Consider the following 110206-nt stretch of genomic DNA (forward strand, 5'->3'; position numbering starts at 1 on the left):
ACGGACGGCTCCCTTGTTTGAGATCTCAACGAACTCATTCTGGCACATCCGATGCCGTCGGGCGCCGTCCACCCCATCATGCCGTGACCTTAGCCGAAGGGTGCAGCGGAGCAGGATGCTGCACCGCTGCAGCGCTCTGATGTAGCGGCATGGATCCTGGGATCTGCGCCGCGTCGCTTCGCTCCTTGCTTCGCCCCAGGATGACGGCTGGAGAGATGTTCTGGCCAATCTCCGAGGTCTGCGCTTTCCACGTCGTAACAACAATCGGTTGCCTCTGGCCCATGGCCGGGTGGACCCTATACCTTCAGGATGGCCGCAACCACTGCGAGGAAGCCATGCGAAAACTGATCTCCACCGGTTCGCCCTTCGAGAAGACCGCCGGCTATTCGCGCGCCGTGGTGCAGGGCGACTGGTGTTTCGTGTCCGGAACGACCGGCTACGATTATGCGACCATGTCGATGCCGGAGACCGTAGAGGCACAAACGCGCAATTGCTTGGCGACGATCGCCAAGGCGCTCGGGGACGGCGGCTTCGAGATGGCCGATGTGGTGCGGGCACATTACTATATTACCGATGCGGCTTTCGTGGATGTGGTGTTCCCGATCCTCGGCGAGGTCTTTGGCGAGATCAGGCCGGCGGCAACGATGATCGTGTGTCAGCTCAACAAGCCGGAGATGAAGATCGAGATCGAGGTGACGGCGCTGCGGCGCACAGCCTGATGCCTGTCACGGTTGCGACAACGACACGGTTAGCACGAGGATCGGCCCATGGCGAAGGTCAGGCGCATCGTTGCAAACATAGACACGCAGGATATCGCGGCGGCAAAACCCTTCTATCAGGATGTGCTCGGCCTCGATCTCAAGATGGATATGGGCTGGATCGCTACCTATGGCTCGCAAGAGACGATGTCCGTGCAGGTCAGTTTCATGGCCGAAGGGGGATCAGGAACGCCGGTGCCGGACATCTCTATCGAAGTCGACGACGTCGATGCCGCGCTTGAAAGCATGAGGACGGCCGGCTTTGCCATCGAATACGGTCCGGCGGACGAACCCTGGGGTGTGCGGCGCTTCTTCGTACGCGACCCGTTCGGCAGGCTGGTCAATATCCTTTCGCATCTCTAGGCATTTTGTCTTGAGCATCGGAGTTTCCCAAAACCGGTTTCCACTTTTGGGTCCGATGCTCTGAACCGCAGGCTTGCGCGCCGGCCGCTTGGCGTTTAGCAAGGCCGCGGCTCACGACACAATCAGGACGGTTCCCCATGGCTTCGAAAAATCTTCTCCTGCTTGCCGGCGACGGCATCGGCCCCGAGGCGATGGCCGAGGTGAAGAAGCTGATTTCCGCCATGAACGACAAGCTCGGCAGCGATTTCGTCACCGATGAGGGCCTTGTCGGCGGCTGCGCCTACGACGCGCATGGCGCGGCGATTTCCGATGCCGACATGGCCAAGGCAATGGCGTCGGACGCGGTGCTGTTCGGCGCCGTCGGCGGGCCGAAATGGGATGCGGTGCCTTACGAGGTGCGCCCGGAGGCGGGTCTGCTGCGGCTGCGCAAGGACATGGAGTTGTTTGCCAATCTCAGGCCGGCAATCTGCTATCCGGCACTGGCGGCGTCCTCCTCGCTGAAGCAGGACGTGGTCGAGGGGCTCGATATCCTGATCGTGCGCGAGCTCACCGGCGGCGTCTATTTCGGCGAGCCTAAGCAGATCATCGACCTCGGCAACGGCCAGAAGCGCGGCATCGACACCCAAATATACGATACGTTCGAGATCGAGCGCATTTCGGGCGTTGCCTTCGAGTTGGCACGCACGCGCAAGAACCACGTCACCTCGATGGAAAAGCGCAATGTGATGAAGTCGGGTGTGCTGTGGAACGAGGTCGTCACCCAGACGCACAAGGCCAGGTATGCCGACGTCAAGCTCGATCACATGTTGGCCGATGCTGGCGGCATGCAGCTGGTGCGCTGGCCGAAGCAGTTCGACGTCATCGTCACCGATAATTTGTTCGGCGACATGCTGTCCGACATCGCCGCCATGCTGACCGGCTCGATCGGCATGCTGCCGTCGGCCTCGCTCGGCGCGCCGGATGCGAAGACAAAAAAGCGCAAGGCGCTCTACGAGCCGGTGCACGGCTCGGCGCCCGACATCGCCGGCAAGGGCATCGCCAATCCGATCGCCATGATCGCCTCCTTCGCCATGTGCATGCGCTATTCCTTCGGCATGGTTGAAGAGGCCGACCGGCTGGAAGGCGCGATCGCCGCCGTGCTCGATCAGGGCTTGCGCACCAGGGATATTCATTCGCCGGGGATGACCGAGGTCGGCACCGCTGAGATGGGCGACGCGATCATCGCCAAGTTCCTGGGCTGATCCCGTGTCGGTCGACGTCCGCTGGGCGACGACCGGGGATGCGGCGGCACTCGCCGCCATGCTTTGCGAAATGGCGGTGCATTACCGGCAGCCGCCACTCGACGCCAGCCAAGCTTTGTCGGCGGCACAGAAATGGCTTGGCGACGAAGGTCCGGCCTATCCGCATTTTGCGCTCGCCTTCGTCGATGGTGAAGTTTGCGGGCTGGCCTCCGTTGCGATCGCGCATCCCGGCATCGATCTCGAGCGGCTGCTGTTCCTCAAGGACCTATTCGTACGCAATGATGCCCGCAATGGCGGTGTCGGTCGAGCACTGATGGCATTCCTCGCCGGCCATTGCCTGCGCGAAGGCATCGGCCGCATCGATCTGACCACGGAGGACTGGAACGAAGGGGCGCTGCGCTTCTACGTCGGACTCGGAGCGGAGCGCCAGGGCCAGAAGGTCTTCCTCAGGCTTTCGAGCGAGGTGCTGAAGGCGATCGCTAAACCCTGACACCCGCCGGCACCGGACCCCACTTGTTCTCGCGCGGCTGGGTCGGGATCAGCGCAAAGATCAGGATGATCACGGTGCCGAAGGTCGGGATCAGGAAAAGCAGGAAGAGCCAGCCGGTCAGGCCGGTATCGTGCAGGCGACGCACGTTGAGCCCGAACCACGGCAGGGCTGTCGCCAGCAGGAAGAGACCGGAAAGGCCGACCGTCACTGCCGGCAATTCACTGTTGTCGAGATTGCCCATGGCGTCGTCGATAAAGACGCCGAGTCCTATGATCACGATCAGCGCGATCGTCCAGAACAGACAATAGCCCCAATACTCCTTGCGGCGGGCACGGCCGGCGAAGTTGAAGTAATTCTCGGTCAGACCCCACCAGAAGTAGCTCCACAGGCCAGCCGATTCGGCCGGACTTTGTTCAGCGGAACGGCCGAAATGTTGCGGCTGACGTGCCGCGGGCGCATTGCCGGCCTGAGTTGGGGCGGCGGTTGCAGTGGAGGCGTCGGCGGGCGCACTGGCAGGTTGGGCGCGGATCGAAAAAACATCGCGTGCCCGTCCGCCAGCCGGCTGGAATTCGACGGTCGTACCTCCGGCAACCGATGCTTCGCGGCGCAAATCTTCGCGCGCCAAAGTGTAGCGGTTGCCGTCGGCTCCGGTGATGAAGCCGAAACCCTGGTCTTCGTCGTAATGAAGAACTTCGCCGCGCATGTCCTGCCCACCCCCATTTCCCCGCCCCAGACTGTGCAAAGTTCCGGCAGACCGCAAGGGGCGTGCGGAAATGGAGAGTGCTGGCTATTTACCCCGGCCGTTTCTTCGATTTCTTGTGTTTCGCAGGTCCGCCTTCGAACTTCGCCTTGGCCGGTTTCCCGGCCCAGGGCTTCGCCTCGAATGCCGGGCGCTGGTCGGCCGGTGCGCGCTTCTCGAATTTGGGCGTGTTCTGATCGAAGGTGCGCTTGCCGCGGTGCGGCTTCTTGTCGGGTCGTGGTTCCTGGTAGCCGGCCCGCGACAAATCCGGCGTGCCATCCAGCCGCTTGACCGCAATGTTGCCCTGCAGCTTGCGGTCGGGGCCGATCGCAGCGAGGAAACGCTCGGCCCAGTCCGCCGCGATCTGCACGAAGGTTTCCTCCGGCTGCATCTTGATGGCGCCGATCTCGCGCTTAGAAATGCCGCCTGTCCGGCACAGCATCGGGATCAGCCAGCGTGGCTCGGCATTCTGCCGGCGTCCGACCGACAGCGAGAACCAGACGCTGTCGCCGAAATCGTCGCGGCGGCTCGGTGCCTCATCCCGGCGCGCAAATTTTTCGCCCGACGGCGTGAACGGTGCCACGTCGAGAAGATCTTCCGGCGCTGAGTGGCTGGAGCGGCACATCCGCACGAAGGCGGCGGCAACCCGTTCGGGCCCGTGCTGATCGAGAAGCGCCTCGACGAAGCCGCGCTCCTCATCCTTCATAGGCTCGCTGAAGACCGGATCAGCGAGAATGCGCTCATCGTCGCGCCGTATCACGTCGTCGGCCGACGGCGGGCTCGCCCAGGTTGCCGCAAGGCCGGCACTTTGCAGCAGCCGCTCGGTGCGCCTGCGGGCACTATTGGGCACGATCAGCGCGCTGACGCCCTTGCGTCCCGCACGACCCGTGCGTCCGCTTCGGTGCAGGAGCGTTTCCGGGTTGGTCGGCAGGTCGGCATGGATCACCAGCTCGAGATTGGGCAGGTCGATGCCGCGTGCCGCGACGTCGGTGGCGATGCAGACCTTGGCGCGGCCGTCGCGCATCGCCTGCAGCGCGTGGCTGCGCTCGTTCTGGCTAAGCTCGCCGGACAGCGCCACGACGGAAAAGTTGCGGTTGTTGAAGCGTGCCGTCAGATGGTTGACGGCGGCGCGCGTGTTGCAGAACACCAGCGCGTTCTTGGCCTCGTAATAGCGCAGCACGTTGATGATGGCGTTTTCGCGGTCCGCCTGGGCGACGCTCAGCGCCCGGTATTCGATGTCGAGATGCTGCTTTTCCTCGCCGGAGGCCGAGATGCGCACAGCATCGCGCTGGTAGCCCTTGGCCAGCGTGGCGATGGAGCGCGGCACGGTCGCGGAAAACATCAGCGTGCGGCGGTCGGCGGGCGCGGCATCGAGGATGAATTCCAGATCCTCGCGAAAGCCGAGATCGAGCATCTCGTCGGCCTCGTCGAGCACCACTGCCTTGAGCGCCGACATGTCGAGCGAATTGCGGGTGATGTGATCGCGCAGGCGGCCGGGCGTGCCCACGACGATATGGGCGCCGCGCTCCAGTGCGCGCCGTTCGGTGCGCATGTCCATGCCGCCGACGCAGGACGCCACCGTGGCGCCGGTCAGTTCGTAGAGCCATTCCAGCTCGCGCGTTACCTGCAGGGCCAACTCCCGCGTCGGCGCCACGGCCAGCGCCAGGGGTGCCGCCGCGTGGGAAAAGCGCTCCGCGCCATCGAGAAGGGTCGGCGCCAAAGCCAGACCGAAGGCGACGGTCTTGCCGGAGCCGGTCTGGGCCGAAACCAGCGCATCGGCCTGGCCAAGCTCGAGAACGGCGTTCTGCACCGGCGTCAGCTCGACATAGCCGCGTTTTTCCAGCGCCTTTGCCAGCGCGGGAACAATAGCTTCGAAGTTGGACATCTTGCTCTTTCGAAATTCGGATTCTGAATACCCGGCGACGGGTCAAATGTCGGCAAGCGCCCACAGACGGGCGCCACGAGCCAGACGATGCTCGTTCGTACTTGGTGCCGCCGTCATTGTACAGGGCGGGCGGGTCGGCCTGCTTGCGATTGACTCTAGACGTAAACCGCGTAAAAGCCGGCACCGAACGGGATAGTTTTCGATGCGCGGCCTTTTGATGGCGCTTTCTGCCTTCGACATCCCCGGCCCCAATGCGAACCATTGGGCCGGGCGCGTCGCTGCGTCTCCTCGTTCCAGCAAAATCACGTTCTTGCTCAAAAAAACCGGCAAAACGACCACCAAAACGGTCTGATTCCCTTGGCCTAACCACCCTCTCCCGGGTCCGGCCCGGGGGTTGAAACCCGCATCGGCCGGCGGGTTTTCTTCAGAAACCGAGCGGAGAGGGACAGGAGATTTCGATGAGTTTCAAGGTTGCGATCGTCGGCGCCACGGGCAATGTGGGCCGGGAAATGCTCAATATATTGGAGGAACGCGGCTTTCCGGTGAGCGAGGTGGTGGCGCTGGCCTCGCGGCGCAGCCAGGGCACGGAAGTGTCGTTCGGCGACCGCACGCTGAAGGTCAGGGCGCTCGACCAATATGATTTTTCCGACACCGACATCTGCATCATGTCGGCCGGCGGCAACGTCTCCAAGGAATGGTCGCCGAAGATCGGCAAGCAGGGCTGCGTCGTCATCGACAATTCGTCGGCCTTCCGCTACGACCAGGACGTGCCGCTGATCGTTCCGGAAGTGAACCCGGATGCGATCTCGCTGTTCACGCGCAAGAACATCATTGCCAACCCGAACTGCTCGACGGCGCAGCTGGTCGTGGCGCTGAAGCCGCTGCATGACGCGGCCACCATCAAGCGCGTCGTCGTCGCCACCTACCAGTCGGTCTCCGGCGCCGGCAAGGAAGGCATGGACGAATTGTTCACGCAGACGCGCGCGGTGTTTGTCGCAGACCAGGTCGACGTCAAGAAATTCACCAAGCGTATCGCCTTCAACGTCATCCCGCATATCGACGTCTTCCTCGACGACGGCTTCACCAAGGAAGAGTGGAAGATGGTGGCCGAGACCAAGAAGATGCTCGACCCGAAGATCAAGCTGACGGCGACCTGCGTGCGCGTGCCGGTGTTCATCGGCCATTCGGAAGCGGTCAACATCGAGTTCGAGAAGCCGATCACCGCCGATGAGGCGCGCGAGATCCTGCGCGAGGCGCCGGGCTGCCAGGTCATCGACAAGCGCGAGGACGGCGGCTATATCACGCCGCTGGAATCGGCCGGCGAGGACGCCACCTTCATCTCGCGCATCCGCGAGGACTCGACCATCGACAACGGCCTGTCGATGTGGATCGTCTCCGACAATCTGCGCAAGGGCGCGGCACTCAATGCGGTGCAGATCGCCGAGCTGCTGGTCGAGCGCGGGCTGATCCAGCCGAAGAAGAAGGCGGCATAGTTCGCTCACGGCCGTATCGCCGCTAGCGCGGCTGGCCTCCGCGGGGGCGCCGGACGACCGGCGGCCTGCGGTCGCAGACTCGGCCTTCGGCGGTTGTTTTGCTCACGGCCGTATCGCCGCTACGCGGCTGGCCTCCGCGGGGGCGCCGGAAGGCCGGCGGCCCGCAGTCGCGGGCTCGGCCTTCGGCCGTTTTGCGCCCTTCTCGCCGTTCACGGGGAGAAGGTTCCGGCAGGCGTATGAGGGGCAGCGCAGGCGTCTCAAATAGGCAGCAAGGCGCCGGCGTCACAGCCGGTTCTCCTCCGCTAGGTCCAACAGCAACTCCAGCGCCTCCGCCGCCCGGTCGGCGGGCACGAACAGATGATCGTGGTAGAAGGCCGAGACCGGATTGACGCCGATGCCGGCGGTGGCCAGCCGCGCGGTGATGGCGGCGAGGAAGCCGACCGCTTCCAGCGACGAATGGATGTTCAGCGTCAGCATCCGGCAGCGGAACACGTTTTTCAGTCCAGCGGCCTTGGCATGGTCTTCAAGCACGATCAGCGTCGTGCCCTCGCGCTCGCGAAATAGCATCACCGGGTGGAGCCTGTCGGGAGCGGGCGCATCGGGTGGCAACGTGGTGAAGACATGAACGCCGGCAAGCAATTCCGGCGTCATTGCCGCCAGCAACTGTTTCAGGTCGGTCTCTCCGGCCATCGGTTGCTTTTCGTTGTGCGATCAGGCGGCGGCTGCCGTCGAGCGTCGGAAGACACCCCTACGGATTTTCAATAACGCCCTCCATCTCACCTCGCAAGGTGGACTTGACCAGGTTCGTTGCCGGCTGAACTTGTACATCCGAGGTCGCCGTCCCCCGGAGTGAAAAAGAGCTGGAGGCGTGTCGGATCGCCGTCATGGGCCGCGTCCTTGGTTCGAGCTGGCGAAGGAGCCAGTGCTCACAACGACCGGAGGGAACATCAATGACCATGTCTCAGGCAGCACCCGTCTCACCGCGTGCCCTGTGGGCCGGCCGCGTGCTCAGCGCCGTCATCGTGCTGTTCATGATCTTCGACGGCGTCATCAAGCTACCGCCGCTGGAAATCGTCACCCAGACCATGGTGCAGCTCGGCTGGCCGGCCGATGCCAATGTCTCGCGCATGCTCGGCACCATTGGATTGGTCTCGACAGCGCTTTACGCGCTGCCACGCACCTCGGTGCTCGGCGCCATCCTGCTCACCGCTTATCTCGGCGGCGCCGTCGCCACGCATGTGCGTATCGGCAGCCCTTTGTTCTCGCACATACTGTTCGGCGTCTATCTCGGCGCCGTCCTCTGGGGTGGCCTGTATCTGCGCGATCCAAGGGTGCGCGCGTTGTTCCCGTTCAGCCAATAGCGGCGACATCGAAAGCCGTTCGATGGTGGCCACGCTGCCAGAGCGGGCGCGGTCTGCCGCCGCCTTTCTACTCTTTGGATCAAATTGAGCGCCGCCGGGCGGCAGCCGATCTTCTTCTTTGGATCAAATCGCCTGGTTGCGAGTTAGGGGGTGCAGCGGCGAGGACGGCACCCTGTTGGAGAGGAACGACAATGAAAAAGGTGATGATCTTGATGGCCCTGCTGGTGCCGCTCGGTGCCTGCTCCCGTACTGAGCAAGGCGCGGCAGTTGGTGGCCTGGGCGGTGCGGCGGTCGGCGCTGCTGTGGCCGGCAACCCGACCAAGGGCGCGGTGATCGGCGGTGCGGCCGGCGCTTTGGCCGGTGCGCTGATCGGCCGTGCCAGCGAAAGCGGCCAATGCCGTTATCGCGATCGTAACGGTCGTGTCTACGTTGCGAGTTGTCCGGAAGGCTATTGATCGGGCCGCATCATATGGATGCAATAGCAAAACGGCGGGCAGGGCCCGCCGTTTCGTGGTTGTGGAGATGATTTATTCGGCGCTGGCGGCTTCCGACTCGGCCGGCGCGGCTGCGGCGGCGGCAACGGCCGCGGCGGCATCTTCCTGCGCCTTCTTCAGCAAGGCTGCGCGCTCCTGCGCCTTCTTGCCGGGCTCGGCCTTCTTCGGGTTGGAGCGGGCTTCGCGCTTGGCGATGCCGGCTTCATCGAGGAAGCGCAGCACGCGGTCGGTCGGCTGGGCGCCATGCGACAGCCAATGCTTGACGCGCTCGGCGTCGACCTTGACGCGTTCGCCGTCCTTGGGCAGCAGCGGATTCCACGAGCCGAGCGACTCGATGAAACGGCCGTCGCGCGGCGAACGAGCGTCGGCGACGACGACATGGTAATAGGGACGCTTCTTCGAGCCCGCACGGGCCAATCGGATTTTCAGTGGCATTTCTTTTCTCCTAAAAGCTCTGATCTGGTTGATCGGTTGGTGGCTGGTCCTCAGCCGGTTTTCGTCACGCCGTTGGATGCGGCGATCTGCTCGTGATGGCGGATCACTTCGCGGACGACGAAGTTCAGGAATTTCTCCGCGAAATCCGGGTCGAGATGGGCGTCCTTCGCCAGTTGGCGAAGACGGGCGATCTGCTCCTGCTCGCGCGCCGGGTCGGCAGGCGGCAGGCCATGTTCCGCCTTCAGCACGCCGACTGCCTTGGTGCAGCGGAAGCGCTCGGCCAGCATGTGGATCAGCGCCGCGTCGATATTGTCAATAGAGGCGCGATAATTGGCCAGCGCCGCACGCGCGTCCGCCATGTCCTTCTCTTCGTTCATGGCGCCCTCACTTCTTCTTGCCGAGGCCATTCTTGCCAAGCATTGGCAGCCCGCCACCGCCCGGCAGGCCGGGAAGTTTCATGCCGCCGGGCAGCCCAGGCAGGCCACCGCCACCGGGAAGACCACCGGGCAGGCCCTTCATGCCGCCGAGCCCGGCGGCCTGGGCCTGCTTCTGCAAGGCGTCGAGCTGCTTGGGGTCCATCTTGGAGAGGTCCGGCATGCCGCCGCCCATCATGCCGCCTCCGGGACCGCCTGGGCCGCCAGGCATCATGCCGCCGAGCCCCATCTTGGAAGCGAGGCCGCCCATCATGCCGCGCATCAGGCCGCCGCCTTTGCCCTTGCCGCCCATCGCCTTCATCATGTCGGCCATGCCGCGATGCATCTTCAACAGTTTGTTGATTTCGGCCGCGTCGGTACCCGAGCCGGCGGCGATGCGCTTCTTGCGCGAGTGCTTCAGAATATCGGGGTTGGCGCGCTCGGCCTTGGTCATCGACGAGATGATGGCGAGCTGGCGACCGAACATCTTGTCGTCGAGCCCGGCGGCGGCCATCTGGTCCTTCATCTTGCCCATGCCGGGCATCATGCCCATGATGCCACCCATGCCACCCATTTTCGACATTTGCTGAAGCTGGCCGGCGAGGTCGTTCAGGTCGAACTTGCCCGACTGCATCTTCCTGGCCATCGCCGCCGCCTGCTCGGCGTCGATGTTCTCGGCCGCCTTTTCGACGAGGCTGACGATGTCGCCCATGCCGAGGATGCGGTCGGCGATGCGCTTGGGGTGGAATTCCTCCAGCGCGTCCATTTTTTCGCCGGTGCCGATCAGCTTGATCGGCTTGCCGGTGACGGCGCGCATCGAGAGCGCCGCACCACCGCGGCCGTCGCCGTCCATGCGGGTCAGCACGAGGCCGGTGATGCCGACGCGCTCGTCGAAGCTTTTCGCCAGATTGACGGCGTCCTGGCCGGTCAGCGAATCGGCGACCAGCAGGATCTCGTGCGGCGACGACATCTTCTTGATGTCGGCCATCTCGACCATCAACGGCTCGTCGATATGGGTGCGGCCGGCGGTATCGAGGATGACGACGTCATGGCCGCCGAGCTTGGCCGCCTGCACGGCGCGGCGGGCGATATCGACCGGCGTCTGACCGGCGACGATCGGCAATGTGGCGACCTTGACCTGCTCGCCGAGCTGGCGGAGCTGCTCTTGCGCGGCGGGACGCCGCGTGTCGAGCGAGGCCATCAAAACCTTCTTGTTTTGACGGTCGGCGAGGCGCCTGGCGATCTTGGCCGAGGTCGTCGTCTTGCCGGAACCCTGCAAGCCGATCATCATGATGACGACCGGAGCCGGTGCATTGAGGTCGATGGCGACGCCCTCGGCGCCGAGCATCTCGACCAGCTCGTCATGGACGATCTTGACGACCATCTGGCCGGGCTTGATCGACTTGACCACGGCGGCGCCGACGGCCTTCTCGCGCACCTTGTCGGTGAAGGAACGCACCACTTCCAGCGCCACGTCGGCCTCGAGCAACGCACGGCGCACCTCGCGCAGCGCCGCCGAGACATCAGCCTCCGACAAGGCGCCGCGGCCGGTGAGGCCGTTCAGGATCGAACCAAGACGTTCCTGTAGCGATTCAAACATTCTTTTTCCTTTTCCCTGGCACCCGGATGATGCCCGAGAGGTAATGCGTTCGCGCCAACTGTCCAAGCAAAAGCCGGTCCGGGCAAAGCCCAAAGCCAAAAAGCACCCGGGGGCGCACAGCGCTGCCGGGTGTTGGCCTCCGGGATCGATTTACAGCACTTCACCTCAAAGAGGTTTCGGCGTCCCGGTCGGTTTGCTCGGAGGAATACTCGTCGCGGAATTCGCGGCGTGTAGACAGGAAATCGGCCGCAGAGTCAAGCTTTGGTCAAGCTTTGCGTCAAATAGCTCAGGACGACCAGGCAATGCACATCAGCGCACGCTGCCGGCGCGCGCCATATCCGGCTCGACCTTCAGCGGTGAGCGCGGATGTAAAAGCAGCAGAACGGTCAACAGGCTGCTGACGATGCCGATCGAAGCGATGAGGACGGCGTCTGAAGTCGTCCAGCCCGCGGCTTCGAGCGGCTTGGCGTTGAACAGGGCGAAGGAATTATAGCTTTGCTGGTGCGAAATCAGCAGGAAGCCGGTCAGATTGTTGCCGAGATGGGCGCCAAAGCCGGCACCGAGATTGCCGGTTGCATAGACCAGAAGCGTCAGCAGCAGCGCAAAGGCAGCGATCGAGGCCAGCACGCAGGCATTGATGGCAGCGCTTGAACCTGGGCTCCAGTGCAGGGAGGTGAACAGCAATCCCGGCAGCAGCGCCCAGATGAAAGAGTTCTGGAACCGGCTCGCTAGGCCCCTGAGCAGATAACCGCGAAACAGCATCTCCTCCGACGAGGTCTGCAGAAAGGTCAGGGCGGCGATCGGGATCAGGAACAAAAGCCACGCGGACAGGCCGATCGCGCCGCGCGCGATGTCGGGCTGCAAACCATAAAGCAGGATCTCGGAAAGCAGCGAGGTGATCAGCACCGCGGTCAGTCCTTTCAGGAACCCCGACCAAGAAATGCGCCGGCTGACGCCAATCAGGGCTGTCAGCTTCTCTTGATGGATCCAGCGCATGGCAGCCCAAAGGCCGAGCCAGATTCCGGCAAATGAAGCCAGCGCCGCAAGGATGCCTGCAGGAGAGGCCATGAAATCCTGCACCGCTCCCCCACCTGGCGGGGCGGTGCCAGACGATGCCTGCCAAACGGCAAAGGCATAGGTGCCGCCGAACAGCACGGCGGCAGTGGTTCCGAGCCAGAACAGGATGACGACCACCGCTCCAAGCAGAAGCCGCGGCAAAGTGGTCTTGTTGTTGGCGGTGTGCCGGTACTGTTGGAAGGCGGTTGGGTCGATCGTCACGCGGGCTCGCTGGCTGGTGCTTCGGCTCGCAAGGTCTAGAACATCGGCCCCAATGTGGAAACCGGTATTGCAGCGGCAATGCCGGCTTGTGGCAATGTCGGGAGTGCGAGCGGCCGCCATTACAGGGCGACCGCCCTGTTTGTATCGTCAGCGCACGACGTACACGATACGCCGGCTGCCCGGATCGACCAGTGCCGGCTGGCCGTTCACATAGACGTAACGGTAATCATAGTCCGGAATCTCGCGCAGCTCGACGGTGTCAGGCAACGTCGCGCCCGTCACCACCTCACCCTCGAGATAGACCGGATCGAGCCGATGCGTACGTACATAGGTACGGATCTCGGCCGGCGGTCTCCGGATAGGCTCGATCGCCTCGCCGGCGACGATTGCTCCGGTATAGCTGTCGGAATACTCGACGCTATCGGCGGGCGGCGTCACGACGGCAATGTCGGCGCTGGCCGGACGCTGTGTCAGGACCACACGGCTGCCGCCGAAATCGGCCGTCACATAGTCGGAATAGACCCAGCCCTGGCCGTTGGCCTCGGCGATGGTGCACCATTTGCTGTTGGCGATGCAGCCGTCGAGCGTCGCCGACTGGCCGGCCGCAAGCACGCCGATCACCGGATATTGCGGGCCGGGGCCGGCGCGTACATTGAGATCAGTGATGGCCGAGACGGCGGTGTCGGCCAAGGCAGAGCCCGACATCGCCATGAGCGCTCCGGCCACCGCCGGAAACAATATGCGTTTCATGGTCTTCTCTCCGTTTCACAGTCCCTTGGCACGGAAAACGAAGCAAAGCCGCATGCGTTCCGGCTAAAAGGCTTCGGCCGGCTCACGATTTGTTCCAGTCGTTTTCGGCAGGTCGGTCAAAAGCTCGTGAACAAAAGCAAGTTTTTGCGCCGCCACGTCCGAGATGACGAAGGGATAGAGATCGGGCAGGCCCATGCAGCGGTTGATCGAGTTGGACGCCTCCGACAGCACCAGCCAGCGGTCGAGAATCCTTTCGAAGGGCTCTGGGCTGGCGGCGGGTTCCGATGGTGCCGGCTGCAACTTGCCGCCGGTATCGGCGCGCGGCAGCTCGTTGGCTTCAACGGTTTCCAGCCGGCCGAGCGGGAAATTCAGGGCATGCACCATCTCCAGCGTGTCCGTGATGTGCATGTGATGCGCCCACGTCTCGGCCCAGTCCTCCCATGGGTGCGACGTCGCATAGGCCGAGATATGGCGCTGCTGCCAGTCGGGCGGCGCGCCATCGGCATAATAGGTCTTCAGCGCCTGTTCGTAGCCGGCGCGCTCGTCGCCGAACAAAGCGCGAAAACCGGCAAGCTTTTGCGAATCGTCGCGGATCAGGCGGTCCCAGTAATAATGGCCGAGCTCATGGCGGAAATGGCCGAGCAGCGTGCGGTAGTTCTCGCCCATCTCGACGCGCCGCCGTTCGCGCTCTGCCGAATCCGCCTCGGCGACGTTGAGCGTGATCCGGCCGTTGTCATGACCGGTCAGGATACGCTCGCCGCCCGGACCGCCGCCGATCGGATCGGCAAGAAAATCGAAAGCGAGACCAATCTCGTCGCCAACGTCCTGCTTGGGTGCGACCGGCAGGCCGAAGGCGAGCAGCGAATAGACGGCACGCTTCTTTGCCGCCTCGACACGGATCCAGCGGCGGCGATTGCCGTCGACCGACAGATCCGGGATCAGCTGGTTCAGCGCACAGGCGCGGCAGAAGGCGTGGCCGGGCTCCGCCATCCAGTTGCAGGCGCATTCGTCGGCATTGGTGCAATGGAAGACGTCGGCGCCGGACAGCGCGAAGCGCGCATGCTCGGGATCGTAGAGCACGAGGCTGGCGCAGTTCAGGCATTGCGCGTTCTCGAAATAGAGACGGTGGCCGCACTGCGGGCAGTCGAAAAGCTTCATTGGCGTCTCAAATCATTCGAAATGCGGAGGACGATACGAGCAGGAGAACGCCAAACGCCTGTCAGCTGCCGACGTTCCTGCCGGCAGATGCTATTTTGCCGCAAGCTGGGCGACGACCTCCTTGGCCACTGCCTCGCCCGACAATCTGGCGCCGCCGCAGGTCTGCATCAGCGGACCGGCCAAATGCTCGCCGGCGAAGAAGATCTTTTCCGCCACGGGCTGCATCAGCGTGGCGCGCACTTGCGAGCGGCCGGGCCGCCGCCGCCGCATAGCACACAAACCGCTCAGCGCCCGCCGATGATCACGACATCAACGTCTTCCATGCTTATTCTGTCCCCGCCACAATAATTACTTGATCGTAGGCAAATTCCCGGGCGTCCGCCAGTGTGGTGGATTTGAGGTTCCTGCTGTATTGAGTGCATCGGCGTGGCGCCGGGGCAGTGACAAGCAGGTGTTTCGCGGGCAAGTTCGCAATTGGGAACGTGATTCAGGCAACCAGGAGAGCAGCATGGCATTTCTTGCCAAGGGGAAGATGTTTGTAGTGGCCACGGTGGTGGCGGTGCTTGCGCTGGCGACGGGCGCGCAGGCGGCGGCCAGCTGTGGCAAGAGCGGCGCCGGCTTCGAGGCATGGAAACCGGAGTTCGCCGCGGAGGCGAAGGCCGACGGTGTCGGCTCGAAAGGTCTGGCCGCTCTGGCTCGCGCAACCTACGCGACAAAGACGATCTCCGTCGACCGCGCCATCCATAAGGCTTTCAGCGGCTCGGTGGAAGCTTTCATGAAGCGCCGTGGCGCGTCCGCGATCATTGCCAGGGGCCGTGCGCTGAAGAAGGCCAATGCTGCGCTGTTCGACAAGATCGAACGGAATTACGGCGTGTCGCCGGGCGTGTTGCTCGCCATCTGGGGTATGGAGACCGGCTTCGGTTCCGCCATGGGCAACCAGAATACGGTCTCCGCCATTTTAACGCTGGCCTATGACTGCCGCCGTCCGGAGTTCTTCTACCCGCATGCCATTGCGGCCCTGAAGCTGGTTGATCGCGGAGCGTTGAGCGCCTCGTCGGTCGGTGCCGCGCATGGCGAGATTGGCCACACGCAGTTCCTGCCCGGAAATGTTTTGACGTATGGTGTCGGAAACAAAAACCTGCGTGACAAGGCCACTGCGTTGGCTTCTACCGCCAACTTCCTCAAGAGTCATGGTTGGCGGGCCGGCGCGAGCGCGCAGGCGAATATGGGCGCAATTGCTGGCTGGAATTCGGCGAGCGTCTATCAACAGGCCATCGCCCGCATGGCCACGGCGATCGACGCCGACTGATAGAAAATCTCTATTCGACAGAAAGCCCGGCCATGCGCCGGGCTTTTTTGCGGGTGGTCTATCCAGAGCATTTCACGGCCGGATTGAATCCCGCCGGGCCCCCTGCCGCAAGGGTAACGGCATGGATCCTCGAGTCTCCGCAACGTCGCTCCGCTCCTGCTCCGCCCTGGGATGACGAAGCGAGGGAGGCTTCGGCCAATCTCAAGGGTGCCGTTTGCCGGCAAAATTACGGTGCAACAGTACTAGTTCCTCTGCACAGAGGTTTTGGTTCTTTGACAGAGCCTGAAAGGGCTGTGGATGGGAGCCTGCCGATCGGGCTGCCAATCGCCAAGGTTTGCGATTAGCGATAAGCCACCACATCTTCGTCATCCTCGGGCGGAGCAGGAGCGAAGCGACGTTGCGGAGACCCGAGGATCCATGCCGTCACGTCAGCCGAAGAAGGCAGCGGTTCAGAACGGCACTCGCGTCCGCACCAGCGCCGGCTACCCTTCAACCGTCACCGGCCATGCCACCATGACCGCGAGCCAGAAGCGCGGTACGAGCTGATCGAGAAGACCAACCCGGAGTGGTTCGAGCTTTTTCGCGGAACGGGGTGGTAGACTCCGGTCCGCAGGAGCACTGCCGCTAGGGAACGGCATGGATCCCAGGGTCTGCGCCGCGTCGCTTCGCTCCTTGCTCCGCCCTGGGATGACGAAGTCGAGGGGTGTCTCAGCAAATCTCCGAGGTTGCGATTTGCAGCTGAAATTGGCCGCTGACAGAACTATCGACGGTTGCTGCCGCTTCCAACCCGTCAAAATCACTGTGCAGAGAAACTGGCTATTTTCTACGGTTGCGCGCCGCCAGCGTACGCAGCCTCAGCGCATTGAGGCGGATGAAACCTTCGGCATCTTTCTGATCATAGGCGCCGCGGTCGTCCTCGAAGGTGACCAGCGCGTCGGAATAGAGCGTCTTCCTCGACTTGCGGCCGGTGACAATCACGTTGCCCTTGTAGAGCTTCAGCCGCACCGTGCCTTCGACGTCTTCCTGGCTCTTGTCGATCATTGCCTGCAGCATCAGCCGCTCGGGCGCGAACCAGAAGCCGTTGTAGATCAGCTCGGCATAGCGCGGCATGAACTCGTCCTTGAGGTGGGCCGCACCACGGTCGAGCGTAATCGATTCGATCGCCCGATGGGCGGCGATCAGGATGGTGCCGCCGGGGGTCTCGTAGACACCGCGTGATTTCATGCCGACGAAACGGTTCTCGACCAGGTCGAGCCTGCCGATGCCGTTGTCGCGGCCGAGATCGTTCAGCGCCGCCAGCATCGTCGCCGGCGAGAGTTTCTTGCCGTCGAGCGCGATCGGATCGCCCTTGAGGAATTCGATCTCGATCTCGGTGACCTCATCCGGCGCATCCATCGGCGAGATGGTGCGCTGATGGACGAATTCCGGCGGCTCGCTCCACGGGTCCTCCAGCACCTTGCCCTCGGAGGAGGAGTGCAGCAGGTTAGCGTCGACGGAAAACGGCGCGTCGCCCTTCTTGTCCTTCGGCACCGGGATCTGGTGCTGCTCGGCGAAATTGATGAGATCGGTGCGCGACTTGAACGACCAGTCGCGCCAGGGCGCGATAACCTTGATGTCGGGGTTGAGCGCATAGGCTGAGAGCTCGAAACGAACCTGGTCGTTACCCTTGCCGGTGGCGCCATGCGCGATGGCATCGGCGCCGGTCTCTTTTGCGATCTCGACAAGATGTTTCGAAATCAGCGGCCGAGCGATCGAGGTGCCGAGCAGATAGGTGCCTTCATAGACGGCGTTGGCGCGGAACATCGGAAAGACGAAATCGGATACGAACTCCTCGCGGACATCGACGATGCGGATGTCCTTGATGCCCATCATCTCGGCCTTGCGCCTGGCCGGCTCCAGCTCGCCACCCTGGCCTAGATCGGCGGTGAAGGTGACGACCTCGGCGCCGAGCTCGGTCTGCAGCCATTTCAGGATGATCGAGGTATCAAGGCCGCCGGAATAGGCGAGCACGACTTTCTTGACGGCTTTTGCTTTCGACATGGTGGGCAGTTCCGCGACAGGGGTTCTTCGCGGGCGAGGTATCACGGCGTTTTAGGCCAGCGCAAGGGACGAACGATGCCTGGACCAGATGCTTCATCTCCAAGAGGCTGGCGAGGACACGGCTCTTGCGCTATGGCTGCGCCGTCTTTTGCCACTACGAGACGAGCCATGTCCTTCATCCCCGACAGTACGACGCTTATCCAGTTCTCCATCGCCACCTTCATCCTGGCGATCACGCCCGGGCCTGACATGACGCTGTTCGTCTCGCGCACGCTGAGTCAGGGCCGTGCCACCGGCTTTGCCTCGATGGCCGGCGCCTTGTGCGGCACGCTGATTCACACCACGCTGGTGGTGGTCGGCGTCTCGGCGCTGATCGTCGCCTCGCCGATGGCGTTCTTCGTGCTGAAGATTTTTGGCGCCGGCTATCTGGTCTTCCTGGCATGGCAGGCGATCACAAAAGGGTCGGCGTTTTCACCGGAGAAGAAGAGCGGGCCGCAGATCTCGCTGTTCCGCAGCTGGGCGGCGGGGCTCGGGGTCAATCTGCTCAACCCGAAGATCATCCTGTTCTTCATGACCTTCCTGCCGCAATTCGTCTCCGCGCATGATCCCGACGCGCCGGGAAAGCTGTTCTTCCTCGGCGCGATGTTCGTCGTGCTGGCGATCCCGGTGACGGCGCCGATGGTGCTGGCGGCGGAAAAATTCTCGGCCGCGATGAAATCCAGCCCGCGTGTGACCCGCGTCGTCGACTATCTCTTTGCCGGCGTTTTTTCGGCCTTCGCGCTCAAGATCCTGACGGCGCAGGCGAAATAGGGCGTCCGATCTGACGCCAGCTTCCGGCCGAGCGGCCGGCGCTCAGCCAGTAGAAAATACCGCCGACCATGCCGCAGCCGATCACCGCCAGCATGACGCTGGTATTGGCAACCTCGAAATTGGCATCGGCCGTCTGGTGGACGAAGCCGAGGAAGACCGCTGCCACCACAGCACCCGCCAGCGCATAGAACAGCCAGTCACGTCGGCCAAGGATCTCGGAGGCGAGGATGGCGATGACGGCCGGCATGAAAGCGAAATAGGCGACGAACAGCCCGACGAAGGGGATTGAAAACCACAGCGAGGCCTGCGCCGCCGGTTGCGTCTCGTCCGTCATCAGCCCAAGAGACGCCAGGAACATGATGTTAAGGAAGGCGCTTGCCGCTAGCGAAGCAACGCCATAGCCGACAAGGATGACGGCGAAGCGGATCAGATAGGCGACGAGGCGGTTCACGCCTCGCCATGCCCCGCGATCATCATCGCTTCCAGCGCCAGCCGGTCGACCTTGCGCATGCGCTCGGAGTCCGACTTGAGCTGGCCGCAGGCGGCGAGGATGTCGCGGCCGCGGGGCGTGCGGATCGGCGAGGCATAGCCGGCATTGTTGATGTAGTCGGCGAATTTCTCGATCGTCTCCCAGTCCGAGCACTGGTAGTTGGTGCCCGGCCACGGATTGAACGGGATCAGATTGATCTTGGCCGGGATGCCCTTGAGCAGCTTGACCAGCGCCTTGGCGTCCTCGATCGAATCGTTGACGTCCTTCAGCATGACATATTCGAAGGTGATCCGCTTGGCGTTGGACAGGCCGGGATAGGCACGGCAGGCAGCGATCAGTTCGTTCAGCGGATACTTCTTGTTGATAGGCACCAAAAGGTCGCGCAGATCGTCGTTGGTGGCGTGCAGCGAGATCGCCAGCATGACGCCGATCTCCTCGCCGGTGCGGAAGATCTCGGGCACGACGCCGGACGTCGAGAGCGTGATGCGCCTCTTCGACAGGGAAAGCCCGTCGCCGTCGGATGCGATAAGCAGCGCCTTCTTCACCGCCTCGAAATTGTAGAGCGGCTCACCCATGCCCATCATGACGACGTTGGACACTTTCCTGCCCTCGGCCGGCACGATGGCGCCGTCGGGCGTATCGCGGTCGGGGAAATCGCCGAGCCGGTCGCGGGCGGTCAAGAGCTGGGCGAGGATTTCCTCCGCCGTCAGGTTGCGCACCAGCTTCTGCGTGCCGGTGTGGCAGAAGGAGCAGGTCAGCGTGCAGCCGACCTGCGAAGAGATGCACAGCGTGCCGCGGCCTTCTTCGGGAATGTAGACGGTCTCGATCTCGACCGGCCGGCCGGCGCCGCGCGGCGGAAAGCGGAACAGCCATTTGCGGGTTCCGTCGGAGGAAATCTGCTCCTCGACGATCTCGGGCCTGGCAACGGTGAAATGCGTGTCGAGGGCGGCGCGCAGATCCTTGGAGATGTTGAACATGCCGGCAAAGTCGGAAACGCCGCGCACATAGATCCAATGCCAGAGCTGTTGGGCGCGCATTTTCGCCTGGCGCTCCGGCACGATGCCGGCGGCGACGAGGGCGGCCCCGAGTTCGGCTCGCGTCAAGCCGATCAGCGACGGTTTTTCAGGCGTCGTGCGGGTGCGCAAAGCGTCACGCGCGCCTTCGGCGGTAAGATCGAATGAAAGGGTCATTGTTGCGCCAATATAAGCGATTTGCGGCCGAATACAGCATCGTGCCCGAAATGAAGCGCGGCGCATAGCACAGGTTAGCGGCGGAGTCATGCCGGGCGCGCAAGCAAGGGCAGGGCTTCAGAAAAGGCTGGCGTCCAGTTTTACGTTGGAGACAACCAAATTGGCGACCTCGGCGCTGCCCTCATCCGACGGCGACGCCAGCGCCGTTCCTGCAACGCCGGCAATTGGCGAAAGCTTCCATGCGGCGCTCTTCTCCGCGTCACCATACGGGGAGAAATGCCCGGCAGGGCACTGAGGGCGGCCTCAACGCCTAAAAGGTTCGTTGTTCTTCCGGCTCTACCTACTTGCACTTGGCGATCGAGGCCAGCGCCGCCGAGATGCCCTTCAGCGAGAAGACGTAGGTGGTGGTGTTGCCGCGGCCGGACTTGGCCGACACCTTCATGTCGGTGCCGGTCTTCATCGCGGCTATCAGCACCGGCTCCTCGGCGGCGTTCTCGACCCAGGCCGACTTGCCGCGCGTGAACATCGAAAAAGACTTCTTGTCGATGGTGACGGTGGCCTTGGAACCTTCCTGGAAGGTATAGCCGGCAATGAATTGCGGCTCGTAGGACACTTGCTGCCCCGGCCGCTGGCTGACGAAGAAGAACATGTCGCCGTGATCGAGCGTCGGCGGCTGCTTGTCGGTTGGCACCGTCAGGACATAGCAGACCTTGCCGCCGCCCGACGCCTGATAACTGTAGGTGCCCCAGGCATTATGCTGGCCGATCTTGGTTGCCGACTGCGCCAGCGCGGGCGCCGTCAAGGCCACCAGGGCCAGGCTGGAAACTATAGCAATCAATCCGCGCATCGCTTTTCCCGTATTCCACTGGTGCGGCGGCAGGCCGGCTCGGCGTCCTGCCCGTCGCTTCATTTTGATTTAATCTGGGTTACCAAACGGTGAAATTCCCCTGAGAAAAGGATGTTCACGCCAGGAAACCGCCGCCGTCTTCGCGCTGCCGCTCGAAAAAGCGGCTGGCGCAATGTCCCTGCCGCGACTTGGAGGCCACGAAAACGGCAAGAGTTTGACTTTTCAAGCAGCTAGGTCTTGCCGCGATTCTCGCTTTTTGAGGTGCGTGACGAATTTCCCTGCAGGCGGTACCATGTCTGCGTTCGCCGCTACGGCGCTCGGCCAGGGTGCCCTCCCTGGCGGCTTACGGGAGATTTGGCCATGGCCGTTTCCGAGACAGTCCTGATCCTCGCGGGCGGCACAGCCGTCCTGGCGATTGTGTTCGGCATTCGTGTCGCCATGCGGCGGACGGCCGGTGGCGCGGTGCGCCGGTCGGATGCCGGGGAGACGGCGGGCGGATCGGGCGCGCCCGACGTGGCCGGGGTCATTGCGCTGCCGCCTTTGATCTTCCTTGGCTTCCTGGTGGCGGCAACCGTGCTCGAGGTGCTCGTGCCGCTCCCGGTCATGGCCGGGCAGGCGCTCGCCCGCTATCTGACCGGCGCTGTGCTCGCGGTGTGCGGCTTCGTGTTCATCTTTATGGCGGCGGGCCGCTTTCAGGCCGCTGGCACCAACATACCACCGACCTTGCCGACGACGGCGCTGGTCGTCGACGGTATCTATCGGCGCACCAGGAATCCGTTCTATCTGGGAACGACCCTCGTCTATCTGGGCCTCGGCGTCGCGGCCGGAAGTCTTTGGGCTATCGCGCTCGTCATCCCCCTGCTGTGGGTGATCAATACCGGCGTTATCGCGCCGGAAGAGCGCTATCTCGAGCGGAAGTTCGGAGATGCCTATCGCGCCTACAAGGCGCGGGTGCGGCGGTGGGTTTGACGGCCGGAAAGTCTCGCGCGATTTTTTGCGCCGTACCGGCTCAGCTCTTGTCGGCGATGGCCTGCCTGGCGGCGAGCCGGTGCGCCGGCGTGATGTGGGCGCTGACGGCGGTAATCGCGGCGGTCAGCACGGCGATGTCGTCGGTGAAGCCTAGCCCAAGGATGAAATCGGGGATGACGTCCGTCGGCAGCACGAAATAGCCGAGCGCAGCCAGCAAGGTGCCCTTGGCGCGCAGCGGCGTCTTCTTGTCCATGGCACAGTAATAGGCGGCGACCACCTCTTCCATGAACGGGATCTGCCGGGCGGCCTTCTTCGCCGTACGCCAGAACTTTTCGCGCACTTCGCTCTCGTTGCCCGGCTTGCTGCCGAGGCCGAAGAAATCAAAACCGGATTTTTGCGCCATCAACCTCTCCTTGCGGCCGTCGCGTGACTTCACGCGTGACCGCGACGCAAAATGTGGTGAAAGCCGAACCTCGCTGCAAGGTGCAGATAGGCTCAGCCGCCGAAATAGCGGTTCATTTTCCTGGCCAGATCGAAATCCAGCGCGGTCAGGCCGCCGGCGTCGTGCGTGTTGAGGGTCACGTTTACCGTCTTGTAGACGTTCGACCAGTCGGGATGGTGGTCCATCTTCTCCGCGGCCAGGGCAACGCGGGTCATGAAGGCAAAGGCTTCGGAGAAATTCTTGAAGGTGAAGCTGCGGGTGATCGAGCCACCATCCTTGGCCAGCGACCAGCCGTCGAGGCCGGCAAGTTCGGCGCGGATCGCCTCTTTTGCTAGTTTCTCCCTGGCCATGTCCGTCTACCGCATGATCCGCGAAGCGTCGGCGGCGCCGACCAAACGGCTGGCGACGCGGTTGTCGGCACCTGAAAGCGGCCAGGCCTCCTCGACGACGTAAGGCCCGCCGCCAACCGAATCGCGCGACGACATCAGCACGAAGCGGCCGACCCGGAACGGCAGCGTCGAAAAATTGCCGCGTGCCGACAGGTACTGGGCGACGTCGAGCGGACTCGAATTGCGCAGGCGGGCCAGCGTCACATGCGGCATGAACTTGCGCGGGTCGGCCGGAATGCCGAGCCGCTGGCAGATGCGCTCGATCTCGGCCTGCAATGCGGAAAGATCGGGCGAAGCGGCGACCCCGGCCCACACCGCATGCGGCTTCTTCTGGCCGAAGGCGCCGACGCCGGACAGCGTCAGCGGGAAGGACGGGCGGTGAACACGGTCAAGCGCATTGGCGATGTCGTCGGCGACATGGCCCTCGACATCGCCGATGAAGCGCAGCGTCAGATGATAGTTTTCGACGTCGATCCAGCGGGCTCCCGGCAGGCCGCCCCTGAGCAGGGACAGCGAAAGAGCGGCATCACGCGGTATCTCGAGGGCGGTAAAAAGACGCGGCATGGGAAGCCTCCTGTCCTCGAATCGAACTCTTGCCCCTAGCGAATCATCGATATTCAAACGGGGCAAGGGGTTTGTTGGTCGCAGGCCTGCCTAAAAGCTTCCCTTGCGGAAGGTGTTGCGACGGCGAACCCTCGCCTTCAGGAATTGCCCCGGACCGCTTCAATGGTCTTCTCCACACTGGGCAGGATACCCTCGACGATACGGTCGACGCCTCGGGCGTTTGGATGAAGGCCGTCCTCGAGTTGCAGGACGGATTGACCGGCGATGCCCTCGAGAAAGAAAGGATAGAGCGGCACGCCATATTTTTCAGCCAGTCTCGGAAAGGTCGCGTCGAAGGCGTTCTGGTAGTCGGCGCCGAGATTGGGCGCCGCGCGCATTCCGGCCAGCAAAACGGCGATGTTGCGCTGCTTCAGTTTTGCCAGCATGGCGTCCAGGTTCTTTTCCGCTATGGCGGGCGAAACGCCGCGCAGCATGTCGTTGGCGCCGAGCTCCAGGATGACGAGTTGCGTGCCGTCCGGCACCGACCAGTCGAGCCGCGACAGGCCGCCGCTCGTCGTATCGCCGGAGACGCCGGCGTTGGCGACCGTGACATCGTAGCCCTTGGCGCGCAGCGCCGCCTGCAGCTTCTCGGTGAAGCCCTGACCTGGCCCGAGGCCATAACCCGCCATCAGGCTGTCGCCGAAACCGACAATGGTGAACGGTTCGGCGCGCGCCGACGAAATGGCGCCGCAAATGGCGAGGAAAAGGGCGAAGGCTGCGGCAAAGGTGTGTTTGAAAGCCATGCGGCAGGCCCCATATGACCAGGAACATCTGTTGGCGAAGGCAGGTTTTCGTCTTTGTCGAGCATCGGATGCACTAGCCTTCATCCCCCATATAGGACGATTTGATTTTGGAAGAAGCCGTCATTTCGCTGAAAGACGTATCGCTGACGCTCGGCGAAGGTGCATCCTCGGTCCATGTGCTGAAGGGCGTCAGCCTCGATGTGGCGGGCGGCGAAGCGACCGGCATCGTTGGACCTTCAGGTTCGGGAAAGTCGACATTGCTGATGGTTTTGGCCGGACTTGAAAGGGTCGATTCGGGTACGGTCCGAATTGCCGGCGAGCAGCTCAACGGCAAAAGCGAAACGAGATCGCATTGTTTCGGGGACGAAACATCGGCATCGTGTTCCAGTCTTTCCATCTCATCCCCAATATGACGGCGCTGGAAAACGTTGCGGTCCCGCTGGAGCTTGCCGGCCATGTCGATCCATTCGGCGTGGCGGCACGCGAGCTGGCGGCGGTGGGCTTGAGCGATCGCGTCACCCATTACCCCGGCGAATTGTCTGGCGGCGAGCAGCAGCGCGTGGCGATCGCCCGGGCGCTGGCGCCGTCGCCGCGCATCCTGATAGCCGACGAGCCGACCGGCAATCTCGACCAGGCAACGGGGCGGCACGTCGCCGACCTGCTGTTTGCCAAGGCGGCCGAACGCGGCATGACGCTGGTGCTGGTCACGCATGACCCGGTACTCGCGGCGCGCTGCTCGCGCCAGGTGTCGATGCGGTCGGGGCTGATCGAAGACGCGCCTAAGCCGGCCACCAGGGCTGGCAGGATGACCGCATGATGCCGCTGGCGCGCACGCTGAGGCTCGCCTTTCGGTTTTCGCTGCGAGAAATGCGTGGCGGGGTGTCCGGCTTCCTGATCTTCCTTGCTTGCATCGCGCTCGGCGTCGCTGCGATCGGCGGCGTCAATTCGGTGGCGCAAGCGATTTCCGCCGGTGTTGCCGACCAGGGCCAGACGCTGCTCGGCGGCGATCTCCGCTTCCAGCTCAACCAGCGCGATCCGACCAGAGCCGAACGCAGCTTCCTCGACCGGCTTGGCACGGTTTCGCACAGTGCCAATATGCGCTCGATGGCGAGGCTCGAGGACGGCTCCGACCAGGCGCTGGTCGAGGCCAAGGCGGTCGACGGCGCCTATCCGCTCTACGGCGCGCTGGAGACCGAGCCGGTGCTGTCGCGAGAAGATCTGTTCGGCGAAAAATCCGGGGTCTTCGGCGCCGCCGCGCCGGACCTCTTGTTCGAGCGGCTGAACCTTGGCATCGGTGACCGGCTAAAGCTAGGCAGCGCGACGTTCGAGCTGCGCGCCAGGCTGGTCAACGAGCCGGATGCGGTGTCGGATGGCTTCGGCTTTGCGCCGCGGCTGATGGTGTCGACCGACGGGCTTGCCGCTTCCGGCCTGATCCAGCCGGGCAGCCTGGTCGAGAACGCCTATAAGGTCCGCCTGCCCGGCGGCACCACTGAGGCACTGATCAAGGCGATCCAGGACCAGGCGGCAAACCAGTTCCCGCAGGCCGGCTGGTCGATCCGCACCCGCAGCAACGCAGCACCGGCGCTGTCCTCGAATATCGAACGGTTTTCGCAATTCCTGACTCTGGTTGGGTTGACGGCGCTGGTGGTCGGCGGCGTCGGCGTGGCCAATGCGGTGCGTGCCTATCTCGACGGCAAGCGCGGCGTCATCGCCACCTTCAAGAGCCTGGGGGCTTCGGGCGGCTTCGTCTTTGCCGTCTATCTGGTGCAGATCCTGATGATCGCCGCCCTCGGCATCACGCTAGGCCTTGTGCTTGGCGCGCTGATGCCGTTCGCGGCCAGCGCCGCACTCCAATCGGTCATTCCAGTGCCGGCGGAAGGTGGGTTCTATCCCGGCGCCCTCGGCATGGCAGCGCTGTTCGGGCTGCTGGTGACGCTGGCTTTCGCCTTGCTGCCGCTCGGCCGCGCCCGGGACGTGCCGGCAACGGCGCTGTTTCGCGAAATGGGTTTCGAGGGCCGCGGTTTTCCCCGCCCGCTCTATATCGCCGCGGCATTGGGCATCGCGCTGTTGCTCGCGGTACTGGCGATCCTGTTTTCCGGCGACCGCCGTATTGCCTCGATCTTCGTTGGCGCCACGATCTTTTCGTTCCTGGTGCTGCGTGTGGTCGGCTCGCTGGTGCAGTGGGCGGCGAAGAAAAGCCCGCGCGTGCGCTCGACCGCGCTCAGGCTCGCCATCGGCAACATCCATCGGCCTGGCGCCTTGACGCCGTCCGTGGTGCTGTCGTTGGGACTCGGGCTGACGCTGCTGGTGACGCTGGCGTTGATCGACGGCAATCTCAGGCGGCAGATCTCGGGCAGCCTGCCGGAAAGGGCACCGAACTTCTTCTTCGTCGATATCCAGAGCAGTGACGTCGATGCCTTCTCCGCGCTGGTCGGCAAAGAGGCACCGCAAGGCAGGCTGATCAAGGTGCCGATGTTGCGCGGCCGGGTGATGGCGCTCAACGGCGTCAATGTCGACAAGGTCAAGGTTCCGGCCGAAGGCGCCTGGGTACTGCGCGGCGACCGTGGCCTGACCTATGACGCAAAGCTGCCGGAGAATGCGACGCTGACCGAGGGCAGCTGGTGGCCGGAGAACTATGCCGGCGAGCCGCTGGTCTCGTTTTCCGCCGAGGAAGGCAAAGAGATCGGGCTGAAGCTCGGCGACACCATCACCGTCAACGTGCTCGGCCGCAACATCACGGCCAAGATCGCCAATTTCCGCCACGTCGAATGGGAAACCATAGGCATCAATTTCGTCATGGTGTTCTCGCCCAACACGTTCGCCGGTGCGCCGCATGGCTGGTTGGCGACGCTGACCGAGACGAATGCGTCGGCAGCCGACGATGCGCATCTTCTCAACGCCGTCACGCGTGCCTTTCCCGCGGTGACGACGGTCAGGGTCAAGGACGCGCTCGAAATCGTCAACCGGCTGGTGGCGCAGCTCGGCACAGCAATCAGGGCAGCAGCGGGGGTGGCGTTGATCGCCTCGGTGCTGGTGCTGGCCGGGGCGCTCGCCGCCGGCAACCGGGCTCGCATTCACGACGCGGTGGTGCTGAAGACCCTGGGTGCGACCAGAAAAACGCTGATCGCCGCGTTTTCGCTGGAATACATGCTGATCGGCCTTGCTACCGCGATCTTCGCGCTGGCGGCGGGCGCTGTGGCGGCATGGTTCGTCGTCGCGCGCATCATGACGCTGCCATCGCACTTCATGCCCGAGGTGGCGGTGGCGACCATCGGCTTTTCGCTGGTGGTCACGGTCGGCATCGGCCTTGCCGGCACGTGGCGGGTGCTGGGCCACAAGGCGGCGCCGGTGCTGCGGAATCTTTGAGCCAGAGCCGGTTTCGATTAAATCTCGGTAATGTTCCGGGCGGGAAGGCCAATAAAACCGTATCTCCGGCACTTCACGGAGCATTACGCTTGGTTACGGTCTTGTCCTTTACGCCAAGAACCATCATATTTCGGCGCAGGCATGCTGGAGCCCCGCCAGCGGCGCCTGGGTTCAAAAGGACCTGACACCGGACGGGGCAGAAGCAATATGAGGATTTCCATGGCTGATCCCGTTCGCAATTATCAGACGCGCGCCGTGCCCGGCGCCGGCGTCGACGCTGCCATCGACCAGGGCCTGCGGGCCTACATGATCAAGGTCTACAATCTGATGGGGCTTGGCCTCCTCATCACCGGCCTTGCCGCGGTCGGCACAATCATGCTGGCCACCACCAGCGATCCCGCCTCGGCGGTCGCGACGTTGCCAAGCGGCGAGATGCTGACCTCGTTCGGCTACGCGATCTTCGGCTCGCCGCTGAAATGGCTGGTGATCTTCGCCCCGCTGGCAGCGGTGATGTTCCTGTCGTTCCGCGTCCAGTCGATGAGCGTTTCGGCCGCGCAGACGACATTCTGGGTCTACGCCGGCCTCGTCGGCCTGTCGCTGTCGTCGATCTTCCTGGTCTACACCACCGCCAGCATCTCGCAGACCTTCTTCGCCACCGCCGCCGCCTTTGGCGGGCTGTCGCTCTACGGCTACACGACCAAGCGCGATCTCTCGGCGTTCGGGTCGTTCCTGGTCATGGGCCTGGTCGGCCTGATCATCGCGATGGTAATCAACATCTTCCTGCAGTCGTCGGCGCTTTCCTTCGCCGTTTCGGCGATCGGCGTGCTGATCTTCGCGGGCCTCACCGCCTACGACACGCAGAACATCAAGGAGATGTACTTCGAGGGCGACGAGACCGATGTCGCCGGCCGCAAGGCGATCATGGGCGCATTGAGGCTCTATCTCGACTTCATCAACCTGTTTATGTTTCTGCTGCAGTTCATGGGCGACCGTCGCTAAGTACGGTTTCCTGGACCAGCGAGTTTGGAAAGGGCGGCCCAATGGCCGCCCTTTTCTTTTGTCCCGGCTTTTGCTGTGATATAGGGCAGATGAACGACGTGCCTAAATTATGAGCAGCATCACGATACGCGCCGCGACATTGGCCGACCTTGACCAGATCACGGAAATCTATGCCGACGCGGTGATAAACGGCACGGCGAGCTACGAACTCGAACCGCCGAGCCGCGCCGAGATGGGCACGCGCTTCGACACTCTGATGGCGGGCGGCTTTCCCTATCTCGTTGCGGAAAAGGCCGGCGCCGTGCTCGGCTATGCCTATGCCGGGGCGTTCCGGCCGCGCCCGGCCTACCGCTTCGTCGTCGAGGATTCCGTCTATGTCGCGCCCGAGGCCAAAGGGCAAGGCGTCGGGCTGCTCTTGATGCAAGGGCTGATCGAAGCGGCCAAGGCGGCGGGTTTTCGCCAGATCATCGCGGTGATCGGCGACGGCCGGCCCGACAGCGCCTCGGTAAGGTTGCACGAGAAGCTCGGCTTTCGTCATTCCGGCCGCCTGGAAGGCTCAGGCTATAAGCACGGACGCTGGCTGGACACGGTTTTCATGCAGCTGCCGATCAACGGCGGGGCGTCCATCCCGCCTGATCCGCAATCGCTGCCCGAGCGCAAGTTCCGCCTGCAAAAATAAAGGGTTACGCCTCGACCAGCTTCAGTGTTCGGTCGAACACGCCAAGCACCCGGCCGAGTTCCTGGCCGCGCTTGAGGATGCGCCCGCCGGCGGCGATGACGGCGAACGCGCCTTGCCGGCGCGCCAGCTTCGGATCCTTGACGATCTGGAAAAGCGGCACTTCGCTGGTGCGGCGGAAGACGGAAAAAACGGCGCGGTCGGCGAGATGGTCGATGGCATAGTCGCGCCACTCATTGGCGGCAACCATACGGCCGTAGAGCCTGAGGATCTGGTCCAGTTCGCGCCGGTCGAACCGCACCGGCTGGTCGAGGCGTTCGCGTCTTGCCTCATGCAGCGGGATCAATATTGCGGATGCGTCCCCATCCTCCGTCCCGCTGCTGCGATCAGTCATGCCTGGATCCTCGCAATGAATCGTACGCCGACCAAAGTTGGCGCTTTCGTTGCCGAATTGCAAGGCCCGGCCGGGCAACGGCAGCACCGCGCGGTTTCTCCAGCGTCCAGTCACGTTTGCGAAACGCCTGTTGAAATTGGTGATGCTTTGCCACAATCCTGCCTTTTTTTATCCGTGCTCATGCCCCAATGTCCGACGAATTTACCGGCGTTGCCTGAGACGGTTCGGTCCGGCACCGGCTCGTAAACCCCAAGCCCCCCGCCCACGGGTCTGCGTCGGATCGAACCAACCTCGGTTTTTCCTTGGAAAGATCGGGTGCGACGATCCCAAAACCTAAATGACCGGCGTCAGAAGCAAGCTGACGCCGGTTTTTTATTAGCCGTGGCGATGCGATCCATCCAGATAGGCTGTCGTCGGAGGCTTGAGCGCGGTTATCCCTTCTCCCACAACAAGGGGAGAACGGGGGGCGCCCTATCTAAGGCTTGCGGATAAAGGCTGCGCCCAGGATCGGCCCGGGCATGCCGTCCTTGCCGACCGACTGCAGCAGCACGGCGCAGCCGCCCTTCTTGGCGATCTCGCTCATCGGCAGTTCGTAGCGCTGCGCCTTGCCGTGCCACATGCCGGCGGTCTGGATGCTGGAGACGGCGTTCCAGTAGGTCATGCTGCGGCCGCTGTTTTCGCCCTTGCCGATCTTTATCGTCTGCGGCGGATTGAAATAGACGATGACGACATGCGCGTCGGTTGGGCCGGTCACAGCGTCGCCGGCATCGATCATGACGCGATCGCTGGTCCGGCTGACCTTGATGCCGACGCGCATGCCTTCGCCGACCCTCTCCATGCGGGCCAGCGCGCCGTCGACTTCCTTGCGGCTGGCGCCGTTGACATGGCTGCGGCCGTTTATGACGGCTTGCGGGGTGTAGACGGAACGACTGCCGAAGGCGCGCATATACTCGTATTGCCGCTCGGTATTTTCCTTGCGGCTCAGCGTGTCCTGCCAGCCGAGGTAATCCCAATAATCGACATGATAGGCGAGCGCGACGATGTCCTCTTTGGCGGCGAGCTCGGCGAAGAATTCATCTGCCGGCGGACAGGAGTTGCATCCCTGGCTGGTGAAGAGCTCGACGACGCCTAATGGCTTGTCGGTTGGCTCGGCAAGGGCCCTGCCGGCAAACGCCGAGAGGGCCAGCGCAAGGGCCGCAAGCCGCAATGGTCTTCGAGATGGCATAGCCGTTCCGATCCCGCCGGTGACGCCGGCTTTGTTCTGGTTGTCGAAATATGTGGCAGAAGCGGCAGTCAACGGGAAGTCACGTTGCGGTGAAATTTTGCCGTTGCAACCGCTGGCAAGGGCGCAATAGGTGGACTTGCACTTTACGATGGAAGCGATTCGGGCGGCAATCAGCATGTGGCAATCTCTCCTGGCGCCGGTCGACCTCTATTGCGAACGGACGGGGCCGGAATTCTGGGCCGAACCGCTAAATGCGCTGAGCAATCTGGCTTTTTTTGCCGCCGGGCTATGGGGTGTCTGGCAGGTGCGCAAGCGCGGCACCGGCACCTTCGCCGAAGTGCTGGCCTGGTGGGTGGTGGCGATCGGCGTCGGCTCGTCGCTGTTCCACACCTTTGCCAACCGTGGCACGGTCTGGGCCGACGTGCTGCCGATCGCCGGGTTCACGCTGGCCTACACGCTGTTCAACCTGCGGCGTTTTCTCGGCATGAAATGGGGCAAGGCGATCGCCATTTTCGTCGCCTTCTATGCCGTCGCCGGGCTGGTGACCTTTGCCGTGCCCGACTGGCTGCGCCAGGCGTCGAACGGGACGACCGGCTATCTGCCGCCCTTCCTGGCGCTCGCCTTCTTCGGCGCCATGGTGGCGGCCAGCGGCAACCGTGCCGGCTGGTACAATCTGGCGGGCTCGGCGATCTTCGTCGTGTCGGTCATCTGCCGGATGATCGATCCGCTGGTCTGCGGCGGCTTTCCGCTCGGCACGCATTTCCTGTGGCACATATTCAACGGGCTGATGCTCGGCGTGCTGCTGGCGGCGACAGCGCGGTTTGGAAAGCCGGGAATTAGGGCAGTAGGGCAGTAGGGCAGTAGGGGAATAAGTCGCTTCTCCTTGCTTCACCCTACTGCCCTACTCCCTTATTGCCCTACTCCCTTAAGCGGCCAGATCGCGCAGCACGTATTGCAGGATGCCGCCATTCTTGAAGTAGTCGAGCTCGTCCAGCGTATCGATGCGGCAGATGATCGGAACCTCTTTGACGCTGCCGTCGCCGTAGGTGATCCTGGCGATCATCTTCTGCCGCGGCTTGATGTTGCCCAGTCCGTCGATCTCGACCAGTTCGTCGCCCTTGAGGTTGAGCGAGGCCCATGAGGTGCCTTCCTCGAAGACGAAGGGGATCACGCCCATGCCGACCAAATTGGAGCGGTGGATGCGCTCGAAAGACTGGGCGATGACCGCGCGGACGCCCAGCAAATTGGTGCCCTTGGCCGCCCAGTCGCGCGACGAGCCGTTGCCATATTCGACGCCGGCGAAGATGACCAGCGGCACGCCTTCCTTCTTGTACCGCATGGCGGCGTCGTAGATCGATTCCTCTTCTTTCGACGGGTAATGGATGGTGTAGCCGCCCTCGCGGCCGTTCTCGCCCAGCATGTGGTTGCGGATGCGGATGTTGGCGAAGGTGCCGCGCATCATTACCTCATGATTGCCGCGGCGCGTGCCGTACTGGTTGAAATCGGCGACGCCGACGCCGTGGTCGGTGAGGTACTTGCCGGCCGGCGAGGCCGCCTTGATCGAACCGGCCGGCGAAATGTGGTCGGTGGTGATCTTGTCGCCGAACAGACCGAGCACACGCGCGCCCTTGATATCGCCGATCTTGCCGAAGCCCGACGTCATGCCGGCGAAATAGGGCGGGTTCTGCACATAGGTGGAATTGTCGTCCCAGGCATAGGTCTGGCCTTCCGGCGCCTTGACGTTCTGCCAGTACTCGTCGCCCTTGAAGACGTCTGCATATTTGCGGGCGAACAATTCGCGCGTGACGTTCTTCTCGATGAATTCCTGGATCTCGACCGAACTCGGCCAGATATCCTTGAGATAGACCGGATTGCCGTTGCGATCCTCGCCGAGCGGCTCGGTGGTCAGATCCTTGGTCACGGTCCCGGCCAGCGCGTGGGCGACGACCAGTGGCGGCGAGGCGAGATAGTTCGCTTGCACGTCGGGCGAGACGCGGCCTTCGAAATTGCGGTTGCCGGACAAGACTGCCGCAGCAATCAAGCCCTTATCGTTGATGGTCTTGGAGATCGGCGCCGGCAATGGGCCGGAATTGCCGATGCAGGTGGTGCAGCCGAAGCCGACCAGGTTGAAGCCGATCTGGTCGAGCTCCTTCTGCAGGCCGGATTTCTCGAGATATTCGGCGACGACCTGGCTGCCCGGCGCCAATGAGGTCTTGACCCACGGCTTCTGCTCGAGGCCGAGCCGGTTGGCATTGCGCGCCAACAGCCCGGCGCCGATCAGCACGCTCGGGTTCGAGGTGTTGGTGCAGGAGGTGATGGCGGCGATGACCACATCGCCATGGCCAAGATCGTAGCTCGTGCCCTCGACGGCATAGCGCTTGTCGATTTCGGCGGCCTTCCTGTATTCGGACTGCATGGCCTTGGCGAAGCCGGCCGGAATGTCTTCAAGTGCGACCCGGCCTTCCGGCCGCTTCGGGCCGGCCATCGACGGGACGACACTGCCGAGATCGAGCTCCAGCAGGTCGGTGAAGACCGGATCGGCCGAGCCGGCATCGCGCCACAAGCCTTGCGCCTTCGAATAGGCCTCGACCAGGGCGATGCGGCTTTCGTCGCGACCGGACATTGTCAGATAGCGGATGGTTTCGCTGTCGACCGGGAAGAAGCCGCAGGTGGCGCCATATTCCGGCGCCATGTTGCCGATGGTGGCGCGGTCGGCCAGCGTCATGTTGGACAGGCCCGGCCCGAAGAATTCGACGAACTTGCCGACGACGCCCTTCTTGCGCAGCATCTGGGTGACGGTGAGCACCAGGTCGGTGGCGGTGACGCCTTCCCTCAGCCTGCCGGTGAGCCGGAAGCCGATGACTTCAGGCAGCAGCATGGAGACCGGCTGGCCAAGCATCGCGGCCTCCGCCTCGATGCCGCCGACGCCCCAGCCGAGAACGCCGAGGCCGTTGATCATCGTGGTATGTGAATCGGTGCCGACGCAGGTGTCGGGATAGGCGGTGGTCTCGCCGTCTTCGCTGTTGGTCCACACGACCTGACCGAGATATTCGAGATTGACCTGATGGCAGATGCCGGTGCCGGGCGGCACGACGCGGAAATTGCGGAACGCCTGCTGGCCCCATTTCAGGAACTTGTAGCGTTCCTCGTTGCGCTCATATTCAAGCTCGACATTGCGGGCGAAAGCCAGTGGCGTGCCGAATTCGTCGACGATGACCGAATGGTCGATGACCAGATCGACCGGCACCAGCGGATTGATCTTTTGTGGGTCGCCGCCGAGCGAGGCCATGGCGTCGCGCATGGCGGCAAGGTCGACCACGGCTGGAACGCCGGTGAAATCCTGCATCAGCACGCGTGCCGGGCGATAGGCGATCTCGACGCCGGCGGTGCCCCGGTCAGTCAGCCAGCCGGCGACCGCCTGGATGCTCTCCTTGGTGACGGAACGGCCGTCCTCGTTGCGCAGCAGATTCTCCAGCAGCACCTTCATCGAATAGGGCAATTGGGCAATACCGGTGAGGCCGTTCTTTTCGGCCTCGACAAGGTCATAGTAAACGTACTCGGTGCCGCTGGCGGTCAGCGTGCGGCGGCAATTGAAGCTGTCGAGTGATTTGGACACGTGCGATCCCTAACTGTCGGTTGCCGGAAGGGAACGGACGCCAGTGGGCATGCAAATCACGCGCAAAGGTGCGGGTACGGCCATTTCCGCTATCCGTTCCCAAGCGTCCGGGCCGTTCAAGGCGGCACGCGCGCTGGTTCGGCGCAAATTCGGTTCCCGTGCCGACCGCTGGCACGGATGATGCGGATATAGAGAATTTTCTGGAATAGTTCTAGACACGGAATCGCCATTTTTGGTGCGGCGCACCGAAGCCGCGCCTGAACTTTCGGCGAAGGGGGACGGATGCGGCTGATCGCCGAAAATCTGGGCGGCGAACGCGGCGGCGAGACGGTATTTTCCGGCATCGAATTCGCGCTGGGGGATGGCCAGGCGCTGGTCGTCACCGGGCCGAACGGCGCCGGCAAATCGACGCTGCTCAGGATCGTCGCCGGACTGTTGCCGGTGGCGGCAGGCCGTGTGCGGTTCGAAGGTGGTGGCGAAGACTTTCCGTCGGCCGCCTCGGCGTGTCACTATCTCGGCCACCTCAACGCGATGAAGACGGCGCTGAGCGTTACGGAAAACCTGTGCTTCTGGCGCGATTTTTCGGGCGCCGGTTCCGCGGGTGTTGAAGAGGCGCTGGAAACCGTCGGGCTGGGCGGCATCGGCCATCTGCCGTTCGGCTATCTCTCGACCGGGCAACGCCGCCGCGCGGCGATTGCAAAACTGCTGGTAAGCCACCGGCCATTGTGGCTGCTCGATGAGCCGACGGCAGGACTGGACAATGCTTCGGAGGAGAGATTCGGCGAATTGATGGGGAAGCACCTCGAGAGTGGGGGGATCGTGGTTGCGGCGACGCATTTGCCGCTGGGGATCGAGGGAAAGGAATTGAGGATGACCGGCTGATGTTGGCATTCCTTCACAGGCGAAAGCATCTCACATCATGCTAGCCCTCTTCCTGCGCGACATCCGCCTGAGTATCCGCGCCGGCGGCGGGGCGCTTACCGGCGTGATTTTCTTTCTCGCCGTTATCGCGACCATCCCCTTCGGCGTCGGTCCCGAGCTGAAGCTGCTGGCCCGCATCGGCCCGGCGATCCTGTGGATCGCCGCCTTGCTGGCCTGCCTGCTCGGCCTCGACCGGCTGTTCCAGGCCGACCGCGAGGACGGCTCGCTCGATCTTCTGGTGCTTGGCAACGACCGGCACATGCTGGCCTTGACCGTTCTGACGAAATGCCTGGCGCATTGGGCGGGAAGCGTGCTGCCGCTGGTCATCGCCGCTCCCTTGCTCGGCCTGTTCATGAACATGGAGCCGGCCGGCATCGGCGCCACGGCGTTGACGCTTCTGGTAGGCACGCCGGCGATCACCTTCATCGGTGCCGCCGGTGCCGCGGTGGCGGTGGCGCTGCCGCGCGGGGGCCTGCTGATCTCGGTGCTGGTGCTGCCGCTAACCATTCCCGTGCTGATCTTCGGCGTATCAGCAAGCTATGGCGCGGTGGCGAACCCCGATCCTTTTCTGCAGCCCTTCCTCATTCTCGCCGCGCTGACCCTGTTCCTTGCCGTGCTCGGGCCGGTGGCGGCGGCGCTGGCGCTTCGGCACGGAACGGATTGATGTGGCCGCTGCGCATAGAGAACCCGATCTTTCTCCAGACAATCTACGGCAACTATCCGGACCTGTCTTCCGTCGAGGTAACCAAGGCCGAAATCAATCGTGAAGGGCCTAGCATGTACCTTTCCTTCATCTCGACCGTCCTCCCCTACCGGCCCCCCGCCAAATGGGCGGCGTTCAATGCCGTGTCTTTCGGGCTTGAGTTCATCGCGATCGAATCGATTAGCCTTCGCAAGTTCCGGAGCCATGGCTGGAGTGCAATCAGGATGTGGGATGACGCCGGTAGAATCCTGCTTACCTGCGAAGGGGCTGTCAGGCTGTCTCTGACGTGCCAATACATGCGTATCAAAAACATATCAGGTGTTTTGCGTTCGCAGTGACCTTCGGCTTGCGATAACCGCAAATCTGCCGCAGACCCGTTCATTGCGACAAACAGCCGGTGAGGCTATGAATTCCGCCGTGAGAAGCCTTGGATCGGGAAAATGAGCGTTCACGCCCTTTATGTCACCGCCGCCTATGCGATCACGGCCGTGGTGCTGGGCGGGCTGATCGGCTGGATTCTGCTCGACCAGCGCGGCCGCAAGCGAGAGCTTGCCGAGCTGGAGGCATCCGGCGTGCGCCGGCGCTCCGATAAGGCAGTAAAATCATGAGCACGGAAACCCAAACACCGGCGCGCCGCCGCCTGATCGTGCTGCTGCCGCTGCTGGTCTTTCTCGGGCTGGCGGGATTGTTCCTGGCGCAGCTTTTGTCCGGGCGCGACGTGTCGGAAGTGCCGTCGGCGCTGATCGGCCTGCCGGCGCCGCAGACCAACTTGCCGGCGCTCGAAGGCACCAATTTGCCGGGCCTTGATTCAAAACAGTTCGCCGGCAAGGTGACGCTGGTCAATGTCTTCGCGTCCTGGTGCGCGCCGTGCCGCGAAGAGCATCCGGTGCTGCTGGCGCTGTCGCAGGACAGACGTTTCGTCATGGCCGCGCTGAACTACAAGGACCAGCCGGAAAACGCCCGTCGGTTCCTTGGCGATCTCGGCAACCCATTCCAGGCGATCGGCGTCGACCAGGCCGGACGCACGGCGATCGACTGGGGTGTCTACGGCGTGCCGGAGACCTTCGTCATCGGCAAGGATGGCAAGATCGCCTATAAGCATGTAGGGCCGCTGACGCCGGACTCGGCGCGGACGCTGCTGTTACCCGAAATCGAGAAGGCGCTCGCGGCTCCGGGCTGAGACACCTGAAACGCGATGGATGAACGAGACATCCGCGATCATTTTCTGGCACAGGCGAAAGCCTGCGATGGACTTGGCTCGCCTTTCACCGCGAATTTATGCCGTGCGCTCGCTAAGGTTCTCGACGCAAACACCAGGACCGGGCAGGCGGTGCTCGGTTGGCCGGGCGACGCGCGCGCCGACGCCCTCGCATTGCGGCTTTGCGGCGCGCTGCATGGGTTGGTCCTGACGGGTGCCAATGAGCGATTGGCACTGATCTATCCGCCCAACCAGACAAGCGAATCCGAGATCGCGGCGGTGCTGCCGGAGGCAATTGCGCGATCCGACGAGCGGATCGTCGCCGGCCTCGCCGGTGCGCCGCAGACCAATGAAATCGCCCGGTCGGCGATGCTGCTGCCTGGATTTCTGACAGTCGCGCGGGAAACCGGCCTGCCGCTGGACTTGTGCGAGATTGGCGCCAGCGCTGGGCTCAATCTCCTGTTCGACAGCTTTCACTACCGCTACGGCGATGCCGAGTGGGGCGACCGGACCTCCACCGTTCGGTTGGCGCCGGAGGTGCGCGGACTCGCTGTTCCGCTTGGTGGAGCGATCGACGTCCGCCACCGCGCCGGCTGTGACATCGCGCCGGTAGATGTCGCCGACGCAGCCACACGGTTACGGCTTCGGTCTTACGTCTGGGCCGATCAGGCTACGCGGCTGGCCCGGCTCGACGCTGCGCTGTCACTTGCCGAAAAGTTTCGACCGCCACTTGTCAAAGCGGACGCGGCGGATTTTGTCGGGAAGGCGCTGGCCGCGCGGCAGGAGGGTGGCGCTTTTGTGCTCTATCATTCGATCATGTGGCAATACCTGCCGCGGGCGACCAAGGATGCGATCATCGTCGCCCTGGAGCAGGCGGGCAGACAGGCCACGGCCGCTGCGCCTATCGCAAGGCTGAGGATGGAGCCGCGCGATCCCACAAACAATTGGGCGGTACTCAGCCTGACTTTATGGCCGGGCGGCGAGACGCACCGCCTGGCCCATTGCGATTACCACGGCCGCTGGATCGAATGGGTGGGCTAAGCCCGATCCCATTCACTCAGCCGTAGATCTGCTTGTGGACCTGGTAGAGCATTTCTGAGCGGTCGGCGCGCATGTCGGCGAGGTCGCGGCTGCTGAAGCTGTCGATTTCGGCGACGAGGCGGTTGTAATGCCGGCGCTTGGCGATGCTGGCGCGAGCGCGGCTCATGAGGCTGTCGATGATCATAGCGAGTTTCCTTTTGCGCCGCATTTCGCGGCCAGTTGTTCCTCCCTTGATCGATACGGAGCATGACATAGTTATGGTGCATTGCAAAAATAAGATGTTGCAATGCACCATTGCGCTGGGCGCATAGCCGGTTAACGGGATGTGACCTGCCGTCCGGGCCAGCATTCGCATTCCATAATGCTCTGACGCATCATCGATCTTGCCATATCGATCGCAGGCTGGCTTGATCGCGCCCTTGCCAAGCGACTGCTACCGGGAGGAACCATGGCCAGCGAATTCTACGAAGTTCTCGATCCGCGCTTTTCGCGGCTTTTCAACGGCAATGCACAGGTGGACAGGCTGTTTACCGGCTGCCGATGGGCGGAAGGACCGGCCTGGTTTGCAGCCGGGCGCTATGTGGTTTGGTCCGACATCCCGAACAATCGCATGCTGCGTTACGACGAGACCGACGGCAGCGTCAGCGTGTTCCGTCAGCCGTCCGGCAATTCCAACGGCAACACCGTCGACCGGCAAGGCCGGCTGGTTACTTGCGAGCATTCCGGCCGCCGCGTCAGCCGCACCGAGCATGACGGCTCGGTCATCACCATCACCGACAAATGGCGCGGCAAGCGGCTGAACTCGCCCAATGACGCGGTGGTCAAGTCCGATGGCTCGATCTGGTTCACCGATCCGAGCTACGGCATCGATACCGATTACGAGGGCGACAAGGCCGAAAGCGAAATCGGCGCCTGCCATGTCTACCGGGTCGATCCCGGCACCGGCGAGACCGAGGCGGTGATCACCGACATGGTCAGGCCCAACGGGCTCGCCTTCTCGCTCGACGAGCGCCAACTCTATGTCGCGGATACCGGCCGCACGCATGGTGCGCAAAATCCGGCACACATCCGGGTGTTCAATGTCGGCCAGGGCGGCAAGACGGTCTCAGGCGAAAAGGTCTTTGCCGACTGCACCGCCGGCCTGTTCGACGGTTTCAGGCTGGATGCGGACGGCCGCATCTGGACCAGTGCCGCCGACGGGGTCCATTGCTACGATCCAGACGGGACGCTGATCGGCAAGGTCAAGGTACCGGAAGTCGTTGCTAATTGCGTGTTCGGCGGCAACAAGCTGAACTGCCTCTACATCGCCGGCACGACCTCGCTCTACATGGTCCGGCTCATGGTCAACGGCGCCAAAACCTACTGAGCGGCCGCCAAGCATATGCAAGGGAGGGAACCATGCCATTCGTGAATATCCGCCTGGTCAAGGAGGTGATTGCCGACGACCCGGCCGGCAAAAAGGCCGCGATCGCCGCCCAGGTGACGGCGGCCATCACCGGCGTCACCGGCCTGACCAACAACGATGTCTGGGTGGTTTTCGAGGAGGTCGCTGCACGCGACTGGTTCGTCGGCGGGACCGACGTCGAGACGCGGAGGAGCAAGGGATAGTTCCCGGCACAGATTGGCCGCAGCTCCTAGCGTCGTCATCCCGGGGGCGGAGCAGGAGCGAAACTCCGTCGCGGAGACCCTGGGATGGCGAAAGCACGGTCCGGCGTTCACCGCGAGCGGATGAACTCCGCGAAGGCGGATAGGGCATCGCGCATCGTCAGCCGGTTTTCCGGCTGCGACAAGATATCCTCCACCTCCGGCGGCTTCTTGCCGAGCAGCGCTATTTCGAGCGCTGCTTCCTCATGGAGCGCAAAAGACATTGTCCGCATGATCTCGACCAGTGCGGCGCGGGCAAACAGCGAGCGCGGCGAGGCATGCACCAGCATGGCTGGCTTGCCAACGGCGGCATCGCGCGACACCAGCCAGTCAAGCGCGTTCTTCAGGCCGCCTGGCACACCGTGGGCATATTCCGGGCAGGAGACGATGACGCCGTCAGCGGCGGTGACCGCATCGATCAGCACTGCTGCTTGCGGCGGCGTCCGCTCGCCTTCGTCGTCGGGGTTGAAGATCGGCAGCCGGCCAAGTCCATCGTAGACGAAGACGTGACAGTCCGGCGGCGCGTTTTGCGCGAGTGCCGCGACCAGGGCCGAATTGGTCGAGGCGGCGCGCAGGCTGCCGGAGATGGCGAGGATGTTCAGCAAAGGAATGGAGACCGGCTTGGGCGATTCGTTGCCGGGCACGCTACCACATGGTCTCCCTGTATTCCTCATCCAGCCAGCGGTCGGTCGCCTCGGCCGAATCGGCGAGCGCCAGCTGGTCGCGCAGGATCTGGCCGAGCGTCGGCAGCGTCGCGCGGTCGTACCAGCTCTCCGGCTTCCACAGTTCGGAGCGCATGAAGGCCTTGGCGCAATGCATATAGGCGGCCTTGACCGTCACCACGACGACGCTTTGCGGCGCCTTGCCGTCGACCGCCAGCCGCTCGCGTAACGCCGCATCGACGGTGATGCGGGCATCGCCGTTGACACGCAGCGTCTCGTTCATGCCGGGAATGAGGAAGAGCAGCCCGACCGAGCGATTGAGAAGGATGTTCTCCAGCGTGTCGAGCCGGTTGTTGCCCGGCCGGTCGGGGATGGCGATGGTCTTCTCGTCGAGCACTGCCACAAAACCCGGCCTGTCGCCCTTGGGCGTCACATCGGCATTGCCGGCGCCGTCGGACGAGCCGATCAGCACGAACGGGCTCTTGCCGATGAATGAACGGCAGTGGCCGTCCAATGTCTTCAATTCCTTGCGGATCGAGCCGTCGGTCAGCCGAGGCGTCTTGTAGATCGTCCTCAACTCGTCGCGAGTGGTGATGAATTCCATGCCCTCTCCCCTTATTCTGATGCAATTCCCTAGGGAAAACGCTACGCGCTTTCCCGGGAAAACCGCTACACACTTTCCTGGAATTGCTCTATTTGCCGGCCTTCTCTTCCTTGCCGGCCTTGTCCTCGAGCGAATGGCGCAGGATCAACGGCATTTGGCTTAACGTGAAGACAAGGGTAATGGGAATCGTGCCCCAGACCTTGAAATAAAGCCAGGCTTCCTCAGAAAAGTTGCGCCACACGATCTCGTTCAGCGCAGCCAGAAAAAGGAAGAAGAGTCCCCATCGGAAAGTGAGCTTGCGCCAGCCTTCGGCGTCGAGATTGAAGGCGGAATCAAAGACATAGCCCAACAGCGATCTGCCAAACGCCAACCCGCCAAGCAACGTGATGCCGAACAGGCTGTTGATGATTGTCGGCTTCATGAAAGCGAAGGTCTTGTCCTGCAGCCACAGCGCCAGCGCGCCAAACACAAACACCACGATGGCCGAGACCAACGGCATGATCGGCCAGCTGCGCGTCAAAATCCACGAAACGCTGAGCGATAGCGCCGTCGCCACCATAAAGAACGCTGTGGCAATCAGGATAGGCTCGCCGATATGGCCGAGGATCGGAAACTTCCCGACAAGCCACGCGCCGCGGATGGTGGTGAAAAAGAACACCAGGCCAGGCCCGAGTTCGAGCAGGAATTTCAGGCCGGGGTTCAACGCCCTGCGTCGCGGATCGGACGGGTCGCCTTCGAGGATGGGTGGGTTCATAGCGTCCTTCTTACGCATGATCCAATCCAAAGAGCCTGCAACTTTTCGGAATCATGCTCGTCAAGCCACTCCAGCGATCGCCCTGGCGAATTCGCTTGCGGAAAAGGGTTCGAGGTCGTCGACCTGTTCGCCGACGCCGATGAAATAGACCGGCAATTTGTGCTTTGCCGCGATCGCCACCAGAATACCGCCGCGCGCCGTGCCGTCCAGCTTGGTCATTACCAGGCCGTTGACGCCGGCGACATTGCGGAAGATCTCGACCTGGTTGAGCGCATTCTGGCCGGTGGTGGCATCGACCGTCTGCAGCACGGTGTGCGGCGCTTCCGGATCGAGCTTGCCCAGCACCCGGACGATCTTTTCCAGTTCCGCCATCAGTTCGGTCTTGTTCTGCAGCCGCCCGGCGGTGTCGATGATCAGCACGTCGGAGCCGGCCTCCTTCGCGCGCTCGAATGCATCGTAGGCGAGGCCGGCGGCATCGGCGCCGAGCTTCGAGGCAATGACCGGCGAGTTGGTACGCTCGCCCCAGATCTTCAGCTGCTCGATCGCGGCGGCGCGAAAAGTGTCGCCGGCGGCGAGCATCACCGAGAGGCCGCCATCGGTCAGCTTTGCCGCCAGCTTGCCGATGGTTGTGGTCTTGCCGGTGCCGTTGACACCGACGACCAGGATGACATGCGGCTTGTGGCTGAGATCGAGTTCTAGCGGCATGGCGACATGGGTCAGTACCTTCTCCACCTCGGCCGCCATGATGGCGCGGACTTCGGTGTCGGAGACGTCCTTGCCGTAGCGGCTGGCGGAGAGCGCGTCGGTAACGCGCAAAGCCGTCTCCATGCCGAGATCGGCGCGGATCAGCACATCCTCCAGGTCCTGCAGCGTATCCTCGTCAAGCTTCCGCTTGGTGAAGACGCCGGCGATGTTGCCGGACAACTCCCGGGAAGACCGGGCAAGCCCGTCTCGCATGCGCTGGAACCAGGAACGCCTCGGCGCCGGTTCGGGCGCCTTCTGCGGCTCGGCTTTCTGCTCGACCTTCTTGGTTACGGTGACTTTGCCGGGGGCGGGCTTTGGCTCCAGCGCTGGTTGCGGAACGGCTTCCGGCTCGGGCTTTACCTCCCCCTCGATGGGAGGGTGGGGCGCCGGCACGACCTCCGGTTCGGGCGCGATCTCGGTCAAGATCGGTTTCGTCTCGACCGGCGCTGGCTGGCGGATCGGGGGCGGTATTTCGGCGGGCGGGACTTCGTGCACTGGCGCTGCTGAGGGAGCCTCGGTGGGCACTACCGGCACTTCGACGGGTGCAGGTTCCGGCTGGGAGGGGACGATTTCTGGCTGCTGCGGCTCGGCCCGGATCTCCTCCGGTTCCTCAGCAGGCGTTTCCGGCTCGGGTGGAATGGTCGGCGGCGGCTCAGGCTTCTGCTCTTCCGGCGCCGGTTGCGGTGCCGGAGGCAACTCTGGTTCGACTGGCGGTGGAGGTACGGCTTCGACTTCGGGCCGCGATTCTTCGCGTTTCAAAAACTCCGGGACGGCCTGCTCGGCGACCGGTTTCAGCGCCTCCAGTTCGTCCCATTTGATCGGCGGCAGCGGCGCGGCCTCGTCGGGCCGCTCCTCGACGACTTCCTTCTTGCCGAACGAAAATATCTTCTTGAAAAACCCAGCCATGTCTTGCGCTCTCAGGCGGCGCGGGCGGCAAGCGGCGCGGCGATCAGTCGGATACCGTCATGGCCGGCGATATCAGCCTCGACAATGTCGCCCGGAGCGCCGGCAGAGACCGCGGCCAGCGTAAACCCTTCGGTGCGGCCAAGGCCGTCACGCTCGACCAGGATCGACTGATGCGTTCCAGCGAGCGAGGCAAGATGGCGGCGATAGGCGGCCTCGCCGGCGGCGCGCAGGCGTGCCGCGCGTTGCTTGACGACGTCGCGGCGGAGCTGCGGCATGCGCGCGGCGGGCGTGCCCTGGCGCGGCGAAAACGGGAAGACGTGGAGATGCGTCAGGCCGCATTCCTCGACGATCTCCAGCGAGTTTTCGAACATGGCGTCCGTCTCGGTCGGGAAGCCGGCGATGATGTCGGCGCCGAAAACAATGCCGGGGCGCAGTTTGCGCACATCCTCGCAAAAGCGGATCGACTGGTCGCGGCTGTGCCGGCGCTTCATCCGCTTCAGGATCATGTCGTCACCCGATTGCAGCGACAGATGCAGATGCGGCATCAGCCTCGGCTCGGTGGCGATGGCGTCCAGCAGATCGTCGTCGGCTTCGATCGAGTCGATCGAGGAAAGCCGCAGGCGTTTCACGTCTGGCACCTGCTTCAGGATGGTCTTGACCAATTTGCCGAGCTTCGGTGCGCCCGGCAGATCGGCGCCAAAACTGGTCATGTCGACGCCCGTCAGCACGATCTCGGCATAACCATTGCCGACGAGTCGCTTGATCTGCTCGACCACGGCGCCCATCGGCACCGAGCGCGAATTGCCGCGACCGTACGGAATGATGCAGAAGGTGCAGCGGTGGTCGCAGCCGTTCTGCACCTGGACAAAAGCGCGCGCCCGGCCCTCGATGGCGTCGACCATGTGGGCGGCCGTCTCGCGCACCGAAAAGATATCGTTGACGCGCGCCTTCTCAGTGTCGTTGATGCCGAAATCCGGCAGCGCGCGATAGGAATGCGCCTTCAGCTTTTCCTCATTGCCGAGGACGAGATCGACCTCGTCCATGGCGACGAAATCCTGCGGGCCGGTCTGCGCGGCGCAGCCGGTGACGATGATGCGGGCGGCCGGGTTCTCACGGCGGGCTTTTCTGATCGACTGCTTGGCCTGGCGTACAGCCTCGCCGGTGACGGCGCAGGTGTTGAAGATGATGGCACCGCCTTCGAGGCCGCCGAGGCCCGCACTTTCGGCTTCACGCCGCACCACCTCGGATTCATAGGTGTTCAGCCGGCAGCCGAAGGTGACGACCTCGATACCCTTGTTGCCAAGAGGAGCCATCAGGCGGCGCTTTCGGTGTCGCGCGCCCACGCCCCGGTCGACGGATCGAAGCTGCCGGAAAATTCCCATTCGGCGGCACCGGTGAGGATGACGTGGTCGTCGTCGCGCCACAAAACATGCAGCGAGCCGCCGCCGGGCGTCATCAGCGTGACGCCGCGGCCGGTACGCCGGGTGCGGGACGCGGCGACCACAGCGGCGCAAGCAGCCGTGCCGCAGGCCTTGGTCAGACCGGCGCCGCGCTCCCAGGTGCGGATGGCCATGGTCTCCGGCGAGGTCACCTGCGCGATGGTGATGTTGGCGCGCTCGGGGAAGATCGGGTGGTTTTCGAGCAGCGGGCCGAAGCGCTCGAGCTCGTACGACCAGACGTCGCGGTCGACCCAGAAGATGGCGTGCGGATTGCCCATCGAGACGACCGACGGCGAATGCAGCACCGGAGCATCGATCGGGCCGATCTGCAGCTCGATCATGCGGGTGTCGCGGAATTCCTCGGCCAGCGGGATGTCCTGCCAGCCAAAGCGCGGCCTGCCCATGTCGACCGAGATCATTCCGTCGGCATGTTCCTCGGCATTGAGGATGCCGGCGACTGTTTCAAAGGCAAATGTCTTCTGGCCGGTCTCGGCGGCGAGCGCCTGGACGACACAACGCATGCCGTTGCCGCAGGCTTGCGCCCTGGTTCCGTCGGAATTCAAGATGTCGATGAAAAAGGCGGTGCCCGGCGTCCTGGGGTCGTGGATCGCCATGATCTGGTCGAACCTGGTCGCCGCATCGGCATTAAGCGCGACGGCTGCCGCAGGCGCCACGCGATCGGCACGGCCACGCATATCGGCAACGATGATTTCGTTGCCGATGCCGTTCATCTTGGCGAAAGGGGCCGCGCTTGCCATCGATCGAAAGGTCTCTTGCCGGTTTGGCGCCTATATGGCGGATAGCGGCAGAAATTACCAGCGCGGCGTGATTTTCAAGTCACCGCGAAGACGCCAAGCACGATCAGCAGGAAGATGATCAGCACGATGCCGATGAGGATGCGCGCGCCGGTGGCGGCGGCTCCGGCCAGTGCCGGCATGCCGAGCAGGCTCGCCGCGGCCGCGATAATCAAAAGAATGATGATCCACCTGATCATGAGAGACACCTCGCAGCCGACAGGTTTGAACACCTACAAACGTCTATGTGATGCCTTAGGTTCCGCCGCGCTAGACCGCCGGCACGTCCCAGACTTCGCCCGGCCGCAAGGCGCGAAAACGTTGCCGCGGCAGGCCGGCAGCATCGAGCGCTTCGCCGAGCTTTCTGGGCGGCTCGTCGATCGGCTCGTTGGTGAGCCGGAACGTGCCCCAGTGACAGCCGGCTGCATAGGCGGCGTTGCACAAAAGCATGCCTTGCACCGCCTCCTCCGGATCCTGGTGATGTGGCGCCATGAACCAGCGCGGTTCGTAGGCGCCGATCGGCAGGATGGCGAGGCGGAAGCCGCCGTGCTTTTGCGCCATCAGCCGGTAATTGATGCCACCGTGGAAGCCGGTATCGCCGGCGAAATAGATCTTTGCGTCGGGTGTCTCGACGACGAAACCCGCCCACAGCGCCATGCGCCGGTCGCGAGTACCGCGGGCCGACCAGTGGTGCACCGGCTCGACATGGACGGCGACGCCATCGCCGATATCGACCCGGTCGCCCCAGTCATGCGCGGAAAGCCTCATACGGGGCACGGCAGCGCCGATGATCGTGTCGTTGCCGAGCGGCGTCAGCAGCAGCGGGTCGTGTCTTGTCTTCAGGCGCTTCAGCGTGGCGAGGTCGAGATGGTCGTAATGGTTGTGGCTGACCAGCACGAGGTCGATCGGCGGCAAATGCGAAAACGCGATGCCCGGCGGATTGACGCGTTTCGGACCGGCGAAGGAGAGCGGCGAGACGCGTCGCGACCAGACTGGGTCGGTCAGGATGTTCAGGCCGGCTGTCTGGACGAGCAGCGAGGAATGACCGACCATGGTGAGGCGCAGCGCAGAACCATCGATGCGCTCGACCGGTCTTGCCGGTGGAAACGGGCTCGGATCCGCCGCCGGCCATTTCGAGCGCTCGCGGCTCAATTGCCATTTCAACAGATCGGCAAAGCGACTCGGCGGCCGTCCGTCGGGATTGAAGAACAAGGTGCCGTCGAAATGATCGCTGGGCGGCCCGCTGTAATAGCGGTTGGCGGCTCTCTTTCTCGCGGCCAAGAAATCGGCTCCCTGCAGTTTGCTGATCCCAAGAGATAATGCCGGCGCCGGCCCGCACAAGCATTTGAGGTGAACGCCAAGGATTTGGCGCCAGCGCGCCGTATCGAATCAACCGGAGGTGTCGGCCAAACGGCCAAGGCGTAACGCAATTTCAGGCAATGTGAATTTTGCGACAAATTTGCAACATTACCGGCGCAAACCGTATTTTAACCATATCGGGTTGAAATTTCGCCACCTTCTCCATCTTGGTGAGGGGGACATTGCGCGGACGGCATCCCCAGCCCGATCCGACGGAGGTTGAAGAATGAAATTTTCGAAAACCGGCCCGCTGGCCGTATCGTTGGCCGTGCTCGTTGCGAGCGGCTGTTCAACCTCACGGTTCACATCGATGGATGAGCAGCAGCCGGCGCCGCTGGAAGCTGCGCCCGCCGGCAAGGTGACTGCAAACCAGCTGCCGCCACCGGCGACACCCGGCCCGGCCGACCCGTCGAAATTTCCGACCGCGCCGCAGAGCACGCAGGTCGCCTCGCTGCCGCCCGACGGGACGGCGCCGGCCGGTGCAGCCGACCTGACCGCGTCCAGCGTCGCCGGTGTTTGGAAGGCAAGCGTGTCCGGCCAGAGCTGTCAGGTGGCGACGCCGCAGACCAAATTCGGGTCGGGCTACCGCGCCGGACCGCTGCATTGCCCGGCGCCGCTCGATGGCATCAAATCCTGGAACGTCGCCGGCAAGCAACTGACGCTCTACGACGAGAATGGCGGCACGCTGGCACGGCTTTATTCCTCAGGCGGCGAGAAATTCGACGGCCAGACTTCCAACGGCCTGCCGATCTCGCTTACAAGGTAAGAAAACGGCCCCCATTGTTACGCAATTCCGGACGGAAAACCGTTACACACTTTTCCTGGAATTGCCTCTTTTGTTTTTTACGCAATTCCCGACAGAAAACCGCTACACACTTTTCTTGGAATTGCTCCGGAACGACGTGACCAATGCATCTGCGTGACGGCCTCCAGACCCATGCGACCGTCAAGCAGCGCTATGACCATCTGGTCGAGACGGGCGCCATCGGGCGCGATCCGGCGCAGGAGCGGATCGCCGCTGCGCTCGACCGGCTGATCGAAGAGATATCGGCAAAGCGGCTGGCGCAGAAATCAAGCGCGCTGGGGTGGTTGTTCGCCCGCAAGCGCGAGGTGCACGAGGCGGTCAAGGGCCTTTATATCCATGGCGGCGTCGGCCGCGGCAAGACCATGCTGATGGACATGTTTTTCGAGCTGCTGCCGGTGCGGCGCAAGCGCCGGGTGCATTTCAACGACTTCATGGCCGACGTGCAGGACCGCATCCAGAAGCACCGACAGGCTCGCAAGAACGGCACGGCCAAGGAGGACGATCCGATCCCGCCGGTGGCGCGCGCGCTGGCCGAGGAAGCCTGGGTGCTATGCTTCGACGAGTTCTCCGTCACCGACATCGCCGATGCGATGATCCTGTCAAGGTTGTTTTCGGCGTTGTTTGCCAATGGCATGGTGCTGGTTGCCACTTCCAATGTTGCGCCGCAGGATCTCTACCGCGACGGCCTGAACCGTCAGTTGTTTTTGCCGTTTGTCGCTATCCTGGAGCGCCACGCGCAGGTGCTGGCGCTTGACGCCGACAAGGATTACCGCCTCGACAAGCTCAGCCGCATGCCGGTCTACGTCACCCCGGCCGATGCCGCCGCCGACCATGCGCTCGACGACGCGTGGGCGGTGATGACACATGGCAGGCCGACGGCCGAGACGATGCTGACGGTGAAGGGCCGGCACGTCATGGTGCCGCGGGCTGCAGGGGAGGCTGCGCGGTTTTCCTTCGCCGATCTCTGCGAGAGGCCGCTCGGCGCCCGCGACTATCTTGCCATTGCCGCCCGCTTCTCGACCATCTTCATCGACCATGTGCCGGTGCTCGGCGAAGGCAAGCGCAACGAAGCCAAGCGCTTCATCCTGCTGGTCGATACGCTCTACGATCATCATGTACGGCTGGTGATGAGCGCCGCGGCACCGCCGGCGCAGCTCTATACGGCCAAGCGCGGCAACGAAGTCTTCGAGTTCGAGCGCACCGCATCGCGGCTGATCGAGATGCAGAGCCACGACTGGCTGGAGGACTGGGCGAAGAGGCAGAGGGCGCAGGGATCATCGACGGAGGCACGGCAGGCACAGGCGTGAGGGATAGTACCGAAGGGGGCGCTGCCGCCGGCGCCTATAATCGATAAACATACATGACGAACCCCTCCGCCGGCCCATGCGGCTCTTTTCGCGACTCGTAAAGTGCGCGAGCAGCGACATTGTCCGGCTCGGTGCCGACCCACGCCTCCTCACAGCCATGCTCGCGACCGAGTGCCAACATGGCGCCGAGCATCCTCGTCGCAATGCCCAGGCGTTGAAAGGCCGGCGCCACGCCGACCTCGTCTATGTAGAGTTCGCTCACCTTGTCCGGGTGGCGGTGGATGACGGCTGCGCATTGGCCAACGACGATGTCGTCGGCGAGGGCCACGACCATGAAATGACCGGGCTCCGCGAGATAGGCGGAGAGCCGATCCGGCCTGACTGGCTCGTCGAAGACTTCGCCGGCAACCCGCATCACAAGGGCGTCATCGCCAGGAAACAGTCTTCTGATTTCCAGTGCCATTGTGTAGAATTCCTCTAGTCGGCTTCATAATTTTGACGTTTACGTAATTCCCATTGTTTCTAACCGATTGAAATTACTCACTCCAAAATAATCGTTTGAATTTTTGCGCGGCCGGGGCTATTGCGTGCGGCGCATTTCGCGGTTCCGCAGCATTCCGGCCTCTTCCTCCGACGCCGTCATCAAATCGTTAAGGATTTGGGCGCCGTCATAGTCAAAGGGAAAATATCCTGACATGGCACGCAACAAGATAGCGCTCATCGGCTCGGGCATGATCGGCGGCACCCTCGCCCACATGGTCGGCCTCAAGGATCTCGGCGACGTCGTGCTGTTCGATATCGCCGAAGGCATCCCGCAAGGCAAGGGACTGGACATCGCGCAGTCGTCGCCGGTCGATGGGTTCGACTCGAGGCTGACCGGCGTCAACGACTATGCCGGCATCGAGGGCGCTGATGTCTGCATCGTCACCGCCGGCGTGCCGCGCAAGCCCGGCATGAGCCGCGACGATCTTCTAGGCATCAATCTGAAGGTGATGGAGCAGGTCGGCGCCGGCCTCAAGAAATACGCGCCGAAAGCCTTCGTCATCTGCATCACCAATCCGCTCGACGCCATGGTCTGGGCGCTGCAGAAGTTTTCCGGCCTGCCCAAGAGCCATGTCGTCGGCATGGCCGGCGTGCTCGACAGTTCGCGCTTTCGTTATTTCCTGGCCGAGGAATTCAAGGTCTCGGTCGAGGACGTCACCGCCTTCGTGCTCGGCGGCCATGGCGATTCCATGGTGCCGATGATCCGCTATTCGACGGTTGCCGGCATCCCGCTGCCCGACCTCATCAAGATGGGCTGGACCTCGAAAGAGCGGCTCGACCAGATCGTGCAGCGCACCCGCGACGGCGGCGCCGAGATCGTCGGCCTGCTCAAGACAGGCTCCGCCTTTTATGCGCCGGCCGCCTCGGCCATCGCCATGGCCGAAGCCTATCTCAAGGACAAGAAGCGGGTGCTGCCCTGTGCGGCGTACCTCTCCGGCCAATATGGCGTCAAAAACACCTATGTCGGCGTTCCCGTGGTAATCGGCGCCGGCGGCGTCGAGCGGATCATCGAGATCGAGCTCGCGAAGAGCGAGCAGAAGATGTTCGACAATTCGGTCGCGGCGGTGCAGGGCCTGTGCGACGCCTGCGTCAAGATCGCTCCGCATCTCGCGGCCAAGTAAGCCGGTAACCAAGCCCGCCAAGCAAGCTGGAGACATAGCGCATGAACATCCATGAGTATCAGGGCAAGGCGCTGCTGAAAGGCTTTGGCGCACCCGTGGCCGAGGGCGTGCCGGTGTTCAAGGCGAGCGAGGCGGAAGCTGCCGCCAAGGCGCTGCCCGGCCCACTCTATGTGGTCAAGAGCCAGATCCATGCCGGCGGCCGCGGCAAGGGCAAGTTCAAGGAGCTCGGGCCCGATGCCAAGGGCGGCGTCAGGCTGGCGAAGTCGGTGGCCGAGGTCGTCGCCAACGCCAAGGAGATGCTCGGCCATACGCTGGTCACCAAGCAGACCGGCCCGGCCGGCAAGCAGGTCAACCGGCTCTATATCGAGGACGGCGCCGACATCGAGCGCGAGCTCTATCTGTCGATCCTGGTCGACCGCTCGGTCGGGCGCGTCGCCTTCGTCGTCTCGACCGAGGGCGGCATGGACATCGAGGCGGTCGCCCACGACACGCCGGAAAAGATCATTACCGTCGCCATCGACCCGGAAAAGGGCGTGACTGCGGAAGATGTGAGGAAGCTCAACGGCGCGCTGAAGCTCGACGGCGACGCCGCCAGGGATGGCGCCACGCTGTTCCCCATCCTCTACAAGGCCTTTGTCGAGAAGGACATGAGCCTGCTCGAGGTCAACCCGCTGATCGTCATGAGGAGCGGCCGGCTGCGCGTTCTCGACGCCAAAGTGTCGTTCGACAACAATGCGCTCTTTCGTCACCCGGACGTGCTTGAATTGCGCGACACCACCGAAGAGGACGAGAAGGAGATCGAGGCGTCGAAATACGACCTCGCCTATGTCGCGCTCGACGGCAATATCGGCTGCATGGTCAACGGCGCCGGCCTCGCCATGGCAACGATGGACATCATCAAACTTTATGGCGCCGAACCCGCCAACTTCCTCGATGTCGGCGGCGGCGCGTCGAAAGAAAAGGTGACGGCGGCGTTCAAGATCATCACCAAGGATCCGGCGGTCAAAGGCATTCTGATCAACATCTTCGGCGGCATCATGAAGTGCGACATCATCGCCGAGGGCGTCATCGCCGCGGTCAAGGAAGTCGGCCTGCAAGTGCCGCTGGTGGTGCGGCTGGAAGGCACCAATGCCGAGCTCGGCAAGAAGATCATCAACGACAGCGGGCTGAACGTGGTGTCGGCCGATGACCTCGATGACGCGGCCAAGAAGATCGTGGCGGCGGTGAAGGGGTAAAGGGCAGTCGATGATTTCGACCCGACTTCTGTGCGCAATTGGGTTCGGCTGTCTGGCCGTTCCATCGCAATCAGAAGAGATTTCGGATGCAGTCGTGCTCTATGAGAATATTTGCATAGCGTCTGACGGTGATTTGATGAGAAGCGAGCAATTGGCTCTAGAGAATGGGTTTTCAATCCGTTCGAACGATTTCGGCATAAAAACCTATGTTCGCGACCGATCCGGAAACCTCTCTAGGCCTTTTGTGACCCTGAGGTCTGCGAGAACAGATGGAAGTGGTCCTGCGATAGATGTTTGCGAGGTTTTTGGAACTACGACTCGGATATCAGAGTTCGATAACTATGTCCGATCGCAAGGTTTGGTCGAAATACCAAAAGAACAAATTATTGACGATCTGCCGGACCAAACCTTGATGCGGCTTTTCGTAAGCAAAGAATGTGAGACTTCGGTTCAAAACGACGGAAAGTGCCGTTTTGTCGGAACGATAAGCGACCAGCCGCTGGATGGTAAGCTAACAGGAGTTTTTCGTTTCGGGTCTAATTCTCCGCATCATGGGGTCAGTCCGGAATGACCCGCGACCAAATTTCGAGCGAGGATGACGGCCCTCAGCGTGAAGGAATGAGCCTGTGCCTCCGCACAAGATAAACCTCGTCGAGGCGGCGGATCAGAAGATCAAGAAGGTCTTCGATCCGCATATCGCCGGCGACGTGAACGACAGCCAGGTCAAGATCGCCAAGTTCGGCGATGTCTTCGACTGGCACGCGCATGACAATGAAGACGAAGCATTCTTGGTGCTGCGCGGCCGCATCGCCATCGATTTCCGCGACGGCACGGTTGAGCTTGGCAGCGGCGAGTTCATCGTTGTGCCGCGCGCCGTCGAGCACCGGCCGCGCTCGCTCAGCGAACAGCCGGTGGTGCTGATGTTCGAGCCGGCGACGACGCTCAACACCGGCAACGCTAAGAGCGACCTCACCGTCGCCGATCTCAAGCGGCTCTGACCATGAACGCTGCGCCCTTCTCCTCACTCTCGGCCGATCACCAGCGCCTCCGGGCGCTGGTCGGAGCGTGGCGCGGCGAGGAAGAGGTGTCGGCCACGAAATGGGTCGACGGCGGAACAGCGAGTTCGGAAATACTGGCAGAGGCACAGTTCGGCGGCCTGTTCGTAGTGCAGCGCTATCGCCAGCGCCGCGACGGCACGGTTTCGTTCGGCGCGTACAGCGTGTTCGGCTTCGACCAGCAAAACAAAATCGTCACCATGCACCAGTTCGATTCGATGGGTTTCGTGCCGATGTCGCCGGCCAAAGGCAGCTGGAACGGCACGGAGCTGGTTCTGGAGCGGTCGTCGCAGCGCGGCTCCGCGCGTGTGACTTATATTTTCGACAATGCCGATGCCTTCGGCATGCGACTGCATTTCAAACCTGCCGGCGGCGATGGCTGGCAAGACATGGTGAGCGGCGTCTACCGGCGCGTCTCGCCTTCCTCGATCAATGGTTTTTAGAAAAGGGCTCCGATGTCCATTCTCGTCGACAAGAACACCAAGGTGCTGGTGCAGGGCCTGACCGGCAAGACCGGCACGTTTCACACTGAACAGGCGCTCGCCTATCACGGCACAAAGATGGTCGGCGGCATCCACCCCAAGAAGGGCGGCGAAACCTGGACCGGCGCCAAGGGCGAGGCGCTTCCGATCTTCGCCACCGTAGCCGAAGGCAAGGCCAGGACCGGCGCCAACGCTTCGGTCGTCTACGTGCCGCCGGCGGGTGCTGCCGAAGCGATCCTGGAAGCGATCGAGGCCGAGATCCCGCTGATCGTCTGCATCACCGAGGGCATACCGGTGATGGACATGATCAAGGTCAAGGCGAGGCTCGACCGTTCGACGTCGCGGCTGATCGGGCCGAACTGCCCCGGCGTGCTGACCCCCGACGAATGCAAGATAGGCATCATGCCCGGCAACATCTTCCGCAAGGGCTCGGTCGGCGTTGTTTCCCGCTCGGGAACGCTTACCTATGAGGCGGTGTTCCAGACCACCAATGTCGGCCTCGGCCAGACCACCGCCGTCGGCATCGGCGGCGACCCGGTCAAAGGCACGGAGTTCATCGACGTGCTGGAGATGTTCCTCGCCGACGACGAGACCAAGTCGATCATCATGATCGGTGAAATCGGCGGTTCGGCCGAGGAAGACGCCGCGCAATTCCTCAAGGACGAGGCAAAGCGCGGCCGCAGCAAGCCGATGGCCGGCTTCATCGCCGGGCGCACCGCGCCGGCGGGCCGCACCATGGGCCATGCGGGCGCGGTCATCTCCGGCGGCAAGGGCGGCGCGGAAGACAAGATCGCGGCGATGGAATCGGCCGGCATCAAGGTTTCGCCGTCGCCGGCCCGGCTCGGCACGACGCTGGTCGAGGCGATCAAGGGTTAGGGGAGTAAGGGAGTACGGGAATAGGGGAGTAGGGAACAAGACGAGGGCATTTGCCCTACTCCCTTACTCCCCTATTCCCTTACTCCCCTCCAACAAAGGAGACGAAGCAAAGGCTTCGACAGTGACATGGCAAGACAAGATCAGGCCAACGACCAATTTTCGCTTACCTCTTTCCTCTATGGCGGCAATGCCGATTACATCGACGCGCTCTATGCCGCCTATGAGGACGATCCCGCTTCCGTCGATCCCGAATGGCGGGACTTCTTCGCGGCGCTGAAGGACGACGCCGGCGACGTGCGCAGGAACGCCAAGGGCGCCTCTTGGGCCAAACCCTCCTGGCCGATGCAGGCCAATGGCGAGCTGGTCTCGGCGCTGGACGGCAATTGGGGCCTGATCGAAAAGCACATCGAAAAAAAGGTCAAGGACAGGGCGGCCGGCAACGGCGCAGCGCTTTCCGACGCCGACGTGCATCAGGCGACGCGCGATTCCGTCCGCGCCATCATGATGATCCGCGCCTTCCGCATGCGCGGCCATTTGCACGCCAATCTCGATCCGCTCGGCATCGCCAAGCCGCTCGAGGACTATAACGAGCTGTCGCCGGAGAATTACGGCTTCACCGAAGCCGATTACGACCGCCCGATCTTCCTCGACAATGTACTCGGGCTGGAATTCGGCACCATCCGGCAGATGCTCGATATCCTGACCCGGACCTATTGCTCGACGCTCGGCGTCGAATTCATGCATATTTCCGATCCCGAGGAGAAGGCCTGGATCCAGGCGCGCATCGAGGGTACCGACAAGGAGATCTCCTTCACCGCCGCCGGCAAGAAGGCGATCCTGCAGAAGCTTGTCGAGGCGGAAGGCTTCGAGCAATTCATCGATGTCAAGTACAAGGGCACCAAGCGCTTCGGCCTTGATGGCGGCGAGTCGCTGATCCCGGCGCTGGAGCAGATCATCAAGCGCGGCGGCCAGCTCGGCATGAAGGAGATCGTGCTCGGCATGGCGCATCGCGGCCGGCTGAACGTGCTGTCGCAGGTGATGGCCAAGCCGCACCGCGCCATTTTCCATGAGTTCAAGGGCGGCTCGGCTGCGCCCGACGAGGTCGAGGGCTCGGGCGATGTGAAGTACCATCTCGGTGCCTCGTCGGATCGCGAGTTCGACGGCAACAAGGTGCATCTGTCGCTGACCGCCAATCCCTCGCATCTGGAAATCGTCGACCCGGTGGTGATGGGCAAGGCGCGCGCCAAGCAGGACTATCTGTTCGGCCGCAGCCGCGAGGAGATCGTGCCGCTGGAAGAGCGCGCCAAGGTGCTGCCGCTGCTGTTGCATGGCGACGCCGCCTTTGCCGGCCAGGGCGTGATTGCCGAAATCCTCGGCCTGTCCGGCCTGCGCGGCCACCGCGTCGCCGGCACGCTGCATTTCATCATCAACAACCAGATCGGCTTCACCACCAACCCGCGCTTCTCGCGCTCGTCGCCCTATCCGTCCGACGTGGCCAAGATGATCGAGGCGCCGATCTTCCACGTCAACGGCGAGGATCCGGAAGCGGTGGTCCATGCCACCAAGGTGGCGATCGAATTCCGCATGAAATTCCACAAGCCTGTCGTGGTGGACATGTTCTGCTACCGCCGCTTCGGCCACAATGAGGGCGACGAGCCCGCCTTCACCCAGCCGATCATGTATCGCAAGATCCGCAACCAGAAGACGACGGTGCAGATCTATGCCGACCGGCTGATTTCCGAAGGCCACATCACCCAGGCCGAGTTCGAAAAGATGAAGGCCGATTGGCGGGCGCATCTCGAGCAGGAATTCGAGGTGGGCCAGCACTATAAGCCGAACAAGGCCGACTGGCTGGACGGCGCCTGGTCCGGCCTGCGCTCGGCCGACAACCAGGACGAACAGCGGCGCGGCAAGACCGCCGTGCCGGTCAAGATGCTGAAGGAGATCGGCAAGAAACTGACCGAGGTGCCGAAGGATTTCGAGGCGCACAGGACGATCATCCGCTTCCTCGACAACCGCCGCCAGGCGATCGAGTCCGGCGAAGGCATCGACTGGTCGACGGCCGAGGCGCTGGCCTTCGGCGCCATCCTGCTCGACGGCAATCCGATCCGGCTGTCCGGACAGGATTCGGAGCGCGGCACCTTCTCGCAGCGCCATTCCGTGCTCTACGACCAGCGCGACGAGACACGCTACATTCCGCTCAACAATCTGTCGGCGGCGCAGGCCGGCTTCGAGGTCATCAACTCGATGCTGTCGGAAGAGGCCGTGCTCGGCTTTGAATATGGCTACTCGCTGGCCGAGCCGAAGGCGCTGACGCTGTGGGAAGCGCAGTTCGGCGACTTCGCCAACGGCGCCCAGGTGGTGTTCGACCAGTTCATCTCGTCGGGCGAGCGCAAATGGCTCAGAATGTCGGGCCTCGTCTGCCTGCTGCCGCATGGCTATGAAGGCCAGGGGCCGGAGCACTCGTCGGCCCGGCTCGAGCGCTTCCTGCAGCTTTGCGCCGAAGACAATATGCAGGTCGCCAACGTCACGACGCCGGCCAATTACTTCCACATCTTGCGCCGGCAATTGAAGCGGGACTTCCGTAAGCCGCTGATCCTGATGACGCCGAAGTCGCTGCTGCGCCACAAGCGGGCGGTGTCGACGCTGCCGGAAATGTCGGGCGAAAGCGCCTTTCACCGGCTGTTGTGGGACGACGCGCAGCTGCTGTCGGGCCAGGCCATCAAGCTCACCAAGGATTCGAAAATCCGCCGTGTCGTGCTCTGTTCGGGCAAGGTCTATTACGACCTCTACGAAGAGCGCGAGAAGCGCGGCATCAACGACATCTATTTGCTGCGCGTCGAGCAGCTCTATCCGTTCCCGGCCAAGGCGCTGATCACCGAACTGTCGCGCTTTCGCAATGCCGAGATGGTGTGGTGCCAGGAGGAGCCCAAGAACATGGGCGCATGGTCGTTCATCGACCCGTATCTCGAATGGGTGCTGGCGCATATCGACGCCAAGCATCAGCGGGTGCGCTATACCGGCCGGCCAGCCGCCGCCTCGCCGGCGACCGGATTGATGTCGAAGCATCTCGCCCAGCTTGCCGCCTTGCTCGACGACGCGCTTGGTGAATAGAACAGAACCGAAAGAAACGGACAGGCACAATGGCAACCGAAATCCGCGTCCCGACACTTGGTGAATCCGTCACCGAGGCGACCATCGGCAAATGGTTCAAGAAGGTCGGCGACGCGATCGCCGCCGATGAGCCGCTGGTTGAGCTCGAAACCGACAAGGTGACGGTGGAAGTGCCGGCCGCCGCCGCGGGCACGCTCGCCGAGATCGCCGTCAAGGAAGGCGAGACGGTCGGCGTCGGCGCACTGCTCGGCACGATTTCGGCGGGCGCCGGCGCGGCAGCCAATGCCGCCGCCGCTCCGGCGGACAAACAAGATGCGGTATCGCAGGCTTCGGCTCCCACCGCAGCCTCGAGCGTCAAGCAGGCCGCTGCCGAGACGGCCAAGATCGCCGGCGACGCCGGCGCGATCGAGACGCGCACAATGCCGCCGGCGCCGTCGGCGGCAAAGCTGCTGGCCGAGCACAATCTCGCGGTCGACCAGGTGTCGGGCTCGGGCAAGCGCGGCCAGGTGCTGAAAGGCGACGTGCTCGACCTTATCGCCAGGGGCGCGCCGTCGCAGCCGGCAGAAATGCCGAAGGCAGCGCCTGTACCGGCACCCGTTGCCGCGCGCGCGCCGTCCTCGGCCGACGATGCGTCGCGCGAGGAGCGCGTGCGCATGACCAAGCTGCGCCAGACGATCGCGCGCCGCCTCAAGGAAGCGCAATCGACCGCCGCCATGCTGACCACCTTCAACGAGGTCGACATGAGCGCGGTGATGGCGCTGAGGGGCAAATACAAGGACGTGTTCGAGAAGAAGCACGGCGTGAAGCTCGGCTTCATGGGCTTCTTCACCAAGGCCGTCACCCATGCGCTGAAGGAGATCCCGTCGGTCAATGCCGAGATCGACGGCACCGACATCATCTTCAAGAACTACGCTCATATCGGCGTTGCCGTCGGTACAGAGAAAGGCCTTGTCGTGCCGGTTGTGCGCAATGCCGACCAGATGTCAATCGCCGAAATCGAGAAGGACATCGGCAGGCTGGGGCTTGCGGCGCGCGACGGCAAGCTCTCCGTCGCCGATATGCAAGGCGGCACGTTCACGATTTCCAACGGTGGCGTTTACGGGTCGCTGATGTCGACGCCGATCCTCAATGCGCCGCAGTCGGGCATTTTGGGCATGCACAAGATCCAGGAGCGGCCGGTGGTGGTCGGCGGCCAGATCGTGATCCGGCCGATGATGTATCTGGCGCTGTCCTACGACCACCGCATCGTCGACGGCAAGGAAGCGGTGACTTTCCTGGTCCGGGTCAAGGAAAGCCTGGAGGATCCCGAGCGGCTGGTGCTCGACCTCTAGGGTTGGCCGACGTGAGCCGGAGCATGGATCTGCGCCGCCGGATGAATTCCTCTCGTTTCCGGTCCGGTTTGTTTGTCACAATCTGCGCACTCGGCGTGCAGACGGTCTTCGCGGCCCTCGCCGCCTGCCCGCTCGAGCTCGCCGTCTATGGCGATCCTGAAGACGCCGCCGAGATCGATTTCAGGCCGACCGGCGAGTCGGCCGCCGTCACCAACAGCTTCAAGATGGTGCTCGACAACGGCGTCGTGCTCGACGGCATCGTCATGTGGACCGAGGGCGCGGCGCGGCCGCATGGCTCGCTGATGTACAAATGCCCGGCCGGCGACGTCACCGGCGACGAGCTCGCCGCCTGCACCGTGTGGGAGGGCGTCATCTACACTGCCGACGACCAGGGCAATATCGCGTTGCTGCCGGGCGAAGGAAAGGATGCGCCGAAGAAGCTGATCTTGCCTGATCTGGGAGCGTCGCTGCAGATGTCGGCGGCCTATAGCGCCAACGGCTTTTCCAAGGTGCCCTGGGACGTCTTTGCCCTGAAGGGATGTCAGGAATGAGCGCGAGCGGAAAGATCCTGCTGGTGACCGGCGGCAGCCGCGGCATCGGCGCCGCTACATGCAGGCTTGCCGCCAGGGCCGGCTATCGCATTGCGGTCAATTACATGTCGAATGCAAAAGCCGCCGAAACGGTGGTCGCCGACATCGAGGCTGCTGGCGGAGAAGCCTTTGCGGTCAAGGGCGATGTCGGCAGCGAGACGGACGTGTTGGCCATGTTCGAGGCTGTCGATGCCCGTTTCGGTCGGCTCGACGCGCTCGTCAACAATGCCGGCGTGGTCGACCAGAGCGCGCGCGTCGACGAGCTGAGCGCTGCGAGGCTGGAGCGCATGATGCGCATCAATGTGATCGCGCCGATGCTTTGCGCCCGCGAGGCGGTGAAGCGGATGTCGACCAGGCATGGCGGCAAGGGCGGTGCCATCGCCAATGTTTCTTCGATCGCGGCAAGGCTTGGCGGGCCGGGCCAATATGTCGACTACGCCGCCTCCAAGGGCGCGCTCGATTCCTTCACCGTCGGGCTTGCCCGCGAAGTGGCCGGCGAAGGCATTCGTGTCAACGCGGTCAGCCCGGGCATCATCGACACCGAAATTCATGCCTCCGGCGGTCAGCCGGATCGCGCCGAGAGAATGCGCAAGGTGGTGCCTATGCAGCGCGTCGGCACCGCCGAGGAAGTCGCAGCTGCAATTCTCTGGCTGCTGTCGGACGAGGCGTCCTACACAACCGGCGCCAATCTGGAAATCGGCGGCGGCCGCTAAAGCAAAAGGGACAGTATCATGGCCTATGACGTCGTTATCATCGGATCGGGACCAGGCGGCTATGTCTGCGCCATCAAGGCGGCGCAGCTCGGTCTGAAGACGGCGGTGGTCGAAAAGAACCCGACCTTCGGCGGTACCTGCCTCAACATCGGCTGCATCCCGTCAAAGGCGCTGCTGCATGCGTCCGAGATGTTTGCCGAGGCCGGCCATTCCTTCGAGGCGCTCGGCGTCGAGATCGGCGCGCCCAAGCTCAACCTTGGGAAGATGATGGCACACAAGGATGCGACGGTGACGGCCAACGTCAATGGCGTCGCCTTCCTGTTCAAGAAGAACAAGATCGACAGTTTTCGTGGCACCGGCAAGGTGGTTGCGGCCGGCAAGGTGTCGGTGACCTCCGATGACGGCAAGGTCGAGGAGATCGAGACCAAGAACATCGTCATCGCCACCGGCTCCGACGTCGCCGGCATTCCCGGCGTCAAGGTCGATTTCGATGAGAAGGTGATCGTCTCGTCGACCGGCGCGCTGTCGCTGGACAAGGTGCCGGGCCATCTGGTGGTGGTCGGCGGTGGTGTCATCGGTCTGGAGCTCGGCTCGGTATGGGCGCGGCTCGGCGCCAAGGTCACCGTGGTCGAGTTCCTCGACACCATCCTGGGCGGCATGGATGGCGAGGTCTCCAAGCAGTTCCAGCGCCTGCTGTCGAAGCAGGGCTTTGAATTCAGGCTGGGCGCCAAGGTGACCGGCGTCGCCAAGGCCAAGAAGGGGGCGACGGTTACCTTCGAGCCGGTCAAGGGCGGAGCAGCCGAGACGATCGAGGCGGACGCGGTGCTGATTGCGACGGGACGACGGGCCTATTCGGACGCTCTCGGGCTGAAGGAGGCCGGCGTCGACGTCGACGAGCGCGGCCGGGTCAAGACCGACGGCCATCTCAGGACCAACGTGCCCGGCATCTACGCCATCGGCGATGTCATCGCCGGGCCGATGCTTGCCCACAAGGCCGAAGACGAGGGCGTGGCGGTGGCCGAGACCATCGCCGGCCAGGCCGGTCATGTGAACTATGACGTGATTCCGAGCGTCGTCTACACCACGCCGGAAATCGCCACGATCGGCAAGACCGAAGAAGAATTGAAGAAGGCCGGCATCGACTACAAGGCCGGAAAATTCCCGTTCAGCGCCAATGGCCGCGCGCGCGCCATGCTGCACACCGACGGCTTTGTGAAAATCCTGGCCGACAAGGCCAGCGACCGTGTACTCGGCGTCCACATCGTCGGCTTCGGCGCCGGCGAGATGATCCACGAGGCGGCCGTGCTGATGGAATTTGGCGGCTCGTCGGAAGACCTAGCCCGCACCTGTCACGCCCATCCGACAATGTCGGAAGCGGTAAAGGAGGCGGCATTGGCGACGTTCTTCAAGCCGATCCATATCTGAGCGGTTGAATCGCAGGCGACGGTGGCGATTGGCGAAATAGCCAATCTCCCCCAAGTGGCCCCAAGTGGGGAGATGTCCGGCAGGACAGAGAGGGGCGCGAAGGATCACCACAGACGGCTTCCATTCTCAACCGCAGATGGATTCCAGGGTCTCCGCGATGTCGCTTCGCTCCTGCTCCGCGCTGGATGACGAAGATGAAGTTGGCCCATGGCTAATCGCAGCTCAGAGCATCGACGGCTGCTCCCCAAAAAAACGGCCCGCCTTTCAGCGGACCGTTCATATATTAAATCAGCAGTCTGATTACTGAGCCGGTGCCGGCGCTGGTGCTGGTGCCGGGGCTGGCGCAGGGGCCGGAGCCGGAGCCGGAGCCGGTGTTGCCGGGGCCGGAGCCGGAGCGGGCGTTGCCGGAGCTGGCGCAGGAGCCGGTTCGGCTGGTTTCATCGGCTCGGCCGGCGCTGGGGCGGGAGCTGGTGTGCTGGCTGCGGGCGGTTCGGCAGGCGCAGGTGCCTCGCTACGTCTTCCAAAAACATAATAGGCGACAATTGCCAGGATAACGACGACCAGGGCAATCAGCCAGCCGCTGCCGCCGCCGCTTGGCCGTGCGGAGCCCGGCGAGGTGAATGGGTCGTTCGGATTGGGTGTGTTCGCCATAAAGGTGTCCTCCGTGGATGAAAAACATCAAGTAATAGCCATCAACGTACAATCGTTGAATCGGTTTCACATTAGGCGTTGAAAACGCCGAAAACAGGGCAATTCTGATCCGGAATCGCTCGCAGGCATGCATTTCCACCGCAAAATGGGTTCGATCGAGCCAAACCGAACCTTTTTCGGTTTCTTGGCACGAAGCGCGGCTGATCCGCCGGCGCGCCACGCGTAAGGGCTGATCCCGCCTCGGCAATGATTCGGTGTGCAACTCCGCCGTGTCGTTCAGTTGACGGCGGTCACCGTATAGCCGGTCTTGCGGAAACCCTCGACCAAGCCTTGCGCTCCGGGTAGGTGCATGGCGCCGACCGCCATGAAGACATTGCCGTGGGCGAGGATCGGCGCTGCACGATCGACCATCACCTTGTTGCGGCTGGTGATCATGGTCTGCTCGAATTCGGCGTAACCCGATTGGTCGTCGACCTGTTCGGGGACGACAGCCCGAAACAGCGGTACATACATGCCAGTGTCGCCACGCCGGTAAAGCACGATCATGGTTTCGTTGACGTCGTTCACCTTGTCGCCAAGCTTCAGCGTATCGACCAGCCCCTTCAGGTGAAAGGCGATCGGCAGCGAAGCCATGGCGCGCAGCTGGTCGGCGATTGTCTCCAGCCCCTCGACCGATTTGCCCGAAGCCTCGGCGTCCTTGGCAAGCTTGACGTCGAGCACCGGCGCACCGCCAGCCTGGCGGGCTACTTCGCATGCAGGTAGCGCCACCATCGCCGACAGCAACCAGGGTTTCATCTTGGCGACGGTCGCTGGCGGGATGCCACGCGCATCGAGCGCCTTGTTGACCACCGCCGCATCCTCCGGCGACAGCAGCGACGAAAGCGTCGTCTTGTCGGTGAACATCATCAGATCCGGCTCTTTCAGCATTGCTGCCATCATCTTCTGCTTGTCGAGCACTTCGGTGGTCTCGATGATGACGGTGCCAGCCGCATCGAATGCCTTCTGCGCGGCGGGTGGCAGCGTGGTGACGCGCGGGTCGGTAACGTGCATGGTGCCGAACAGGAAGGACGGTTTTTCGCCCGATTTTTCGAGCTTCCACAGCAGGCCCTTGCCGTTCGGCGTCGCTGCCGCCTCCGCCTCGATCTTGCGGTAGGCAGCCGGGTCGTCCTTTTGCAGCGCGCTCAGCATATCGCTACCGGTGCAGGCCGAAGTCTCGGCGCGTGCCTTGCCCGCCGCGAGCAGCGCGACGATGAGGAAAGAGAGGAAAAACAGGGCGTTCAGCGCGACGAGCAGCTTCAGCGACACATGGGTCGCGCGGTCGGCGATGGCGATGAGGCGTTTCATGCTGCGGTTCTAGGCGCAAAAAGCGGCAAAACGGTTAACCGGCGCATCAAAATTGTTGCGAGATGGCCACCGACACATGCATCGATCACGCACGAGGATGAGCTGCTTCGTAAATCTCGAGCAGCCTGGCGGTGTCGACGCCGGTGTATATCTGGGTTGTCGACAGGCTGGCGTGGCCGAGCAACTCCTGGATGGTGCGCAGGTCGCCGCCGCGCCCTAGCAGATGCGTGGCGAAGGAATGGCGCAGCGCATGCGGCGTCGCCGTGTCGGGCAGGTTGAGCGCCGAGCGCAGCTTGGCCATGTCGCGCTGGACGATTGCCGGGTTGAGTGGGCCGCCGCGGGCACCGCGAAACAGCAGGCCCTTGGGATCGAGATGCCAAGGGCAGAGGCGGCGGTATTCGGCAATCGCCCGCAGCGCCACCGGCAGCACCGGCACCAGCCGGGTCTTGCCACCCTTGCCGGTGACGCGCAGCACGGTATCACCAGGTGAGGAAAGATCGGCGCTCGACAGGCCGAGCGCCTCGGAAATCCGCAAACCGGACCCATAGAGCAGGGTCAGCACGGCGGCGTTGCGCGCGGCAATCCACGGCTCCTCCGCCAGTTGGCCTTCCACCGAGACGACGTGTTTTGCATCGCTTGCGGTCAGCGGCTTGGGCAGCGATTTCGGCTGCCGCGGCGCGCGCAAGGCTGTCGCACCTGCCGCATTGGCGAGGCCGCGCCTTTCCAGGAAACGCAACAGCGAGCGGATGCCGGCCAGCCCGCGCCCGAGCGTACGGGCGCCGGCGCCCTCGGCACGGCGGGCAGCGAGAAAGCCGCGCAAATCGGCGGGGCGCAGATCGGCGATGTCGGAAATGCCGGGCGAGCCGCCGCAATGGCCGGTCAGGAAATGCAGGAACTGGCGTGTGTCGCGCTCATAAGCCTCGACGGTTTCGGGCGATAGCCGGCGTTCGCGCGCCAGCATCTTCAGCCAGGCCTCGCGCGCCGCCTGCAGGTCGGGTTTTGCCGATATGAGGAATTCCTGCATTGCACTCTTCCAGTTCCCCGCCATCTTCCGGCACGCGGGTTAGGAAGCGGTGAAGAGCGGCGTCATTGAAATGACGACGGGCTGGGGTTAGAGCAAGGCAAAGGATTTTCCGCAGATGAGCAAGCCGCAAAACCCCGTCCAGATGGCCGTGATCGGTGCCGCGCACGGCATCAAGGGCGAATTGCGCGTCAAGAGCTTTACCGGCGACCCGCTGGCGCTGGCCGATTACGGTCCCCTCTACGCCAGGGACGGCCGCGCCTTCCAGATCGTTGACATCAGGCCCGCCAACACCGTGGTGGTGGTGCGCTTCAAAGGCGTCAACGACCGCAATGCCGCCGAGGCGCTGGCCGGCACCGAATTGTTCGTCGATCGTTCGGTGTTGCCCGATGAGGGCGAAGAGGATGAATTCTACCATGCCGACCTCGTCGGACTGGAGGTCAAGGACGACACCGGTGCGGTCGTCGGCAAGGTCGTCGCCGTGCACAATTTCGGCGGCGGCGACATTCTCGACGTGACGCTGGCGGGGCGCAAGGGCGTGCTCATCCCGTTCACTCAGGCCGCCGTTCCGGAAGTGTCGATCGCCGGCGGCTTTGTCCGCGTTGATCCAGCCGCCGCAGGTTTGGTCGAGGATGAGGACGGCGAGCCTCCCGCTGACGACGGTTTCGACCCCAGGGGCAGGCCGCGCGGGCCGAGGGACGCCGGAGGCAACCGGTGAGTTTTTCGGCTTCGGTGCTGACGCTCTATCCCGAGATGTTTCCCGGCGCGCTTGGCCTGTCGCTGGCCGGCCGCGCCCTCGAGACCGGCATTTGGTCGCTCGAAACGATCCAGATCCGCGACTTTGCCAGCGATCGTCACCGTACCGTCGATGACACGCCGGCCGGCGGCGGCGCCGGCATGGTGATGCGGGCAGACGTGCTGGCCAGCGCCATTGACCATGCCTCGCCGGCAGCCGATCCACGTCCGCGCCTGCTGATGAGCCCGCGCGGCAAGCCGCTGAACCAGGCACGCGTGCGCGAACTCGCCGCTGGGCCGGGTGCGGTGATCGTCTGCGGCCGCTTCGAAGGCGTCGACCAGCGGGTCATCGAGGCACGCGGCCTCGAAGAAGTTTCGATCGGCGACTTCATCCTGTCCGGCGGCGAGCCGGCGGCACTCGTGCTGCTCGACGCCGTGGTGCGCCTGCTGCCCGGCGTCATGGGCAATGCGGTATCGGGCGAGGAAGAGAGCTTTGAAAACGGCCTGCTCGAACATCCGCATTACACACGGCCGCAGGAATTCGAGGGGCGGCCGATCCCCGAAGTGCTGATTTCGGGCAATCACAGGAAGATCGCGGCGTGGCGGCGGGCCGAAGCGGAGAGGCTGACGAAGGAGCGACGCCCGGATCTTTCAGCCGCTCAGCCCTTATCGAAATAGTAGAAAGCCAGGAACAGGCCGACGGCGATGACGAAGCCGCGCACCGCGTTCTGCGGCACGCGCCTGGCGATCCAGACGCCGGCATAGCCACCCAGCGCGCCACCCGGGATCATGATGATCGCCTGCAGCCAGGCAATGACGCCGCCCGAGACGAAGACGAGGATGGCAACCGCAGCAATGACCACGGCCAGCATGTTCTTCAATGCGTTCAGCCGGTGATAGTCGCCGGACTGGGTGAGACCGAGCGTCGCCAGCATCATGACGCCCATGCCGGCGCCGAAGAAGCCGCCATAGACGGCGGTGGCGAACTGCGCCAGCGACCCGACCAGCGAACCTACCGCGGCCTCATGCTCCGGCTTGGGCGCCGGCTTCAGCCATGGCCCGGCAGCGAACAATGCGGTTGCCGCCAGCAGCAGCCACGGCACCAAGGCGCGGAACGACGGGTTGTCGAGCCCTAGAAGGATGAGCGCGCCAGACAGCGCACCGAGAGCCGAAATGAGGCTGAGCAGCAGTGCGCCACGCCAGAAATGCTTGATGTCGTGCCAATAGGCGAGCGTCGAGGTGATGTAGCCAGGAAATTGCGTCACCGACGATGTCGCATTGGCGACGATCGGCGGCAGGCCGGCCAGGGTCATGGCGCCAAAGGTTATGAACGTGCCGCCGCCGGCAACGGCATTGACCGCGCCTGATAGAAAGCCGGCGAGAAAGAGCAGGACCGCGTCCAAGATTGGCATGAGGGTGTCGTCGCTGGAGGAAAATGCTTATCTTCCGGCTTAGGAAGCTTGACGCGCGGGCGCAACCCCCTGGACCACAAGCGATCACGGGATTGCCACAGCGGCCTCAGCCAAAAAGAAACAGCGCCAAAAAAGAAACAGCGAAGGCGTGACAAAGCGCCGAAATAGCTGTATGTGCGCGCCGAACCGGAAGAAAATATGCCAAGAGCGATCTTCTGGCCCGTCAACAATGACGGTGTAGTCGCCCCTGCCCGATGTTCTCGAACAGAAGTTCTCGAACGAAGGGCATAGCCGAGCGGTCGATGCGACTGCAAGGCGAGTGTCGGACGCTCTGACTGTCGGAAGAACAAGAAGTGGATTATTGAGATGGACATCCTCCGTCAGCTCGAGGCCGAGCAGGCCGCCAAGATCGAAGCCAAGCGCAAGCTCCCCGAATTCCAGCCCGGCGATACCGTGCGCGTCCAGGTCCGTGTGACCGAAGGCACCCGCACCCGCGTCCAGGCCTATGAGGGCGTCGTCATCGCCCGCGCCGGCGCCGGCTTCCAGGAAAACTTCACCGTCCGCAAGATCTCCTACGGCGAAGGCGTGGAGCGGGTGTTCCCGGTCTATTCACCGATGGTCGAAGGCGTCGAGATCGTGCGCCGCGGCAAGGTGCGTCGCGCCAAGCTGTACTATTTGCGTGACCGTCGCGGCAAATCGGCCCGCATTTCGGAAAACACCGGCGTGCGCGCCCGCAAGCTGAACGACGAAGAGCGCGATGCGCTGAACGCCGAGAAGGCGCGCATCGAGGCCGAGAAAGTGGCCGCCGCCCAGGCGCTGGCCGCCGAGAAGGCCGCGCAGGACGCCGCCGAGAAGAAGGCCGCCGACGAGGCCGCCAAGGCCGCGGAAGCAGCTGCCGCCGAATAAGGCTCTTCAAGAACGTATTTTCGGAAAGGCGGCTTCGGCCGCCTTTTTGTTTCGCGAGGCGGATTCTATTTTGCCGGGCTGCATCGGCCGCAATCGATACGGATCGTTCCGTAATGCCGCCGTTGAAAGCATTGAAATCCATTTTCGTGCCGAACGCCGCATCGGAGCGGCTTGCAAGGCGCCGGCGGAAAGCTAAAGTCGGCGCCGGATTTCCTGCATGCCTCGGCCGATCGAGGCGGTTCAGTTCCTGGGGAGCATCGTCATGATCAATTCGAAACTGCTGCTGGCCGGCCTGCTGGCTTGCCTTCTCGTGCCTGTCGCGGCTCTGGCGCAGGGGCTGCCCGACCTCGGCGGCAAGAAAGTGGTGGTGGTGACCGAAAACGCCTATCCGCCGCTGCAGTTCATCGATGCCAAGACCGGCAAGCAGATCGGTTGGGAATATGACGCGATGAACGAGATCGCCAAACGGCTGAATTTCAAGGTCGAGTACCAGAATACCTCCTGGGACGCGATGATCCAGGCGGTTTCCGACAATCAGTACAACATCGGCATGACCGGCATCACCATCAAGGACGACCGCAAGCAGAAGGTCGATTTCTCCGATCCGTATATGCGCTCGGAACAGTTCATGCTGGTGCGCGGCGACGAGAAGCGCTTCACCGATGCAAAGACGTTCGCCGCCTTCAAGGACGGGCTGATCGGCGCGCAGGCCGGCACCACGCCCTTCTACACCGCCGTCTACAGCGTGCTCGACGGCAACGAGCAGAACCCGCGCATCAAGCTGTTCGAGACATTCGGCGCGACGGTGCAGGCGCTGAAGGCCGGCGACGTCGACGTCGTGCTCACCGACGGCACTGCCGGCAAGGGCTATGTCGATGCGTCCAATGGCGGCCTTAAGCTGATCGGCGGCCCACTCGGCACCGAGGATTTCGGCTTCATCTTCCCCAAGGGCTCCGACCTGGTGAAGCCGGTCAACGCGGCAATCGCCGCGCTCAAGGCCGACGGTACGCTCGACGCGCTCAACAAGAAGTGGTTCCTTGATTACAAGATGGGGCAGTAGGCCCGCTTGTTGCGCGCATTTCATGACGATTGTGCGCGGGAACTCGCGCTGACTCTGCGCTCGTACACCCCCCTCTGTCCTGCCGGACATCTCCCCCTCAAGGGGGGAGATCGGATTTCGCATCGGCTTTCGCCAATTTTCAGTGTTGCAGAACGGGCCGCGAGGTCAAAGCTGCCGATCTCCCCCCTTGAGGGGGAGATGGCCGGCAGGCCAGAGGGGGGTGTGACAGAACGCTGCCTTCGTGACTCTGTTATCGGTACCGCTTGATGCCGTCGGCGCCTCTCGCCTCAGCCAAATCCGACTTCCCGTGGTGGCTTGCCGTGGCCGTGGCGATCGCCTTGGCCGCCGCCATCTTCATCGCTGCCAGCGACGTCTATGCCCAGGTCTTCGCAACCGTCGCCAAGGGCATCGGCGTCACCATCTTCGTCACGGTGGTCGCCTTCGCGCTGGCTTGCGCGATCGGCCTCGGCGTCGCGCTGATGGGCCTGTCGGGCTCACGCTGGCTCAGCCAGATCGCCCGCTTGTACGTCGAGATCATCCGCGGCGTGCCGATGCTGGTGCTGTTGTTCTGGATCGCCTTTGCCGGCGCGCCGGCCTTCGTCGCGGCATGGAACGCGCTGATGGCGCCGCTGCAAAGCGCCGGCCTCTTCGGTGAGCTGCTGGTACGCGACGTGTCGTTGCTTTGGCGCGCCGTCATGGCGCTGACCATCGGCTATTCGGCCTTCATCTCGGAGGTGTTCCGCGCCGGTATCCAGGCGGTCGAGAAGGGGCAGATCGAGGCGGCCAAGGCGCTCGGGCTGACGCGCACCCAGCGCTTCCGGCTGGTCATCTTTCCGCAGGCGATCCGCACCATCCTGCCGCCGCTCGGCAATGATTTCGTCGCCATGGTCAAGGATTCCTCGCTGGTCTCGGTGCTGGGCGTCGCCGACATCACCCAGATGGGCAAGATCTACGCCGCCGGCTCGTTCCGCTTCTTCGAAACCTATTCGATCGTCGCCTATATCTATCTCATCCTGACCGTTGGCCTGTCGTTGGCCTTGCGGGCGCTGGAGAAGCGGCTCCGCCACCAGCATGGGGAATAGAAGGCAGGCGAAAACGGCGCTACCATCGATCGGACGCGACCGGGGAGGACCCATGATCATCGACAAGGCCAATGCGGCGCTGGAAGCGGTCTATACGGCCGACACGCCTGAGACGCTCGCCAAGGCCTATGCGCAATGGGCCGCGACCTATGACGGCGAAACCGCGGCGCTCGGCTATCTCCTGCCGTTCCTGATCACCGCCTGGGTGGCGCGCCATGTGCCACCGGGCGAAGGGCCGCTGCTCGACGCCGGTTGCGGCACCGGCCTGTCGGGGCCGTCGCTCAAGGCACTCGGCTACCACGATATTGCCGGGCTCGACCTGTCGCAGGACATGCTGAAAATCGCCGGCAGCCGGCAGGCCTACAGCGAGCTGAAACAGGCGATGCTCGGCGGGCCATTGCCTTGGGCGGACGGGTATTTCCGCGCCTTTTTCTCGACCGGCGTGTTCACCATCAGCCACGCACCGGCGTCGGGCCTGCATGAACTGGTACGCATCACCAGGACGGGCGGCCACGCCATCTTCACGGTCCGCGACCAGGTTTTTGAAAGCGGCGGGTTTCAAGCCGTGTTTGGCGAACTGGAGCAGGCGAAAAAATGGCGGCCGGTCGAGGAGAGCCCGTGGTTCCGCTGCTACGCAATCGCCGAGCCCGACGCGCTGGTGAAGACGTTTGTGTTCGAGGTGCTGTGAAGCGCCTGCGAAGGCCGCCACGATTGCTGAAAAGCCAAAACATTGATATGAGCAGCGCCATGGAAGAGCTTTTTGGCGATCCGGCCTATAAGGGTTTCGTGCTGCAGGACAGAAAACGCCTGCCGTCGCGATTTTCCGCGCGCGTCTGCGGGGCGCTGACCAGCCGACTTAGCTAGGGCAGACTCGCCAGGCTGTTTCGCCGGTCCGACCGGCGTCGTTTTCCCTTTTTAAATCGACGGATTTACGCAAATGAGCGCACCGCGCACCCTCTACGACAAGATTTTCGACGACCATGTCGTCGACCGCCAGGACGACGGCACCTGCCTGCTCTATATCGACCGCCATCTGGTCCACGAAGTCACCAGCCCGCAGGCTTTCGAAGGCCTGCGCATAACCGACCGCAAGGTTCGGCATCCGGAAAAGACGCTGGCCGTGGTCGACCACAATGTGTCGACCTCGCCCGAGCGCAAGTTCGGCATCAAGAACGAGGAAAGCCGCATCCAGGTCGAGGCGCTGGCCAAGAACGCCAAGGATTTCGGTATCGAATATTATTCCGAGAAGGATATCCGCCAGGGCATCGTCCACATCATCGGTCCCGAGCAAGGCTTTACGCTGCCCGGCATGACCATCGTCTGCGGCGACAGCCACACCTCGACGCATGGCGCGTTCGGGGCGCTGGCGCATGGCATCGGCACCTCGGAAGTCGAGCATGTGCTGGCGACGCAGACGCTGATCCAGCGCAAGGCCAAGAACATGCTGGTGCGCGTCGACGGCGCACTGCCGGAAGGCGTCACCGCCAAGGACATCATCCTTGCCATCATCGGCGAGATCGGCACGGCCGGCGGCACCGGCTATGTCATCGAATATGCCGGCGAGGCAATCCGTGCGCTGTCGATGGAAGGCCGCATGACGATCTGCAACATGTCGATCGAAGCCGGCGCGCGCGCCGGCCTGATCGCGCCCGACGAGACCACCTTCGCCTATGTCAAAGACAAGCCGCGCGCCCCCAAGGGCGAAGCGTGGGACGCCGCGCTCGCCTACTGGAAGACGCTGCAGTCCGACGAAGGCGCGCATTTCGACAAGGTGGTCGTGCTCGACGCGGCAAAGCTGCCGCCGATCGTCTCCTGGGGCTCCTCGCCCGAGGACGTGGTCTCGGTGCAAGGCATCGTGCCGAACCCGGACGACATCACTGATGAGAACAAGCGCACCTCCAAGCAGCGCGCACTCGACTATATGGGCCTGAAGCCGGGCACCAAGATCACCGATATCGAACTCGATCGCGTCTTCATCGGCTCCTGCACCAATGGCCGCATCGAGGATCTGCGCGCCGCCGCCAAGGTGATCGAGGGCAAGAAGGTCAATCCGCGGGTCAGTGCGATGATCGTGCCGGGCTCCGGCCTGGTCAAGGAACAGGCAGAGGCCGAAGGCCTCGACAAGATCTTTGTCGCCGCCGGCTTTGACTGGCGTGAGCCGGGCTGCTCGATGTGCCTTGCCATGAACGACGACCGGCTGAAGCCGCATGAACGCTGCGCCTCGACCTCGAACCGCAATTTCGAAGGGCGCCAAGGCTTCAAGGGCCGCACCCATCTGGTGTCGCCGGCAATGGCCGCGGCGGCGGCGATCGCCGGCCATTTCGTCGACATCCGCGAGTGGAAATAGGGCAGGCGCGCGCAGTCGGATATGAGGAGCCCGAGCCGCAATGCGGTTCGGGCATTCTTCAGTCGGGCCGCCTGACGAATTCGTGGAATCCCTCACGGCGGCCGGGTTGGTCCTTTGCGACGACCAGCGCCAGTTGGCGCTCGTCGAAGAGTTTGAACCATTCGTCCCATTCGACCAGTTCGTAGCCGCCGGCATTGACCGGGCGTTCGGCCTCATCCTGGTCCTGGTAGGCATGCTGGCCGAAGACCAGCCTCAGCATGGGCTGCGTTCCGGCTTCGGGCGACACGTCGACGATCGCCGGAAAGCCGGCGCGTGCCGCGGCCCATGAGCGAATTGCATCGTGATCGGTCAGCATGATCATGTCGGCCATCGGAGCGTCTCCTGGTTGCCGTCGTGAAACGCCGCTCCCCGTTCGCGGTTCCGCCCAGCGGCTTTGTCGACGCACCTGTCGTATATTCGCTTTCGCTTAACCGCTTGTTTGGGCTTCCGCTCTAAGGTCCTCCAAGGGAAGCGAGGGGAAATTACAGCGCTTGGACACCGGCCTGCTCATAGCGCTGCTCAATCCAGGCATCGCCCTCACACTCGGCGCGGCATTTCTCGTGCTGTGGTTCTATCAGCGCCACCGTCCCTATCTGGCTGTGCTGGCGGCGGGCTACTCGGCCTCGGCCGCAGGCTTCCTGCTCCAGTATTTCACGCTGCCGGTCGGCATGGCACCGACCAAGCTCATCTCGATCCTGTGCTTCACCTTCGCCACCTGCTGTCTCGCCGGCGCGGTCATTGCGCGCTATGGGCGGCGCGTGCCTTACCCGGCGGTCGGCATTCTGGCCTGCGGCGGCCTGGCCGCGTTCTCGTGGTTTCTTTTTGCCCGGCCGGATCTCACCTGGCGCATCCTTGCCATCAATTTCAGCTTCGGCGGCATCAGCCTGGTTGTCGCCGCCGAGTTGCGCGTGGTGCGCAACAACGGCCCGACAGAAATGATCCTGTTCGTGCTGTCGCTGCTTTCCGGCCTGAACTTCCTGGCGCGGACGCTTGCCGTCGTCATCGCGCATGGGCCGTTCACCAGCTATGAAGGGCTTTACTCTTCGTCCTACTGGACGACGGCTCTGCTGTCGCATGCATTGCTGTCGCTGCTCATCGCGCTTTGCCTGTTCGGCGCCGCCGCGCTCGATGTGATGAAGGCCCTGAAGACCGAAACCCTGACAGACCCGCTGTCGGGCCTGCTCAACCGCCGCGGGTTCGAGGAGCGCGCCACGCTGGTCCTGCAGCACTGTGCCACGGCGCGATTGCCGGTTGCGCTGGTGCTGTCCGATCTCGATCATTTCAAGGCGCTGAACGATCAGCATGGCCACGCAGCCGGGGATCGCGTCATCGCCGATTTTGCCGCCAAGCTTCTGTCGGCTGCAGGCACGGGCGGCGTTGCCGGCCGCATCGGCGGCGAGGAGTTCGCCGTGCTGTTGCCGCTCAGCGACCTTGGCGCGGCAAGATTGTTTGCCGAAGCCATTCGCACGCTCTATTCGGCGGGCAGAATCGACGGACTTCCGCCCGAGACAAGAGTGACCGCCAGCTTCGGCGTGGCCGCCCGCACCAGCGACGAAGGGCTGGACCCGCTGATGCGCCGCGCCGACGAAGCGCTCTACAGAGCCAAAAGGAGTGGCCGCGACAGCGTATGCCTGTCCTATCAGCGGCCTGAAACGGTCGTCCTTCCCAATAGGAACAGTGCTGGCTGAGCGTCAGCGGCGGCTTCGAATTAACGTCTTTTTCGCGCGTTGGTGATTTGCTGTTCGGGGGAGTTCCAAAACGCCATGGGCAGCGCTAATTTCATCCTGCTGATCAACCTGTTCGTTGCCGGGCTGCTGGCGGCGGCCTTCATGACGATCGCGGTCTATGACGCCGGCCGGGTGTCGGCACGCTGGCTGGCGTTCGGCTATGTGCTCGGCACGGCTTATTTCGCGATCGAGTTCAGCATTCCTGCCTTCGACAATGCGCGCCCCGTGGTTGTCGCCGCCTTTGCCGCCTTCCTTGGCGCTACCATCGCCTTCAATGGCGGGCTTGCCCATAAATACCGCGTTTCGCCGCCTTGGCCGCCGATGCTGTTCTTCCTGGTCTTCGCCACCCTCGCGGTCTACTTCGTGCAGGACCTGCCACGCCAATCCTTTGTGCGAATGGCGGCCTACCAGCTTCCCTATGCGGCCATGCAGTTCACCGGGCTGGCGATCGTCTTGTCGTCCAGGCAAAGACGCGAGCGGCTCGACTATATGCTGATGGCTGTCCTGGCGGCCAGCACCTTGCAGTTCGCCAGCAAACCCTTCATCGCCCATGCGCTTGGTGGCTGGGGCGCCAACCCGCAATCTTATGCGCAGACCAGCTATGCGTTGGTGTCGCAGTCGGTCGGCACCGTGTTCGGCCTGGCGCTTGCGCTGGTGACATTGGCTATCCTGGTCCGCGACGTGCTCGCCGAGGCGACGTCGAAATCGGAAACCGACACGCTTTCGCGGCTGCTCAACCGTGGCGGCTTCGAGCGCCATGCCGAGATCGCACTGCGTGACGCCATGCGGCGCGCCGTTCCAGCGGCACTGGTCATTGCCGATCTCGACCATTTCAAGCGCATCAACGATACTTACGGCCACGCGTCGGGCGATCGGGTCATCGAGACCTTTGCCGGTTTTCTCCGCGATGCCGCGGCCGACCATCATGTCGCCGGCCGCATCGGCGGCGAGGAATTCGCGATTTTCCTGCCCGGGACCAATCTAGCCGCCGCCCGGCTCTTTGCCGAGGGTACGCGGAGCGCCTTCGGTGCCACGCCGATCGACTGCCTGTCCGCGGATCACCGCTGCAGCGCCAGCTTCGGCGTTGCCGAGCTTGGTCCGGGCGAAAGCTTTTCCGACCTGCTGCGGCGCGCCGACAAAGCGCTCTATCAGGCGAAGGGCAGCGGTCGCGATTGCGTGCGTGTCTCGGTGGGGCCGGCTGTTGCCCTGCCGGCGCCGTCAACCAAGGGCGGCATGGCCGTCAGCGGCAGGGGCTGAGCTCCGGCATTTCGCCGTCGGAGAGGCCGTACATATAGCTGCGGCCCTTGACGAAAACCGGCGGCCTATAGCAGTCGCCGCCGCGGACATCGTCCGATTCGTTTTCGTAGATCACGTCGGGCTGGCCGGCGCTGGTGTAGTCGGACAATTCCTTGGCCAGCTTGCCCTCGCCAACGAGGATACGCTTGTAGCCGGCGGCGCTGTCGATGACGAGATTGCCGAAGGAATCGGCATAGACGCGGTCATGATGGCGCGTCCCGGCGAATGCCGGTGCGACGACGCCGACGGCGAGCGCCGCCAATAGGAACCAGGGAAGGCGCGATCCTGCTGAATTCGAATGCATGGCGTGCTGCTCCAGTTGCTGAGAGGCAAGCCTCCTCGAATCAGAAATTAACCTTTTATTAACCTTTGTTAAGAGGGCAACCGCAGCACGGGCGAGGTCTCGGAAAATATGGTTAATACCCGATCGCCCACCGGCCATCATTCGGCCACGCCTTGTTCCCACCATTCCCAGCATCGGGCGCGACTCAAAAAGCATGAAATCCGGTGGCTTGCCGGAGCATCGCGGCGGGCTCGATACGCGGTGGGGAAGGCAGCAAATGAGATTACGCCGCACGTTTCGGATGGCGCTGGCCATTCCGCCGCTGCTGGCTGCAGCCGCCTGCGCGCCGCAGACCAGCGCGCCCAAGCTCGGCAACACGGCCGCCGCTTCCGTGTCGCTTGCTCCGGCTGCTAGCGAACCGACGGCACCGCAGCCGCGCACAGCTACTTACAACTGCGCCGACGGCAGCGTGATGACCATCGAGAATCTCGGCACGTCGGTGCGCGTCCTCGGCCAGAACGGCGCCAGCGCCGAGCTGCCGGCCTCACCGGCCAATCAGACCAGCCGTTACGGCGAGGCGCATGACGCAATCGTGATCGATGGGCGTGAGGCGCTGGTGATGAAGGGCGGTGCATCACCGCTGGCCTGCAAGCGCTGATCCGCCCCCTTGCGCAAGCCATATTTTGCAGTGCGGCGACATTGTGCCGGCGCAAGGCGACAGCGCTAATCGATTGAAGCTGAAAGCCTCGCTTTCATCAGACTAAATTACGTTTTCGAAACGGTTTTCCGGCTTTGACGCGGTGCAAAAAGAGCATTAGAAACCGGCTGTCCGAAGTCGCAACCGGAAGCGGTAATGCCGCATTCCCACCTGAGGCTCCAGAGACGCCGAACTGGGGGAGCCATGAGCAAATCACCAGCCACCCGCGAATTTGCCAGACGTGAACGGCCGCTTTCGCCGCATCTGACCGTCTATCGGCCGCCGATCACCATGACGATGTCGATCGTTCACCGCATCACCGGCGGGGCGCTCTATTTCGGCACGCTGCTGGTCGCGCTGTGGCTGATGGCGGCGGCGAGCTCGGAGGCGACCTTCAATGCCGTCAACTGGGCCTTCGGCTCGTGGCTGGGACGGCTGGTGCTGTTCGGCTACAGCTGGGCGCTGATGCACCACATGCTGGGCGGTGTGCGCCATCTTATCTGGGACACTGGGGCAGGGCTGGAAAAGCATACGGCATCGAGGATCGCCTGGGCGACGCTTGCCGGCTCGGTCACGCTGACGCTGCTGATCTGGATTGCCGGCTACATGGCGCGGGGAGCCTGACATGAACGGCAAGAACACCGACATGCGCACGCCGCTGGCCAAGGTCCGCGGCCTCGGTTCCGCCCGCGAGGGCACCGGCCATTTCTGGCGCCAGCGGCTGACGGCGATCTCCAACATCCCGCTGGTCCTGTTCTTCGTCGGCTTCCTGATCGCACTCAACGGCGCCAGCTATCTCGAGGTGCGCGCCGCACTTGCCAATCCGTTCGTTGCACTGGTGCTGGCGCTGGTGCTGCTGTCGGTGCTCTACCACATGCGGCTCGGCATGCAGGCGATCATCGAAGACTATGTGCATGGCGAAGGCACCAGGCTGGCGCTGCTCGCCCTCAACACATTCTTTCCCGTAGTCGTCGGCGTCGCTTCGGTCTTCGCCCTGCTTAAACTGGCATTTGGAGGCTGATTTTTTGGCCAAGGACGCGAAGAACGCCAACACGGCTTCCGCCTATAGCTATGTCGATCACAAATTCGACGTCGTGGTCGTCGGCGCCGGCGGCGCCGGCCTGCGCGCCGCGCTCGGCATGGCCGAACAGGGCCTGCGCACCGCCTGCATCACCAAAGTGTTCCCGACGCGCTCGCATACGGTTGCGGCGCAGGGCGGCATCGCCGCCTCGCTCGCCAATATGGGTCCCGACAACTGGCAGTGGCATCTCTTCGACACCGTCAAAGGCTCAGATTGGCTGGGCGACACCGACGCTCAAGAATACATGGTGCGCGAAGCGCCGGCGGCGGTCTACGAGCTCGAGCACTACGGCGTTCCCTTCAGCCGCACCGAGGACGGGAAAATCTACCAGCGGCCGTTCGGCGGCATGATGATGAATTTCGGCGAGGGGCCGCCGGTGCAGCGCACCTGTGCGGCCGCCGACCGCACCGGCCACGCCATGCTGCACACGCTCTACGGCCAGTCGCTGAAGCATAATGCGCAGTTCTTCATCGAGTATTTCGCGCTCGACCTGATCATGGAGCCGGACGGCACCTGCACCGGCGTCGTCGCCTGGAACCTCGACGACGGCACCATCCACCGCTTTTCGGCCAAGATGGTGGTGCTGGCGACCGGCGGCTATGGCCGCGCCTATTTCTCGGCCACCTCGGCGCATACCTGCACCGGCGATGGCGGCGGCATGGCCGCACGCGCGGGCCTGCCGCTGCAGGATATGGAGTTCGTGCAGTTCCACCCCACCGGCATATACGGCGCCGGCTGCCTGATCACCGAGGGCGCGCGCGGCGAGGGCGGCTATCTCGTCAATTCCGAGGGCGAGCGCTTCATGGAACGCTACGCGCCGTCAGCCAAGGATCTGGCTTCGCGCGACGTGGTCTCGCGCTGCATGACGCTGGAAATCCGCGAGGGCCGCGGCGTCGGCCCGAAGAAGGATCACATTTTCCTGCATCTCGACCATCTCGACCCGGCCGTTCTGCACGAGAGGCTTCCGGGTATTTCGGAATCGGCAAAGATCTTTGCGGGTGTCGACCTGACCAAGGAGCCGATCCCGGTGCTGCCGACGGTCCACTACAATATGGGCGGCGTGCCTACCAATTACTGGGGCGAGGTGCTGAACCCGACGGCGTCGAATCCGGACCAGGTGTCGCCCGGGCTGATGGCGGTCGGCGAAGCCGGCTGCGCCTCGGTGCACGGTGCTAACCGGCTGGGCTCCAACTCGCTGATCGACCTGGTCGTGTTCGGCCGTGCGGCGGCAATCCGGGCCGGCCAGGTGATCGACCGCACATCGGCGATCCCTTCGCCCAACGAGGCCGCCGTCGAAAAGATCATGGACCGCTTCGACCGGATGCGTCACGCCAACGGCTCGACGCCGACAGCGGTTTTGCGCGAAAAGATGCAGAAGGCGATGCAGGAGGACGCAGCGGTGTTCCGCACCCAGGAATCGCTGGAAAGCGGCTGCAGGCGCATTTCGCAGATCTGGGGTGAACTCGGCGACGTCAAGGTGTTTGACCGCTCGATGATCTGGAACTCCGACCTGGTCGAGACGCTGGAGCTGGAAAACCTGATGGCCAACGCCATCACCACCGTCTACGGCGCCGAGGCGCGCAAGGAAAGCCGCGGCGCGCACGCGCGGGAGGACTTTTCGGCCCGCGACGACGCCAACTGGCGCAAGCATACGCTGGCCCGGCTCAACGAGGCCGGCGAGGTGGCGCTCACCTACCGGCCGGTGCACACCGAAACGCTGCTTAAGGAGGCAGACGGCGGCATCAACCCGGCCAAGATCGCGCCAAAGGCCAGGGTGTATTGAGATGAGGCTGCTGGCGGTTGCGGGATATTCCGGCACGCCCCTTCCGGCCAAGCTCGGCCTGAAGGACGGGATGATTGCCGCTTTCGTCGCCTTGCCGGCCGAACTCGAGGATTTGACCGAAGCCGTGGATTTTGCCGAGCTCGACCGGCTGGCCAACTGGTCGGCGATTTCGGGCGTTCATGAGAAATACGATGCCGTACATGCTTTCACCCGGCAGCGTATCGAGATCGAGGACCGTCTAGGCGACGTCGAAGCGGCGATCAAGCGGGACGGCATGGTCTGGGTGTCATGGCCGAAGAAGGCATCGAAAGTGCCGACCGACGTCACCGAGGACGTTATCCGCACAGAGGCGCTGAAGCTCGACCTCGTCGACGTCAAGGTCGCCGCCGTGAACGAGATCTGGTCCGGGCTGAAGCTCGTCATCCGAAAGGACCTGAGGTAATGGTCGAACTCACGCTTCCGAAAAACTCGAAGATCATGGCCGGAAAAACCTGGCCGAAGCCGGAGGGCGCGACCAACCTGCGCGAATACCGCATCTACCGCTGGTCGCCGGACGATGACGAGAACCCGCGCATGGATACGTATTTCGTCGACATGGACGATTGCGGGCCGATGGTGCTCGACGCGCTGCTCTGGATCAAGAACAAGATCGACCCGACGCTGACGCTGCGCCGCTCCTGCCGCGAGGGCATCTGCGGCTCGTGCGCCATGAACATCGACGGGTCGAACACGCTGGCCTGCACCAAGGGCTGCGACGACATTTCCGGCGCGATCAAGGTCTATCCGCTGCCGCACATGCAAGTGGTCAAGGACCTGGTGCCCGACCTCACCACTTTCTACGCACAGCACGCCTCGATCGAGCCGTGGCTGAAGACGGTGTCGCCCGAGCCGGCCAAGGAATGGCTGCAGAGCCATGAGGACCGCGAAAAGCTCGACGGGCTCTATGAGTGCATCTTGTGCGCCTGCTGCTCGACCTCCTGCCCGAGCTACTGGTGGAACGGCGAGCGCTATCTCGGCCCGGCGACGCTGCTGCAGGCCTATCGCTGGCTGATCGATTCCAGGGACGAGGCGACGGGCGAGCGGCTCGACAATCTCGAAGACCCGTTCCGGCTCTATCGCTGCCACACCATCATGAACTGCGCCCAGACTTGCCCCAAGGGGCTCAACCCGGCGAAGGCGATCGCCGAGATCAAGAAGATGATGGTGGAGCGACGGGTTTAGGCGGCGGGCGGGTTGCAGCCGAGATCGTCTCGTCCGCAGCGATCCTTCGCGCCCCCTCTGTCCTGCCGGACATCTCCCCCTCAAGGGGAGAGATTAGCAGCTTGGAGGACAGCGCCCTTTCTGCAGCCTTGAAAGGTGGCGAAGCGGTGATGACAGCCAATCTCCCCACTAGAGGGGGAGATGTCCGGCAGGACAGAGGGGGGCGCTGTCCCGCCGAGTTCGAAAGGATAGCAAACTTATGACCGATATCGACCTTCCCATCCTCTCTCCGATCGAAGCCCGCGTGCTCGGCTGCCTTATCGAGAAGAAGGAGCTGACGCCGGACGTCTATCCGCTGACGCTCAATGCGGCACTTGCCGCTGCCAACCAGAAGACGGCGCGCGAGCCGGTAATGTCGGTCGAACTTGCCGAGCTCAGAAGAGCGCTTGGCCAGCTGGAGCAGAAGGGCCTCGTCAGGCAGGTGTTTGCGTCGCGCGTCGAGCGCTACGAGCATGTGGTGGCGCAGCGCTTTTCCCTGACCTCGGCGCAGATCGCGCTGCTCGGCCTGTTGCTGCTGCGCGGCCCGCAGACGGCCTATGAATTGCTGGCGCGAAGCGAGCGCATGGCGCGGCTGCCGTCGATCGACGAGCTTCGCGGCAATCTCGATCTGCTGATCGGCCGCAGGCCGCCGCTGGTGCAGCAGATCGATCGCGGCCCAGGCCAGCGCGAGGATCGCTACGTCCATCTGCTCAGCGGGCCGCCGCAGCTGTCGGCTGCCGCAGCACCCCTGCAGTCGTCCTCGCCGGCGTCGGATATGGAAATGCGCGTGCGGGCCCTCGAGGAGGAGGTCGCGGCATTGCGCGCCCGCCTCGACGCGCTCGTTGGCGAAAAAAGCCAATAATCATTCGAGAGGGGGCGCGAAGGATCGCCCGCTTTTCGCAGACCAGCTCTCACCCGAGCCTGGCGTCGAGCGATACTTTGATGGCGCCGAGCGCTTTCGAGACCGGGCATTCGGCCTTGGCCTTCTCGGCCAATTCCTTGAACTTGGCGGCATCAATGCCCGGTACCTTGCCGACCAGCGTGATCGCGCTGCCGGTGATGCCGGTGCCGGGGACCAGCGTTACCACGGCCTTGGCGTCGAGCTCGGCAGCCGGAGTGCCGTTCTCGGCGAGAAAATGCGAAAGCTGCATGGCGTAGCAGCCGGCATGGGCGGCGGCGATCAGCTCTTCCGGGTTTGTGCCGGATTTGCCGCTTTCATCCTCGAAACGCGTCTTGGCCGAATAGGGTGTGCCCTTCAGCACCCCGCTCTGGGTTTCGAGTGTGCCCTTGCCTTCCTTGAAACTGCCTTTCCAAACGGCGTTGGCGGTGCGGTCCATCAATTCCTCCTTGATTGTCGTGGCTGAGCCCGTGATCGGCATCCAGTCGACTATAGCGCGCGCGGGAGCGAAGGCCACCCACGCTTTCGTATCGGCGGCGGCGTGACACATCATGTCGAGCGAAAAAAATTCGAAAAAAATATGCGTGCAAAAATGTCGACTTCCATCTGTCCCGGCCGTCCTGCGGGCGGCCATGGACTTGGTGGCCGGATGGAGGACCACATGAACAATCTGTTTTCTGCTCACTGGACAAGCACCGGCCACAGGGCCGGTGAACAACAAGCCGACTGGTCGCGCCTGCAGCCTTCCGGCTTCGGCCGACTGCTTGCGGCGATTGCCATCATTGGGATTGCGGTATCTCTTCTCGACTATGCTGCGGCCGGTCTCGATTCTGCGGCAGGCAAGGGCTCCGCGGAGACTTCCGTAGCCTCGTCTTCGGCTTCAAGCCAGGAATGGAGATAAAAATGAAGTATGTTTGCCTAGTCTATGGTGAAGAAAAAGATCTCTACGCAATGACCCCCGAGAGGCTGGCCAAGCTCGACGCCGATTCGATGGCCCATGACCGGTCATTGGACCAACGCGGGATGCTGATCATCGCGCAGGCGCTGCAATCGGTGAAAACGTCGAAAACCGTTCGCAGGCGCAAGGGCAAGAGCCTCGACGAGGCGCTGGGGATCGCGGGCGAGATTCCGCTCGCCGAAATCGGCACGATCGAGGTGCGGGCGATCTACAAGGTGCCGGGGTCGTAGGGATGTCCCGATAAGATCCTTAGCAAAGTGATGGCGGCCGGCGACTGGCGCGGGCTGTCGTTTTCTTCAATCGGCGCAACTTTTGCGTGTTGAAGCGAAGCAATACTTCTCCTATCGTCGCCCGAGATTGGGGGATCTTGGGCATGCATATATTGATGCTGCAATCGGCCTGCTGGGGGCGGCGGCGTTCTGGTGGTACCGGCTGAAGACCATGAACGACGCGGCGCGTGAGGTTGCCGACGTGGTTGGCCGCGTCCAGGGCAACGTCCGCCGCAAGAAACTACGCAAGCAGGCGGCGCTCTCGCCGCTGACGGCGATCGACGATCCGGTCGTCGCCGCCGCGACGCTGATCACCGCCATCGTTTCCGAACATGGTCCTGTGCTGCCGCAACGCGAAGCTGCCATTCGATCGGTGATCTCGGAGATTGCCGACAAAAAACAGACCGATGAAGCGATGATCTACGCCAAATGGGCGGCATCGCAAATCGACGACGCCACGGTCGTAATCGACAAGCTGGCACCGTTCCTGCGCGAACGGCTCGACGCGGCCGAAAGGAGCGATCTGCTGCGGATGGTCAGCCGTGCGGCGGAAGCCGGCGGACAAAACCTGCAGATTCCCGACCAGCGCATGCTGCGGCTGCGCCAGAAGCTGGGCTTCGAGGTCAACTAAGTCCCCTGATACGAAATTCGGCAGACCGCATGGCGATCAAGCCGAGACGCCTGATCGCTTCGTCATCCTGGGTCTTCTCTCCGCTTCGCGTCGCTACGCCCAGGGATGACGAAGTTGGGGAAGCTTCAGGGCCTGTTTAGATCGCCTCGCCCTTCAACAGTTTCGGCGTGTCGCCGGACAGACCCGACGCCTGGCGGATGAAAAACCCCTTCAGCCGGGGCATGCGCTCGACGAGACCGAGGCCGATGTCGCGCAAAGTGCGCAGCGGGCCGAAATCGTTGGAAAACATCCGGTTCAGCACATCGGTGGTGATGCCCATCTGCACCGTGTCGAAACGCCGCCATTGCTGGTAGCGCTCGAGCACGTCGAGCGCGCCGATGTCCTGGCCGAGCCGGTCGGCCTCGACCACCACTTCGGCCAGCGCCGCCACGTCCTTGAAGCCGAGATTGAGACCCTGGCCGGCGATCGGGTGGATGCCGTGGGCGGCGTCGCCGGCCAAGGCGATGCGCGGCGCGACGAAGGCGCGCGCAATGATCAGCCCGAGCGGCCAGGCACGCGGCTTGTCGGCGAGATGGATTTCGCCGAGTTTCAGGCCAAAGCGCTGCTCGAGCTCATATTCCAGGACCAGCGTGTCGCCACTGACCAGTTTCTCGGCATCCTGCGACCGTTCGACCCAGACGATCGACGAGCGGTTGGTGCCGTCCTTGCCCGGCTTGAGTGGCAGCGTGGCAAACGGGCCTGCGGGGAGGAAATGCTCTTCGGCGCGGCCGTTGTGCGGCCGCTCGTGCGCCACCGTGCAGACGATGCCGGACTGGCCATACTCCCATTTCACCGTCTTGATGCCGGCCATGTCGCGCAGCTTCGAATTGACGCCGTCGGCGGCAACCAGCAGCCGCGCCTTCAGCGTCGCGCCGTCGGCAAGATGCACGGTGATGCCGGCGCCGTTGATGTCGAAGGCGCTGACGGCGACGCCTTCGATGATGCCGATGCCGAGTTGTTCGGCGCGCCGGCGCAAGGCGCCGTTCAAATCCTTGTTGGCGACCATATGCGCAAAGGGTTCGCCGGGCGCGACCTCGCCGTCGAAGGTGAGGAACACCGGGCGGACCGGATCGGATGTGCGCGAATCTGTGACGATCATTTCGGTGATCGCCTGCGCCCCCGGCGCGATCTCGTTCCAGACGCCGAGCTGGTCGAGCATGCGGCACGCGGCGGCGGCAATCGCCGAGGCGCGGCCGTCCTTCTGCCAGACCCTGGCGGGTGCTGCATCGACGACGGCGACGGCGAGGCTCGGCCGCGCCTGCTTCAGCGACACGGCGGCGGCCAGGCCGACATAACCGGCGCCGGCGACCAGAACGTCGAGCGAATTCTTGCTGTCGACCATGGCAATTCCTTTCGCAGCCTGACTGTCGCCGGGCATTCCGCCCTTGACTGCCCGCTGTTCCTGTCGGAAACCGCCATGGTAATTTTGCGGCGAGGTCAAGATGACGGCAGCCATGGACGAGCTTCTCGGCATTCTCGACCTCGAGCAGCTGGAACACAACCTGTATCGTGGTCGCAGCCCCAAGCTCGATTGGCAGCGCATCTTCGGCGGCCAGACCATCGCCCAGGCGCTGGTCGCCGCGCAGCGAACGGTCGAGCCCGAGCGCCACGTGCATTCGCTGCATGGCTATTTCATGCGGCCGGGCGACACCAAGGTGCCTATCATCTACGAGGTCGACCGCATCCGTGACGGCGGCTCCTTCACCACGCGCCGCGTCGTGGCGATCCAGCACGGCCAGGCGATCTTTTCGCTGGAAGCCTCGTTCCAGCAGGATGAGGTCGGCCTGGAACATCAGGTGCCGATGCCGCAGGACGTGCCGGCGCCCGACACGTTGCTGTCGCAGCGCGAATTGCTGGGCAAGTTCGGCGAAGCCGTGCCCGACGGCATCAAGCGCTATTGGGAGCGCGACCGGCCGATCGAGATGAAGCCGGTGATGCTGAAGCATTATACCAGCCGGGAAAAGCTCGAGCCGAAGCAGAACATCTGGATCCGCACCACCGGCCCGGTGCCGGCCGACCGCGCCACGCAGGCGGCCGTGCTCGCTTACCTCTCGGATATGACGCTGCTCGACACCTCGACCTTTGCTCATGGCCGCGCCATTTTCGATCGTGATATCCAGGCAGCCAGCCTCGACCACGCCATGTGGTTCCACCGCAGCCATCCGCTCGACGACTGGATGCTGTACACGCAAGACAGTCCGTCGACGCAAGGATCGCGTGGCTTTACCCGCGGCTCGCTGTTTGCCCGCGACGGCACCTTGATCGCCTCGGTTGCCCAAGAAGGACTCATCCGGCTGAAGCGGCCGCCTGCGGAGTAGGCATTTTTCGAAATTTGCCTATTTTTTAAGCATATGCACTGCCGCGCCTGTGAACAGGCAGCTGCCAGACCTTCTCGATTTCGTTGTTTAACAACAGCTTAACACCCTGCTTCGGCAATTGGCACGGAGCTTGAATCCTAGCGGGCACTCTCCGGCTCTCATGGGGATCGGCGAAGTCGTGCAAACGCGGGGACCCGCAACAGCAAAGGGTGAAACCTTATGAAGATCGTGATGGCAATCATAAAGCCGTTCAAGCTCGACGAGGTGCGCGAGGCGCTCACCGCAGTCGGCATCCAGGGCCTGACCGTCACCGAAGTAAAAGGCTACGGACGTCAGAAGGGTCACACGGAAATCTATCGCGGGGCGGAATACGCGGTCAGCTTCCTGCCGAAGATCAAGATCGAAGTCGCGGTCGCTGTCGACATGGTCGACAAGGCCGTCGAAGCCATCACCGCGGCGGCCAAGACCGGCCAGATCGGCGACGGCAAGATCTTCGTTTTCGGCATCGACCAGGCGGTGCGCATTCGCACCGGCGAAACAGACACCGACGCGCTTTGAGCTGCGGATACGTATTCCAATGGAGAGTTCAATGAATATTCCTTCCACCTTGAAGATAACGGGACGCGCGGCCGTTTTAGGTTCGCTCGCTCTCGCTGCGCTGGGCACGGTTGCTGCGTTCGCGCAGGAAGCGGCACCGGCGGCACCGGCTGCCCCTGCGCCCGCGCTCGACACCGGCAACACAGCCTGGATGCTGACCTCGACGGCGCTGGTGCTGATGATGACCGTACCGGGCCTGGCGCTGTTTTATGGCGGCATGGTGCGCAAAAAGAACGTGCTCGCCACCATCATGCAGAGCTTTGCCATCACCTGCCTGGTGACGGTGCTGTGGTTCATGTTCGGCTACTCGCTGGCCTTCTCGGATGGCGGCGGCATGAATGCCTATCTCGGCGGCTTCTCGAAGTTCTTCCACAACGGCATCACCACCTCCTCGCTGTGGCTGCCGGGCGTGGCGAACATTCCTGAGTTCGTCTTCTCGATGTTCCAGATGACCTTCGCCATCATCACGCCGGCGCTGATTGCCGGCGCCTTCGCCGAACGCATGAAGTTCTCGGCGCTGCTCATCTTCATGGGCGCGTGGCTGCTGGTGGTCTACGCCCCGATCGCGCACTGGGTGTGGGGCGGCGGCTTCCTCGGCACAGCCGGCGTTCTCGATTTCGCCGGCGGCACGGTCGTTCACATCAACGCCGGCGTTGCCGGCCTGGTCTGCGCGCTGGTTCTCGGCAAACGTGAAGGCTACGGCACCACCAACATGGCGCCGCACAACCTCGTCTACTCCGTCATCGGCGCTTCGCTGCTGTGGGTCGGCTGGTTCGGCTTCAACGCCGGCTCGGAACTGGCCGCCGACGGCCTTGCCGGTGCCGCGATGCTGAACACCCAGGTTGCCGCTGCCGCCGCGGCGCTCGCCTGGATGTTCGCCGAATGGATCGTCGCCAAGAAGCCGAGCGTGCTTGGCATCATCTCGGGCGCCGTCGCCGGCCTGGTCGCGGTGACGCCGGCTTCCGGTTTCGTCAATCCGACCGGCGCCTTCATCGTCGGCATCGTCGCCGGCGTGCTCTGCTACGTCTCGGCCGTCAAGCTCAAGCACGCGTTCGGCTATGACGACTCGCTCGATGCATTCGGCGTGCACGGCATCGGCGGCATCATCGGTGCATTGCTGACCGGCGTGCTCGCCGATCCGGCGATCAACAGCCTTGGCTCGGGTGCCTCTGTCGGCAAGCAGCTCTACGGTATCGTCTTCACCATCCTGTGGACGGCGATCGCGAGCTTCGTGATCCTCTATATCGTCAAGGCGCTGGTCGGCCTGCGTCCTTCGACCCAGGAAGAGGTCGAAGGCCTCGACATCAGCCAGCACGGCGAAGTGGTGCCGTGAGGTTTATTGGCTGGCACCGGCGTTTGCCGGTGCCGGGAAGATCCCGTCGTGATGCTCCCGAAAGGGCTCACGCCTTGAGGCCCGGAAACCTTCCGGGCCTCTTTTTTGTGTGCAGGCGGCCGTTATGGCTCGATCACACAATCGCTTGATCAAGGTGCTCGATCCGCCGGCGGCGTGAAACAGCGGCCGCAACGCTCCGAACTGTGGTGGCGGTCGCCCGTTCCGGTGACGCAGAATGCCCATGGTTAATGCGCCCTTAACCTTCCCGCCGCTAGTCTGACAGCCGAATCTGCCGTGTTGCGCGTCCGCGCCCGGCCGGGCAACGACAGACGAGGAAAAGCATGCGTTCAGGGGCTTCAGCACCGCTTGCGCTGGCCGATACGGAGCACGGCATCCGGTCGTTCGCGAGGCGTCAGGTCGGGCGGCTGGTCGGTGCCGGGCTGTTTGCTCTGGTTGGTTTCGGCGTCGCCGCCCTTGCCACCTGGAACGTCGCCGATCCGAGCTTTTCGCACGCCACCGACAATATCGTCACCAATGCAATGGGTTATGCCGGCGCCGTCTTTTCCGACATTGCCATGCAGTTCTTCGGACTTGCCGCCGTTGCGGCGCTGGTGCCGGCGGTGATCTGGGGATTTCTGCTGTTTACCGCGCGCGGCGTCGACCGGCTGCCGAAACGGGCGCTGGCCTGGTTCGGGTTTTCGCTGCTTGGCGCGGCAATTGCCGGCTGCGTGGTACCGCCCAAGACCTGGCCGCTGCCGACCGGCCTCGGCGGCGTCTTCGGCGACATGGTGCTCAATATCCCGGGCCTGGTCATCGGCGGCTATCCGACCGGCCTCGTCGCCAGCGTGCTCGCCGTGCTCCTGGCAGCGCCGGCGCTGTGGGTATTCTTGTATGGCTCGGCGCTGATTTCGCGCAAGAACGGCTTTGCGGTCCTCGAACAGCCTGCAGTGCCGGATCCGCAGGACGACCTGCTTTTCGACAATGAAGAGGACGAGGGCGACGAAGGTATATTGGCGCTTGGCGCCATCACCCACTGGTGGCTGTCGCTGCGGGCCTATCTGCGCCGCCGCGCCGCGCGCCGGCGCGAGCGCGACGATTTCGAGCCGGAGATGGAACCGCGCCCCAGCGCCTGGCGGCGGGCGGCCGAACGGGTCGAATCGGCCGAGTTCGCCGAGGCGCGGATGAGCCCGGGCGGGCGCGCCCGCGTCGAGCCGGAATTCTTCGCCGCCATGGTCAACGACCGCAGTGCCTCGATCGACCCTGACGATGCCGACGTCTTCGATAACGACGACAATGACGACGACATGGATTTCGCGCCCGAGCCGGCCGGCCAGCGCCGCGCCGCGCCGACGGCCAAGGTGCAGAACTTCCGCTCCGACGCGGCGACACGCGTCGAGGCGCCGGCGCCGCGGCCGGCCCCCGGCGCCCGCGTCCAGCGCGAGGCGCAGACTTCGCTGATCGGCTCGGAAAAATTCGAGATGCCGTCGCTGCACTTCCTGTCGGAACCAAAGAACGTGGTGCGCGACGCCAGCCTGTCCAAGGATGCGCTGGAGCAGAACGCCCGCCTGCTCGAGGGCGTGCTGGAGGATTTCGGCGTCAAGGGCGAAATCATCCATGTGCGTCCGGGTCCGGTCGTCACGCTCTACGAGCTGGAACCGGCGCCCGGCATCAAATCGTCGCGGGTCATCGGCCTGTCCGACGACATCGCCCGCTCGATGAGCGCCATCGCCTGCCGTGTCGCCGTGGTGCCCGGCCGCAACGCGATCGGCATCGAATTGCCGAACGCCAGGCGCGAGACGGTCTATTTGCGCGAGATCATGGCCAGCCGCGATTTCGAAACCACCAAGGCCAAGCTGGCGCTGGCGCTGGGCAAGACCATCAATGGCGAGGCGGTGATCGTCGACATCGCCAAGATGCCGCACGTGCTGGTCGCCGGCACCACCGGCTCGGGCAAGTCCGTCGCCATCAACACCATGATCCTGTCGCTGCTCTACCGGCTGACGCCGCAGGACTGCCGGCTGATCATGATCGATCCAAAGATGCTGGAGCTCTCGGTCTATGACGGCATTCCGCATCTTCTGACGCCGGTCGTCACCGATCCGAAGAAGGCGGTGGTGGCGCTGAAATGGACCGTGCGGGAGATGGAGGACCGCTACCGCAAGATGTCCAAGGTCGGCGTCCGCAACATCGACGGCTTCAACGCGCGCGTGCAGCAGGCTGAGAAAAAGGGCGAAAGGATCTCGCGCACCGTGCAGACCGGCTTCGACCGCCAAACCGGCGAGGCGATCTACGAGACGGAGAACCTCGACCTCGAGCCGATGCCCTACATCGTCGTCATCATCGACGAGATGGCCGATTTGATGATGGTCGCCGGCAAGGACATCGAAGGCGCGGTGCAGCGCCTGGCGCAGATGGCGCGCGCCGCCGGCATCCATGTCATCATGGCGACGCAGCGGCCATCGGTCGACGTCATCACCGGCACCATCAAGGCGAATTTCCCGACCCGCATCTCCTTCCAGGTGACATCGAAGATCGACAGCCGCACCATCCTGGGCGAACAGGGCGCCGAACAGCTGCTCGGAATGGGCGACATGCTCTACATGGCCGGCGGCGGCCGCATCCAGCGCGTGCACGGTCCCTTCGTCTCCGACGACGAGGTGGAGAAGATTGTCGCGCATCTGAAATTGCAGGGCGTGCCGGAATACCTCGACGCCATCACCGAGGACGACGACAAGGATGACGATGAGCCGACGGGCAAAGGCAGTGGCGGCGGCGACGGCGGCAATTTCGAGGATTCCGACGATCCCTACGACCAGGCGGTCGCGGTGGTGCTGCGCGACGGCAAGGCCTCGACCAGCTACATCCAGCGCCGGCTCGGCATCGGCTACAACCGCGCCGCCTCGATCATCGAGAAGATGGAGAAGGAAGGCATTGTCGGCCCGGCCAACCATGCCGGAAAACGCGAAATCCTGGTGCCGACGGAGGACGACAAGTTCTAGAGCGCGTCCGCGCCGGCAACTTTGAACCTTTTGGCGCGTTGCAACGACGGGCGCCGTGCGGCCCGCCAAACTTAAGCCCAACTGGGGGGCCAGACCAATATAACGAGCAAGCAATCAGATGATGGTGACCGGCATGAAAAACGCAACTCTCGCCCCAAGCAGGGATTTCGCCCCAACCCGCCGGCAGGTGCTCGGCCTCGGCCTGGTCCTGGCCGGTGCGGCGGCCGCCAACCTCGTGCCCGGCTTCCAGCTGCTGGCGTCGGCGCAAGCAGCGGTTCCGGCGACGGCGCAGAAGATCGCCGATCATTTCTCCTCGGTCAAATCGATGAGCGGCGAGTTCGTGCAGTTCGGACCCAAGGGCGAGCAGACCGGCGGCAAGTTCTTTCTGGAACGGCCGGGCAAGATCCGCTTCAATTATGACGGCGCCTCGAATTTCAGGGTGATTTCCGACGGCAAGTCGGTGGTCATCCTCAACAAGAAGCTGCGGACGTCCGACCTCTATCCGCTGTCGAAGACGCCGCTGAAGCTGCTGCTCGACGACAAGATCGATCTGTCGGGCGGGCGCGTCAGAAGCGTCAAGGAAGAGGACGATCTCACCACCATCCAGCTTGCTGACAAATCGGTGTTCGGCAATTCGAAGATCACCATGATGTTCGATCCGAAATCTTATGAATTGCGGCAGTGGACCATCACCGATGCGCAAGGCAAGGACACGACGGTGATGATCTTCAACACCAAGGAGGGCGTCAGCTTCGCCCCCGACACCTTCGCCATCGACTATACGGCGAACCGCGAGCTGAACACCAAGACGCGGTAACTTCCTACTGCTGCGGGATAGCTTTTCCCGCGTTGGTGCGGGCGGCTTGTTTTTGCGGTGCGCGGCTGGCAGTAGTTTCCGCGATTGACTTCCGTCGGAGCCATCCGGCGGATCTTGCGTTGTCCGGAACCCCACATGCCGTTTTCCGTCGCTACCTGGAACATCAACTCCGTCCGGCTGCGCATGCCGATCGTCGAGCGCCTGCTGGTCGAGCAGGCGCCGGACGTGCTCTGCCTGCAGGAAACCAAGGTTCCGGACGAATTGTTTCCGGAGAAGGCGTTCCGCAAGCTCGGCTACGAGCACATCGCCTTCCATGGCCAGAAGGGCTATCACGGCGTTGCCACCATAGCGCGGCGGCCGATCGAGGTGGTCGAAAAGCGCCGCTTCTGCGAGATCGACGACAGCCGGCATCTGTCGGTCACCGTCAACGCCGGCGGCAAAACGATCCTGCTGCACAATTTCTACGTTCCGGCCGGCGGCGACGAGCCCGACCCGGCCGTCAACCGCAAGTTCAAGCACAAGCTCGATTTCGTTGCCGAGATGAACGCCGTGCGGGCCGAGCATGACGAGCACTCCGGCTCGATCCTGGTCGGCGACCTCAACATCGCGCCGCTCGAGCACGATGTCTGGTCGCACAAGCAGCTCCTCAATGTCGTCAGCCATACGCCGGTCGAGACAGAAAACTTCGAGGCAATGCGGCTCGCCGGCGACTGGATCGACCTGATGCGGCTCAATGTGCCTTACGAGGAGAAACTCTACACCTGGTGGAGCTATCGCGCCCAGGATTGGCAGGCCTCAAATCGCGGCCGCCGCCTCGACCATGTCTGGTCGTCGCCAAACCTGGTGCCGCATTTTGCCGGCTATGAAATCCTGCGGCCGGCGCGCGGCTGGGAACGGCCCTCGGACCATGTGCCGGTGATCGGGCGTTTCAACCTGGATTAGCTTTGTCTCGCCTCAGCGAAACCTGAAGCTATCCGCGATGTAGTCGGGACGGGCATTCAGCGTGGCGAAAACGTCCTCCAGGTCAGGCGCCCCCGCCAATATGCCCGACAGGACCAGCGTCGTCGCGACACCGACGCCGTTGCCGCCGGCGATGTCGTGCTCGACGCTGTCGCCGACGCAGACCACGCTGTCGCGCTCCGGGTGGCCCGCCAGTGCCAGCGCTGCCTCGAATATCTGCGGATTGGGCTTGCCAATGCGCGACACGCTGCCGCCGAGGCTCTCATAGAGATCGGCGAGCCGGCCGGCGCCGAAGCGAGGGCCGACGGCAGTCAGCATGATCTTGTCGGGATTGGTGCAGAAGCATGGCACCCGCCGCGCCGCCGCCGGACCAAGAAGCCGGCGATAATGGTCGAGGTCGTAGCGATCGCCCTCGCTGGCGGAAATCAGCACCAGTTCGGCATCGTCGCCGTCCTTGGCCAGGACGAAGGGCAGGCCGTCGACAGCCGAACGGTCATTGTCGCGGCGGATCAGCAGGCATTTTGTCTGCGGGCGCAGGGCTCCGGATGCTGCCATTTGGTGGAAAGAGCGCCATGCCACCTCGCCGGAGGAGACAAAGTGGTCCCAGCTTCCCGGTTCGAAGCCGAGCTTCAGCAGGCGGTGCTCATTGGGTTGCGCCCGCTTGCCGGAATTCGAGATCAGTACGATGGTCTTGCCGGCGCGCTTGAGTGCCGACAACGCTTCGACAGCACCTGGATAGGCGCTGGTGCCGTCGTGCAGCACACCAAATTGGTCGAGCAGGAACACCTGATAGCGGTCGGTCAGCGCGGCGATGCCGTCGAGGTGTTGAATTGCCTTGGCCGTCATAAAAGCCCCGCTGCGCTTGCGCCCATCAGCGCCAGCCGCGCCGTGCCGGCAGCGGCCTCCTCCGAAAGAGCCGGCACGAGAGCGACGCCAAGCTTGCGCTGCCGGATCGCTGTCCAGGCCGGATTGGCCGCACCGCCGCCGACGCTCCTGACCGATGTCAGTCGGGGGGCGCCGAGTTCGGCAAGCCGGCGATAGCCGAGCGCTTCGATCGCCGCAATACCCTCGAACATCGCTTTCAGATAGTCGGCATCGTCGGCGGGCCGCGGCTCGAGGCGCGGCGGCAGCGCCGGATCGGCGATGGGGAAGCGTTCGCCCGGCGCCGGCAGCGGGTAATAATCGAGGCCGGTCTTCGTCGCCGGGTCGATTTTTTTGCTGAGTTCGACAATGCGGGCGACGGGGAAATGCTGGGCCAGCACCTTGCCGCCGGAGTTCGAGGCGCCGCCCGCCAGGTAGGTGTCACCCAGCCGATGGCTGTAAATGCCGAATTGCGGCGCCGAGATCGGCCGGTCGCAGAGGATCTTGATGGTCAGCGACGAGCCGAGCGCGGTAACGCCGTCGCCCGCGGCACTCGCACCGGTCGCCAGGAATGAGGCGCAACCATCCGTCGTGCCGGCAACGACAACCACGTCGCGCGGCAGGCCGAACATCTTCGCAGCGCTGGCGGTGAGCGTGTCCGTGACATCGCCCGGCCGCACGACGCGGGGCAGGAATTCCATGCGCACGCCGGTCGCCGCGATCCAGTCCGGCCAGCGCCTGGCCCCGACGTCGTAGCCGGTCTTCAGGGCATTGTTCTCGTCGCTGACATCGAAGCGGCCGGAAAACTGTCCGGCGATCCAGTCTGCCTGGTGCAGCACAGTGGCGACGCCGGGCAGGTGCTGGAAAGACAGCGCCTTGGCGAGACCGGAGGTCGCCCCGAGTGCAGCGCTCGTTGCCGGTGCCGCGTCGGCTATTGCTTTCAGGATAGTGTCGTCAGCGACCTTGTCGTTGTACATCAGCGGTTCGGCCAGCGGCCGCCCGGCGCCGTCGACCGGCAGCAGCGTGCCCGACGTACCGTCGACGGCGATCGAGCGCACTGCCGCGCGATCGATACATTTGAGCAGTTCCGCCAAAGTCGCGCCGACCGCCTCCCACCATATTGCGGGGTCACGGCCGTTCGGCCCAAATCGCTCGAGGGCAATAGCGGAATGCGCGGCAACGGAAAAGTCCGGACGCATGGCGACGGCGCGCGCGCCGGATGTGCCGATGTCGATGCCGATGGCAAGCGGGCCAGACGAACGCGACATGTCAGCTGCCTCCGGCATTGAGTTTCTGGCGATATTTTTCGGCGTCCCAGTTGATCAGCTCGTCATTCTCCGCCGCTGTCAGATAATTCAGCTTCGCCGAGACATCGATCCGCGCCGTCACGTCGGAAAGGCAGCGCTGCATGGCGTCGGCACCGGCGCCGGCGTCGCCGCGCATCAACACGCCGAGTCCAGGAAACAGGATCGCCACGGGTGCGGCGCCGCAGCGCTCGATGACGCGCTTCACACCCTCGTCCGGTCTCGCCACGACCGAGCCTTCGCCGAGAAAGATGACGTGGTCGGGGTAGAGGCTGCCACCCAAAGCCATGCGGCAGCTTTCGGGGTCGATCGCCACCGCATGCGCCTCAACGTCCGCCGGCAATCTGTAGTCGCTGTCGCCGGCGCGCGCCGTCAATGCCGCGATGTCCGGTTCCGCCACCTGGCGCGGCGGCCGCGCCAACAGTCGTGTCACGCGCCGCAGCAGCATGTCGGCCGCGGCGACGGTCTCGGCTGCAACGACCAGGCCGTGATTGCCGAGGATCAGGATATCCACGCCTGGCCGAAGGCGCTCGGCGATACCCTGCGCGAGCGGCAGTCCCGGCCGGCGATAGGGAATATACGCCCATTGATGGCCGTTGAGCCGCCTGGCGGCCTCGGCCTCGCAGTCGGCCTGCACGGCCAGCGAAATGGTCTCGACGCAGTGAACATGCAGAACGATGCGCTGCGGCATCAGCGCATGCACGGTGGTCTCGATCGACGGGCGCAAGCCGCGCGCGCTGAGGGCGTCGACAGTGAAGGCCTGCGGCTGTTCGGCGGCCGGGTCGCGCCGTTCGATGGCGTCGAGCAATGGCGGGATGCCGACCGGCACCATGATGTCGGCGATGAGCGCGTCCTTCAGCCAGGTGCCGGAGGCCTTGATCCAGAGCGTGTCGCCGGCTTTCAGCGAGGTGTTGCCGCCGGCGGCCTGGGTCAGATGCGCGTCGCTGCCGATAGCGGCCGAAAGCGACCGCAGCGCTGCCAGTTCCTGCGCATCCGCACTGATCGTCATCGAAATTCCTCTACAATCCGGCCGCGTGGCCACGGCTTTGGACGTCCCGGTGCCGGGACGAAGACCCATGCTGGTATCGCAGATGCGAGCAAGTTACGTCAACAGTGATGTTATCGCGTCAAATCAGGCTTGCAATCCGAGGGCCGTTGAGTAAGTTGCACCAATTGCCATGCAAAACGGCAATGCCGTGCAAAATGCTTGGGAGGCAAGCGCATTGGGAGGTAAGGGTTGAGCGACTCCGGCCGCCAGCGTCAGATTGTCGAGCTTTTGCGGGACCGGCCTTTCGCATCGGTGCGCGAGCTGCAGGAGCGGCTTGGCGTATCGGCGGCGACGGTGCGGCGCGACATCGACAAGATCGACGAGGCCGGCGAAGCGCGCAAGGTCTATGGCGGCATCTCGGCGCTCGATGGCGCTTCGCAAGCCGGCGTCGCCTATGCCAGGCCCTATGACGAGAACCGCGACCTCGCCGTCGAGGCGAAGCGGCAGATCGCCGCTCTCGCCGCCACCATGGTGCGCGACGGTGACGCGGTCATCGTGCATGGCGGTTCGACCTGCTTCCATCTCGGCGTCAAGCTCGCCGACCGCAACATCCGGCTCTACACCAACTCGATGCCGCTCGCGGCCTATCTCAGCGACCACGGCCATTGCAGCCTCACCGTCGCCGGCGGCGAACTGCACCGCGAGCCGGGCATCATCCATTCGCTGACGCAGACGGTGCCGTTCTACGCCTCGAAGTTCTTTCTCGGCGCGCAAGGCATCGGCCAGGAAGGCCTTCTGGAATCGCACCCGCTGCTGGTCCGCTCGATCGTCGAGCTCAGCCTCTGCGCCGACCAGATCGTCGTGCTGGCCGACAGCCGAAAACTGTCTATCCACGCGCGCAATGTGGCACTGCCGCTGTCGCGGATCGGCACGCTGGTCACCGATGACGGCCTGTCCGAGACAGATGCCCGCATGCTCGAAGATGCCGGCGTCATGGTGCGGATCGCGGCTTCCTCGGGAGGCGCCCAGTGAACATCGCCGTCCTCGATTTCGGCAAGACCAATTCGAAGCTGTTCGTCTTCGGCCAGGACGGACAGATACTCGACGAGCGCCGCAGCCAGCCGAGCTGGATCCGAAAAGGCGGCTTCAGCGTGCTCGACGAGCCAGCGCTGCACGACTGGGCGGCTCGCGCCATCGATAATGCAGTCGACATGCATGGCGTGGAAGGGCTGATGGTATCCGGCCATGGCTGCACCTTCGCGTTGGTCGACGAAGCCGTGCTGACGCATCCGATCCTCGATTACGAGCAGGAACCGCCAGCTGAAATCGCCGCGCAGATCGACCGCCGCATTCCGGATTTTGCCGAGACCTTTTCGCCGCGCCTGCCGCTTGGCTTCAACTACGGCCGCCACATGTTGTGGCTGAAGGAGGTGGAGCCCGGTGCCTTCGCCGCAGCGAAATCGATCCTCGGCTATCCCCAATATTGGAGCTGGCGGTTTGGCGGCCGGCCGGTATCGGAAGTGTCGTATCTTGGCTGCCACTCGCATTTATGGGCGCCGCGCAAACGCGATTTCAGCTCGCTGGTCGATGCCGAGGGCTGGCGCGGCCAGATGCCCGCCTTCGAGCGCGCCGGCGCGGTGATCGGCGAGCAGTGCTTCGGCCAGGCCGCGAAGCCTGTCGCCATCCATAATGGCGTCCACGACAGCAATGCCGCGCTCCATGCCTACCGCCGGCAGCAGCTCGGGCCGGTGACCGTGGTCTCGACCGGCACCTGGGTGGTCGTGCTCAATCCCGACTGCCCGCTCGACGCACTCGACGGCCAGCGCGACATGCTGGTCAATGTCGATGTCGATGGCGGCCCGGTGCCAACCGTCCGCTTCATGGGTGGGCGCGAATTCGCCACGATCAGCGCCGGCTGGCAGGGCGCAATCGCGCCGTCATCGATACAACGGGTGATCGACGCCGGCATTATGGCGCTGCCGAGCTTCGCGCCCGGCGGCCCGATGCCGCACCGCCGCGGCGAACTGGTCGGGCGTACGCCCAATGCCGAGGAACGCGCGGCCATGGCGCTGCTCTATGTCGCGCTGATGGTCGATTTGTGCCTCGAGTTGATCCATTCGGACAACACAGTGATCGTCGACGGCGGCCTGAACAATGGCGGGCTGCTTGCCGCGTTGCTGGCGCAGTTGCGGCCCGGGCAGGCTTTCCTGCAGGGCGCAACGCTGGAGGGCAGCGCCACCGGTGCTGCCGCACTTGCCTTCGAAAGCGTCGGACGCGAGTTTGCCACCGAAGCGCCGGAGGCGGTGCATGCGGCAAGTTTCAGCGGCCTTGCCGGCTATCGCAACGACTGGCGCGGCCTTGCCGCCGACCGGGCTGTGGCCAGCGCAGCTGCAGGAGGTGCGCGATGAGCGCCGCCGCCCGGATCGAGACGGTGCGCCAGCCGGTGCTGGAGATGCGCCACATCTCCAAGACGTTCGCTGCGATCCGCGCCTTGCACGATGTGTCGCTGACCGTTCACGCCGGCGAGCTGCACGCGCTGATGGGCGAAAACGGTGCCGGCAAGTCGACGCTGATGAAGGTGCTGTCCGGCGCCTACCGGCCGGACCCCGGCGGCGAAATCCTGATCGACGGCGTGCCGGCCGCGACGGGCGACCCGATCAAGGCGCGCGCCGCCGGCATTGCGGTCATCTATCAGGAGCTGTCGCTGGCGCCTAATCTGTCGGTAGCGCAGAACATTTTTCTCGGCAACGAGCCGCGACGGTTCGGCGTTGTCGACCGCGAGCAGTGCAATCGGCGCGCCAGCGAGATCATCGCGCGGCTCGGCGTGACCTTCTCGGCGCGCACTCCGGTCGCAAGCCTGTCGCTCGGCGAGCGACAGCTGGTGGAAATCGCCCGCGCGCTGTCGACCAATGCGCGCATCATCGTCATGGACGAGCCGACCACGTCGCTGACCTCGCGTGAGACCGACCGGCTGTTCGAGGTGATTGCGACGCTGAAGTCGCAAGGCATCGCCATCATCTACATCAGCCACCGCATGGAAGAGGTCTACCAGCTCGCCGACCGCGTCAGCGTGCTACGCGACAGCGGCTATGTCGGCACGCTCGACCGCGCCGACCTGAACGCCTCGCGCCTGGTATCGATGATGGTCGGGCGCGATCTGTCGACGTTCTACAAGAAGGATCACCGTCCGCCGGATAGCAAGCGCGCCATCGCGCTGTCGGTGCGCGGCATGTCGGGCGGCAATCTCATAAACAATTGTTCCTTCGACCTCCACAAGGGCGAGGTGCTGGCACTGGCCGGCCTGGTCGGCTCGGGCCGCACCGAACTGGCACGGCTGATCTTCGGCGCCGACAGGCACACATCAGGCACGCTGGAGCTCGGCGGCAAACCGATATCCATCGGTTCGCCGAGCGAGGCGCTCGATGCCGGCATTGCCTACCTGACCGAGGACCGCAAGCAACTTGGCCTGTTTCTCGACATGTCGATCTCCGACAATATCAGCATGGGCGTGCTGGCAAAGGACGCGAAGGCCGGCGGTTTGCGCGACTTCACGGCTGCCGAAAAGCGCGCCGCCAAGGCGGTGTCAGACCTCTCCATCCGCACCAGCTCGGTGCAGGCCAATGCCGGCTCGCTGTCGGGCGGCAACCAGCAGAAGGTGCTGCTCGCCCGCCTGCTGGAAACCGAGCCGCAGGTCGTCATCCTCGATGAGCCGACCCGCGGCGTCGATGTCGGGGCCAAGTCGGAAATCTATCGGCTGATCGACAACCTGGCCAAGAAAGGCATCGCCATCCTGATGATCTCCAGCGAACTGCCGGAGGTGATCGGCATCGCCGACCGCGTGCTGGTGATGCGCGACGGCACCATTGCCGGCGAGGTGACGGCGTCGGAGGGCGAGCCGCTGCGGCAGGAAGCGATCATGGAACTTGCAACGGGAGCGGCTCAGCGATGACCGACAAGGTGGCCGACACGATGAAAGCGGACGACCGGGCGGTCGGCAGGAGTACGAGGTGGCGTACCGCCATTGCCGCACTCGGCATGCTGCCGATCCTGATCCTGCTGGCGGTCGGCTTCCAGTTCATCAATCCGCGCTTTTTCACCCAGACCAATCTGCTGATCGTCATGCAGCAATCGTCGATCAACATCGTGCTGGCCGCCGGTATGACCTTCGTCATCCTGACCGGCGGCATCGACCTGTCCGTCGGCTCGATCCTTGCCGCCTCGGCGATGGTGGCAGTGATGGTGTCGCTGGTGCCCGATTGGGGACTGCTGGGGGTGCCCGCGGCCATTCTCGTCGGGCTCGGTTTCGGCGTCATCAACGGGCTGCTGATCGCCTATATCAAGCTGCCGCCCTTCATCGTCACGCTGGGATCGCTGACCGCCGTGCGCGGCGTCGCCCGCCTGCTCGGCCAGGACACGACGGTGTTCAACGCGGACCTGCCGTTCGACTTCATCGGCAACGGTTCGCTGTTCGGCATTCCGTGGCTGGTAATCATCGCGCTGGCGGTCGTCGTCCTGTCCTGGCTGGTGCTCAAGCGCACCGTGCTCGGCACCTGGATCTACGCCGTCGGCGGCAACGCCGAGGCCGCCAGGCTGACCGGCATCAAGGTGCCGCTGGTGCTGCTCTTCGTCTACGGCGTTTCCGGCCTTCTGGCCGGCCTTGGCGGCGCCATGTCGGCGGCCCGGCTCTATGCCGCCAACGGGCTTCAGCTCGGCCAGTCCTACGAACTCGACGCCATTGCCGCAGTCATCCTCGGCGGCACCAGTTTCGTCGGCGGTGTCGGCTCGATCTGGGGCACGCTGATCGGCGGCCTGATCATCGCCGTGCTGTCCAACGGGCTCATCCTCGCCGGTGTTTCGGACATCTGGCAGTACATCATCAAGGGATTGGTCATCATCGTGGCGGTCGCCCTCGACCGTTACCGGCTCCAGGCAGGAGCAAGAACGTGATGGCCCTTAGTCGCCGGCATCCAACGAGCCGGTTTCATGTGTAACGCACCGTGAGAGGCGCGGGGCATCAGGAGGAAAATAAAACAATGAAGACCATCGCTAAACTGCTCTGCGGCGTCGCCCTTGCGGCCGCCGTCATCGCGCCGGCATCGGCAAAGGATCTGAACAAAGTCGGCATCTCGGTCGGACTGCTCGGCAACCCGTTCTTCGTCGCCACCATCAAGGGCATCGAGGACGCGGCCAAGAAGATCAACCCGAATGTGCAGGTGACCTCGGTATCGGCCGACTACGATCTCAACAAGCAGGTATCGCAGGTCGATTCCTTCATCGCTGCCGGTGTCGACGTCATCATGCTCAACGCAGTCGATGCCAAGGCGATCGCGCCGGCGGTGAAGAAGGCGCAGGCGGCCGGCATTGTCGTTGCCGCTTTCGACGTTTCGGCGCCCGGCGCCGACGTCACCGTGATGACCAACAACGTCAAGGCCGGCGAAGAGGCCTGCCAGTATCTGGTCGATAATACCGGCGGCAAGGGCGACTATGTCATCCTCAATGGCCCGGCCTCGTCGTCGATCCTGGAGCGGGTCAAGGGCTGCAAGGACGTGCTGGCAAAGCACCCCGACATCAAGATCCTTTCCGACGACCAGAACGCCGAAGGCTCGCGTGACGGCGGCCTGAAAGTGTTCCAGTCGCTGCTGACGCGTTTCGACAAGATCGACGCGGTCTTCGCGATCAACGATCCGACGGCGATCGGCGCCCAGCTTGCGGCCAAGCAGCTCAACCGCTCGGAGTTCATCTTCACCGCGGTCGACGGTGCACCCGATATCGAGAAGGAACTCGCCTCCGGCACGTCGATGATCAAGGCCTCGGCCTCGCAGGATCCCTATGTGATGGCCGGCCAGTCGCTGACGATGGCGGCTGACCTGCTTGCCGGCAAGAAGCCGGCCGAGCCGACGGTGCTGCTCGACCCGAAGCTGATCACGGCCGACAATTTGAAGGATTACAAGGGCTGGACCGCGGCTCGCTAAGCCTCCCAAGCCTGGTGCAGCCGGGATCACCGGCCGCACCTTTTTGTCCGAGCATCGGATTGCCAAAACCGCTTTGGACTTGGGTCAGCTGGAAATAACCGGAGACGATCATGTCGCGCATCGGAATCCACTCATTCGTCTGGTCGGCGAGCTCGGCGCAGGGCGACCTCGAGCGGACGCTGGCCAACACCAGGGAAGCCGGCTTCGACCTGATCGAATTCTCCTATCTCGACCCCGCCAATGTCGACATTGACGGCCTGGCCAAGCGGATCGCCGATCTCGGCCTCGGCGTTGCGATCAGCATTGGACTGCCGGCCGACGGCGATATTTCGAGCGCCGACAAAACGATTGCCGCGCACGGCGTCGAAATCCTGGAACGTACGATCGCGCTGACCCGCGATCTCGGCGGCCAGAAGGTTGCCGGCATACTCAGCACCAGCCACGGCTTGCAGAGCGAGGCGCCGACGCGTGACCAGTGGAACCGCAGCGCCGGCACGCTGGCCGAGGTGGCGGACACGGCAAAATCAGCCGGCGTCACCCTCAACCTCGAAATCGTCAACCGCTTCGAAAGCAATCTGCTCAACACTGCCGCGCAAGGCATGGCCTTCATCGCGGACAGCGGCTCCGACAACATCTTCCTGCATCTCGACAGCTTCCATATGAACATCGAGGAGGCCGATGTCGGCCTGGCCATTCGCAATGCGGTCGGGAAGATCGGCTATGTCCATATCGGCGAGAGCCATCGCGGCTACCTCGGCACCGGCAATATCGATTTTGCCGCGATATTCGACGCGCTGACCGCAATCGGCTACAGCGACGACCTCAGCTTCGAATCTTTCTCGTCGGAAATCGTCGACGAGAACCTGTCGCGGAAAACCGCGATCTGGCGCAATCTGTGGACCGACAATATGGAGCTGGCCAAGCATGCGCGCCGCTTCATTGCGCTCGGACTGGAGACGGCACGGCGCAAGGCCGAGCTTGTTTCCGCAACGCACCGGCCCTGAGCCCTCGCAGTTCCGAAGTCGATCTGGTTAGGCCAGAGGCGCTATATTAGCCGGCAAAACGCGGCCCAAGTTCCTCGATGCGGCGGATCATCGCCTGGAAATCCTCCAAAATGCGCTGGTGCAAGTGAACCGCCAGCTCCGGGTATTCCTCGAGGATGCGGCGGAACATCTTGCGGCTGAGCCGCAGCACTTCCGAATCGATTTCGGCGGAGGCGCTGGTCAGCCGGTTGGTGTCGGCGATCAGCGCCAGTTCGCTGAGTATGGTGCCGGGGCCGACGGTGCCGATCGGGATGCGCTCGCCGTCGTGCTCGCGGTAGAGGACGATGCGGCCGCTGACCACGATGTAGGCCGAATCAGCCTCGTCGTCCTCGCGGTAAAGCTTGTGGTCGGCTTTCAACATGGTGGTTTCGGCGCCGAAGGCGAGCAGACGCAGCTGTTCCTGCGTAAAGCCCTCGAAGAGCCTCACGGTGGACAGGATGCGGATGTCGTCATCCAGCGCCATCTAGCTATGTCCCCGAACCGTCAGTCCGACTCCTCCCCTACGAGGCCGATCCAAAACCACCTCCAGCCTCAGGACCGTACCCGAAAAGCGCCCCGCCCGGATCGCTTATTTGAATAATGAAATGTTTAAGGAACCAGCTTGTAGCCGCCGCTTTCTGTCACGAGAATTTCCGCGTTGGAAGGATCGCGCTCGATCTTCTGGCGCAGCCGGTAGACGTGAGTTTCGAGCGTATGCGTGGTGACGCCGGAATTGTAGCCCCAGACTTCCTCCAGCAGCACGTCGCGGGTCACCACCTTCTGGTCGGCACGGTAGAGATATTTGATGATCGAGGCTTCCTTTTCGGTCAGCCGCACCTTGGCGCCGCGCGGGTCGATCAGAAGCTTCTGGCTGGGCTTGAACGTGTAGGGGCCGACCGAGAAAGTGGCGTCCTCGCTCTGTTCGTGCTGGCGCAACTGCGCGCGGATGCGGGCCAGCAGCACGGCAAAACGGAACGGCTTCGTCACATAGTCGTTGGCGCCGGCCTCGAGGCCAAGGATGGTGTCGGAATCGGTATCATGGCCGGTCAGCATGATGATCGGCGCCTTGTAGCCGCCCTTGCGCAATATCTTTACCGCCTCGCGGCCATCCATGTCGGGCAGGCCGACATCCATGATGAGCAGGTCGATGAGCCCGCCACGCGCCGTGGCGACGCCTTTGGCGGCGGTCGCTTCCTGCAGGACATCGAATTCCTCATAAAGCGACAATTGCTCGACAAGGGTGCCGCGCAGGTCGTCATCGTCGTCGACGATCAGAATGGTGCGTGAAGTCATGGATCAATCCGTTGTTTTGAAAAGAGATTTCAGTTGACCGCTGCCTGTTTATGCGGAAGCTGACCGGCACAACAGCCGTTCACAGTGATTTGTTCCGTGGCACGATCATACAAGAAAAAACACGATCGCAATGCAGTCGGCGCAATTTTGCCGAAAGGGCTCACCGTGCTCACCGTGCGCGCGCGCCCCGGCCAACCCAGCCAGGGCTTTCTGCAGGCCGGCAAACTGGTGTTTCCATGTGCGCTCGGGCATGGCGGCATCTCGACCGGCAAGCGCGAGGGCGACGGCGCCACGCCGCTTGCCTCGATGCGGATATTGTCGGGATATTTTCGCGGCGACCGTTTTGCCGGCGGCCGCCGGACGCGGCTGGCGATGACGCCGATCGGCCGCGACCTCGGCTGGTGCGAAGTGCCTGGGGACCGCAACTACAACCGCCCGGTCAAAATCCCCTATGGCGCCAGCCATGAGCGGATGCTGCGCACCGACGATCTCTATGACGCCTGCCTGGTGCTGGACTGGAACATTGTGCCGCGCCGGCGCGGGCGCGGCAGCGCCATCTTCTTCCACCTGGCGCGCCCCGGCTTCACGCCGACGCAAGGCTGCGTCGCGGTAACGGCCCGCACCATGGCACGGCTGCTGCCGCTGCTGTCGGAGCGGACGGTGGTAAGGGTGGTAAGGTAGTGAATAGTGAGTGGTGAATAGTGAGTGGTGAGAAGCGATCGGTTAGGGACATGTGCAGGCGCACCGCCTAGCTTCCCATTCACCATTCACCATTCACCATTCACCATTCACTACTGCCCTATCCGCTTCCTCGGCCTCTGCCAGCCGATGTCGAGAAGGCCGAGCCGGCCGAGTTCGCGGTCCATGGCGCGTGCGATGTCCTTGCGTTCGCCGCCGATGTCGCGAAGCTGGCGATCGGAGAGATCCTCGACATTTTCGTAGGGAAGACTGACCGCGATTTTTGCGTGCCGAAGCCAGTCAAGCATGGCGCGCAGCCAGGCCGGGCGGAGGGTTACCGAGCGCAAGGCGATGTCAGACATGGTGCAATCCGCTTCTCCGGACATCAAATCCGGTTTGATGTTTCTTCGATGCTCAGATCATGGCGGATTGAAATTCAAACGGGAAACGAGTAGTTTTTTCTGCATCTTCAAGTTCTGTTTGAGGATTGGAATGCTCGACCGAACCCTCCTCGCCTGGCACTGATGGCGCGCCTGCTGCCTGGAACCCGTGCGCTGCGGACGCTGGAGGCAGCGGCCCGGCACCTCAATTTCACCCGCGCCGCCGACGAGCTCGGCCTGACGCCGGCAGCGGTCAGCCATCAGATCAAGGAAATCGAGGATCAGCTCGGCATCGTGCTGTTCACACGCACCAGCCGCACGATCCGGCTGACCGAGGCGGGCGCGGTGCTGTTCGAAGCTTCGACCGATGCGCTCGACCTGCTTGGCCGGGCCGTCTCACGGGCGCAGAAGGCGGCGCGCGGATCGGCGCTGCTGAAGGTCACCCTCGATGCGCAATTCGCGACGAAGTGGCTGATGCGGCGCGTCGACGATTTTCGCAAACAGCATCCGGCAATCGAGCTGCGTTTCGACATCAGTTACGAGGTGCGCGACTTCGATCGCGACGACGTCGATCTCGGCATCCGTTTCGGCACCGGCAAATATCCGGGGCTTCGCTCGCACCGGCTGTTCGAAAACGTCATCATCCCCGTCTGCAGCCCGGCCTTGCTGCGGTCAGGGCCGCCGCTCAAGGAGCCGCGCGACCTGTTCCACCATACGCTGGCCCATATCGAGTGGTCGCGCCAGGGCGTCACCTGGCCGAACTGGAGCATGTGGATGGCGGCGGCGGGCGTCGACGATTTCGACGACAGCCGGACCATCGTGTTCGGCAATTCGACGGATGCCGTCCAGGCCGCGCTCGACGGCAACGCGGTCGCGCTCGCCGATTTCGCCATGGTGGCGAACGACCTTTCAGAAGGTAGGCTGATCCGGCCGTTCGAACTCGGCATCAAGGTCGCGCCCGAATTCGCCTATTTCCTGGTCTATCCGGAGACTGCGGCGAACGATGCGCGCATCGTCGCCTTTCGCGATTGGCTCCTCGAGGAAGTCGCCAGGACCCCGACCTGACGTTCAGCCCGCCGCCGCGCCGAACCAGCCGATCACCGCGCCGATGAGAAGCAGCACGCCGAGCCAGTGACCGACATCGATGAGCGTCAGATCCCAGCCGAAGCCTTCGTAGCGATGGTTGACCGAAAGCGTGGTGGCGACGAACCCCAGCCAGAGAACGAAGCCGAAGATCACCCCGGCAAGCAGGCTCGGTTCGCCGCCGGTCACGGCGCCGATGATCAGCGACATGACCAGCGCCATGACGAGCTCCGCGACGAAGGAGACGACGAAGGGCAGCATCGATTTGCTCATGGTCGCCGGATCAAGCTTGGCGGCCTTCAGCCACGGCTTGCTCAAGCCCATGTACCAGGCCCCGCCGAACAGCCACGCCACGACGGCGGCGACGATTACCGCCAGCCAATTGATTGCTGAAAAATCCATGGTTCCCTCCGGTCGATTGCGCGATGGAACGCCTGTTCGGCGATGCCGTCAAGCAAGGCGCCAGACGGTGGTGCGCTTGACCTCGGCGTCCTCCAGCGCCCGGGTCACCGCCACTTCATAGACGGCAAGCGGTTCCAGTCCCGCCCTCGGCAGATAGGAACGGCCGGGATCGCCGACGAGGATGTCGCCGCCGCGCGCCTTCAGCGCGACGAACCACGGCATCAGCCTGTCGGCGAAAGTTTTGTCGTAGAAGACGTCGCCGGCCAGCACCACGTCCCAGCCGGCATCGCTGCCGATGCAGTCACCGATGAGGAATTTTATCTCGGTTCCATTTGCCTCGGCATTGAGGCGGATCGCGGTCGCGCAGAATGGGTCGATATCGGCGGCGATCACCTCGGCAGCTCCGGCCTTCACCGCGGCAATGGCGACAAGGCCGGAGCCGGAGGCGAAGTCCAGCACGCGCTTGCCGCGCACCGCCGCCGGATTGTCGAGGATGTAGCGGGCAAGGCCTTGGCCGCCGGCCCAGGCGAAAGCCCAGAAGGGTGGCGGCAGGCCGATTTCGGTCAGCTCGTCCTCGGTCCGCTGCCACAGTTCGTGCGCCTCGTCGGCCAGGTGCAGGCGGATCTCCGGCACATGCGGCGGCGCCATCAGCGCCGTGTTGTCGAGGATGAATTTCCTGGCGCTGTCCGGCGTCAGCGCCGTCATGGCGCCGGCGTCAGTTCGCCCATGCGGCAAACCTCTTGCCATTCGGCCGGCGTCACCGGCTGCACGGACAGCCGCCCGAGTCGCACCAGCGCCATGTCGGCCAGCTTTGGATTGGCCTTGGCCTGCTCCAGCGTCACCGGCTTCGGCATGGCCTTGAAGGCGCGGATGTCGACGCACTCCCAGCGGGGATCGTCGGTGGTGCTGTCCTGATGGGCCAGAGCGCAGACTTCGGCGATGCCGACGATGTCCAGCCCGTCATTGGAATGGTAGAAGAAGCCGAGATCGCCGATCTGCATTGCCGTCATGTTGTTGCGCGCCGCATAATTGCGCACGCCGTCCCATTGCGTGCCGGCCTTGCCCTTGGCCTTGAGGTCCTCGAAGGAGAAGACCGAAGGTTCGGATTTGAACAGCCAGTAGTTCATCTCAGTTGTCCCGTTGCCGTTGTCGGTTTGTCGCTATCCAGCGTTGGCGCTGCCCTCACCCTTACCCTCTCCCCGTAAGGACGGGGAGAGGGGTCGCCAGCGCTGGAGCTTCTCCCTTCTCCCCGTTCTTCACGGGGAGAAGGTGCCGGCAGGCGGATGAGGGGCAGGGCGAACGAACGATCATTCACTCACAGGTTTGTTGAAGCTCCAGTTCCATTGCCGGATTTCGACGCTTTCGAACAGCCCTGCCTTGGTATAGGGATCGGCCGCCGACAGGGCTTTTGCCGCCGCCAGATCGGGCGCCTCGACAACGACAAGGCTGCCGTCCGGCTTGCCGTCGGCGTCGAGGAAAGGGCCGGCGAAACCCAGTTTCTTGTCGCCGTTCAGCCCTTCCAGAAAGGCAATGTGCTCGGGCCGCGTGTCGAGCCGCACCTGCAGGCTTCCTGGCTTGTCCTTGCAAATCAACGCAAACAGCATCTTTCCATCTCCGCAATCGTTCGCGATTACATGTCGGTTTCGGTCTTGAGTGGCCTTGTCATCAACGCCGACACAGCCTGGTCTATGGTTATGGTGCCGTCCAGTATGGCGGCGACGGCGGCGATGATCGGCGCGTCGATCCGGCGCTCGCCGGCGATGCGGGCGGCGATTGCCGCAGTCGGCACGCCTTCGGCCAAAGGCAAGCCGACAAGCGGCTTGCCTTGCCCCAGCGCCAGCCCATAGGCGAAATTGCGCGACTGCGCGGACGAGCAGGTGAGCAGCAGGTCGCCGAGGCCGGAAAGCCCCATCAGCGTCTCCGGCCTGGCGCCAAAGGCGGCGCCGATGCGGCGCAATTCGACGAAGCCGCGCGTCACCATAGCCGCCTGGGCGCTGGCACCGAGCCCGGCGCCGGTGACGGCACCCGCGGCAATGGCAAAGACGTTCTTCAGCGCGCCGCCGATCTCGACGCCGATCAGGTCGTCGCTCGAATAACAGCGCAGATTTTCCGCCGAGAAGCGGGCGGCAAGGTCGGTGGCCAGAGCCTCGTCGCGGGCGGCGACCACGACGGCCGTCGGCAGGCCCCTGGCGACGTCGGTGGCAAAGCTTGGGCCGGACAAAGCGGCGACCGGATTTGCCGGCAGTATTTCCTCGGTGATGGACGATAGCAGCGCGCCGGTGTCGCGCTCGATGCCCTTGGCGCAGAGGACCAGCGGGACCCCTTCCGGCATATGGCTGGACGCGGCCGTCAGCATAATCCGTAACGATTGCGCCGGCGCTACCGCCAGAACGCAGTCGGCACCGTCGAGCGCCGCCTCGATGTCGCTCGTCGCCACGATGCCGGGATCAAGCGCGATGCCCGGCAGATAGCGCGGATTTTCGCCACGGTCGACCGCCGCGACGGTCTCCGGGTCGCGCGCATAGAGGCGGACGAAATGACCGGCGCGCAGCGTGGCCAGCGCCAGCGCCGTGCCCCAGGCGCCGCCGCCGAGCACGGCGACGCGCCAGCCGCTTGGCGCCTTGTGCTCGCTGCCGGTCATGCCTTGGCCCCACGCCGGCCCGAGCCGACCATCGGGGCCGAGACGCTGTCCAGCGGCCAGCGCGAGCGCGGCACGAAATCGGCGGCGTTTTCACCTGATATGCCGGCGCGCAAGCGCTCGATGCCGGCCCAGGCGATCATCGCCGCATTGTCGGTGCAGAGGTTAAGCGGCGGCGCGACGAAGCTGAACCCGGCCTGCTCGCACAGGCCCTGCAATGTCGCCTTGATGGTCCGATTGGCGGCGACGCCGCCGGCGACAACCAATGCAGGCTCGGCCTTGTCCGGGAATTGCTGACGGAACCGGGTCAGCGCCCGCGCAACACGGTCGCCCAGCGCATCCGCGACCGCCGCCTGGAACGAGGCGCAGATATCGGCGACATCCTGGTCGCTCAGCGGGGCAATCGCGGTTGCCGCCTGGCGCACCGCGGTCTTGAGGCCGGAGAAGGAAAAATCGGGCTGCACGGAGCCCTTCATCGGGCGCGGAAAGGCGAAACGCGTCGCGTCACCGGTTGCCGCCGCCTTCTCGACATTCGGTCCGCCCGGATAGGGCAGGCCGAGCATCTTGGCCGTCTTGTCGAAGGCTTCGCCAAGCGCGTCGTCGATCGTCGTCGCCCAGCGCTGGTAGTCGCCGACGCCGCGCACGGCGACGATCTGGGTATGGCCGCCGGAGACCAGCAGCAAGAGGTAGGGAAAGTCGAGCCCGTCGGTCAGCCTGGCCGTCAGCGCGTGGCCTTCGAGATGGTTGATGGCGATCAGCGGTTTTTTTGCTGCCGCGGCGATTGCTTTGGCCGTCATCAGGCCGACGATCAGCCCGCCGACAAGACCGGGGCCGGCGGTGGCGGCAATCGCATCGATGTCGGCGAGCTCGACGCCGGAATCGGCCAGCGCTGCCTCGATGATGCCGTCGAGCGCCTCGACATGGGCGCGCGCGGCGATCTCCGGCACGACGCCGCCGAAAGCAGCATGCTCCTCGATCTGGCTGAGCACGATGTTCGACAGGATTTGCGGCGTGCTGCGACCGTCCAGCGCCACCACGCTGGCGGCGGTCTCGTCGCAACTCGTCTCGATGCCCAGAACGCGGATCAATTCGTCGCTGTCCTCGATGATTGTGCAACCGGCCTTTCCCCGA

Annotated in this window: 119 protein-coding genes and 1 pseudogene; 70 read left to right on the forward strand and 50 right to left on the reverse strand. The window is 63.7% G+C overall.

Features of this window, described 5'->3' with window-relative positions; all coding sequences use genetic code 11:
- Positions 1-335 precede the first annotated feature (335 nt).
- The 4 genes from NKH90_RS02990 (at position 336) to NKH90_RS03005 (ending at position 2852) form a co-directional block, all read left to right on the forward strand.
- On the forward strand, positions 336-719 hold the full coding sequence (locus NKH90_RS02990; protein ID WP_352450222.1) for a RidA family protein: 384 nt from the start codon (positions 336-338) through the stop codon (positions 717-719).
- A gap of 48 nt (positions 720-767) precedes the next feature.
- Positions 768-1121 carry a VOC family protein gene (locus NKH90_RS02995; protein WP_352470852.1) on the forward strand — a complete coding sequence of 118 codons (354 nt, stop codon included), beginning with the start codon at positions 768-770 and terminating at the stop codon, positions 1119-1121.
- 137 nt (positions 1122-1258) lie between these two features.
- The gene (gene leuB, locus NKH90_RS03000) at positions 1259-2362 is read left to right on the forward strand and encodes a 3-isopropylmalate dehydrogenase (protein WP_352817213.1); all 1104 of its coding nucleotides are present in this window, start codon (positions 1259-1261) and stop codon (positions 2360-2362) included.
- Between the two features lie 4 nt (positions 2363-2366).
- Positions 2367-2852, forward strand: coding sequence for a GNAT family N-acetyltransferase (locus NKH90_RS03005; protein ID WP_352817216.1), 486 nt, complete (start codon positions 2367-2369; stop codon positions 2850-2852).
- Here the strand turns inward: NKH90_RS03005 and NKH90_RS03010 are convergent.
- Together NKH90_RS03010 and NKH90_RS03015 are read right to left on the reverse strand one after the other, a co-directional pair.
- Positions 2842-3555 (reverse strand): DUF805 domain-containing protein, encoded by a 714-nt coding sequence (locus NKH90_RS03010; RefSeq protein ID WP_352817218.1) that lies wholly within the window; start codon positions 3553-3555, stop codon positions 2842-2844. The genes NKH90_RS03005 and NKH90_RS03010 overlap by 11 nt on opposite strands.
- Before the next feature lie 88 nt (positions 3556-3643).
- Positions 3644-5476: a DEAD/DEAH box helicase gene (locus tag NKH90_RS03015; protein ID WP_352615514.1), complete on the reverse strand. Its 1833-nt coding sequence runs from the start codon at positions 5474-5476 to the stop codon at positions 3644-3646.
- 202 nt (positions 5477-5678) lie between these two features.
- Here NKH90_RS03015 and NKH90_RS03020 point away from each other — a divergent pair, with 202 nt between their 5' ends.
- Positions 5679-5828, forward strand: coding sequence for a hypothetical protein (locus tag NKH90_RS03020; RefSeq protein ID WP_352450216.1), 150 nt, complete (start codon positions 5679-5681; stop codon positions 5826-5828).
- 106 nt (positions 5829-5934) lie between these two features.
- On the forward strand, positions 5935-6969 hold the full coding sequence (locus NKH90_RS03025; RefSeq protein ID WP_023680535.1) for an aspartate-semialdehyde dehydrogenase: 1035 nt from the start codon (positions 5935-5937) through the stop codon (positions 6967-6969).
- A 282-nt stretch (positions 6970-7251) separates the two neighbouring features.
- Here NKH90_RS03025 and NKH90_RS03030 read toward each other — a convergent pair whose 3' ends face one another.
- Positions 7252-7659: an ACT domain-containing protein gene (locus NKH90_RS03030; RefSeq protein WP_352817223.1), complete on the reverse strand. Its 408-nt coding sequence runs from the start codon at positions 7657-7659 to the stop codon at positions 7252-7254.
- A gap of 260 nt (positions 7660-7919) precedes the next feature.
- On the opposite strand from NKH90_RS03030, the gene NKH90_RS03035 reads away from it, so the two are divergent.
- Positions 7920-8330, forward strand: coding sequence for a DoxX family protein (locus NKH90_RS03035; protein WP_023680735.1), 411 nt, complete (start codon positions 7920-7922; stop codon positions 8328-8330).
- Between the two features lie 191 nt (positions 8331-8521).
- Positions 8522-8785 (forward strand): YMGG-like glycine zipper-containing protein, encoded by a 264-nt coding sequence (locus NKH90_RS03040; RefSeq protein WP_023680734.1) that lies wholly within the window; start codon positions 8522-8524, stop codon positions 8783-8785.
- A gap of 72 nt (positions 8786-8857) precedes the next feature.
- Here NKH90_RS03040 and rpsP read toward each other — a convergent pair whose 3' ends face one another.
- From rpsP to NKH90_RS03075, 7 genes are all read right to left on the reverse strand, one after another.
- Positions 8858-9259 (reverse strand): 30S ribosomal protein S16, encoded by a 402-nt coding sequence (rpsP, locus tag NKH90_RS03045; protein WP_352615509.1) that lies wholly within the window; start codon positions 9257-9259, stop codon positions 8858-8860.
- A gap of 50 nt (positions 9260-9309) precedes the next feature.
- A complete protein-coding gene (locus tag NKH90_RS03050; RefSeq protein ID WP_254817890.1) occupies positions 9310-9636 on the reverse strand; it encodes a chorismate mutase in 327 nt (108 codons plus the stop codon).
- Between the two features lie 7 nt (positions 9637-9643).
- A complete protein-coding gene (gene ffh, locus NKH90_RS03055) occupies positions 9644-11272 on the reverse strand; it encodes a signal recognition particle protein (RefSeq protein ID WP_352817227.1) in 1629 nt (542 codons plus the stop codon).
- Between the two features lie 309 nt (positions 11273-11581).
- Entirely contained in the window at positions 11582-12550 is a 969-nt protein-coding gene (locus NKH90_RS03060; protein ID WP_352685356.1) for a CPBP family intramembrane glutamic endopeptidase, read from the reverse strand.
- Between the two features lie 147 nt (positions 12551-12697).
- Positions 12698-13300 (reverse strand): DUF1236 domain-containing protein, encoded by a 603-nt coding sequence (locus NKH90_RS03065; protein ID WP_352470842.1) that lies wholly within the window; start codon positions 13298-13300, stop codon positions 12698-12700.
- A 63-nt stretch (positions 13301-13363) separates the two neighbouring features.
- Complete coding sequence (locus NKH90_RS03070; RefSeq protein ID WP_352817230.1) at positions 13364-14458, reverse strand: zinc-binding metallopeptidase family protein; 1095 nt, start codon at positions 14456-14458, stop codon at positions 13364-13366.
- Positions 14459-14548: 90 nt separating this feature from the next.
- Positions 14549-14674 carry a hypothetical protein gene (locus tag NKH90_RS03075; RefSeq protein WP_352817233.1) on the reverse strand — a complete coding sequence of 42 codons (126 nt, stop codon included), beginning with the start codon at positions 14672-14674 and terminating at the stop codon, positions 14549-14551.
- A 292-nt stretch (positions 14675-14966) separates the two neighbouring features.
- On the opposite strand from NKH90_RS03075, the gene NKH90_RS03080 reads away from it, so the two are divergent.
- Together NKH90_RS03080 and NKH90_RS03085 are read left to right on the forward strand one after the other, a co-directional pair.
- Positions 14967-15767 carry a lytic murein transglycosylase gene (locus tag NKH90_RS03080; protein ID WP_352817236.1) on the forward strand — a complete coding sequence of 267 codons (801 nt, stop codon included), beginning with the start codon at positions 14967-14969 and terminating at the stop codon, positions 15765-15767.
- Positions 15768-16184: 417 nt separating this feature from the next.
- Positions 16185-16313, forward strand: a complete 129-nt coding sequence (locus NKH90_RS03085; RefSeq protein WP_352817239.1) for a hypothetical protein — start codon at positions 16185-16187, stop codon at positions 16311-16313.
- A 270-nt stretch (positions 16314-16583) separates the two neighbouring features.
- Here NKH90_RS03085 and NKH90_RS03090 read toward each other — a convergent pair whose 3' ends face one another.
- Positions 16584-17807, reverse strand: coding sequence for an argininosuccinate synthase (locus NKH90_RS03090; protein ID WP_352540807.1), 1224 nt, complete (start codon positions 17805-17807; stop codon positions 16584-16586).
- A gap of 168 nt (positions 17808-17975) precedes the next feature.
- On the opposite strand from NKH90_RS03090, the gene NKH90_RS03095 reads away from it, so the two are divergent.
- Positions 17976-18617 (forward strand): LysE family translocator, encoded by a 642-nt coding sequence (locus NKH90_RS03095; protein WP_023679833.1) that lies wholly within the window; start codon positions 17976-17978, stop codon positions 18615-18617.
- Here NKH90_RS03095 and NKH90_RS03100 read toward each other — a convergent pair.
- From NKH90_RS03100 to NKH90_RS03110, 3 genes are all read right to left on the reverse strand, one after another.
- Positions 18589-19068, reverse strand: coding sequence for a hypothetical protein (locus tag NKH90_RS03100; RefSeq protein ID WP_352817244.1), 480 nt, complete (start codon positions 19066-19068; stop codon positions 18589-18591). The two genes, NKH90_RS03095 and NKH90_RS03100, sit on opposite strands and share 29 nt — an antisense overlap.
- Positions 19065-20297: a dual-specificity RNA methyltransferase RlmN gene (gene rlmN / locus NKH90_RS03105; RefSeq protein WP_352817246.1), complete on the reverse strand. Its 1233-nt coding sequence runs from the start codon at positions 20295-20297 to the stop codon at positions 19065-19067. Before rlmN ends, NKH90_RS03100 begins: the two co-directional genes overlap by 4 nt.
- 340 nt (positions 20298-20637) lie before the next feature.
- Entirely contained in the window at positions 20638-21144 is a 507-nt protein-coding gene (locus NKH90_RS03110; protein WP_023721899.1) for an invasion associated locus B family protein, read from the reverse strand.
- Between the two features lie 360 nt (positions 21145-21504).
- On the opposite strand from NKH90_RS03110, the gene NKH90_RS03115 reads away from it, so the two are divergent.
- Positions 21505-22113, forward strand: a complete 609-nt coding sequence (locus tag NKH90_RS03115) for a methyltransferase family protein (RefSeq protein ID WP_352456357.1) — start codon at positions 21505-21507, stop codon at positions 22111-22113.
- Positions 22114-22153: 40 nt separating this feature from the next.
- On the opposite strand, the gene NKH90_RS03120 is transcribed toward NKH90_RS03115, so the two are convergent.
- The 4 genes from NKH90_RS03120 to NKH90_RS03135 all read right to left on the reverse strand — a co-directional run bounded on the left by NKH90_RS03120 (position 22154) and on the right by NKH90_RS03135 (position 24290).
- Positions 22154-22516: a YkvA family protein gene (locus tag NKH90_RS03120; RefSeq protein ID WP_031212728.1), complete on the reverse strand. Its 363-nt coding sequence runs from the start codon at positions 22514-22516 to the stop codon at positions 22154-22156.
- Positions 22517-22608: 92 nt separating this feature from the next.
- A complete protein-coding gene (locus NKH90_RS03125; RefSeq protein WP_023679826.1) occupies positions 22609-22905 on the reverse strand; it encodes a 4a-hydroxytetrahydrobiopterin dehydratase in 297 nt (98 codons plus the stop codon).
- Between the two features lie 6 nt (positions 22906-22911).
- Positions 22912-23508 (reverse strand): RNA 2',3'-cyclic phosphodiesterase, encoded by a 597-nt coding sequence (thpR, locus tag NKH90_RS03130; protein WP_352450198.1) that lies wholly within the window; start codon positions 23506-23508, stop codon positions 22912-22914.
- A gap of 137 nt (positions 23509-23645) precedes the next feature.
- Positions 23646-24290, reverse strand: coding sequence for an arylesterase (locus NKH90_RS03135; protein ID WP_352817250.1), 645 nt, complete (start codon positions 24288-24290; stop codon positions 23646-23648).
- Between the two features lie 107 nt (positions 24291-24397).
- On the opposite strand from NKH90_RS03135, the pseudogene NKH90_RS03140 reads away from it, so the two are divergent.
- The 4 genes and pseudogenes from NKH90_RS03140 (at position 24398) to NKH90_RS03155 (ending at position 29334) form a co-directional block, all read left to right on the forward strand.
- Positions 24398-25107 (forward strand): annotated as a pseudogene (locus NKH90_RS03140) (ABC transporter ATP-binding protein).
- On the forward strand, positions 25107-27656 hold the full coding sequence (locus NKH90_RS03145; RefSeq protein ID WP_352817775.1) for an ABC transporter permease: 2550 nt from the start codon (positions 25107-25109) through the stop codon (positions 27654-27656). Before NKH90_RS03140 ends, NKH90_RS03145 begins: the two are co-directional and overlap by 1 nt.
- Before the next feature lie 219 nt (positions 27657-27875).
- Positions 27876-28655, forward strand: a complete 780-nt coding sequence (locus NKH90_RS03150; RefSeq protein ID WP_254817871.1) for a Bax inhibitor-1/YccA family protein — start codon at positions 27876-27878, stop codon at positions 28653-28655.
- Positions 28656-28764: 109 nt separating this feature from the next.
- Complete coding sequence (locus NKH90_RS03155; protein ID WP_352470829.1) at positions 28765-29334, forward strand: GNAT family N-acetyltransferase; 570 nt, start codon at positions 28765-28767, stop codon at positions 29332-29334.
- 4 nt (positions 29335-29338) lie between these two features.
- Here the strand turns inward: NKH90_RS03155 and NKH90_RS03160 are convergent, their stop codons facing one another.
- Both NKH90_RS03160 and NKH90_RS03165 read right to left on the reverse strand, forming a co-directional pair.
- Positions 29339-29725, reverse strand: a complete 387-nt coding sequence (locus NKH90_RS03160) for a DUF2794 domain-containing protein (protein ID WP_031212724.1) — start codon at positions 29723-29725, stop codon at positions 29339-29341.
- A 475-nt stretch (positions 29726-30200) separates the two neighbouring features.
- On the reverse strand, positions 30201-30950 hold the full coding sequence (locus tag NKH90_RS03165) for a DUF1223 domain-containing protein (protein WP_352470828.1): 750 nt from the start codon (positions 30948-30950) through the stop codon (positions 30201-30203).
- A 175-nt stretch (positions 30951-31125) separates the two neighbouring features.
- Between NKH90_RS03165 and NKH90_RS03170 the strand changes: the two genes are divergently transcribed.
- Entirely contained in the window at positions 31126-31806 is a 681-nt protein-coding gene (locus NKH90_RS03170; RefSeq protein ID WP_352470827.1) for a ceramidase domain-containing protein, read from the forward strand.
- A gap of 69 nt (positions 31807-31875) precedes the next feature.
- Here NKH90_RS03170 and acnA read toward each other — a convergent pair whose 3' ends face one another.
- On the reverse strand, positions 31876-34566 hold the full coding sequence (gene acnA, locus NKH90_RS03175; protein WP_352817253.1) for an aconitate hydratase AcnA: 2691 nt from the start codon (positions 34564-34566) through the stop codon (positions 31876-31878).
- Between the two features lie 282 nt (positions 34567-34848).
- On the opposite strand from acnA, the gene ccmA reads away from it, so the two are divergent.
- The 6 genes from ccmA (at position 34849) to NKH90_RS03205 (ending at position 38429) form a co-directional block, all read left to right on the forward strand.
- Positions 34849-35448: a heme ABC exporter ATP-binding protein CcmA gene (ccmA, locus tag NKH90_RS03180; RefSeq protein ID WP_352450190.1), complete on the forward strand. Its 600-nt coding sequence runs from the start codon at positions 34849-34851 to the stop codon at positions 35446-35448.
- A 37-nt stretch (positions 35449-35485) separates the two neighbouring features.
- Positions 35486-36151, forward strand: coding sequence for a heme exporter protein CcmB (gene ccmB, locus NKH90_RS03185; protein ID WP_352817256.1), 666 nt, complete (start codon positions 35486-35488; stop codon positions 36149-36151).
- Entirely contained in the window at positions 36151-36528 is a 378-nt protein-coding gene (locus tag NKH90_RS03190; protein ID WP_352817259.1) for an Imm50 family immunity protein, read from the forward strand. Before ccmB ends, NKH90_RS03190 begins: the two co-directional genes overlap by 1 nt.
- Positions 36529-36630: 102 nt before the next feature.
- Entirely contained in the window at positions 36631-36798 is a 168-nt protein-coding gene (ccmD, locus tag NKH90_RS03195) for a heme exporter protein CcmD (RefSeq protein ID WP_352456348.1), read from the forward strand.
- On the forward strand, positions 36795-37370 hold the full coding sequence (locus tag NKH90_RS03200) for a DsbE family thiol:disulfide interchange protein (RefSeq protein ID WP_352817262.1): 576 nt from the start codon (positions 36795-36797) through the stop codon (positions 37368-37370). Before ccmD ends, NKH90_RS03200 begins: the two co-directional genes overlap by 4 nt.
- Positions 37371-37385: 15 nt before the next feature.
- On the forward strand, positions 37386-38429 hold the full coding sequence (locus NKH90_RS03205) for a DUF2332 domain-containing protein (protein WP_352491646.1): 1044 nt from the start codon (positions 37386-37388) through the stop codon (positions 38427-38429).
- 16 nt (positions 38430-38445) lie between these two features.
- Here NKH90_RS03205 and NKH90_RS03210 read toward each other — a convergent pair whose 3' ends face one another.
- The gene (locus NKH90_RS03210) at positions 38446-38613 is read right to left on the reverse strand and encodes a hypothetical protein (RefSeq protein ID WP_023721879.1); all 168 of its coding nucleotides are present in this window, start codon (positions 38611-38613) and stop codon (positions 38446-38448) included.
- A gap of 264 nt (positions 38614-38877) precedes the next feature.
- On the opposite strand from NKH90_RS03210, the gene NKH90_RS03215 reads away from it, so the two are divergent.
- The gene (locus NKH90_RS03215; RefSeq protein ID WP_352767356.1) at positions 38878-39795 is read left to right on the forward strand and encodes an SMP-30/gluconolactonase/LRE family protein; all 918 of its coding nucleotides are present in this window, start codon (positions 38878-38880) and stop codon (positions 39793-39795) included.
- Positions 39796-39827: 32 nt separating this feature from the next.
- The gene (locus tag NKH90_RS03220; protein WP_352540817.1) at positions 39828-40037 is read left to right on the forward strand and encodes a tautomerase family protein; all 210 of its coding nucleotides are present in this window, start codon (positions 39828-39830) and stop codon (positions 40035-40037) included.
- Between the two features lie 107 nt (positions 40038-40144).
- On the opposite strand, the gene NKH90_RS03225 is transcribed toward NKH90_RS03220, so the two are convergent.
- The 8 genes from NKH90_RS03225 to NKH90_RS03260 all read right to left on the reverse strand — a co-directional run bounded on the left by NKH90_RS03225 (position 40145) and on the right by NKH90_RS03260 (position 47257).
- On the reverse strand, positions 40145-40678 hold the full coding sequence (locus NKH90_RS03225; RefSeq protein ID WP_352767671.1) for an NADPH-dependent FMN reductase: 534 nt from the start codon (positions 40676-40678) through the stop codon (positions 40145-40147).
- Positions 40679-40718: 40 nt separating this feature from the next.
- A complete protein-coding gene (locus tag NKH90_RS03230) occupies positions 40719-41339 on the reverse strand; it encodes a pyridoxamine 5'-phosphate oxidase family protein (protein WP_352685342.1) in 621 nt (206 codons plus the stop codon).
- Positions 41340-41427: 88 nt separating this feature from the next.
- A complete protein-coding gene (locus NKH90_RS03235) occupies positions 41428-42093 on the reverse strand; it encodes a septation protein A (RefSeq protein ID WP_352493215.1) in 666 nt (221 codons plus the stop codon).
- A 60-nt stretch (positions 42094-42153) separates the two neighbouring features.
- Complete coding sequence (gene ftsY, locus NKH90_RS03240; RefSeq protein WP_352817267.1) at positions 42154-43743, reverse strand: signal recognition particle-docking protein FtsY; 1590 nt, start codon at positions 43741-43743, stop codon at positions 42154-42156.
- Between the two features lie 11 nt (positions 43744-43754).
- The gene (gene mtaB, locus NKH90_RS03245) at positions 43755-45056 is read right to left on the reverse strand and encodes a tRNA (N(6)-L-threonylcarbamoyladenosine(37)-C(2))-methylthiotransferase MtaB (RefSeq protein WP_352817270.1); all 1302 of its coding nucleotides are present in this window, start codon (positions 45054-45056) and stop codon (positions 43755-43757) included.
- Positions 45056-45940 carry a diaminopimelate epimerase gene (dapF, locus tag NKH90_RS03250; protein ID WP_352615475.1) on the reverse strand — a complete coding sequence of 295 codons (885 nt, stop codon included), beginning with the start codon at positions 45938-45940 and terminating at the stop codon, positions 45056-45058. The genes mtaB and dapF overlap by 1 nt, the downstream gene beginning before the upstream one ends.
- Before the next feature lie 74 nt (positions 45941-46014).
- A complete protein-coding gene (locus NKH90_RS03255) occupies positions 46015-46176 on the reverse strand; it encodes a DUF1328 family protein (protein ID WP_031195454.1) in 162 nt (53 codons plus the stop codon).
- A gap of 70 nt (positions 46177-46246) precedes the next feature.
- Positions 46247-47257 carry an MBL fold metallo-hydrolase gene (locus NKH90_RS03260; protein WP_352817274.1) on the reverse strand — a complete coding sequence of 337 codons (1011 nt, stop codon included), beginning with the start codon at positions 47255-47257 and terminating at the stop codon, positions 46247-46249.
- 304 nt (positions 47258-47561) lie between these two features.
- On the opposite strand from NKH90_RS03260, the gene NKH90_RS03265 reads away from it, so the two are divergent.
- Complete coding sequence (locus NKH90_RS03265) at positions 47562-48101, forward strand: protease inhibitor Inh/omp19 family protein (protein WP_352615473.1); 540 nt, start codon at positions 47562-47564, stop codon at positions 48099-48101.
- 143 nt (positions 48102-48244) lie between these two features.
- Positions 48245-49447: a cell division protein ZapE gene (zapE, locus tag NKH90_RS03270; RefSeq protein WP_352615472.1), complete on the forward strand. Its 1203-nt coding sequence runs from the start codon at positions 48245-48247 to the stop codon at positions 49445-49447.
- Between the two features lie 34 nt (positions 49448-49481).
- Here zapE and NKH90_RS03275 read toward each other — a convergent pair whose 3' ends face one another.
- Positions 49482-49910, reverse strand: a complete 429-nt coding sequence (locus NKH90_RS03275; RefSeq protein WP_352817279.1) for a GNAT family N-acetyltransferase — start codon at positions 49908-49910, stop codon at positions 49482-49484.
- 232 nt (positions 49911-50142) lie between these two features.
- Here NKH90_RS03275 and mdh point away from each other — a divergent pair, with 232 nt between their 5' ends.
- From mdh to lpdA, 10 genes are all read left to right on the forward strand, one after another.
- On the forward strand, positions 50143-51111 hold the full coding sequence (gene mdh, locus NKH90_RS03280; RefSeq protein ID WP_352456335.1) for a malate dehydrogenase: 969 nt from the start codon (positions 50143-50145) through the stop codon (positions 51109-51111).
- Between the two features lie 41 nt (positions 51112-51152).
- Entirely contained in the window at positions 51153-52346 is a 1194-nt protein-coding gene (gene sucC / locus NKH90_RS03285; protein WP_352817282.1) for an ADP-forming succinate--CoA ligase subunit beta, read from the forward strand.
- A gap of 626 nt (positions 52347-52972) precedes the next feature.
- Entirely contained in the window at positions 52973-53344 is a 372-nt protein-coding gene (locus NKH90_RS03290; RefSeq protein WP_352615464.1) for a cupin domain-containing protein, read from the forward strand.
- Positions 53345-53346: 2 nt separating this feature from the next.
- Complete coding sequence (locus tag NKH90_RS03295) at positions 53347-53844, forward strand: DUF1579 family protein (protein ID WP_352817285.1); 498 nt, start codon at positions 53347-53349, stop codon at positions 53842-53844.
- A 12-nt stretch (positions 53845-53856) separates the two neighbouring features.
- A complete protein-coding gene (sucD, locus tag NKH90_RS03300) occupies positions 53857-54759 on the forward strand; it encodes a succinate--CoA ligase subunit alpha (RefSeq protein ID WP_352450172.1) in 903 nt (300 codons plus the stop codon).
- A 126-nt stretch (positions 54760-54885) separates the two neighbouring features.
- Positions 54886-57873, forward strand: coding sequence for a 2-oxoglutarate dehydrogenase E1 component (locus NKH90_RS03305; protein WP_352817287.1), 2988 nt, complete (start codon positions 54886-54888; stop codon positions 57871-57873).
- Positions 57874-57902: 29 nt separating this feature from the next.
- Positions 57903-59204 (forward strand): 2-oxoglutarate dehydrogenase complex dihydrolipoyllysine-residue succinyltransferase, encoded by a 1302-nt coding sequence (odhB, locus tag NKH90_RS03310; protein ID WP_352767370.1) that lies wholly within the window; start codon positions 57903-57905, stop codon positions 59202-59204.
- A 23-nt stretch (positions 59205-59227) separates the two neighbouring features.
- The gene (locus NKH90_RS03315; RefSeq protein ID WP_352767372.1) at positions 59228-59755 is read left to right on the forward strand and encodes a hypothetical protein; all 528 of its coding nucleotides are present in this window, start codon (positions 59228-59230) and stop codon (positions 59753-59755) included.
- Positions 59752-60507, forward strand: a complete 756-nt coding sequence (locus tag NKH90_RS03320; protein ID WP_352767374.1) for an SDR family oxidoreductase — start codon at positions 59752-59754, stop codon at positions 60505-60507. The genes NKH90_RS03315 and NKH90_RS03320 overlap by 4 nt, the downstream gene beginning before the upstream one ends.
- Positions 60508-60525: 18 nt before the next feature.
- Complete coding sequence (lpdA, locus tag NKH90_RS03325) at positions 60526-61932, forward strand: dihydrolipoyl dehydrogenase (RefSeq protein ID WP_352767376.1); 1407 nt, start codon at positions 60526-60528, stop codon at positions 61930-61932.
- A gap of 927 nt (positions 61933-62859) precedes the next feature.
- Here lpdA and NKH90_RS03330 read toward each other — a convergent pair.
- Together NKH90_RS03330 and NKH90_RS03335 are read right to left on the reverse strand one after the other, a co-directional pair.
- Positions 62860-63927, reverse strand: a complete 1068-nt coding sequence (locus NKH90_RS03330) for a TraB/GumN family protein (protein WP_352767378.1) — start codon at positions 63925-63927, stop codon at positions 62860-62862.
- A gap of 85 nt (positions 63928-64012) precedes the next feature.
- The gene (locus NKH90_RS03335; RefSeq protein ID WP_352470801.1) at positions 64013-64951 is read right to left on the reverse strand and encodes a tyrosine recombinase XerC; all 939 of its coding nucleotides are present in this window, start codon (positions 64949-64951) and stop codon (positions 64013-64015) included.
- Between the two features lie 115 nt (positions 64952-65066).
- On the opposite strand from NKH90_RS03335, the gene rimM reads away from it, so the two are divergent.
- A complete protein-coding gene (gene rimM, locus NKH90_RS03340) occupies positions 65067-65666 on the forward strand; it encodes a ribosome maturation factor RimM (RefSeq protein WP_352685328.1) in 600 nt (199 codons plus the stop codon).
- On the forward strand, positions 65663-66361 hold the full coding sequence (trmD, locus tag NKH90_RS03345) for a tRNA (guanosine(37)-N1)-methyltransferase TrmD (RefSeq protein WP_352470799.1): 699 nt from the start codon (positions 65663-65665) through the stop codon (positions 66359-66361). Before rimM ends, trmD begins: the two co-directional genes overlap by 4 nt.
- Here trmD and NKH90_RS03350 read toward each other — a convergent pair.
- A complete protein-coding gene (locus NKH90_RS03350; protein WP_023679781.1) occupies positions 66343-67095 on the reverse strand; it encodes a sulfite exporter TauE/SafE family protein in 753 nt (250 codons plus the stop codon). The two genes, trmD and NKH90_RS03350, sit on opposite strands and share 19 nt — an antisense overlap.
- 366 nt (positions 67096-67461) lie before the next feature.
- Between NKH90_RS03350 and rplS the strand changes: the two genes are divergently transcribed.
- The 5 genes from rplS (at position 67462) to leuC (ending at position 72490) form a co-directional block, all read left to right on the forward strand.
- Entirely contained in the window at positions 67462-68001 is a 540-nt protein-coding gene (rplS, locus tag NKH90_RS03355; RefSeq protein ID WP_254817835.1) for a 50S ribosomal protein L19, read from the forward strand.
- A 262-nt stretch (positions 68002-68263) separates the two neighbouring features.
- Complete coding sequence (locus NKH90_RS03360) at positions 68264-69061, forward strand: transporter substrate-binding domain-containing protein (RefSeq protein WP_352817291.1); 798 nt, start codon at positions 68264-68266, stop codon at positions 69059-69061.
- Positions 69062-69327: 266 nt separating this feature from the next.
- A complete protein-coding gene (locus NKH90_RS03365; protein WP_352470797.1) occupies positions 69328-70143 on the forward strand; it encodes an amino acid ABC transporter permease in 816 nt (271 codons plus the stop codon).
- 52 nt (positions 70144-70195) lie between these two features.
- The gene (locus NKH90_RS03370; RefSeq protein ID WP_352817296.1) at positions 70196-70831 is read left to right on the forward strand and encodes a class I SAM-dependent DNA methyltransferase; all 636 of its coding nucleotides are present in this window, start codon (positions 70196-70198) and stop codon (positions 70829-70831) included.
- 249 nt (positions 70832-71080) lie between these two features.
- Positions 71081-72490, forward strand: a complete 1410-nt coding sequence (leuC, locus tag NKH90_RS03375) for a 3-isopropylmalate dehydratase large subunit (RefSeq protein WP_352817298.1) — start codon at positions 71081-71083, stop codon at positions 72488-72490.
- Between the two features lie 58 nt (positions 72491-72548).
- Here leuC and NKH90_RS03380 read toward each other — a convergent pair whose 3' ends face one another.
- Positions 72549-72860 carry a hypothetical protein gene (locus NKH90_RS03380; protein WP_352817300.1) on the reverse strand — a complete coding sequence of 104 codons (312 nt, stop codon included), beginning with the start codon at positions 72858-72860 and terminating at the stop codon, positions 72549-72551.
- Positions 72861-73020: 160 nt separating this feature from the next.
- On the opposite strand from NKH90_RS03380, the gene NKH90_RS03385 reads away from it, so the two are divergent.
- Together NKH90_RS03385 and NKH90_RS03390 are read left to right on the forward strand one after the other, a co-directional pair.
- On the forward strand, positions 73021-74217 hold the full coding sequence (locus NKH90_RS03385; RefSeq protein WP_352817303.1) for a GGDEF domain-containing protein: 1197 nt from the start codon (positions 73021-73023) through the stop codon (positions 74215-74217).
- Between the two features lie 75 nt (positions 74218-74292).
- Positions 74293-75513, forward strand: a complete 1221-nt coding sequence (locus NKH90_RS03390; protein ID WP_352817305.1) for a GGDEF domain-containing protein — start codon at positions 74293-74295, stop codon at positions 75511-75513.
- Here the strand turns inward: NKH90_RS03390 and NKH90_RS03395 are convergent.
- Complete coding sequence (locus NKH90_RS03395; RefSeq protein ID WP_352450158.1) at positions 75497-75856, reverse strand: hypothetical protein; 360 nt, start codon at positions 75854-75856, stop codon at positions 75497-75499. The genes NKH90_RS03390 and NKH90_RS03395 overlap by 17 nt on opposite strands.
- A gap of 256 nt (positions 75857-76112) precedes the next feature.
- Here NKH90_RS03395 and NKH90_RS03400 point away from each other — a divergent pair, with 256 nt between their 5' ends.
- The 7 genes from NKH90_RS03400 (at position 76113) to NKH90_RS03430 (ending at position 81497) form a co-directional block, all read left to right on the forward strand.
- The gene (locus tag NKH90_RS03400; protein ID WP_352450157.1) at positions 76113-76493 is read left to right on the forward strand and encodes a hypothetical protein; all 381 of its coding nucleotides are present in this window, start codon (positions 76113-76115) and stop codon (positions 76491-76493) included.
- Between the two features lie 243 nt (positions 76494-76736).
- Entirely contained in the window at positions 76737-77156 is a 420-nt protein-coding gene (sdhC, locus tag NKH90_RS03405; protein ID WP_292663224.1) for a succinate dehydrogenase, cytochrome b556 subunit, read from the forward strand.
- Between the two features lies 1 nt (position 77157).
- Positions 77158-77553, forward strand: a complete 396-nt coding sequence (gene sdhD / locus NKH90_RS03410) for a succinate dehydrogenase, hydrophobic membrane anchor protein (protein ID WP_292663226.1) — start codon at positions 77158-77160, stop codon at positions 77551-77553.
- A gap of 4 nt (positions 77554-77557) precedes the next feature.
- Entirely contained in the window at positions 77558-79396 is a 1839-nt protein-coding gene (sdhA, locus tag NKH90_RS03415) for a succinate dehydrogenase flavoprotein subunit (protein ID WP_352817308.1), read from the forward strand.
- Position 79397: 1 nt separating this feature from the next.
- Positions 79398-79838 carry a DUF3052 family protein gene (locus NKH90_RS03420; RefSeq protein WP_352685320.1) on the forward strand — a complete coding sequence of 147 codons (441 nt, stop codon included), beginning with the start codon at positions 79398-79400 and terminating at the stop codon, positions 79836-79838.
- Entirely contained in the window at positions 79838-80617 is a 780-nt protein-coding gene (locus tag NKH90_RS03425) for a succinate dehydrogenase iron-sulfur subunit (protein ID WP_352817311.1), read from the forward strand. Before NKH90_RS03420 ends, NKH90_RS03425 begins: the two co-directional genes overlap by 1 nt.
- Positions 80618-80855: 238 nt before the next feature.
- The gene (locus NKH90_RS03430; protein ID WP_352817314.1) at positions 80856-81497 is read left to right on the forward strand and encodes a YceH family protein; all 642 of its coding nucleotides are present in this window, start codon (positions 80856-80858) and stop codon (positions 81495-81497) included.
- Positions 81498-81546: 49 nt separating this feature from the next.
- On the opposite strand, the gene NKH90_RS03435 is transcribed toward NKH90_RS03430, so the two are convergent.
- Entirely contained in the window at positions 81547-81972 is a 426-nt protein-coding gene (locus NKH90_RS03435) for an OsmC family protein (RefSeq protein WP_352470788.1), read from the reverse strand.
- Between the two features lie 222 nt (positions 81973-82194).
- Between NKH90_RS03435 and NKH90_RS03440 the strand changes: the two genes are divergently transcribed.
- The 3 genes from NKH90_RS03440 to NKH90_RS03450 all read left to right on the forward strand — a co-directional run bounded on the left by NKH90_RS03440 (position 82195) and on the right by NKH90_RS03450 (position 83391).
- On the forward strand, positions 82195-82434 hold the full coding sequence (locus NKH90_RS03440; RefSeq protein ID WP_352817317.1) for a hypothetical protein: 240 nt from the start codon (positions 82195-82197) through the stop codon (positions 82432-82434).
- 2 nt (positions 82435-82436) lie between these two features.
- A complete protein-coding gene (locus tag NKH90_RS03445) occupies positions 82437-82721 on the forward strand; it encodes a YciI family protein (protein ID WP_352817320.1) in 285 nt (94 codons plus the stop codon).
- A gap of 82 nt (positions 82722-82803) precedes the next feature.
- Positions 82804-83391 (forward strand): hypothetical protein, encoded by a 588-nt coding sequence (locus NKH90_RS03450; protein ID WP_502898798.1) that lies wholly within the window; start codon positions 82804-82806, stop codon positions 83389-83391.
- 136 nt (positions 83392-83527) lie between these two features.
- On the opposite strand, the gene NKH90_RS03455 is transcribed toward NKH90_RS03450, so the two are convergent.
- Entirely contained in the window at positions 83528-84772 is a 1245-nt protein-coding gene (locus NKH90_RS03455) for a ubiquinone biosynthesis hydroxylase (RefSeq protein WP_352708011.1), read from the reverse strand.
- Positions 84773-84872: 100 nt separating this feature from the next.
- Between NKH90_RS03455 and tesB the strand changes: the two genes are divergently transcribed.
- The 6 genes from tesB to NKH90_RS03485 all read left to right on the forward strand — a co-directional run bounded on the left by tesB (position 84873) and on the right by NKH90_RS03485 (position 92436).
- A complete protein-coding gene (gene tesB, locus NKH90_RS03460) occupies positions 84873-85748 on the forward strand; it encodes an acyl-CoA thioesterase II (protein ID WP_031212697.1) in 876 nt (291 codons plus the stop codon).
- Positions 85749-85967: 219 nt separating this feature from the next.
- Positions 85968-86306, forward strand: coding sequence for a P-II family nitrogen regulator (locus NKH90_RS03465; RefSeq protein ID WP_023679755.1), 339 nt, complete (start codon positions 85968-85970; stop codon positions 86304-86306).
- Between the two features lie 49 nt (positions 86307-86355).
- The gene (locus NKH90_RS03470; RefSeq protein WP_352540949.1) at positions 86356-87678 is read left to right on the forward strand and encodes an ammonium transporter; all 1323 of its coding nucleotides are present in this window, start codon (positions 86356-86358) and stop codon (positions 87676-87678) included.
- 341 nt (positions 87679-88019) lie between these two features.
- A complete protein-coding gene (locus tag NKH90_RS03475; protein WP_352707979.1) occupies positions 88020-90677 on the forward strand; it encodes an FtsK/SpoIIIE family DNA translocase in 2658 nt (885 codons plus the stop codon).
- A gap of 133 nt (positions 90678-90810) precedes the next feature.
- Complete coding sequence (locus NKH90_RS03480) at positions 90811-91494, forward strand: outer membrane lipoprotein carrier protein LolA (protein ID WP_031213172.1); 684 nt, start codon at positions 90811-90813, stop codon at positions 91492-91494.
- A 135-nt stretch (positions 91495-91629) separates the two neighbouring features.
- A complete protein-coding gene (locus NKH90_RS03485; protein WP_352450145.1) occupies positions 91630-92436 on the forward strand; it encodes an exodeoxyribonuclease III in 807 nt (268 codons plus the stop codon).
- A gap of 12 nt (positions 92437-92448) precedes the next feature.
- Here NKH90_RS03485 and NKH90_RS03490 read toward each other — a convergent pair whose 3' ends face one another.
- From NKH90_RS03490 to NKH90_RS03500, 3 genes are read right to left on the reverse strand one after another with little or no spacing between them, the layout of a single operon-like run.
- A complete protein-coding gene (locus tag NKH90_RS03490; RefSeq protein ID WP_352540845.1) occupies positions 92449-93300 on the reverse strand; it encodes a TIGR01459 family HAD-type hydrolase in 852 nt (283 codons plus the stop codon).
- Positions 93297-94583: an FGGY-family carbohydrate kinase gene (locus NKH90_RS03495; protein WP_352817324.1), complete on the reverse strand. Its 1287-nt coding sequence runs from the start codon at positions 94581-94583 to the stop codon at positions 93297-93299. Before NKH90_RS03495 ends, NKH90_RS03490 begins: the two co-directional genes overlap by 4 nt.
- A 1-nt stretch (position 94584) precedes the next feature.
- Positions 94585-95628: a class II aldolase/adducin family protein gene (locus NKH90_RS03500; protein ID WP_352615432.1), complete on the reverse strand. Its 1044-nt coding sequence runs from the start codon at positions 95626-95628 to the stop codon at positions 94585-94587.
- A 228-nt stretch (positions 95629-95856) separates the two neighbouring features.
- Between NKH90_RS03500 and NKH90_RS03505 the strand changes: the two genes are divergently transcribed.
- The 6 genes from NKH90_RS03505 (at position 95857) to NKH90_RS03530 (ending at position 102583) form a co-directional block, all read left to right on the forward strand.
- Positions 95857-96639 carry a DeoR/GlpR family DNA-binding transcription regulator gene (locus NKH90_RS03505; protein WP_023680486.1) on the forward strand — a complete coding sequence of 261 codons (783 nt, stop codon included), beginning with the start codon at positions 95857-95859 and terminating at the stop codon, positions 96637-96639.
- The gene (locus NKH90_RS03510) at positions 96636-98015 is read left to right on the forward strand and encodes an FGGY-family carbohydrate kinase (protein WP_352817328.1); all 1380 of its coding nucleotides are present in this window, start codon (positions 96636-96638) and stop codon (positions 98013-98015) included. The genes NKH90_RS03505 and NKH90_RS03510 overlap by 4 nt, the downstream gene beginning before the upstream one ends.
- Positions 98012-99556 carry a sugar ABC transporter ATP-binding protein gene (locus NKH90_RS03515; protein ID WP_352470777.1) on the forward strand — a complete coding sequence of 515 codons (1545 nt, stop codon included), beginning with the start codon at positions 98012-98014 and terminating at the stop codon, positions 99554-99556. Before NKH90_RS03510 ends, NKH90_RS03515 begins: the two co-directional genes overlap by 4 nt.
- Before the next feature lie 20 nt (positions 99557-99576).
- The gene (locus NKH90_RS03520; protein WP_502894527.1) at positions 99577-100554 is read left to right on the forward strand and encodes an ABC transporter permease subunit; all 978 of its coding nucleotides are present in this window, start codon (positions 99577-99579) and stop codon (positions 100552-100554) included.
- 86 nt (positions 100555-100640) lie between these two features.
- Positions 100641-101579: an ABC transporter substrate-binding protein gene (locus tag NKH90_RS03525; protein ID WP_352470775.1), complete on the forward strand. Its 939-nt coding sequence runs from the start codon at positions 100641-100643 to the stop codon at positions 101577-101579.
- Positions 101580-101689: 110 nt separating this feature from the next.
- Positions 101690-102583, forward strand: coding sequence for a sugar phosphate isomerase/epimerase family protein (locus NKH90_RS03530; RefSeq protein WP_352817333.1), 894 nt, complete (start codon positions 101690-101692; stop codon positions 102581-102583).
- 46 nt (positions 102584-102629) lie between these two features.
- Here NKH90_RS03530 and NKH90_RS03535 read toward each other — a convergent pair whose 3' ends face one another.
- Together NKH90_RS03535 and NKH90_RS03540 are read right to left on the reverse strand one after the other, a co-directional pair.
- Entirely contained in the window at positions 102630-103085 is a 456-nt protein-coding gene (locus NKH90_RS03535; RefSeq protein ID WP_352817336.1) for a cyclic nucleotide-binding domain-containing protein, read from the reverse strand.
- Positions 103086-103210: 125 nt separating this feature from the next.
- Positions 103211-103894, reverse strand: a complete 684-nt coding sequence (locus tag NKH90_RS03540) for a response regulator transcription factor (RefSeq protein WP_023680479.1) — start codon at positions 103892-103894, stop codon at positions 103211-103213.
- A 144-nt stretch (positions 103895-104038) separates the two neighbouring features.
- Here NKH90_RS03540 and NKH90_RS03545 point away from each other — a divergent pair, with 144 nt between their 5' ends.
- Positions 104039-104575: a L,D-transpeptidase family protein gene (locus NKH90_RS03545; protein ID WP_352817781.1), complete on the forward strand. Its 537-nt coding sequence runs from the start codon at positions 104039-104041 to the stop codon at positions 104573-104575.
- Positions 104576-104685: 110 nt separating this feature from the next.
- On the opposite strand, the gene NKH90_RS03550 is transcribed toward NKH90_RS03545, so the two are convergent.
- Complete coding sequence (locus NKH90_RS03550; protein WP_352817338.1) at positions 104686-104934, reverse strand: hypothetical protein; 249 nt, start codon at positions 104932-104934, stop codon at positions 104686-104688.
- Between the two features lie 162 nt (positions 104935-105096).
- Between NKH90_RS03550 and gcvA the strand changes: the two genes are divergently transcribed.
- On the forward strand, positions 105097-106017 hold the full coding sequence (gene gcvA, locus NKH90_RS03555; RefSeq protein ID WP_352817342.1) for a transcriptional regulator GcvA: 921 nt from the start codon (positions 105097-105099) through the stop codon (positions 106015-106017).
- A 3-nt stretch (positions 106018-106020) separates the two neighbouring features.
- Here gcvA and NKH90_RS03560 read toward each other — a convergent pair whose 3' ends face one another.
- The 6 genes from NKH90_RS03560 to tsaD all read right to left on the reverse strand — a co-directional run bounded on the left by NKH90_RS03560 (position 106021) and on the right by tsaD (position 110160).
- Positions 106021-106437 carry a DUF1761 domain-containing protein gene (locus NKH90_RS03560; RefSeq protein WP_352817345.1) on the reverse strand — a complete coding sequence of 139 codons (417 nt, stop codon included), beginning with the start codon at positions 106435-106437 and terminating at the stop codon, positions 106021-106023.
- A 48-nt stretch (positions 106438-106485) separates the two neighbouring features.
- Positions 106486-107142, reverse strand: a complete 657-nt coding sequence (locus NKH90_RS03565) for a class I SAM-dependent methyltransferase (protein WP_352817348.1) — start codon at positions 107140-107142, stop codon at positions 106486-106488.
- Complete coding sequence (locus NKH90_RS03570) at positions 107139-107564, reverse strand: EVE domain-containing protein (protein WP_352817351.1); 426 nt, start codon at positions 107562-107564, stop codon at positions 107139-107141. Before NKH90_RS03570 ends, NKH90_RS03565 begins: the two co-directional genes overlap by 4 nt.
- A gap of 180 nt (positions 107565-107744) precedes the next feature.
- Entirely contained in the window at positions 107745-108041 is a 297-nt protein-coding gene (locus NKH90_RS03575; protein ID WP_352470768.1) for a YciI-like protein, read from the reverse strand.
- A gap of 26 nt (positions 108042-108067) precedes the next feature.
- Positions 108068-109078 (reverse strand): NAD(P)H-dependent glycerol-3-phosphate dehydrogenase, encoded by a 1011-nt coding sequence (locus tag NKH90_RS03580; protein WP_352613161.1) that lies wholly within the window; start codon positions 109076-109078, stop codon positions 108068-108070.
- The gene (tsaD, locus tag NKH90_RS03585; RefSeq protein ID WP_352540951.1) at positions 109075-110160 is read right to left on the reverse strand and encodes a tRNA (adenosine(37)-N6)-threonylcarbamoyltransferase complex transferase subunit TsaD; all 1086 of its coding nucleotides are present in this window, start codon (positions 110158-110160) and stop codon (positions 109075-109077) included. Before tsaD ends, NKH90_RS03580 begins: the two co-directional genes overlap by 4 nt.
- Between the last annotated feature and the right edge of the window lie 46 nt (positions 110161-110206).

This window comes from Mesorhizobium sp. M0898 (assembly GCF_040319695.1).
Lineage (GTDB): Bacteria > Pseudomonadota > Alphaproteobacteria > Rhizobiales > Rhizobiaceae > Mesorhizobium.

Coding starts and splice junctions, on each gene's coding strand:
- NKH90_RS02990 (WP_352450222.1), top strand. CDS start 336: ATGCGAAAACTGATCTCCACCGGTTCGCCCTTCGAGAAGACCGCCGGC.
- NKH90_RS02995 (WP_352470852.1), top strand. CDS start 768: ATGGCGAAGGTCAGGCGCATCGTTGCAAACATAGACACGCAGGATATC.
- leuB (WP_352817213.1), top strand. CDS start 1,259: ATGGCTTCGAAAAATCTTCTCCTGCTTGCCGGCGACGGCATCGGCCCC.
- NKH90_RS03010 (WP_352817218.1), bottom strand. CDS start 3,555: ATGCGCGGCGAAGTTCTTCATTACGACGAAGACCAGGGTTTCGGCTTC.
- NKH90_RS03015 (WP_352615514.1), bottom strand. CDS start 5,476: ATGTCCAACTTCGAAGCTATTGTTCCCGCGCTGGCAAAGGCGCTGGAA.
- NKH90_RS03020 (WP_352450216.1), top strand. CDS start 5,679: ATGCGCGGCCTTTTGATGGCGCTTTCTGCCTTCGACATCCCCGGCCCC.
- NKH90_RS03025 (WP_023680535.1), top strand. CDS start 5,935: ATGAGTTTCAAGGTTGCGATCGTCGGCGCCACGGGCAATGTGGGCCGG.
- NKH90_RS03030 (WP_352817223.1), bottom strand. CDS start 7,659: ATGGCCGGAGAGACCGACCTGAAACAGTTGCTGGCGGCAATGACGCCG.
- NKH90_RS03035 (WP_023680735.1), top strand. CDS start 7,920: ATGACCATGTCTCAGGCAGCACCCGTCTCACCGCGTGCCCTGTGGGCC.
- NKH90_RS03040 (WP_023680734.1), top strand. CDS start 8,522: ATGAAAAAGGTGATGATCTTGATGGCCCTGCTGGTGCCGCTCGGTGCC.
- rpsP (WP_352615509.1), bottom strand. CDS start 9,259: ATGCCACTGAAAATCCGATTGGCCCGTGCGGGCTCGAAGAAGCGTCCC.
- NKH90_RS03050 (WP_254817890.1), bottom strand. CDS start 9,636: ATGAACGAAGAGAAGGACATGGCGGACGCGCGTGCGGCGCTGGCCAAT.
- ffh (WP_352817227.1), bottom strand. CDS start 11,272: ATGTTTGAATCGCTACAGGAACGTCTTGGTTCGATCCTGAACGGCCTC.
- NKH90_RS03065 (WP_352470842.1), bottom strand. CDS start 13,300: ATGAAACGCATATTGTTTCCGGCGGTGGCCGGAGCGCTCATGGCGATG.
- NKH90_RS03070 (WP_352817230.1), bottom strand. CDS start 14,458: ATGAAGCTTTTCGACTGCCCGCAGTGCGGCCACCGTCTCTATTTCGAG.
- NKH90_RS03080 (WP_352817236.1), top strand. CDS start 14,967: ATGGCATTTCTTGCCAAGGGGAAGATGTTTGTAGTGGCCACGGTGGTG.
- NKH90_RS03085 (WP_352817239.1), top strand. CDS start 16,185: ATGCCGTCACGTCAGCCGAAGAAGGCAGCGGTTCAGAACGGCACTCGC.
- NKH90_RS03090 (WP_352540807.1), bottom strand. CDS start 17,807: ATGTCGAAAGCAAAAGCCGTCAAGAAAGTCGTGCTCGCCTATTCCGGC.
- NKH90_RS03095 (WP_023679833.1), top strand. CDS start 17,976: ATGTCCTTCATCCCCGACAGTACGACGCTTATCCAGTTCTCCATCGCC.
- rlmN (WP_352817246.1), bottom strand. CDS start 20,297: ATGACCCTTTCATTCGATCTTACCGCCGAAGGCGCGCGTGACGCTTTG.
- NKH90_RS03110 (WP_023721899.1), bottom strand. CDS start 21,144: ATGCGCGGATTGATTGCTATAGTTTCCAGCCTGGCCCTGGTGGCCTTG.
- NKH90_RS03115 (WP_352456357.1), top strand. CDS start 21,505: ATGGCCGTTTCCGAGACAGTCCTGATCCTCGCGGGCGGCACAGCCGTC.
- NKH90_RS03120 (WP_031212728.1), bottom strand. CDS start 22,516: ATGGCGCAAAAATCCGGTTTTGATTTCTTCGGCCTCGGCAGCAAGCCG.
- NKH90_RS03125 (WP_023679826.1), bottom strand. CDS start 22,905: ATGGCCAGGGAGAAACTAGCAAAAGAGGCGATCCGCGCCGAACTTGCC.
- thpR (WP_352450198.1), bottom strand. CDS start 23,508: ATGCCGCGTCTTTTTACCGCCCTCGAGATACCGCGTGATGCCGCTCTT.
- NKH90_RS03135 (WP_352817250.1), bottom strand. CDS start 24,290: ATGGCTTTCAAACACACCTTTGCCGCAGCCTTCGCCCTTTTCCTCGCC.
- NKH90_RS03145 (WP_352817775.1), top strand. CDS start 25,107: ATGCCGCTGGCGCGCACGCTGAGGCTCGCCTTTCGGTTTTCGCTGCGA.
- NKH90_RS03150 (WP_254817871.1), top strand. CDS start 27,876: ATGGCTGATCCCGTTCGCAATTATCAGACGCGCGCCGTGCCCGGCGCC.
- NKH90_RS03155 (WP_352470829.1), top strand. CDS start 28,765: ATGAGCAGCATCACGATACGCGCCGCGACATTGGCCGACCTTGACCAG.
- NKH90_RS03160 (WP_031212724.1), bottom strand. CDS start 29,725: ATGACTGATCGCAGCAGCGGGACGGAGGATGGGGACGCATCCGCAATA.
- NKH90_RS03165 (WP_352470828.1), bottom strand. CDS start 30,950: ATGCCATCTCGAAGACCATTGCGGCTTGCGGCCCTTGCGCTGGCCCTC.
- NKH90_RS03170 (WP_352470827.1), top strand. CDS start 31,126: ATGTGGCAATCTCTCCTGGCGCCGGTCGACCTCTATTGCGAACGGACG.
- ccmA (WP_352450190.1), top strand. CDS start 34,849: ATGCGGCTGATCGCCGAAAATCTGGGCGGCGAACGCGGCGGCGAGACG.
- ccmB (WP_352817256.1), top strand. CDS start 35,486: ATGCTAGCCCTCTTCCTGCGCGACATCCGCCTGAGTATCCGCGCCGGC.
- NKH90_RS03190 (WP_352817259.1), top strand. CDS start 36,151: ATGTGGCCGCTGCGCATAGAGAACCCGATCTTTCTCCAGACAATCTAC.
- ccmD (WP_352456348.1), top strand. CDS start 36,631: ATGAGCGTTCACGCCCTTTATGTCACCGCCGCCTATGCGATCACGGCC.
- NKH90_RS03200 (WP_352817262.1), top strand. CDS start 36,795: ATGAGCACGGAAACCCAAACACCGGCGCGCCGCCGCCTGATCGTGCTG.
- NKH90_RS03205 (WP_352491646.1), top strand. CDS start 37,386: ATGGATGAACGAGACATCCGCGATCATTTTCTGGCACAGGCGAAAGCC.
- NKH90_RS03210 (WP_023721879.1), bottom strand. CDS start 38,613: ATGATCATCGACAGCCTCATGAGCCGCGCTCGCGCCAGCATCGCCAAG.
- NKH90_RS03215 (WP_352767356.1), top strand. CDS start 38,878: ATGGCCAGCGAATTCTACGAAGTTCTCGATCCGCGCTTTTCGCGGCTT.
- NKH90_RS03220 (WP_352540817.1), top strand. CDS start 39,828: ATGCCATTCGTGAATATCCGCCTGGTCAAGGAGGTGATTGCCGACGAC.
- NKH90_RS03230 (WP_352685342.1), bottom strand. CDS start 41,339: ATGGAATTCATCACCACTCGCGACGAGTTGAGGACGATCTACAAGACG.
- NKH90_RS03235 (WP_352493215.1), bottom strand. CDS start 42,093: ATGAACCCACCCATCCTCGAAGGCGACCCGTCCGATCCGCGACGCAGG.
- ftsY (WP_352817267.1), bottom strand. CDS start 43,743: ATGGCTGGGTTTTTCAAGAAGATATTTTCGTTCGGCAAGAAGGAAGTC.
- mtaB (WP_352817270.1), bottom strand. CDS start 45,056: ATGGCTCCTCTTGGCAACAAGGGTATCGAGGTCGTCACCTTCGGCTGC.
- dapF (WP_352615475.1), bottom strand. CDS start 45,940: ATGGCAAGCGCGGCCCCTTTCGCCAAGATGAACGGCATCGGCAACGAA.
- NKH90_RS03255 (WP_031195454.1), bottom strand. CDS start 46,176: ATGATCAGGTGGATCATCATTCTTTTGATTATCGCGGCCGCGGCGAGC.
- NKH90_RS03265 (WP_352615473.1), top strand. CDS start 47,562: ATGAAATTTTCGAAAACCGGCCCGCTGGCCGTATCGTTGGCCGTGCTC.
- zapE (WP_352615472.1), top strand. CDS start 48,245: ATGCATCTGCGTGACGGCCTCCAGACCCATGCGACCGTCAAGCAGCGC.
- NKH90_RS03275 (WP_352817279.1), bottom strand. CDS start 49,910: ATGGCACTGGAAATCAGAAGACTGTTTCCTGGCGATGACGCCCTTGTG.
- mdh (WP_352456335.1), top strand. CDS start 50,143: ATGGCACGCAACAAGATAGCGCTCATCGGCTCGGGCATGATCGGCGGC.
- sucC (WP_352817282.1), top strand. CDS start 51,153: ATGAACATCCATGAGTATCAGGGCAAGGCGCTGCTGAAAGGCTTTGGC.
- NKH90_RS03295 (WP_352817285.1), top strand. CDS start 53,347: ATGAACGCTGCGCCCTTCTCCTCACTCTCGGCCGATCACCAGCGCCTC.
- sucD (WP_352450172.1), top strand. CDS start 53,857: ATGTCCATTCTCGTCGACAAGAACACCAAGGTGCTGGTGCAGGGCCTG.
- NKH90_RS03305 (WP_352817287.1), top strand. CDS start 54,886: ATGGCAAGACAAGATCAGGCCAACGACCAATTTTCGCTTACCTCTTTC.
- odhB (WP_352767370.1), top strand. CDS start 57,903: ATGGCAACCGAAATCCGCGTCCCGACACTTGGTGAATCCGTCACCGAG.
- NKH90_RS03315 (WP_352767372.1), top strand. CDS start 59,228: ATGGATCTGCGCCGCCGGATGAATTCCTCTCGTTTCCGGTCCGGTTTG.
- NKH90_RS03320 (WP_352767374.1), top strand. CDS start 59,752: ATGAGCGCGAGCGGAAAGATCCTGCTGGTGACCGGCGGCAGCCGCGGC.
- lpdA (WP_352767376.1), top strand. CDS start 60,526: ATGGCCTATGACGTCGTTATCATCGGATCGGGACCAGGCGGCTATGTC.
- NKH90_RS03330 (WP_352767378.1), bottom strand. CDS start 63,927: ATGAAACGCCTCATCGCCATCGCCGACCGCGCGACCCATGTGTCGCTG.
- NKH90_RS03335 (WP_352470801.1), bottom strand. CDS start 64,951: ATGCAGGAATTCCTCATATCGGCAAAACCCGACCTGCAGGCGGCGCGC.
- rimM (WP_352685328.1), top strand. CDS start 65,067: ATGAGCAAGCCGCAAAACCCCGTCCAGATGGCCGTGATCGGTGCCGCG.
- NKH90_RS03350 (WP_023679781.1), bottom strand. CDS start 67,095: ATGCCAATCTTGGACGCGGTCCTGCTCTTTCTCGCCGGCTTTCTATCA.
- rplS (WP_254817835.1), top strand. CDS start 67,462: ATGGACATCCTCCGTCAGCTCGAGGCCGAGCAGGCCGCCAAGATCGAA.
- NKH90_RS03360 (WP_352817291.1), top strand. CDS start 68,264: ATGATCAATTCGAAACTGCTGCTGGCCGGCCTGCTGGCTTGCCTTCTC.
- NKH90_RS03365 (WP_352470797.1), top strand. CDS start 69,328: ATGCCGTCGGCGCCTCTCGCCTCAGCCAAATCCGACTTCCCGTGGTGG.
- NKH90_RS03370 (WP_352817296.1), top strand. CDS start 70,196: ATGATCATCGACAAGGCCAATGCGGCGCTGGAAGCGGTCTATACGGCC.
- leuC (WP_352817298.1), top strand. CDS start 71,081: ATGAGCGCACCGCGCACCCTCTACGACAAGATTTTCGACGACCATGTC.
- NKH90_RS03380 (WP_352817300.1), bottom strand. CDS start 72,860: ATGGCCGACATGATCATGCTGACCGATCACGATGCAATTCGCTCATGG.
- NKH90_RS03390 (WP_352817305.1), top strand. CDS start 74,293: ATGGGCAGCGCTAATTTCATCCTGCTGATCAACCTGTTCGTTGCCGGG.
- NKH90_RS03395 (WP_352450158.1), bottom strand. CDS start 75,856: ATGCATTCGAATTCAGCAGGATCGCGCCTTCCCTGGTTCCTATTGGCG.
- NKH90_RS03400 (WP_352450157.1), top strand. CDS start 76,113: ATGAGATTACGCCGCACGTTTCGGATGGCGCTGGCCATTCCGCCGCTG.
- sdhC (WP_292663224.1), top strand. CDS start 76,737: ATGAGCAAATCACCAGCCACCCGCGAATTTGCCAGACGTGAACGGCCG.
- sdhD (WP_292663226.1), top strand. CDS start 77,158: ATGAACGGCAAGAACACCGACATGCGCACGCCGCTGGCCAAGGTCCGC.
- NKH90_RS03420 (WP_352685320.1), top strand. CDS start 79,398: ATGAGGCTGCTGGCGGTTGCGGGATATTCCGGCACGCCCCTTCCGGCC.
- NKH90_RS03425 (WP_352817311.1), top strand. CDS start 79,838: ATGGTCGAACTCACGCTTCCGAAAAACTCGAAGATCATGGCCGGAAAA.
- NKH90_RS03430 (WP_352817314.1), top strand. CDS start 80,856: ATGACCGATATCGACCTTCCCATCCTCTCTCCGATCGAAGCCCGCGTG.
- NKH90_RS03435 (WP_352470788.1), bottom strand. CDS start 81,972: ATGGACCGCACCGCCAACGCCGTTTGGAAAGGCAGTTTCAAGGAAGGC.
- NKH90_RS03440 (WP_352817317.1), top strand. CDS start 82,195: ATGAACAATCTGTTTTCTGCTCACTGGACAAGCACCGGCCACAGGGCC.
- NKH90_RS03445 (WP_352817320.1), top strand. CDS start 82,437: ATGAAGTATGTTTGCCTAGTCTATGGTGAAGAAAAAGATCTCTACGCA.
- NKH90_RS03455 (WP_352708011.1), bottom strand. CDS start 84,772: ATGGTCGACAGCAAGAATTCGCTCGACGTTCTGGTCGCCGGCGCCGGT.
- tesB (WP_031212697.1), top strand. CDS start 84,873: ATGACGGCAGCCATGGACGAGCTTCTCGGCATTCTCGACCTCGAGCAG.
- NKH90_RS03465 (WP_023679755.1), top strand. CDS start 85,968: ATGAAGATCGTGATGGCAATCATAAAGCCGTTCAAGCTCGACGAGGTG.
- NKH90_RS03475 (WP_352707979.1), top strand. CDS start 88,020: ATGCGTTCAGGGGCTTCAGCACCGCTTGCGCTGGCCGATACGGAGCAC.
- NKH90_RS03480 (WP_031213172.1), top strand. CDS start 90,811: ATGAAAAACGCAACTCTCGCCCCAAGCAGGGATTTCGCCCCAACCCGC.
- NKH90_RS03485 (WP_352450145.1), top strand. CDS start 91,630: ATGCCGTTTTCCGTCGCTACCTGGAACATCAACTCCGTCCGGCTGCGC.
- NKH90_RS03490 (WP_352540845.1), bottom strand. CDS start 93,300: ATGACGGCCAAGGCAATTCAACACCTCGACGGCATCGCCGCGCTGACC.
- NKH90_RS03495 (WP_352817324.1), bottom strand. CDS start 94,583: ATGTCGCGTTCGTCTGGCCCGCTTGCCATCGGCATCGACATCGGCACA.
- NKH90_RS03500 (WP_352615432.1), bottom strand. CDS start 95,628: ATGACGATCAGTGCGGATGCGCAGGAACTGGCAGCGCTGCGGTCGCTT.
- NKH90_RS03515 (WP_352470777.1), top strand. CDS start 98,012: ATGAGCGCCGCCGCCCGGATCGAGACGGTGCGCCAGCCGGTGCTGGAG.
- NKH90_RS03520 (WP_502894527.1), top strand. CDS start 99,577: ATGAAAGCGGACGACCGGGCGGTCGGCAGGAGTACGAGGTGGCGTACC.
- NKH90_RS03525 (WP_352470775.1), top strand. CDS start 100,641: ATGAAGACCATCGCTAAACTGCTCTGCGGCGTCGCCCTTGCGGCCGCC.
- NKH90_RS03530 (WP_352817333.1), top strand. CDS start 101,690: ATGTCGCGCATCGGAATCCACTCATTCGTCTGGTCGGCGAGCTCGGCG.
- NKH90_RS03535 (WP_352817336.1), bottom strand. CDS start 103,085: ATGGCGCTGGATGACGACATCCGCATCCTGTCCACCGTGAGGCTCTTC.
- NKH90_RS03540 (WP_023680479.1), bottom strand. CDS start 103,894: ATGACTTCACGCACCATTCTGATCGTCGACGACGATGACGACCTGCGC.
- NKH90_RS03550 (WP_352817338.1), bottom strand. CDS start 104,934: ATGTCTGACATCGCCTTGCGCTCGGTAACCCTCCGCCCGGCCTGGCTG.
- gcvA (WP_352817342.1), top strand. CDS start 105,097: ATGGCGCGCCTGCTGCCTGGAACCCGTGCGCTGCGGACGCTGGAGGCA.
- NKH90_RS03560 (WP_352817345.1), bottom strand. CDS start 106,437: ATGGATTTTTCAGCAATCAATTGGCTGGCGGTAATCGTCGCCGCCGTC.
- NKH90_RS03565 (WP_352817348.1), bottom strand. CDS start 107,142: ATGACGGCGCTGACGCCGGACAGCGCCAGGAAATTCATCCTCGACAAC.
- NKH90_RS03570 (WP_352817351.1), bottom strand. CDS start 107,564: ATGAACTACTGGCTGTTCAAATCCGAACCTTCGGTCTTCTCCTTCGAG.
- NKH90_RS03575 (WP_352470768.1), bottom strand. CDS start 108,041: ATGCTGTTTGCGTTGATTTGCAAGGACAAGCCAGGAAGCCTGCAGGTG.
- NKH90_RS03580 (WP_352613161.1), bottom strand. CDS start 109,078: ATGACCGGCAGCGAGCACAAGGCGCCAAGCGGCTGGCGCGTCGCCGTG.